Genomic DNA, 107,182 nt, shown 5'->3' with positions numbered 1-107,182 from the left:
GCGCCAGGATTCGGGGACGGAGAAGCCGACGAGGGTCCAGGTGCCGTTCCAGTCGTGGTTGAGGGCGCCGTTGTGCCAGACGCGGTGTTCGCCGTCGTGGAGGACGGCGGTGGAGCGTGGGGTGAGGCCGAAGTACATGCGCCTGCCGGCGCGGTGTCGGGCGAGCAGGTCCCGTTTGACCATGCGGGTGAGGGTCGACCGCACCGCTTCCTCGGACACGCCGACGCGGGCGAAGACGTCGATGACGCTGCCGGAGAAGACGGCGATGTCCCGGTCGAGCACGTGGATGCCGAGGAAGCTCAGCATCAACGACTGCGGCCGGAACGATGTCTCCTGCTCAGGGGCCTGCGGGTCGTCGTGCGGGATCACCGGGCGAGCGTAACGCCGGCTCGTCGGCCTTGTGCGACCCGGCCGATCCGCTACCCTCAACGTGAAACGCCTTCATCTTCGGGTCGAGTGAAAGGCGGTCGCGGTGAAGCGGATCGCGCTCCTGCTGGTGCTGCTGCTGGCCACGTCCACGACACCGGGCGTCGCCGCGCCGGACGAGCTGTGGTTCGACGGCTCCGCCGTCACCGTCGCCGACGGCGCGTTCCGCGACGAGCACGGCCGCGAGGTGGTGCTGCGCGGGTTCAACGTGTCCGGCACGGCGAAGCTCGCCGAGCACCGGGGCCTGCCGTTCGCGAGCACGGCGGACGCGCGGTCGTCGGCGGCGGCGATGCGGCGGATGACCGGCGCGAACGCGGTGCGCTTCCTGCTCACGTGGGCGTGGGTGGAGCCGGAGCCGCGCCGGATCGACCACGCCTACCTGGACCGGGTGGGCGAGCAGGTCGGCGCGTTCACCGACCAGGGCATCCGGGTCTACCTCGACTTCCACCAGGACCTGTACTCCCGTTACCTCTTCAACCGCGACAGCTGGTACACCGGCGACGGCGCGCCGGAGTGGGTCGTGCGCGCGGGCGGCTACCCGAAGGAGTCGTGCGGCGTCTGCGTGCACTGGGGCCAGAACATGAAGAACAACACCGCGGTCACCGCCGCGGTGCGCGACTTCTGGCACAACCGCGAGGTCACCACGGCCGCCGGTCCGCTCCGGATCCGCGACGAGTTCGTGTGGCAGGCGGGCGAGGCGCTGCGGCACCTGAAGTCGGCGCTGTCGGCGGAGGCGTTCCGGCTGGTGCTCGGCGTCAACCCGCTCAACGAGCCGTACGCCGGGCGGTACGACCAGGGGCAGGACGGCGTGGCCTGGGAACGCGACCTGCTCATGCCGTTCTACCGGCAGTTCCGGCAGCGGATGGACGAGGCGGGGTGGGCCGACAAGCCCGCGTTCGTCGAGCCGCTGGTGTTCTGGAACCAGAACGTCGAGTTCTTCGCGGAACCGGGCGGCTTCCCGGCCGTGCCGACGCTCGGCGACCGCTTCGTGTTCAACTCGCACTTCTACGACGGCAAGGCGCAGTCCGGTCTGCTCAAGCCGGGCAAGGCGGGCGACGGCGAGTACACCGCGGACTTCAACCGGATCCGCGATCGGGCGGCGGCGCTCGGCACGGCCGGGATCGTGTCGGAGTTCGGGCACCCGGTCGCGGGTTTCACCTCCGACAAGAACCCGAGCGTGCTGAAGGCGATGTACCAGGCGCTCGACTCGCGGGTGGCGGGCGCGCGGTGGTGGGCGGGCGCGGCGGGGTCCGGGCCGGTGCTGTCGGGCAGCCAGTGGCACTGGGACGTCAACTACGGGCGGCACCGCGAGTTGATGAACGACAACCCGGACAAGGTCCGCACCGAGGGTGACGCGATGAACGACGAGCACTTCTCGGCGGTGCGCGTCGACGACGGCGGCGGCCACGTGCTGACGGTGGAGGGCCGGGTGGTCGACCGCCTGTTCCCGCGTGCCGTGGCGGGTCGGACGGCGGCGTTCACCTACGAGGACCGTGCCCGGGACGGCGGCGCGGTGCTGTCGTGGAACCGGATCCCCGACACGATGCCCGCGGTGCGCGCCCTGGTCGGCGCCGGGCAGTTCGGCGTGCTCGTGTGGCGTGGCAACGGGGTCGCCGCGCCGACGGAGCTGCACCTGCCGTCGTCGTTCCCGCCCGCGTCGACGACGGTGGTGAGCGATCTGGCGGCCGTCACGGGTCCGCCCGCCCACACCGGCGCCGAACCGGTGGCCGTCGCGCCGGAACCGGGCGTGCCGGGGGTGAACCGGCTGCTGCTGTCCACAAGGGACGCCGGGCCGCACTTCGCGCTCGTGACGAACGGCGCGTCCGCCGGGTCGCTCGCCGCCGCACGGGCCGAGCTGGCCGCGTGGGTGAACGCCACCTTCGGCTAGGACGCGTCACGGCACGTCGAGGACCGCGACGGCCTCGCCGTGGTCGAACGGTCCTGAGGCTGGCCGGGGCACCGACGCCACGCGTGTCGCCCTGCCTGGCGCGCAAGGGTTTCGCGGGCGGTTGCGCTGTCCGGCCGACGCCGCGGCGGGCCGCCACGGGATACCTTCTGATCGATCCAGACCCGCCCAGGACATCCTCGCAACGGAGCGACCATGCCCGACTTACGCGCGTCGCTGGCCGTGCTGGCGCTCGCGGCCGCCCTGCCGCTGGCTCCCACGTCGCCCGCGGTCGCCGACACGGCTCCCGTGATGGTCGCCGCCGTGCTGCCCGGCCTGCCGGGCTACCCGGACCACCACGTCACCGGGCTCAACGACCTCGGCCAGGTGGTCGGCAGCGCGCAGGACCACGACCTGCCGGTGCACGCCGTGCTGTGGTCACCGCGCGGCGGCGCCACGGACCTCGGCCCCGGTCTGGCCGTGGAGCTCAACCAGCGCGGCCAGGTGCTCGGGTTCGAGACCCGCACCGCCACCGCGCCGTACCGGAACAAGCCGTGGATCTGGTTCGCGGGCGGGCGGACGGTCGTCTCGCCGCCGAACGCGGCGTGGGCGTCCGCGCCCGCGATGAACGAGAACGGCGCCGTGCCGGTGACCTACTCGACGTCCCTGTTCCGGCAGCAGCACAACCGCGCCGGTGTGTGGGAGGACGGTCGGCACACGGAGCTGTCGCTGTCCGGGCCGGACCTGTGGGTGTACGGCATCAACGACGCCGGTGTCGTGGTCGGCAGTTACGCGGCGTTCGCCACCCAGGACTTCGCCGCGGTCCGCTGCGTCGACGGCGCCTGCACTCGGCTGGGCGGCGGGCCGGGCTACGGCACGTACATCCCGGAGGGGATCACCGAGTCCGGTGTGGTCCTCGGCAACCGGGGCACGGTCGCGCTGCGCTGGGAGGGCGACGTCGCCACCGTGCTGTCGGAGAACGGCCGCGTCGCGCACGGCGAGCAGGCGTTCAACGAGCGCGGTGACGCGGTCGGCTGGACGGCGGACGAGGACGGCACCCGGCGCGCGGTGCTGTGGCCCGCCGACGGCAAACCGGTCGACCTCGGCGTGCCCGCGCCGTCGGAGGCCGTGGCGATCAACGAACGCGGCGACATCGTCGGCTACACGACGGCCACCGACCTGTCGACGCCGCGAGGGTTCCTGTGGCGCGCGGGCCGGGTCACCTACCTCGACCCGCCCACCGGCCGCTACAGCCTGCCGATCGCGATCAACAACCACGGCGTGGTCATCGGCCACACCTCCGGCACGGACAGCACCACCAAGGCCACCCGCTGGTCCCCGGTCGCCGCATCACCCGTCCGCTAGCCGGGCGTTGTGGTAGAGGCGGACGGCGTTGCGCATCGCCATGGTCACGGTCATCGAGCCGACGCGGGGCACGAAGACCGAGGCGCGTTCCACCACGTCGTCGGCGAAGTTCTTCTTCGTGGAGAAGTTCAGGCACACCGCGCCGGGCTTGATCTCGTCCGCCCGGACCAGCGGGAAGTCGCGTGACGGCACGCCGGTGACCACGACGTCGGCCTCGGCCAGGGCGGTGGCCCGGTCGGTGGTCACGGCGTCCACGTGGTGGCCTTGGATGCCGGCCGCGTGGCGGAACGCGAGCGAGCCCGAGATGTCGAACGACGTCACCTCGGCGCCGTCGTTGGCCAGCATGGCGGCCAGGGGGCGGCCGACGATCTCGCTGCGGTTGAAGACGCACGCCTTGACCGACGCCAACGGGGTGTCGGCGTCGCCGCGGAACGCGCCCGCCTCGCCGAGCAGCTTCATCACGGCGAGCGGGGTGCAGGGCAGGACGGCCCGGCGGGTGCCCGCGTCGTCGATGAACCGCCGGTTCTCGTAGAGGCAGCGGCTCCAGAACGAGTGCAGGCCCTCGACGTCCTTGCGCGGGTCGACCAGCTCGCGCAGCCAGCGGTCGCGTTCCGGGTCGCGGACCGGGTAGTAGACGAACACGCCGTGCACGCCGTCGTCCGCGCCGGCGTCGCGGACGGCGGTCTCGATGTCGTCGGCGCGGGGTGTGCGCAGGTCGAAGTCGATGCCGACCTCGGCGCACGCGCGCCGGGTGTACTCGGCGTAGGTCCGCGCCGGGCGGTCGCCGTCGACGAGGAAGCCGACGACGGTGAGGCGTTCGGGGATCGCCGCCAGATCGGCGCGGATCCCGTCGCGGATGGACTCGGCGAGGTCGGCCGGGTCGATGGTGCGGGCGGTCATCGGGACTCCTCCTGGGTGCTCTCGATGCGGGTGTGCGCGGCCACGGCGGCGTGGCGCACGGCGTCCAGTCGGGCGGTGAACGCCGCCGCGTCGTCACCGAACTGCGCCACGTTGGCCTGCGCGCCGCGCAGGGTGGCGAGCACGGACCCGAGCAGCAGGTCGGCGCCCGCGCGGACGTCGCTCACGACCGTGCCGGTGACGACGGGCAGCACCTCGAACGCCCACTCCAGGGCTTGCACCGCCGTCGCGGCGGCGGCCAGCGGCCCTTCCGTGGCGGCCACCGAGGCCGCCACCACCGCGGTCTGCCGGGTGGCCCGTTCCTCCTCCGTGGAGCGCGGCAGCCGCCGTGCCCGGAGGTAGTCCTCGAACAGCTCCACGTCGTGGTCGGCGGCCGAGGCGAGGCGGTCGAGCAGGGACTTGCCGTCCGCTATCGCGTCGCCGACCGAGGGGTCGCGCCGGGCGGTGATCTCCAGGGCCATGAGCACGAGGGCGCAGCCGAACGCGGCCGTCACCGCGGCCACCGAGCCGCCGCCGGGCGTCGGGCTCGAACCGGCCGTTCGGGCGCGCAGGTCGGCCAGGCTCAGGTCCCACAGGCTGTCCGTCACGGGAAGATCATCGCTTGCCCGGGCGTCGGCTGCCACAGCGCGTGGTCCCGCCCGCCGTGGCGGCGGGCGGGACCTCCGAGGACGCGCCGGTCAGCAGGCGGGTGCGCCGACCGCGCCGTGGCCCGCCCAGTCGTACCAGCTGTTCGTGCCGGTCCAGGTCTTGCGGATCATGTCCGCGTTGCTGTTGCGGGTGAACACGTCGATCCGCTGGCCGCTCATCGACACCGCCGTGGGGCTGGTGAAGATGTGGCCGCCGAAGTCGCTCGCCGGGTAGGTCGTCCAGTCCGCGCCGTCGGGGCTGTAGCGGTGGACGAAGCTGTCGTCGTGGTCGCGCAGGAAGATGTCCACGGCGTCGCCGCCGCGGGTCGACGCGGTCGGGCGGCCGGTGAAGTTGCCGCCCCGGTCGGCCCAGCTGTACCAGCCGGCGTCACGCGTCCACATCAGCGACAGGAGGCTGCCGTCGTTCGCGCGGGCGAAGACGTTCATGCGCGAGCCGTCCGCGTTGGCGACCGCCGCCGGCGCGCTGGTGGCGGTGACCGTGGCCGCGTTCAGCCCGATGTTGGACCAGTTCGTGGTCCAGCCCTGCACGGTGTCGTAGTGCCGATAGACGATCTTGTTCTCGCCGTTCTTGGCGAACACGTCGATCCCGGTCGCGTGCCGGCTGGTCACGGCGGGTGACGAGGTGACGACGTACTCCCCCATGTCGGCCCACTGGTACCAGCCGTACGTGGACGTCCAGGTGATCTTCTTCAGCCGGTTGTCGATGCCCTGCGCGAACACGTCGATCCGGCCGCTGGTGTAGATCGCGGCGGGGTCGCCCTTGATCTTCGCGTTGTACGGCAGCGTGGCCCAGCAGCCCCACACGCCGGCCGACATGTTGCGGTGCTTGAGGTGACCGTCCGACGTCGCGGCGAACACGTCCAGCCCGCCGTTCACCCGCGAGATCGCCGACAGGCCGGGCAGCGTGGTCGAGGTGCCCGGCGCCGCGTTCCACAGCGCGGCGACGATCAGCTGCGCGTCGGCGGCCTGCACGCCGTACCGGTACCGGTACTCCGCGGCCGGCCGCTGCACGTCCGCCGCGACCTCGCCGATCGGTTCCGCCGCCCACGAGCCGTTCGGGTATAACTGCTGCATCACGTCGAGGAAGCTGTTCGTCGCGGTCGGCGGGTGCAACCGCTGCGCGGCCGTGCCCCAGCTGTCGCGCTGCTGGTAGAGGCCGAGGCTGTCGCGGTCGCCGTAGTTGACGTTGCGCAGGTGCGATTCGACGATCACGGTCGCGATGGCGATCGCCGCGGCTCTCGACGACAGGCCACGCGCCTTCACCGCCTGCACGACCATCCGGGCGCAGGACGTCTCGTAGGCGTCCATGTTGCCTCTCATGTCCGAGCCGAGCTGCGCGTTGAGCTGCTGCCCGATCGTGACGTCCTGCGAGGTCGTGCCGCCGGGGTCGCAGGCCCGGATGTCGTCGGCGACCGCTGCGGGCGGGTTCGCGCCGAGCACGGTCAGGCCCGCGCTCAGGGCCACGGCGGCGAGGACGGCGGACAGCGTCCGGCTCACGGCGAGTTTCACGGGATGCTCCTGGTTCGGGCACACGGGTGCCGCGGGGTGGACTGCGGGAGGGGCTGCGGGGAGGGGGGAAGGCGGCCGGGAGAGGTCCGGCCGCCCTTCGCGTCGATCAGCAGGCGGGTGCGCCGACCGCGCCGTGGCCTGCCCAGTCGTACCAGCTGTTCGTGCTGGTCCAGGTCTTGCGGATCAGGTCGGCGTTGCTGTTGCGGGTGAACACGTCGATCCGCTGGCCGCTCATCGAGACGGCGGTCGGGCTGGTGAGGATGTACCCGCCGAAGTCACTGGCCGGGTACGTGGTCCAGTCCGCGCCGTTGGGGCTGTAGCGGTGGACGAAGCTGTTGTCGTGGTCGCGCAGGAAGACGTCCACGCCGTCGCCGCCGCGGGTGGAGGCCGCGGGGCGGCCGGTGAAGTTGCCGCCGCGGTCGGCCCAGCTGTACCAGCCGGCGTCGCGCGTCCACATCAGCGACAGCAGGCTGCCGTCCGTGGCGCGGGCGAAGACGTTCATGCGGCTGCCGTCGGCGTTGGCCACGGCCGCGGGTGCGCCGGAGGCGGTGACGGTCGAGGCGTTCAGCCCGATGTTGGACCAGTTCGTGGTCCAGCCCTGCGCGGTGTCGTAGTGCCGGTAGACGATCTTGTTGGCCCCGTTCTTCGCGAACACGTCGATGCCCGTCGCCGAACGGCTGGTCACCGCCGGCGAGGACGTGACGACGTACTCGCCCATGTCGGCCCACTGGTACCACCCGAACGTGGAGGTCCAGGTGATCTTCTTCAGCCGGTTGTCGATACCCTGGGCGAACACGTCGATCCGGCCGGCCGAGTAGATCGCCGCCGGGTCGCCCTTGATCTTCGCGTTGTACGGCAGGGTGGCCCAGCAGCCCCACACGCCGTCGTTCATGTTGCGGTGCTTGAGGTGACCGTCCGAGGTCGCGGCGAACACGTCGAGGTCGCCGGCGGCCCGGGAGATGGTCGACAGGCCGGGCAGCGCGGTGGTCTGACCGTCGTCCTCGATGACGTTGTCGTAGCGGTACGGCAGGTAGGTGCCGCTGTAGTACGGGTACGGGATCTTCCGGTAGACGGCCCGCGGCGGGGTCTGCTCGAACTCGTAGTACTCGGTGCGCGCGGCGTCGGCCCACTTCTCGAAGATCACCACGTGGTTGTCGTAGCTGAGCAGGATGTCGCCCGGCTTGAGGTCGTCCTTGTCGACGCGGTGCGCCACCTGGTCCAGGTTGCGGGTGGTCAGCGACTCGCTGAGCTGCCACGCCATCGACACGAAGCCGGAGCAGTCGGTGCGGTACCCGCCGTGGTAGTCGGTCTGGCTGTAGGGCACGCCGGCGGTCGTCCACGTCCGGGCCCGGGCGATGATCTCCGACCTGGTCATGGGCGGTGTGGCGACCGCGGCGGTCACGGCCGTGCCGGACGCGTCGGTCGACGTGACGGTGGTGGTGGGCGTGTCGGGCCCGGCCCGGTAGCCGGCGACGGCGGCGCGCTGCCCCTCGCCGCCGGTCGGGTCCGCCGACGGCGCGGCGGTGGCCACGCCGCCGCCGAGCGCACCGGCCGCGATCACCACCGAGAGCAGCAGCCTGGCCGCTCGCTGGTCGAGTCTCATCGTCGTGCCTTTCCGTCGTGGCTGGTCGACTACGAGCCTGGGTCTCGGGATAGGCCGCGCGTAGGTGGCAGATCGGCCATTGGCCGCGACTGGACACGTCCGTACGCTGGTGCTCCGGTTTGGGGAGAACCCGGGGGTGGGACATGCTCGAAGGGCTGCTTTCCATGGGCGCGGGCGCGCTGTACGACTCGTTGGTGCGCGGCGGGCCGATCGCCGTCGACGACCCGCGGGCGGACGGCGCGGACATGGCCGAGCTGTTCGAGAAGGGATTCGTCCGCCGCGACTACCGCGGCGACCCGACCATCGCGCCGGTCGAGCCGGTGCGCGCGGTCGACCACGCCATCCTCGCCGCGCAGCAGCAGGTGCTCGACCAGCAGCGGGCGATCGTGGCGGCACGGCACCAGCTCGACGTGCTGCAGGCCGCCTACCGGATGGCGAACTCCTCCGGCGACACCGCCGACATCGAGATCCTCACCGATCCGCAGCGCATCGGGCAGATCTCGTTCGAGCTGTGCCTGTCCGCGCGGGAGGAGTTCGTGACGTTCTCCACGCGGCACTTCCGCAAGGCGCCGAGCGCGCAGACCGTGATGACGCTGCCCGCCGTGGTGGCCGAGCGCGGCGTCGTGCTGCGCAACGTGTGCGAACGCGCGGTGCTGGAGTTCGAGAGCTCCCGCGACATGGTCGAGGGCAACATCAAGGCGGGCTGGCAGATGCGCGCGGTGCCGGAGCTGCCCATGAAGATGGTGATCGCCGACCGGCACTCGGCGCTGGTGCCGCTGGACCCCACCGGCATGGAGGGCGCGCTGCTGATCCGGACGCCGACGATCATCGCCGCGCTGCGGATGCTGTTCGAGCTGGTGTGGAGCCAGGCGGTGCCGGTGGGCGCGCAGGAGACCGGTTCGCGCAACGGGCTCACCCCGACCCAGGCGAAAGTGCTGGACCTGCTGGCCACGGGCATGACCGACGGCGCCATCGCCCGGCACATGAAGATCAGCGAACGCACGGTCCGCCGGTACGTCTCGGGGCTGTTGGAGGCCCTGCAAGCGGACAACCGGGTGGCCGCGGTGTACGCGGCCACCCGGTTGGGTTGGCTGAACTGACGCTTCACTCGCCCGGGTTGGTCCAGCCGTAGTCGTCGCAGGGCAGTCGCGGGTCCGCGCACGGGTCCGGCGGGTCGGTGGGGTCGGCCGGGTCGGTCGCGACCACCACGGGGGTGTTCGTGGCCGCGGTGCTCACGGCGGCGCCCAGGGTGGCGGCGCCGAGAGTGGCGGCGAAGACCGCGGCGAGTACGGCGCCGATGACGCGCTTGGACATTGTTCCTCCTGGTCGATGCTGGTCCCCCGACCTGCTCGGGCCAAATCCTGACCCGTTCGCGCGGTCCGCGGCAGTGGCGGGTCCGGCCACCGTCCGCAATAGGTCAGCCGGTGTGGCCTGGAGCGGCCGTTGGCCGGAGCCGACCGGTGTGCGGATCGCGGCGCGTCCCTAGCGTCGGGTGCGCAAGTGCTCGACGTCGGGAGGTGATGAGTGGAATGCGAACCGATCGCTGAACCCCCGGTGCCGGACCGGTCTGCGCCGACCCTTCCGGTGCCGACCGGGTGGTGGCCCGAGCCGGACACGATCGGCTGGGTGCGGCGGTCCGCCGATCCGGAGTCCGATCCGGAGTCCGAAGCGGACGATCCGGACGGCCTGGACGACTCCGACGGCCCGGCCGGGGACGACCCGCCGGCCGGCGCGGGCGGCTGACGTGGACCCGGGCGTTCCCGCCGCGGAACGCCCGGGTCCGCACGCCGTCACCCGGCGGATCGCCGACGTCCGACGAGCGCGACGATCCTCGCCGCGAGCACGGCGACGCCGCCCAGCGCCGCCACCACCAGCGCGACCATGAACGTCGGGTACAGGTACGGCACCTGGAGCCACGCCACGTCACGCCCCCGGTACAGGAAACCGACGACGCGGTGGACGGTGACCGCGAGCACGAGCGGCAGCGCCAGTGGGACCAGGCGCGCCACCGCCCACGGGATCGACGGTCGGCGGGCGGCCCACCGTCGCGACCGGACCACACCGCGTCCGGTCAGCGCCAGGACGGCCAGGGCGAGCACGAGCAGCACCGCGTCTACGACGGCGGACGGGTCGTCCACGGGCGGGAGCTGCCTGCCTTCGACCAACGCGACCAGGCGCGCGCCGATCGCCTGGGCGTCGCCGTACTGCATCCCGGTGTTGGCCAGGACGGCGATGCCGTGGCCGGTTCCGGGCAGCAGCGCCTGGTAGGCGGTCGAGGTGAACAGGTCGCCGCCGTGGTCGACCAGCGGCGCGCCGGCGGCCGTGACGCCCACGAACCAGCCGAGGCCGTAGGACCCCGACACGGCGGACGGCGTGTGCGTCGCGGTGATGCTGTCCGGGGTGGCGATCGCCGTGCCGTCGGGTCCGCGCCCGCCGTTGTTCTGCGCGATCAGCCACGCCGCCAGGTCGTGGGCGGAGGTGAGCACGCCGCCGGAGCCGTTGCCGAACGCCGGCGGTTCGGGCAGCGCCACGGCCGTGCCGAGGACCTTGAGGTGTCCCTCGGCGCTCGGTGGCAGGTCACGCGCGGTGTCGGCGGTGCGGCTGTCGGCCATGCCGAGCGGTTCGAACACGTGGCGGCGCAGGTGGTCGGCGAACGACAGGCCGCTGACGACCTCGACCAGCCGTGCGGCGACCTGGAAGTTCGGGTTGTGGTACTCCCACCGCGTGCCGGGTGCGGCGGCGAGCGTGGAGTCGCGCATCGCCGCGACGGCCTCGGCCAGGGTGTGCACCGGTGGGCCGCTGAACGACCGGTGCGTGGTGTCCGACAGGCCCGAGGTCTGGTCGAGCAGCATCCGCACGGTGATGTCGGCCGCACGCGGGTCGGCCATCGTGAACTCGGGCAGGTGCGCGCGCACCGGGTCGTCGAGCCCGATCCGGCCGTCCTCCACGAGCCGCAGCACCGCCAACGCCGTGAACGACTTGCTCACCGACGCGGCGGCCATGGTGGTGTGCTCGGTGACGGCGTCGCCGTCGGGGGTGCGGCCGTACCCGGCGGTGTGCACGACGGTGGTGCCGCGGGTGACGGCCACCGCGACACCCGGCAGCGCGGTCTGCTCCCGGTACTGCCGCACGACCGCGTCGATGGCGGCGGCGTCGACGACGGGTGGCGGCGGGGTGGTGGGGCCGAGGGACACGGCGGAGACGATCAGGGCGGACAGGATCGAGGTGAACACCCCAGCAGTCTCGGAGCGTTCCGGTCCCGTGCCATCAGACCGTGGTCCGAGTTGTCCCGGTCGCCGCCCGGTTACGGTGCCACCATGGTGCGATTCGGCCCGAAGGGGCTGCTGGTGGCGGACGTGGTGGCCGCGGGCGTGGTGCTGGTGTGGGCCGTGCTGCGCGCGCCGGCGGTCGACGTGTTCGCCGTGGTCACGGGCGCGGCGCTGGCGCTTCCGCTCGCCGTCCGCCGGGTCCGGCCCACCGCCGTGCTCGCCACCGTGCTGCCGGTCGGCGCGGCGGCGATCGTCGTCGGCACCGGGAACGAGTCGACGCTGGCGGCCATCGCGCTGGCGCTCTACCCGGTCGTGGTGTCGTCGTCCCGGTCGGGTGCGGTGGGTCTGGGCGCGGCGCTGGCGTGCGTGGGTGCGGCCGGTGTCGCGGTGGCGACCGTGCCGGGTCTGCCGCTCGTCCCGGCGCCGGCGGGCACGGAGTCGTTCGCCACGAACCCCTGGTCCACCTTGCTGTTCAGCGCGGTGGTCCTGACCGGGGCGTGGGCGGTGGCCGCGGCCGTGCGCACGCGCCGGCGGCACAGCGCCGAGCTGGCCGAGTCGCGCACCGCGCGGGCGGTCGCCGAGGAACGGTTGCGCATCGCCCGTGACATCCACGACGTGGTCGGGCACAACCTCAGCCTGATCGCCATGAAGGCCGCGGTCGCCAACCACGTGGCGGGCACGCGCCCCGACGAGCGGGAGGCGGCGCTGCGCGGCATCGAGCAGGTCAGCCGGTCGGCGCTGGCGGACGTCCGGACCGTGCTCGGCGGGCTGCGCGCACCGTCCGCCCCCGCCGGGCTGGACCGGCTGGTCGACGACGCGAGATCGGCCGGCGTCACCGTGACCACCGAGCAGGCCGACCTGTCCGGGGCGCCGGCGGCGGTGCGGATCTCGGCCTACCGCATCGTGCAGGAGGCGTTGACCAACGTGCGGCGTCACGCCCGGCCGCCCCGGTGCCACCTGGTCACGTCCGTCGAGCCCGGCAGGCTCGTCATCTCCGTCGTCGACGAGGGCGCGGCCACGTCCGACGCCGACGGCCACGGGCTGCTCGGCATGCGGGAACGGGTCGCGCTGCACGGCGGCACCCTGCACGCCGGCCCCGCCCCGGACGGCGGGTTCGCGGTCCGCGCCACGCTCCCGTTCGACACCGGGGCCCACCGTGGGTGAGCCGATCCGCGTGCTGCTCGCCGACGACGAGCCGATGTTCCTCGGCACGATCCGGCTGCTGGTGGACGCGGATCCCGGCGTGGAGGTGGTCGCGGAGGCGGGCACCGGCCGGGAGGCGTGCGCCCTGGCCGCCCGGCACCGGCCGGACGTCGCGGTGGTCGACGTCCGGATGCCCGACCTGGACGGCGTCGCCGCCACCCGGCTCATCACCGCGCTGCCGGACCCGCCCAAGGTCCTCATCCTCACCACGTTCGACCTCGACGGCGTCGTGTACGAGACGTTGCGCGCGGGAGCCAGCGGGTTCCTGCTCAAGGACGTCCCGCCGCACCGGCTGCTCGACGCCATCAGGACGGTCGCGGCCGGCGAGGCGCTGCTCGCGCCCACCGTCACCCGCAGGCTCATCGCGGACTTCCTCCGCACCCCCACGCCGCCCCGCGCCCGACGGACGCTCGACCGCGTGACCCCGCGCGAGCGGGAAGTGCTCCACCTGATCACCCGGGGGCTGTCCAACACCGAGATCGAGCAGACCCTGCACCTGAGCCGCCACACGGTCAAGACGCACATCGGGCACCTCATGGCGAAACTGGCCGCCCGGGACCGGGCCCAACTGGTGATCGCGGGCTACGAAGCGGGTCTCGCCGACACCTGAGGAGCACCGGTCACGTCGGCGGCGGGCGTCGACCGGCCGCGACACCGGCGGCGGTCAGGCTCGCGGCGGTCAGCACGAGCACGCCCGCCGCGCCCGTGCCCGCCGCGAGCAGCCCCGCCGCGCTCGGCACGACGACCTGGCCCAGGCGGTTCCCGGTGAGGCGCAACGACATCGCCCGACCGCGCAGCCCCGCCGGCGTCGCCTCCGCCAGCCACGACATCGTCAACGGCTGGCCGACGCCGAGACCGAGGCCCACCACGAGGACCACCAGGCCGAGCAGCCACACCGGCATCGGCACGGCCGCCGCGGCGAGCCCGACCGCGGCCAACGCCACGCTGCCCACCAGCAGCCGACGCCGTCCCAGCCACGCGGCCAGCCTGCCGAGGAACAGGCGTGACGTCATCGACGCCGCCGCGCGCACCGCCAGCAGCACACCGACCACACCGGACGGGATGCCGCGCTCGGCGCCCAGCGCGGGCAGGTACACCAGCGTGATGTCGACCGCCGCGATGACGACGCAGCTGACCGTGAGCGTCCGCACCAGACCGGGTCGCCGCAGCAGGTCGCGCACGCCCTCCGGCGCGCCGTCCACTGTGGCCGCACGACGGACGGCGGGTGCGCGCAACGCCACCGTGACACCGATCAGGACGACGGTGATCGCGAACGCCACCAGGAACACGGTGTCCGTGCGCGGGATCGTCCGATCGCCGCCGAACAGCAGGATCAGTCCCGGTCCGACCGCCTGCCCCAACGACGCCGCGAACGTGTAGTAGCCGAACGCCGCGTCGTAGCGCGAGGTCTCCGTCGTGTTCGCCACCAGCGCCTGCTGCGCCACCACCGAGCACAGGTGACCGGTGCCGAGCAGCACGCTGCCGACCACCAGCCCCGCCACACCGCCGCCGACGAACGCGAACGTCGCGGCGGCGGCGCACATCAGGATCGCGCCGGTCAGCATCACCCGCCGTTCGCCCAGTCGGTCGACCGCCTGGCCGGACGGGATCGCCAGCACCAGCGGCGCGATCGCGAAACCCGCCGAGAGCAGGCCGAGCCACCCCGTCGGCACCCCGAGTTCCAGCGCGCGGTAGGTGGACGTGGGCCGCAGCACGAACGTGACGAGCTGGACCAGCACGGTGTGGGCGAGCAGCACCGCGAGCAGGTTCCCCCTACCGCGCATCGAGATCCGTCACGACCGCCGGCTCGACGTGCTCGACCACCACGACCCCCTCCGTTGTAGCTTATAACCTACAACCTCGGGGTGGACCGACGAAAGCGGTGGCCGGCACTGCCGCCGACCACCGCTGGTCACGTCAGCTCGACGGACCGGTCCAGCCGGCCGGGACGTGGCCGACGCGCACCCGCTGCGGGTGGTCGCCGACCGGCACCGACACCAGCTTGCGCCCGGTGGCGAAGTCGATCGCGGTCACCTGGTCGGCGCCGCTCTCCGAGATCACGCAGCTGCGCCCGTCACCGCTCACGGTCGCCCAGTAGGGCTTGGACGCGGGCACGAGCGCGCTTTCGCGCAACGTCGCCCGGTCGACGACCACCGCGTAGTCGTCCATGGTCCCGGCGACGCAGAGCTTGTCGCCGCCCGGGCTCATCGACATGCCGTGGTGGCGCGAGTCGTTGACCCAGGTCGTGCGGTCCTCGCTGGTGTTCGGGTTCTTGGGCAGTTCCTTGAGGCGCGTGACGCGGTCCGCGGCGACGTCGTACTCCAGGAAACCGTGGAAGAACGACACCTGGAAGTACAGCTTCGACCCGTCGGGCGTGAACGCCACCGGCCGCACGGAGTCGGACAGGTCGGAGCGGCCGAACGCGTCCAGCCGCGACCTCATGTCGATCACCTTGACCTGCTGGAACGTCGTCGCGTCCACCACCGTCACGCGCCGGTCGCCCTTGGTGAAGTCGAACGCCGGGTCGTCCAGCGCCGTGTTGACCTCGCCGATGGACATGTTCCACAGGTACCGGCCGCCGTCGGTGAACACGTTCTCGTGCGGCTTGTCGCCGGTCGCGAACGAGCCGACCTGGCGACCGGTCTCGATGTCGAGCACGTGCACGGTGTTGGACGTCGAGGCGGACACCGCGACCCGGCGCCCGTCAGGCGAGACGGCCATGTGGTCGGAGCGGAAGCCCGAGACCGGGAAGCGCCAGTTGACCCGGCCGGTGGCCAGGTCGATCGACACCACGTCGGCGAAGCTCGGCCGTGAGGCGACCACGGCGCGGCCGTCCGGCGTGGTGTACATGTCGTCGACGAACTGGTCGTGGCCCTCGCCGGGGCCGGACCTGATGCCGAGGAAGAACGCGAGCTTGATCGGGTTGAGGTAGATCTCCCACAGCCGCTCCTGGCGGTCGGGGATGATGTTCACCCGGCCGATCTTCGCGAAGTCGCCGCTGGAGGCGATCACGTCGGCGGTGCCGTCCCAGTTGTTGCCGACGAACATCACCTCGCGCAGCTGCGCGCCCGCAGGTGGTGCGGGGGCGGGTGCTGCGGCGGCCGGTGCGGCGGTCGCGGCCAGCACGCAGGTGGCCAGGAGGCCGAGCAGGCGCGTGCGGGGTACGCGCGTCCGTCCTTTCGACCCTGATTTCTTGTCCACGACAGCTCCAAACCGGATGCGCGAGTTGTCACATCCGTGCAGGGTTTCGATGCGTCCACGCCAATTCCCGAACCCGTGGCCCCCGAGTCCGGCCGGACTGTTACCGTTCAGTAGGCAATAGATACCGGCTCGCGGCGCGCCCGCGGTAGGGGCCGACGCCCAACGAGCCGCGTGCTCGTTATGCCACTGCCACAACGTCGCGGCGGGGAGGGTGGGCCGGTGTCGGCAGCGCACGACCGAGGTCGTCTGCCCGGACAGGTGCTCCTCGGGCAGGTGCTCAGGGGCATGGCGACCGATCGCGGTGTCGTGGAGGAGCTGGTCCGGGCCGCCCGCGGCCAGTCCCCGGAGGTGGCGCGGCTGCCGGAAGCGGAGAACCGCCGGCACGTCGCGGTGCTGCTGGCCACCGGGCTCGACTTCCTCGAGCGGTCCGACGAGCCGGAGGCGCAGGACTTCGAGGCCGCCGAGGCGCTGGGCGCGGACCGCGCGGCGCAGGGCATCTCCATCGACGGCCTGCTGCGCGGCGTCCAGGCGGGCCGCACCAGGGCGATGAACATCGCGATCGCCCGGAGCCGGGCGGCGGGCGTGCCCGACGAAGTGCTCCTGGAAGGGCTCGTCGACCTCGACCGCTACACCGGGGCGTTGGAGCGGCACGTCATCAACGGCTACCACACGGCCGAACTCGAACTGTCCCGCACGAACCGGGACGCGAACACGCACCTGCTGCGACGGCTGCTCGTGGACGGCGACGGCACGCCGCCGGAACCCGCGGAGCTGCGGCGCGCGGGCCTGTCGTCCGACGGGCGGTACCACTGCCTGGTCTCCGACGTGACCCTGCCGGGCGAGGCGCGGGCGTTGGAACAGCGGCTGCTGGGTGGTGGCGGCGTCTACGGGCTGGTGGAGGGGCGGCTGACCGGGTTGTCCGTCCGGCAGCCGACCGACCTCGGGCCGGACGTGCTGCTGGTGGTGGCGCCCGCGACGGGGCTCGCGGTCATGCGCGACGTCCACCCGTTGTGCGTGGCGGCGCTGCGGATCGCCGGTCGGGCGGGGCTGCGCGGCGTGCACGACCTCACCGACCTGGCGGGCGAGGTGGCGCTGGCCGCGCAACCGGTGCTCGCCGACCTGCTGCGCGGCACGCTCGCCTGCCTCGACCACGACGACGACTTCCACCGCGAGCTGGTCTCCACCGCCCTGGTCTACCTCGACCACGGCCAACGCCTCGGCCACGCCGCCGCCGCGCTGCACGTGCACCCCAACACCGTCCGGTACCGGCTCGACCGGCTCGCCGAGATCACCGGCACGCCGTGGGACGACAGCGGCGCGGACGACCCGTCGACCGTCCTGGGCACCCTGCGCCACTGGTGGGCGCTGCGGAGCTGGCTCGACCACGCGTCCCGTTAGCGCCTGTCCGACCTGGCCGTATCGGCGCTAACAAGAAAGTGTTGGCACCGATCCCATAGCATGTTATCGTTGCTAACATGGACAACAGATCAGCGATCCTGGCGGCGGCCACCGAGCTGCTGGAGACCTCGCCGAACGGCGACATCTCCACGCGCGGCGTCGGGGAGAAGGCGGGGGTGCAGCAGCCGGTGATCTACCGGCTCTTCGGCGACAAGGACAGCCTGCTCGCCGCCGTCGTCGATCACGGGTTCGCGGAGTACCTCGAGGCCAAGCGCGCGGCGGTACCGACCGCCGACCCCGTGGCCGACCTCCGGCGCGGCTGGGACGGGCACACCCGGTTCGCCCTCGACCACCCCAACGTGTACCGCCTGATGTACACGCCCCGGCTGACGACCCCGCCGCAAGCGGTCCGCGACGCGCGGGAACTGCTGCGCGGCGTACTCGAACGGGTCGCCCAGGCCGGACGCCTCGCCGTCCAACCGGACCGCGCCGCCGACATCGTGATGGCCGCCAACACCGGCGTCGCCCTGGCCCTGCTCAACCGACCTGAGGCGGACCGCGACCCCGAGCTGTCGGTGCGGGTGAGGGACATCGTGCTGCCCGGCATCCTGACCCCGGAACCCGGCGCGGACCTCACCACCACGCCACCGACCGTGGCCCAAGCCGCGACCACTCTCGGCGCGCTGCTGCGCTCGGACCGGCCGGAGTCGTTCAGCCCGGCGGAGTTCGCGCTCCTCACCGAATGGCTGACCCACCTGGCGACCCGCACCAACCCATAACGCCACCACACCCCCAACTCCCCCACCACACCCACGCGGCCGCCCTCCACCCACACCACATGGCCGCTCGCACGGCCGCGTGCCCACGCCCGACCTCTGGCGATCCCGCACGGCCAAAAACAGCCGCGGCACTCGTTCGAAACCCCGCCGCACCCACCGACGCGCATCCCGACGCACCGGACCCGGAACCATCGCCCCGCGCATCTCGCCCCGCGCGCCGGCCTTCGCACCTCATGCGACTGAAAGGACATCTCATGACCGAGAACACCGCCGCCACTCCCACCACCGCTACCCGGGTGGCTCTCGTCACCGGCGGCAGCGGGGGGATCGGGCGCGCTGTCGCCGAGCGCCTCGTCGCCGACGGCTTCGCCGTGGCCGTGCACTACGCCGGCAACAAGGACCGGGCCGACGCGATCGTCGCCGCCATCACCGCCGACGGCGGGCAGGCGATCGCGGTCGGCGGGGATGTCGCCGACGAGCACGACATGAGCGCCGCGTTCGACGCCGTGGAGGACGCGTTCGGCGGCGTCGACGTGGTCGTGAACACCGCCGGGGTCATGGTCCTGGCGCCGATCGCCGAGCTGGACCTGGACGACCTGGACCGCATGCACCGCACCAACGTCCGCGGCACGTTCGTCGTCTCGCAGCAGGCCGCCCGCCGCGTCCGCCGGGGTGGCGCGATCGTCAACTTCTCCACCTCGGTGACCCGCACCCAACTCCCGACCTACGGCGCGTACGTCGCGAGCAAGGCCGCCGTCGAGGGCATCACCCTGATCCTCGCCCGCGAGCTGCGCGGCAAGGACATCACCGTCAACGCGGTCGCGCCCGGCCCCACCGCGACCCCGTTGTTCCTGCAGGGCAAGGACGACGCCGTCATCGCCAACTTCGCCAAGGCCACCCCGCTCGAACGGCTCGGGCAGCCCGAGGACATCGCCGACGCCGTCTCCTTCCTCGCCGGCCCCGCCCGCTGGATCAACGGCCAGGTGCTCTTCGCCAACGGCGGCCTTGCCTGAGCCGGACACCACCCCCGCCCCATCGACACAGGAAGAACCCACCATGAGCAACGTCATCGTCATCACCGGCGCGTCCAGCGGCTTCGGGGCGCTCACCGCCCGTTCCCTCGCCGACACCGGCAACACCGTCTACGCCGGGATGCGCGAGACCACCGGCCGCAACGCGCCCCAGGTCCGAGCCGCCGCCGACTACGCGCGGCAGCACGGCGTCGACCTGCGCGCGATCGAACTCGACGTGAACTCGCAGGAGTCCGTCGACGCGGCCGTCACCCGGATCGAGGCCGAGCACGGCCGCATCGACGTCCTCGTCCACAACGCGGGCCACATGGTCACCGGGCCGGCCGAGGCGTTCACCCCCGAACAGCTGGCCGAGCTGTACGACGTGAACGTGCTGAGCACCCAGCGGGTCAACCGCGCCGCCCTGCCCGGGATGCGCCGCCGCGGCCAAGGCCTGGTGGTCTGGGTGTCCAGCTCCAGCGTCAAGGGCGGCACGCCGCCCTACCTCGCGCCGTACTTCGCGGCGAAGGCGGGCATGGACTCGCTCGCGGTCAGCTACGCGGGCGAGCTCGCCCGCTGGGGCGTCGAGACGTCGATCGTCGTGCCCGGCTCGTTCACCTCGGGCACCAACCACTTCGCCCACTCCGGCCGCCCCGCCGACACCGCCGTGGAGACCGAGTACGAGACGAGGTACGCCGGGCTGGTGGAGCAGGTCGCCGGCAAGCTCGCCGCCCTCGCGCCCGCAGGCGCCGACGCCTCACTCGTCGCCGACGAGATCGCCCGGATCGTCGCCCTCCCCCGCGGCGAACGCCCCTTCCGGGTGCACATCGACCCGGCGGACGACGGTTCCGAAGAGGTCTCCGACGTCGCCGACCGCGTCCGCCGTGAATTCCTCACCCGCATCGACCTCGGCGACCTGCTCACCGCCCAGCCGGCCGGGTGACCACAAGCTTCGATGAACACTGAAGCTATAGAGCTTAGGGAACCACGGCGGTGGTCGGTCGGGCTTCCAGGACGTCGCGCAGCGGCACGGTCGGCCGCCCGATCAGGCCGGCCAACGCGGGGTCGAACTGCGCGAACTCGCCCTGGCGACTCGCCGCGAACATCCCCAGGAGCAAGTCCGCCACGTGCTCGGGCAGGCCGTGGGCGACGAGCCCGGCGCGGTAGTCGTCGTCCGACACGACGACCCGGCGGATCGACCGGCCCGTCACCTCCGACGCGATCGCCGCGACGTCCCTCAGGTCGAGCGCCGCCGGACCGGTGAGAGGCGGTGTCACGCCGTCGAAGACGTCCTCGGTCAACGCGATCGCCGCCGCCTCGGCCAAGTCGGCGTGGGACGTCCACGACACCGGACCGTCCTCCGGCGCGGCCAGTTCGCCCGTCTCCAGCGCGGCGGCGAGCAGCATGGGCGTCGTCGAAGCGTAGAAGCCGTTGCGCAGCGACGTGAAGGCGACCCCCGAGTCGCGCAACGCCGCCTCCGTGGCGGCGTGGTCGACCATCGGCGCGAACGCGGACAACGGGTTCGAGCCCATGTGGCTGGTGTAGACGACGCGCTCGGCGCCGGCCTTCCCGGCCGCGGCGATCGCCGTCTCGTGCAGGCGCAACGCCGTCTCGCCGTGGGAGTCCACCGACACGACCAGCACCCGTGACGCGTCCTCGAAGGCGTGCGCCAAGCTCGCCCCGTCCGCGAAATCGCCCTGCCTGACCCGGATGCCGCGCTCCGCCAGCGCCCCAGCCTGCTCCGGGTCGCGGACGCACACGCCGATCCGGTCGGGCCCGACCCGGTCCAGGAGCCGTTCCACCACCGCGCGACCGAGCTTTCCGTTGGCACCACTGACAATGATCATGCGTTCACCCTGCCCGCGGCGCCGCCGGGTCGGAAGGATCGGCGAACACCGGGTTGTTACCCTCAGGGACATACCGATCGGAGGTGGTGCGCGTGGAGTCACGCCCCCTGCGTTACTTCGTCGCCGTCGCCGAGGAGCTCAACTTCGCCCGCGCGGCCGAGCGGCTGGGCATCTCGTCCCCTCCCCTGTCCCGCACGATCCGCAAGCTGGAAGCGGAGCTGGGCGTCACGCTGTTCGAGCGGACCACCCACAGCGTCGCGCTGACCCCCGCCGGCGCCGTGCTCCTCGACCAGGCCCGGACCGCCCTGGACGCGCTGCAGGCGGCCGGCAGGCGAGCGCAACGCGCCGCGGAGCCGAAGCTCGTCCTGGCGGTCAAGGCCGACAGCGACGCGGGGCTGCTGGAGACGGTCCTGGCCGGGTACGCGGCCGACCCGGCGGCGTCCCTCCCGATCGCGGTCCGCCTGTGCCGGTGGGGCGAGCAGCCGAAGCTCCTGCGCCAGGGCGAAGCCGACGCCGCCCTGGTCTACGAGCCGTTCGACCGCACGGGTCTCGACGCCGAGACCGTGACCGTCGAGCGGCACGTCGCCGCCGTGCCGACCGGCCATCCTCTCGCGGCACGCGGCCACGCCACCCTCGCCGAACTCGGGCTGCCCATCGACGACGCGACGCGGCTCGACCAGCTCCACCGCTACCTCGACGGGATCGTGGCCCGGCACGACGTCCGCGACCTGCCCCAGCTGCTGAAGCTGGTCGAACTCGGCGAGCTCGTCACCCTGCTGCCCGACTCCGTCATCACCCGCTACCCGCGACCGGGGATCGCGTACCTCGACGTGCCGGACGCGCCGCCCGCGACCCTCTCGATCGCCTGGCCCCAGCAGTCCCGGTCGATGTCCATCGCGGCACTCGTCCGCGCCGCCACGCGGTAACCGCCGAACGCCCGGAACCGAACGGGGGTCTCGACCGACCACTGTGGTGAACCGTGAACTGGGGAGGTCACCGTGGAACGTCGGACGTTCTTGCGCGCGTCGGCACTGTCCGTCGGCACGATGGGAGCAGTGGGAGCCACGTCGGGTGGCGTGGCCACCGCGTCCGCGCCGCTTCGGGTGCAGGTGCTGGTGTTCGACGGGGTGGAGGAGCAGGACTTCGTCGCACCGGTGGAGGTGTTGGGGCTCGCCGGGCGGATGAGCGGCGGGGCGTTGACGACCACCTTGGTCACCCCCCACCGGCCTGGCACGGTCACCTGCACGTACGGCACCAAGGTCCAGGTGGCCGAAGGTTGGGCGCCGGAGAAGGCGGACGTGCTGGTGGTGCCCGGCGGCGGGTACACCGACAAGACCGGGCCGGGGGTCAACCGGCTCGCCGCCGACCAGGGCTTCCTGCGCCGCCTGGCCGCCGCGGACGTGCTGCGGGCCGGCATCTGCACCGGCACGATGGTGTTGTCCGCCGCGGGGTTGACCAAGGGCCGCAACGCCACCACGCACACCGGGGCGAAAGCCGAGCTGGCCGCGCAGGGCGCCACCGTCGTCAACGCCCGCGTGGTGGACGACGGCGACCTGATCACGGGCGGCGGCATCACCTCCGGGCTGGACGTGGCGCTGTGGCTGGTCGAACGGTTCCTGGGCGCGAAGCTCGCCCAGCGCACGGAGACCGTGCTGGAGTACGAACGCCGGGGCACGGTCTGGCGCGCCTGAGCGTCCCGAAGTCTCCGCCGAGCCGATCGCCACGTGCCGACGACCTCTACGCCCGGGAGCCGACTTGGCCACCTACCCGCGTTCGATCGGACGGTGAGGGCAGTGCCCGACCACCTCGGCTCACCGGTGCACGACCACATCACCGACGCGGTGAAGACGCCCTCGCTCGTCCGCTTGTCCCCCAACACCGTGCTGGTCCGGTTCGAGACCCTGAAGGTGTACGCCGCGCTGGGCGCGGTCCGGCACCTCCTCGACACCGGAGTGGTCCACAGAGGACAGACGTTGGTCGACAGCTCCAGCGGCATCTACGCGCTGGCGCTGGCGATGGCCTGCCACCGGCACGGGCTGCGCTGCCACATCGTCGCCTCGACCACCGTCGACGACACGATCCGCGCCCAGCTGGAGATCCTGGGCGTCACCGTGGACCAGATGCCGCCGTCGGACGACCTGCGGCTGGACCAGAACCGCCGGGTGGCACGGGTGCGCGAGCTGCTGGCCCGCGACCCGGACCTGCACTGGATGCGGCAGTACCACGATCCCGTCCACCACCTGGGGTACGCCGAGCTGGCCGACCTCCTGCGGCGCGCGCTGCCCGGCGAGCCGCTCACGGTGGTGGGCAGCGTCGGCACCGGCGCGTCCAGCGGCGGGCTGACCCGGGCGCTGCGGCGGCACGACCCCGGCGCACGGCTGGTCGGCGTGCAGCCGTTCGGCAGCGTCACGTTCGGCAGCGAGCGGTTCACCGATCCCGACGCCATCATCGCGGGCATCGGCAGCGCCATCCCGTTCGGCAACGTCCACCACGAGCTGTACGACCGCGTGCACTGGCTGGACTTCCAGCACGCCATGGCCGCCACCATCGGCTTGATGCGCGACCACGCCGTGTTCGCGGGCCTGTCCACGGGCGCCGCGCACCTCGCCGCCCGCTGGGAAGCCGACCGCGATCCCGGTCGCACGCACGTCGTGATCGGCGCGGACACCGGCCACCGGTACGCGGCCCGCGTGTTCGCCCGCCACCGCGAAGCCTTGGACCCGGCGCTGCTGACGCCGGTGGAGATCGCCTCGCTCGACGACCTGTCGCCACCGTGGGCCGCGATGGACTGGGCGCGCAGGGCGCTCGTGCCCGCGCAGGAACGCCGGAAGGACCCCGTGCCGTGACCATCGTGCTGCTGGAAACCCTCACCTTCGGCCTCGGGCGGCTCGCCGACGCCGCCGAGGACGCGGGCCACGACCTGTGCCTGCTCACCGGCGATCGGTCGATCTACACCCACGAGCTGGCCACTCTCGGCCCGGACCGCGTGCGTGTCATCGACATCGACACCACGGACGTCACGGCGTGCGAGGCGGCCCTGCGCGCGATGCCGGACCTGGCGGGGCTGATCAGCTCCACCGACACGTGGGCCGTGCCCGGCGCGGAACTGGCGCGGCGGCTGGGGCTGCCGGGGCCGTCGGTCGACGCGGTGCGCGTGCTGCGGGACAAGGGCGCGGTCCGGGCGTTGCTGCACGAGCACGGGCTGAGCCGGGGCGGGCCGGTCGACCCCACGACGGCCGACGATTTCCCGTTGGTGGTCAAGGATTCCGCGGGCACGTCGTCGCGCGCGGTGTGGCTGGTCCGCACCCGCACCGAACTGGACGACGCGCTGCGCGAAGCCGAGCGGACCCCGCTGAAGGGCAGGCTGATCGCCGAACCGTACTTCGCCGGGCCGCTCTACAGCGCCGAGACCGTCACGTGGGCCGGCCGCACGCGGCTGCTGGGCGTGCTCAGCCGCCAACTGTCCCCCGAACCCGTGAGGCGGGAGGAAGCCGCCGCGTTCCCGGTCGCGTTCCCCGCCGCCGACCTCGCCGAGCTCGGCCGGTGGATCGCACGGGTGCTGGCCGTCGCCGGGCACGAGCGCGGGTTCGCGCACACCGAGTTCGTGCTGACCGCCGACGGACCCGAGGTGGTCGAGGTCAACGCGCGGATCGGCGGCGCGCTCGTCGGCGAGGCGCTGTGCCGGTCGCTGGACACGAACGTCTACGACGCGATGGTCTCGATGGCGCTGGCGGCGGAACCGGCGTTGCTCACCGCGCCGGTGAAGCCCGGCACCGGGGTGGCGTTCGTGCTGGCCTACCCCGCGCGGGCGGGTGTCCTGAGTGGCTGGTCGGGGCTCGACCGGGTGGCGGGCCTGCCCGGCTCGCCCGAGTGGTACCCGACCGCGAGTCCCGGTGACGTGGTCGAGCACCTGACCGACCAGCGCTCGTGCACCGGGATCGTGCTCGCCGAGGGCCCGACCGCCGAACTCGCCCTGCACCGTGCGCTGGCCGCCGCGGGCGCGATCACGCCGGTCGTGTCGTGACGACCGGATCAGGCGGCACGCCGGTGAGCCGTCGGCCGCAGCCCGCCCCGACCCCGCTTCTCCGCCCGCGTCGGCCGGTGGTCGTCCGACTCGCCCGAACCGTCGTGCTCGTCGTGGTCGTGCTGGGCCGGGGTGCCGGGCGTCGGCAGGTTCCGGTGCGCGCGGTGGACCAGGCACAGCAGCACCAGGCCGGCCAGGAGCGGCACGTGGGTCAGCACGCGTGCCGCCGTCGCCGCGCCGGTGAGCAGGTCGTGCACGGAGAACGCGCCGAGCACGGCGACGAAACCGCCGAGCGTGGGCAACAGCCCGGCGGCGCGGTGCGCGTGCACGGCGGCGACCAGGAGTCCGATGCCCAGCGCCAGGTTCCACGCCGCGCCCTCGTTGAACAGGTGCCCGGTGATGCCGTGCGCGGGCGACGACGTGGCGCCGGCGAGCAGTTGGGCCAACGCCAGCCACAGCTGGACGATCGCGACCGCGGCCAGCGCCAGGCGTGGCGCCAGGGCGATGTGGCGTGGCGGCGCGTCCGCCAGGACGGCGGCGACCAGGTCCGGCGCGGGCTGCGCCGGGCGCACCCGGATCGTCCTGGTCAGCGCCTGCGCCCGGACCAGCCACGTCGAGCAGTCCGGGCACTGCTCGACGTGCGCGTCCACCTCGGCGGCGGGCACCGGCTCGGCTTCGCCGTCGAGGCGCGCCGACAACACTTCACGGCTGGTTCGGCAGTCCACGTCCCAGTAGTCGCTCCATTCGGCGCACGAGTTCCCGACCGTCTGTGGTTACGATTCGGAGTCGTGACCTCCCCCAACGTGACCAACCCCGACGACGAGGTGACGCGCTGGGCGTTGCGGGCCCGTGCCGGCGACCGGGACGCGCTGGAGCGGTTCGTGCGGGCCACGCAGCGGGACGTGTGGCGGTTCATCGCCCACCTCGCCGATGTCGGCGTGGCCGACGACCTCGCCCAGGAGACCTACGCGCGTGCCCTGGTGAGCCTGCGCCGGTTCGCCGGGCGTTCGTCGGCACGCACCTGGCTGCTGTCGATCGCCCGCCGGGTGGTGATCGACCAGGTCCGGATGGCGCGGTCACGGCCGCGGCTGTCGCCCGGCGCGGACTGGGAGCGCGAGGCGGACCGGCGTCCGGTCGAGTCCGGCTTCGAGGACGCCGTCGAGCTGAACATGCTGCTGGACGCGCTGGACCCGGACCGCCGCGAGGCCTTGGTGCTCACCCAGGTGCTGGGACTGTCCTACGCGGAGGCCGCCGAGATCGCGGGCTGCCCGGTCGGCACGATCCGGTCCCGGGTCGCGCGGGCGCGCGACGACCTCCTGCGGGCGACCGGCCGGTCCGGCGCCACCGAGGTCGGCTGACCGTCCGTGCGCGCCGACGTCCGTCCCGGCGGGACGCTGTTGCGCGACGCGGCGTTCGTGCGGTTGTGGATCGGGGCCACCGCGTCCGGGTTGGCGACCTGGGCGCTGCCGTTCGTGCTCGGGTTCGCGGTGCTGGAGCGGTCGATGACCGGGGTCGAGCTGGGGATCGTGCTGGCCGCCCGGACCGCCGGGTTCCTGGTCGCGGTCCCGCTCGCGGGCGTGCTGGCCGATCGGCACCCCCGGCGGCGGGTGGTGGTGTCGGCGGGGCTGGTCGCCGGGCTCGCCTCGCCGTTGATCGCGGTCGGGTTGGGGCGTTCGGTGGTGGTGATGGCCGTGGCGGCGGCCGTGGTCGGCGCGGGGCAGGGCGCGTGCCGCCCGGCTTTCCAGGCGCTCACGGCGGAAGTCGTGGCCGAGGACCGGCGGCGGCAGGCGAACGCGGCGATGACGTTGGCGGTACGCGTCACGACGTTGGTCGCGCCGAGCCTGACGGCGTTGCTGGCGCTGGTGGTCGACACGCCGGCGCTGATCGTCGCGACGGCGGTGCTGTGGCTGAGCGCGGCGCTGATCCCGCCCGCGGGCGGCGTCGTCGTCCCGGTGGCCCGCAAGCGCTTCCTCGCGGAGTTCGTCGACGGTATCCGCGAGGCGCGGCGGCACCCGTGGTTCGTGGCGGGTCTGGGCGCGTTGACCGCGGTGATCGCCACGGGGTACTCCGCGACGGGCGTCGTGCTGCCGTTGGTGAGTCGCGACCGCTACGGCACGGGTGCGGTGCTCGCCGCCGCCATGACCGCGTACACGGTGGGCGCGTTGGCCGGCGCGGTCGTCGCCGCGCGGCGGGGTTCCCGGGCGCAGGGCTGGACCGCGTTGGCGGGGTTGGCGTGCTACGGGTTCGTGCCGCTGAGCCTGCTGCTGCCGGTGCACGCCGTGGTCGTCGTCGCCGCGTACGTGGTGGCGGGTGCGGGGATCGAGCTGTTCAACGTGCCCTGGTTCACCGCCACGCAACGCGAGGTCGAGCCCTCGCTGCTGGCCAGGGTGTCGTCCTTGGACTTCCTGCTGTCCTACGGCCTGGCGCCGGTGGGCCTGGCGCTGATCGCGCCGGCGGTCGACGGGTTCGGCGCGGGCGTCGTCCTCGCGGTGTGCGCGGTGGTCTGCTTCGCCGCGCCGGCCGCCGCCGCGCTCGTGCCGTCCGCGCGCGACTTCCGCTGACTCACCACGCCCGCAGCTCGTCGCGGAGGGTGCGGGCGACGTGCGCCATCAACGCTTCCGCGCCCGGCTGCACCACGGCGGGCACGCGCGACTCGGTGAGCGCGGCGACGGCGAACACCTGGCCGTCGGCGTGCTCGACCACCCCGACCTCGTGCCGGAGGTTGAGCAGCGTGCCGGTCTTGGACGACCACCGCGACGCGTCGGAGCTGAAGTCGGGCGCGAGCCGGTGGCGCAACGCGTTGTCCCCCATCAGTTCCCGGACCCGTTCGGCGACCGCGGGCCGGATCGTCGTCGGCCGCCACACGCCCTGGAGGAGGTCGACGAACGCGCGGGCGGAACCGGCGTTCGCGCGGCTGATGTCCAGCTGCGTCACCGGGTGCCCGCGCCCCTCGGTCGCCGCCGCGATGGCCAGCGAGTGGGCGAGGTGGCCCTCCGCCGGGGTGAACCGCTCGGCGGGCGTGTCGACCAGGTCGCGCATGAGGTGGCGGACGGCGATGCCGTCGTGGCCGAGCCTGCGCAGCTCGGCGGCGACCGCGGCGGGCGGGGTCAGCGCGAACAGGGCGTCGGCGGCGGTGCTGTCGCTGATCGCGACGCTCAGGTAGAGCAGGTCGTCGATGGCGATCGTGGCGGGGTGGCGGAACTTGGGCAGCCCGATCGGTCCCCGTGCGGCCACCCGGGCCGGCGGCACCAGGACCGGGGTGGCGGCGTCCAGCTCGCCCCGGTCGACGCGTTCCAGCGTGGCGACCGCGAGCGGCACCTTCACCAGCGACGCGACCGGGTACTCCACGTCGGCGTCGAGGCCGAGTTCGTCGCCGGTGTCGAGGTCGCGCACCAGGAACGAGCCGCGCAGACCGGCGTCGTCCAGCGCTTCCCGCGCGTCGCGCAGCACCTTGGTCGTCCCCATCGTCACGCCCCTCCGACCGGGCTGCCGAGGCACTGCCCGATCGCGGCGGGCGGCAGGTCGCGGATCCGCTGGACGTCCTCGCGCAGCCCGGCCGTGACGTCGTAGCCGCGGGCCAGGTCCAGCTCGCCGATCGGCCGCCAGTGCAGGCCGAGGTCGTCGGCCTGGCCCGGTGGGCAGAGCAGGAGGTCGGTGGAGCCGAGCACGTCGGCGGTGGCCGCGACCAGCGAGGCCGCCACGACCACTTGGGCCGGTTGCAGGCCCACGGCGTCGCGCAGGCGCGTGAGGCGGTCGCGGACGTGCGGCACGTCGTCCTCCGGCTGGAGCCAGATCCGCCGCCGGCGGGTGGTCCGCTCGGCCCGGCCGGCCCGCAGGGTCTCCACGTAGACCGCCGAGGTGGCGCCCGGGTCGGCGTGACCGGCGAGGCCGAGCGGCACCCGCCAGGCGCCCTCGTCCGGTGGCACGGCGACCAGCGCGGCCCGAACGTCCAGGGTGCGGGCCAGCTCCACGCGTTCGGCCGGGCCGGCCGGTCGCGGGTCCAGGTTGAGGTCGTGGCGGCGGGCGTCGGCGACGAGCCGGGCCAGCGGTCTCGGCGCGCACACCTCCGGCACGGCCAGCCGGAAGGGGCGCAGCTTGGCGCGCTCGGCGTCGTGCTCCATCGCCTCGGCGAGGTCGACGAGCCGCCGCGCCGACGGCAGCATCTCCCGACCGAACGGCGTCAGCGTCACGCTCCGCGACGTGCGGGCGAACAGCCTGGCCCCGAAGTGCTTCTCCAGCGCCGCGACGCGCCTGCTGGCCACGGACTGCGGTATCCGCGCCGCGGCGGCGCCGACCGTGAAGCTGCCGTGCCCGCTCACCGCCACGAACGCCTTGCACGCCTCGACCACGTCCACAGGCCGCGACTATGCCAGATCGGCATCGATGGCCGCGTTCCTGTCTTGGACAGCATCCGCGGTCGGCTGTGAAGCTCGTCGGCGTGACACCGCCGCACCGCACCACCAGCCGCCGCGCGTTCCTGGGTGCGGCCGCGCTGCTCCCGTTGGCCGGCTGCGCACCGGACCCGGCGTCGGCGCCCGCGCCGTCCTCCACGCCGTCCTCCACGCCGGTCGGCACGTCCAGCGCGACGCCCACGCCCGCCACCGTGCCGCACGATCACCTGATCGAGTTGGAGCGCAAGTTCGACGCGCGACTGGGCGTGTACGCCGTCGCCACGGGCACCGGGACGACCCTCGCGTACCGGGCGGACGAGCGGTTCGCGTTCTGCTCGACGTTCAAGGGCCTGGCGGCGGCCGCGGTCCTACACCGCCACCCGCTGTCCCACCTGGACACCGTCGTCACGTACACCGAGCGGGACCTGATGGCGAGTTCCGCCATCACCCGGCAGCACGTGGCCACCGGCATGACCGTCCGCCAGGTCTGCGACGCGGCGGTCCGCCACAGCGACGGCACGGCGGGCAACCTGCTGCTGCGCGACCTCGGCGGCCCGGCCGGGCTGACCGCCTACGTGCGCGGCCTCGGCGACACCGTCACCCGGTCGGACCGGGTCGAGCCGGACCTCACCACCGCCGTCCCCGGCGACCCCCGCGACACGACCTCGCCCCGCGCGATCGGCGTCGACTACCGGGAGATCGTGCTCGGCGACGCCCTCGAACCCGACAAGCGCGCCTTCCTCCGCGACCTGCTCGAACGCAACGCCACCAAGGCAGGAACGCAACGCGTCCGGGCGGGCGTGCCGCAGGGGTGGACCGTGGCCGACAAGACCGGCACCGGCGACTACGGCACGGTCAACGACATCGCCGTGGTGTGGCCGCCGAACGCCGCGCCGCTGCTGATCTCGATCATGTCGAGCAAGGCCGCCGCGGACGACGGGTACGACCAGGCGCTGCTCGCCGAGGCCGCCGCGTACGCCGTGGAGGCGCTGACGTGATGCGGCGCACCCTGATCGGCGTGCTGCTGGCGCTGGCACTGGCCGTGGCCTCGGTGGGCGCGCTGGGCGTGACCGGCCGGGTGGTCCTGGTACACCACCCCGTCACGGGACGGCCGGTGGCGATCGTCGAAGAGGTCCCGGGGCCGGAGACCGGGCAGGTCTGCCCGTTGGACGGGCGTTACGTCGACGAGCTGCCCGACGGCCTGCGGCCGGACGTGCTGGAGGCGTGGCACCGGCTGCGGGCCGCCACCCAAGGCCAAGGGGTGGGGCTGTGCCTCAACGACGGCAAGCGGAGCGTCGGCCAGCAGCGGCGGGAGTTCGAGGACGCCGTGCGGCGGTTCGGCACGGCGGAACTGGCCGCGCGGTATGTCCTGCCGCCGGAGAAGTCGATGCACGTCACCGGGATCGCGGTGGACGTGCAGCCGCTCGAGTCGGCCGCCTGGGTCGAACGGCACGGGCCCGCGCTCGGCTGGTGCCGCCGCTACCTCAACGAGGAGTGGCACTTCGAGTACGACCCGGCGCACGCGAGCACCGGCTGTCCGCCGATGCTGCCCAGCGCGAGCGGCTCCTGAACGCTCAGGCCCACGGGATCGTGGCCTGGAGCACCGCCTCGGTCAGCGCTCGCGTGCGCAGGCGCGTGACCTGCTGGTACTCGGGGTCGGCGACCATGCGGCTGAACGCGGCGCGGTCGGGGTAGCGGACGACCACGACCGCGTCCCAGCTCTGCCCGTCCTCGGCGGCCAGCACGGTGGAGCCCGTGCCGGCGTAGAGGATCTCCGCGCCGTACCGGGGCAGGAACGTCTCGCGCAGGTGCCGCGCGTACTCCTCGTACGACGCCACCCCGCCCTCGGCGAACCGCAGCAGGTTGAGCATGACCACCGGCCCGCCGGGGTCCTCGGCCAGCAGTCGCTTCAGGTCGGCGCCACGCGGGTCAACAGCCATGCCCACAGCATGCGTGCTCGTGATCACGCCCGCATCGGTGGGTCCACCGGCCGTGCCGATCCGGTGCGCGACGGCGTTCAGAGCGCGATGACCACCTTGACGTCGTCGGGCTCGGCGGTGAACGCGTCGGCGAACGCCGCCAGCGGCACGCGGCGGCTGATCAGGCCGTCCAGCCAGTCCAGGTCGGCCTTCGCCAGCGCGTCGGCCGCCTGGCGGTAGTGGCGCAGGTTGGCGTTGACCGAGCCGACCACGACGTCGTTCTCCAGCACCATCACCCGGTTCGCGCCCGCGACGTCCACGGCGACCGCGTGGCCGCCCGACGAGATGCCGGTCAGGCACACCACGCCGTACGACGCGGTGTTGCGCACGGCGGAGACGACCACGCTGCCGACGCCGGTCGCCTCGATCACCACGTCGGGCCGCAGCCGGGCGGCGACCTCCTCGGCGTCGCCGTGGTGGTAGGTCGCGCCGATCCGCCGCACCAGCCGCGGTTTCGGGCCTTCCTCGACCACGTCGAGCACGTGCACGTCCAACCCCTGCTGCACACCGATCATCGCGGCCAGCAGCCCGATCGGCCCGGCGCCCGTCACGAGCGCGCGGTTCGGCTCGTACCACGCCCTCTCCCCCACGCGACGGACCTGCTCCCACGCCTTCGCGACCACCGAAGTGGGCTCCATGAGCACGCCGACGTGCGCCAAGCGCGGGTCCAGCGCGACCGCGTAGTCGGACTCGACGCACCACCGCTCGGCCGCGTACCCGTCCAGCTCCTTGATGCCGCGCTCGGTGTAGTCGCCGTTGCGGCAGTTGTCGAACTCGCCGTGCGCGCACGCGCCGCACGGCGCCGGATCGGGTCGTCGGACGACGCCCACCACCAGGTCACCGGTCGTGAAATCACTCTCCGGAGGCGCGGTCATCACCCGGCCGAGCGATTCGTGGCCGAGCACCAACCGGTCGCGGCCCGGTGGCGCCCAGCCGTACTCGGCGCGGGCGATCTCCTTGTCCGTGCCGCAGACGCCGACGGCCAGCCCTTCGACCAGCAGTTCACCCGGCTTCGGCTCGGGCTCGGGCACCTCGGTGACCTGCAACGAGTTCGCCGTCGTGGGGTCGAGCGTGAGCGCGCGCATGGCCGGGGGCTACCCCTCGGCAGGACCGTCATGCGGGTCTTGGCCGGCCGCGTCCCCCGGTGGGATGGGTGTTGTTTGCCGGACCCGAGGGGTGGCACCCGTGGTGGACCCGGTCAGCGGGAAGAAACACCCGGCGGAGGAGGCCGACGATGACCGAGGGTGGTTGGGCCTACGACGGCGAGCCCGTCGCGTTGTCACCCGACACCGTGACGCTCGTCCACGGCACGTCGTTCTGCGTCTGCGGCAGTGACGGCAACGTGGACGGCGCCGCCGCCCAGGGCGTGTTCTTCCAGGACACCCGGATCGTGTCCGGCTGGGCGTTGCGGGTGGACGGCTCGACCGTCGAGCACATCACCACGCTCACCCGCGACCCGTTCCGGATGACGTTCGTCGGCCGCGGCCGGTCGCACGCCCACGACGCCGAGAGCACCCTGCTCGTGCGGCGCGAGCGGTACGTGGGCGCGGGCATGCGCGAGGACATCACGCTGCGCAACTTCGGCCGGGAGACCGTCGCGCACGTCGTCTCGGTGCACGTGGCGGCCGACTTCGCCGACCTGTTCGAGGTCAAGGAGGGCCGGGTCCGCGAACGCGGTGGGCACCACTGCGACGTCGAGCCCGAGGAGCTGCGCCTGACCCGGCGGCTGGACGGCGAGAGCCGGGGCGTGCGGGTGCACGCCGACGGCGCCGACTACTCACCGTCCACCCTGACCTTCCGCGCGGTCATCCCGCCCAAGGGCGAGTGGTCGACGTGCGTGACCGTGCAGCCCGTCGTGGACGGCCTGACCACCGACACGATGTTCCCGCGTGAACGCCCGATCGACGAGTCCGTCCCGGTGCTGCGCGCCCGCCGGTGGCGCGAGGCCGTGCCCGTCCTGAGGTACACGGGCCAGCCGTCGTTGGCCGCGACGCTGCAGCGCAGCAGGCAGGACCTGGGCGCGCTGCGGATCTTCGACCCGGATCGGCCGTCGGACATCGCGGTCGCCGCCGGCGCGCCCTGGTTCATGACGCTGTTCGGCCGCGACTCGATCCTGGCCGCGCTGATGTCGCTGCCCATCGACCCCAACCTCGCGCTCGGCACGGTCCGGACCCTGGCCCACCACCAGGGCACGCGCGTCGAGCCGAACAGCGAGGAGGAACCGGGCCGCATCCTGCACGAGATGCGGTTCGGCGCGGACGCGTCGCTGGCCCTGGGCGGCCGCAACGTCTACTACGGCACCGCGGACGCCACTCCGCTGTTCGTGGTGCTGCTGGGCGAGTTGTCCCGCTGGGGCATCGACCGTGCCCAGGTCGAGGCGATGATCCCGCACGCCGACCGCGCGCTGGAGTGGATCGAGCAGCACGGCGACCGGGACGGCGACGGGTTCGTGGAGTACCAGCGCGCGACCGAGCGCGGGCTGGTCAACCAGGGGTGGAAGGACTCGTGGGACGGGGTGAACTTCGCCGACGGGCGGATCGCGCGCGGCCCGATCGCGTTGTGCGAGGTCCAGGGGTACGTCTACACCGCCTACCTCTCCCGGTCGTGCATGTGCGAGGACTTCGGCGACCCGGACGGCGCGCGGCACTGGCGGGCCCGCGCCCACGAGCTCAAGGCGCGGTTCAACGAGCGCTTCTGGTTGCCCGACCGCGGCTACTACGCCATCGCCCTGGACGGCGAGAAGCGCCCCGTCGACGCCCTGACCTCCAACATCGGCCACTGCCTGTGGAGCGGCATCGTGGACGAGGACAAGGCCGGGCAGGTCGCCGAGGCGCTGCTCTCGCCCGAGATGTTCACCGGGTGGGGCGTGCGGACCCTCGCCTCCGGCATGGGCGCGTACAACCCGATGAGCTACCACAACGGATCGGTGTGGCCGCACGACAACGCCCTGATCGCGCACGGGCTCATGCGGTACGGCTTCGTGGAGGCCGCGCAACGGGTCGCCACCGCCGTCCTGGACGCGGCCGACGCGTTCGGCGGCAGGCTGCCCGAGCTGCTGTGCGGGTTCGACCGCACCGAGTATCCGGACCCGATCCCGTACCCGACGTCGTGCTCGCCGCAGGCGTGGGCGTCGGCCACGCCGTTGCACCTGCTGCGCGTGCTGCTGCGGGTGGAGCCGTACGCGCCGCACCGCAAGGTGTGGATCGCGCCCGTGCTGCCCGAGCCGTTCGAGCCGCTGGCCCTCGACGGCGTGCCGATGCTCGGCGCGCGGGTCACGATGGAGGTCAACGGCGCCGACGTCCGGGTGACCGGCCTGCCCGACGACGTCGAGGTGATCCACGAGCCAGTCGGCCTGCACCCCGACCTGGACGGGGGGCGAGCCCGGTGAAACCGCTGCGCGTCGCGATGATCGCCCCGCCCTGGTTCGAGCTGCCGCCGGCGGCCTACGGCGGCACCGAGTCGATGTGCGCCGACCTGGCGAGCCGGTTGGTCGCCCGCGGCAACCACGTCGTCCTCGTCGGCGTCGGCCGCAACGGCACGGCCGCCGACTTCCGGGCGACCTGCGACCACCCGCAGTCCGACCGGATGGGGCAGGGCATCCCGGAGGTGGTGCACGCCGCCGCGCTGCCCGCCATCCTCTCCGACCTCCGCGTGGACGTCGTGCACGACCACAGCCTCGCCGGCCCGCTGCTGGCGCGCGGCCGGTCCGTGCCCACCGTGGTCACCGCGCACGCGCCCGTGACCGGGGACATGGGTCGCTACTACCGGGGCCTGAACGGCAGCGTGCACCTCGTGGCCGTCTCGAACGCGCAGCGCCGGCTCGCACCGGACCTCGACTGGGTGGGCACCGTGCACAACGGCATCGACGTCGCGGCCTTCCCGTTCCGACGGGACAAGCAGGACTTCGCGCTGTTCCTCGGGCGGGCCACGCCGAGCAAGGGGATCCCCGAGGCGATCGCCGCCGCCGCGGAGGCCGGTCTCCCGCTGCGCATCGCGGCCAAGTGCCGGGAGCCAGAGGAGCGGGAGTACTTCCGACGCGAGATCGCGCCGTTGCTCGGCCCGGGCGTCGAGTGGCTGGGCGAGGTGGACCGCGTGGTGAAGCTGGAACTGCTGACGGCGGCCCGGTGCCTGCTGTTCCCGATCCGCTGGGACGAGCCGTTCGGGCTGGTGATGGTGGAGGCGATGGCGTGCGGCACGCCTGTGGTCGCCAGCCGCCGCGGCTCCGTGCCGGAGGTGGTCGCGCACGGCGAGACCGGCTTCGTGTGCGACGACCACGCGTCGCTGGTCGCCGCGCTGCGCCGGGTCGATCAGCTGTCGGCCGACCGGTGCCGGGCCGAGGCGGTCCGCCGGTTCGACGTCGACCTGATGAGCGCCCGGTACGAGGACGTCTACCGCGCCGCCGTCGCCGAGTCGCCGCACGTGTTCGAGGCGGTGCCCGTGACGCGGACCGCCGCCGCCCGGTAGCCGGCCCGGATGTCGCGACCGGCCGTCTACCAGCACTTCAAGAACAAGGAAGAGGTGTTCCGGGCGGTGGGCGAGCGGCTGGTGGCCGAGTTGGTCGAAGCGGCCACCGGGACAGCCCTCGAACCGTCCTCTTCGGACGAGCAGGCACGTCGCCTCCGCCGGTTGGTCGACCTGGTCGCTGTCGGGCTGACCGACCGTTCGCCCCGGCGGTCGGACGGGCTGGTCGTGGCCGTGTCCGGCCCGTGACGACGGTGTTTCAGAGGCACTTCCGCGGCTCTTGACCTCTTCGCGATCTCACCCTATGGTTTTGCAGGTCATAGGACGTCCCATGTCCTACGGGGTGGTCGACTCGTCCTGGGTGAGGTACGCACAGTCAGGAGGCCCGGTGTCCAAGACTCGGCCCGGATCCGGTCAGTCATTCAGTCGGCGGGACATGTTGCGCTTCACCGGCCTCGCCGGTGCCGCCGCCGCCTTCTCGTCCACGCTCGCCGCGTGCGGCGGGCCCGCCTCGACCAATTCCACCGGTAACTCCGCCGACGAGATCACCGCGGTGATCGGCTACGGCAACAACCAGACCTGGGACCCGTTGCAGACGGCGTCGGCCTTCTCGATGGCCGCGATCCTGCACTGCTACGAGTCCCTTGTGGAAGGTGACCCGGTCAGCCGCAAGCCGTACGCGGGGCTGGCCAAGGAGTTGCCCGCCGACGTCACCGGCACCGGCTTCACCTTCGAGCTGCGCGACGGCGCGAAGTGGCACGACGGCCAACCCGTCACCGCCGACGACGTGGTGTTCACCTACGCCAGGGCGCTCGACCCGACGGAGAACGTCCTCGTCCGCACGTTCCTGGCGAGCTGGCTCAAGGAGGTCAGGAAGGTCGACGACCGCACGGTCGAGTTCGTCCTGTCCAACCCGTTCCCCTATGTGCTGCAACGGCTCCAGACCGTCAAGATCGTGCCCAAGCACGTCTTCGACGGCAAGTGGCAGGACGCGGTGACGGGCAAGGTGGTCGGCTCGGGCCCGTACAAGGTGGTCGAGCAGGCGCCGCTGTCGCACACCCGGTTCGAGCGGTTCGCCGACTACAACGGACCGCGACCGGCCGTCTACCGGAAGATGCTGTGGAACTCGATCGTGGAGGCCTCGCCTCGGGTCGCGAAGATCTCCGGCGCGAAGCCCGCCGCGCAGATCGTGGAGAACATCCCGGCGGCCAACGCCGAACAGCTCCAGAAGGACGGCCGCACGGTCGAGTTCGCCGACGGCGGCAACAACCTGTGGCTGATGTTCAACACCGCGCACGCGCCGTTCGACAACAAGCTGGTGCGCCAGGCGCTGCACTACGCGATCGACAGCGAGAAGATGATCGAGGTCGGGCTGAAGGGCAAGGGCACGCCCGGCACCTCGTTCATCAACCCCGCGATGGAGGCGTCGCAGCCCGCCGCCAACGACTTCGCCTACAACCCCGACAAGGCGCGGGACCTGTTGCGCCAGGCCGGCGTCACGGACCTGAAGGTCACGCTGTCCACGACGAACACCACGCTGGTGGCGGACTGCGTCAACGTGATCAAAGAAGGCTGGGACGCCATCGGCGTCACCACCACAGTGGACTCGCAGGACACCAAGGCGCTGTTCTCCAAGCTCGACAGCGGCTTCGACTTCCAGGTCGTCACGACCACGCAGAACGCCGAGCAGTTCGGCAACGACCCGGACCTGCTCATCCGCTACTACTACGCGGGCGCGGGCGTCGCGCCGAAGTACGCCCGGTGGACCGGCCCCGACGCGCAGGCGCTGCTGGGCCTGCTCGACCGGGCCGCCGCGGTGACCGACGAGGCCGAGCGCGACGGGTTGACCAAGCAGGCCCTGGACATGCTGTCCGACCAGGCGGTCGTGTACCCGATCGTGTTCACCCAGAACGGCACCGCGTGGGATCCGAAGGTGCTGACGGGCGTGCGTGCGCAGGGCTACCCCGGGATCAACCTCAACCAGGCCAAGCCGGTCGTCTGACGGGAGGCGTCGCTTGATCGTCCTGCGGATGCTGCTCGGCCGCGTCCTCGCCCTGGTGCCGCTGCTCCTCGGCGTCACCCTGTTCGTCTTCATCGTGATGCGGTTCTCGCCGACGGACCCGGCGCTGGCGGCGTTCGACGGCGCCAACGCCACCGACGAGCAGCTGGACCGGTTCCGGCGGGAGAACGGCCTGCTCGACCCGTTGCCCGTGCAGTACGCGCGGTTCGTCTGGCAGCTGGCGCAGGGCGACTTCGGCACGAGCGTGATCACCAAGCAGCCGGTGGCCGACATTATCACCACGGCGCTGCCGCTCACCGTCCAGCTGACCCTGATGGGGCTCGTGATCGGCATCGTCGTGTCGCTGCCGCTCGGTGTCGCGTCGGCGATCTTCCGGGACCGCTGGCCCGACCAGGTGATCCGGATCGTGTCGCTGGCCGGCGTGGCGGCGCCCGCGTTCTGGATCGCGCTGCTGCTCGTGCAGTGGCTCGCCGTCGGCGAGGGCCTGTTCCCCACCAGCGGGTACGTCAGCATGAACGACTCGTTCACCGGGTGGCTGAACTCGATGACGCTGCCCGCGGTGTCGCTGGCGCTGCCGGTGGCGGCCCAGCTGACCCGCATCATCCGCACGTCGATGGTGGAGGAGTTGGACAAGGACTACGTGCGCACGGCGCGGGGCGGCGGGCTGCCGCCGGTGGTCGTGGTGGGGCGCAACGTGCTGCGCAACGCCCTGGTCACGCCGCTGACCGTGCTCGGCCTGCGGCTCGGCTACCTGCTCGGCGGCGCGGTGGTCATCGAGACGATGTTCGCGCTGCCGGGCATGGGGCAGAACATGATCCAGGCCGTCAACGACGGCGACAGCTCGAAGGTGCAGGGCTTCGTGATCACCATCGCGGTCGGCTTCGTGCTGGTCAACCTGATCGTCGACATCCTCTACCTGATGGCGGACCCGCGCCTGCGGAGCCACTCGTGATGCGCCGCGGCCTGACCGACCGGCTGAGCCGGCCGGGTATCCGGTTCAGCCGGCTCAACGTGCCGTCGTGGCTCGCGCTGTCGGTGCTGGTGCTGCTCGCGGTGCTGGCCGCGCTGGCCCCGCTCATCACGCAGCACGACCTGTACCTGACCGACGCGAGCGTCGAGGGTCCGAGCGGCGCGCACTGGTTCGGCACCGACTCCTCCGGCCGCGACATCTTCTCCCGCCTGGTCTACGGCACCCGGTGGTCGCTCGCCATCGGCCTCGGCGCGACCGCGCTGGCGCTCGTGGCGGGCGCGCTGATCGGCGCGTTCGCGGCGACCTCGCGCCGTCGGCTGGACGAGACGACCATGCGCGTGCTGGACGTGATCATGGCGTTCCCGGGCATCGCGCTCGCGGCGGTGCTGGTGGCCGTGTTCGGGCGGGGCATCGGGGTGCTGATCCTCGCGATCGGCTTCCTCTACATGCCGTCGGTCGCCCGCGTGGTGCGGGCGAACGTGATGGCGCAGTACAGCGAGGACTACGTCGCCGCCGAACGGATCATCGGCGCGCGGCGGCCGTACATCCTGGCCAAGCACGTGGCGGTGAACTGCGCGGCGCCGGTGCTGGTGTTCTGCACGGTGATGGTGGCCGACGCGATCGTGTTCGAGGCGTCGCTGTCGTTCATCGGCGCGGGCATCCAGCAGCCCGACCCGTCGTGGGGCTCGGTGCTGGCCAACGGCAAGGAGCTGGTGCTGACCGGCGGCTGGTGGGCGACGCTGTTCCCCGGCCTGCTGATCCTCGTCACGGTGCTGGCGCTGAACGTGCTGTCCGAGGGCATCTCCGACGCGTGGGCCACGCCGTCCGCGCGCCGGGCGAAGGCCGGTCAGGCGGCGAAGGCGGTCGCCCTGACCGAGGGCGCGGTCGTGGCGGCGGAGGAGAGCACCGAGCCCGTGCTGCCGATCGCGGGGCTGCGGGAGGCCGGTGAACGGCTCGGCCGGCAGGCCCGCGACCTGTCGGGCCGGGAGTCGGTGCTGGACGTGGAGCACCTGGCGATCTCGTTCAAGGACCGGCACGACGGCGTGAACGTGGTGGACGACGTGTCGTTCACCGTGCGGTCGGGCGAGGTGCTCGGCCTGATCGGGGAGTCCGGCTGCGGCAAGTCGCTGACCTCGTTGTCGATCATGGGGTTGCTGCCGGACACCGCCCGCGTGTCGGGGCGGATCCGGTTCGCGGGCCAGGACCTGCTCGCGCTCAAGCCGCGGCAGCGGCGCCGCTACCTGGGCCACGACCTGGCGATGATCTACCAGGACGCGTTGAGCTCGCTCAACCCGGCGATGACGATCCGCGCGCAGCTCAAGCAGTTCGTCCGGCGCGGCGGCACCCGCACGCCCGAGGAGCTGCTGGAGCTGGTCAACCTCGACCCGCAGCGGACCCTGCGCGCCTACCCGCACGAGCTGTCCGGCGGGCAGCGCCAGCGGGTGCTGATCGCGATGGCGTTGTCCCGCAGCCCGAAGCTGATCGTCGCCGACGAGCCGACCACGGCGCTGGACGTCACCGTGCAGGCGCAGATCGTCAAGCTGCTGCTGCGGCTGCAGGAGGAGCTGGGCTTCGCGCTCATCCTGGTGTCGCACGACCTGGCGCTGGTGTCCGAGGTGGCCGACCGGGTGGTGGTGATGTACGGCGGGCAGGTCGCCGAGATGGGCGCGATCGCGCAGATCGTCGGCGAGCCGCGGCACCACTACACCCGCGGCCTGCTGTCCGCGGTGCTCTCGCTGGAGGAGAACCGGGAGACGCTGACCCAGATCAAGGGCGTGGTGCCCTCCCCCGCCGACTTCGCGCCGGGGTGCCGGTTCTCGGGCCGGTGCCCGGCGGCCCGCGCGATCTGCCACCGCGAGCCGCCGGTCCGGGTGGGCGACAACGTCAACCACCTCATCGCCTGCCACTTCCCCGCCGAGCGCCCCACGGAGGTGAAGGCCCATGAGCCTGCTTGAACTCGACGGCGTCCACGTCGTGCACCGCATCCGGTCGGCACGCCTGTTCGGCCACGACAACGTCTACGCGCTGACCGACGCGGACCTCGCGCTGGACGCCGGTGAGACCGTCGGCGTGGTGGGCGAGTCCGGGTGCGGCAAGTCGACCCTGGCCAAGGTGATGGTCGGCCTGCAACGCCCGACCCGGGGAACGGTGCGGTTCCGTGGCGAGCCGCTGGAGGAGCTGGGCGCGGCCGGCTTCGGCAGGCACGTCGGCATGATCTTCCAGGACCCGGCCACGGCGCTGAACCGCAGGCTGGCCGTCGCCAGGATCATCCGCGACCCGCTCGACGTGCACCGCGAGGGCACGCCGGCGCAACGCGCGGACCGCGTGCGCGAGCTGATGTCGCTGGTCGGACTGCCGGAGAGCGTCGCGGACGCGGTGCCGGGGCAGCTGTCCGGCGGGCAGCGCCAACGGGTCGCGATCGCCCGCGCGCTGGCGCTGCGGCCCGCGCTGCTGGTGGCCGACGAGCCGACGTCGGCGCTGGACGTGTCGGTGCGCGCGCAGATCCTCAACCTGCTCGTCGACCTGCGCGAACGGCTCGGCCTGGCGATGGTGTTCATCTCGCACGACATCCAGACGGTCAAGAAGATGAGCGACCGGATCGTCACCATGTACCTGGGCCGGATCGTGGAAGAGGCGCCGGCGGCGGCCGTGCCCCAGGCCGCGCACCACCCGTACATGCGCGCGTTGTTCTCGGCCACGCCGAGCCTGCTGCACGCCGTGGAGCCGATCGTGCTCACCGGCCCCGTCCCGTCCGCGACCGCGCCGCCGAGCGGCTGCAACTTCCGCACCCGGTGCTGGAAGGCGACCGAGGAGTGCGCGGCCGAACTGCCCGCGCTCGTCGACGCGGGCGGGCCCGGGCGGCACACCTACCGCTGCATCCACCCGGAGCTGTAGACCTCGTCGGAAAGGGTCACATGAGAGCAACAGCGCTGTTGTCCGCGGTGTTGACCGGGGTGCTGGCGACCAGCCTCGCCCCACCTTCCGCCGCCGAACCCGCCGACCCGGGTTCCGCTGCGCCCTACCTGCACGAACAGGTGCTGTTCAAGGCATCGCAGGAGCAGGGCTACCGGTGCTTCCGCATCCCCGCGGTGGTGCGCGCCGCCGACGGCGCGCTGCTGGCGTTCGCCGAGGGCCGCGTCGACAACTGCGGCGACACCGGCGACATCGACGTGGTGCTCAAGCGCTCGACCGACGGCGGCCGAACGTGGTCGCCCTTGCGGCTGGTGAACGAGGGCGGCGGCGACACGCACGGCAACCCGGTGCCGATCGTCGACCACACCACCGGCCGGATCTTCCTGTTCACCACCTACAACGCGGGCCGTGACGACGACGGGCCGTGCAGCGTGCCGTGCGAACGCACGCCCCACCTGCAGCACAGCGACGACGGCGGCCTGACGTGGTCGGCGCCGGTCGACGTGAGCGCGCAGGCCAAGCTGCCGGAGTGGGACTTCTGGTACGCCACCGGGCCGGTGCACGGCATCCAGCTCACCCGCGGCCCGCACGCGGGCAGGCTCGTGTTCGGCGTGTGCGGCGAGACCAGCGACGGCGGCACGGCCAAGTCGGTCGCCAACGCCGCCGCGCTCGTCTACAGCGACGACCACGGCGCGACGTGGCAGGTCGGCGCGGTGGACACCATCGGGTTCCCGGCCGGTGGGCCGTTCGGCCAGAAGCCGCAGGAGATCACCGTCACCGAACTGGTCGACGGCTCGGTCTACGCCGGTGCGCGCGAGCAGGGCGGCACGGACGTCGGCAACCGCGGCTTCGCGATCAGCAAGGACGGCGGCGAGTCGTTCAGCACGCCGTTCCAGGCGATCCCTGACCTGGTGACGCCGATGGTGCAGGGCGCGGTGCTGCGGCTGGACCGGATCGGCCGCCCCGAGCGGATCCTGTTCTCCGCGCCGGCGGACACCGACCGCCGTCGTTGGATGACGATCCGCTCCTCGTACGACCACGGTCGCACGTGGGAGTCCGCCGAGCAGGGCGCCCGGATCACCTCGGACTGGTCCGGTTACTCGGACCTGGTGCAGATCAGCGAGCCGACCGCGCGGTCGACGGACATCGGGCTGCTGTACGAGGGCGGTCCGGTCGACGCGCGCGACGAGATCCGGTTCGCCCGGTTCAACGAGGAGCACCTCGGGTGGCGCGAACCGGTCGGCCCGACCACTGCGGACGTGTCGAAGACGAACAAGGACGCCTACGCCCTCGGCGGGCCGGCCCTGGTGGGCGGGCGGTTCGGCGGGGGTCTCGCGCTGGACGGCGTGGACGACTACCTGCGCGTGCCCTACGACCCGGCCCAGCTGCCCGGTGACGGGGACCTCACGTACACCGCGTGGGTGCGTTACGGCGCGTCGAAGGGCGATCAGGCGCTGTTGTGGCTCGGAGGGATGGGCGGCACCGCGCCGCAGCTGTGGTTGCGGGCGGAACCCCGCAACCACCGGCTGATCGCCCGGATGACCACGGCCGAGGGCAGCGCGTCCGTCATGACCTCGCAGGCGTACGACGACGAGCAGTGGCACCACGTCGTGCTGCAGCGGTCCGCGGGCCGGCTGCTGCTGTGGGTCGACGGCGTGCAGGTCGCGTCCGGTCCGGCGGTCGGTGGCTCGTTGAGCCAACGGGTGGCGTTCCAGCTCCAGATCGGGCAGCGGCAGGACAACGCCCAGCGCCTCGACGGCGTGCTGGACGAGGTCCGCCTCTACACGCGTGCGCTGTCCCCGGCCGAGCTGGACCGGGTGCGGCTGACCAACTCCGCCGAGCCGGCCGGTCAGGTGCTGCGCCTGCCGCTGGACCGGATCCGCACCACCCCGGGAGGCTGACCGTGCGTTCATTCGCGTCATCGCTGCTGGCGATCGCCCTGCTGGCCGTGGTGCCGGCGCCGTTCGCCGCTGCCGCGCAGACCTGCACGTCCGTGCCGTTTGTCTCGGGCACCGAGGGTTACCACACGTTCCGCATCCCGGCGGTGGTGCGCGCCGCGTCGGGTGAGGTGCTGGCGTTCGCGGAGGGCCGGGTCGAGTCGGCGGGCGACACCGGCGCGATCCGCGTCGTGCTGCGCCGTTCGGACGACGGCGGCTGCACGTGGGGGCCGCTGTCGGTGGTGTCGGACAACGGCGACGCCACCGCGGGCAACCCGGCTCCGGTCGTGCTGCCCGGTGGTGATGTCGTGCTGCTGACCACGCGCAACGGTCGGGTCACCGAACGGGAGATCATGACGGGCGCGGTGTCGCCGGCGGACTCGCGCCGGGTGTTCGTGCAGCGCAGCTCCGACGACGGCCGCACGTGGACGCCCGAGCGGGAGATCACGTCGGTCGCGAAGCGGCCCGACTGGCGCTGGTACGCCACCGGCCCCGGGCACGCGATCGTGCTGCGGCACGGGCCGCACGACGGGCGGATCGTGGTGCCCGCCAACCACTCCGCCGCGCCGCCCGCCGGGTCGACCGACCTGGGCACGGAGGCCAAGTACTACGGCGGCCACTCGCTGATCAGCGACGACGGCGGGCGCACGTGGCGGATCGGGTTCAGCGAGGACCGCGCCGACGTCGACGTCGCGTCGAACGAGACCACGGTCGCCCAGCTGCCGGACGGCAGGCTGTACTTCAACAGCCGCAACCAGGGCGCCCTGGCGGGCCGGGTGGACGCGACCAGCACCGACGGCGGCTCCACCTTGACCGCGCCGTACCGCCCGCAGCCGACCCTGTCCGGGCCTCGGGTGCAGGGCAGTGTGTTGCAGACCGTGCGGCCGGACCTGCTGTTGTTCTCGGGGCCGGCCAATCCCACCGCGCGCCGTTCGATGGCCGTGCGGGCCAGCTCCGACCAGGGTCGGACGTGGCGGCAGGTGCACCTGCTGTCCGACCACCCGGCCGCCTACTCCGACCTGGTGCAGCTCGGTGGGTCGACCGTCGGTCTGCTGTACGAGACCGGGGTGTCGGGGTCGTACGAGACGATCACGTTCACCCGGATCCCGATGCGCGCGCTTGCGCAGCCGTGACGCCCGCGGGGTGGCCGCCCGCCGCTCGCCCGGGCGGCCACCCCGTCCCCTATCGGGTGATCTCCAAAAATGCCATCAAAGAAAACGCCGTTACGGTGGCCTTGAAACGTCGGTTGGAACAACGAGGAGCGCCGACCGACCGCCACCCCGTGCGGGCCACCACCACACCCCGACCAGCCACCTACCCCATGCGGGCCACCACCACGCCCCGACCAGCCAACTCGACCTCCGCGCCGAGCACGTCACCGGTCAGCACGTCGACCGCACCCGCCGCACCCTCCGCACCCTCCGAGCCTTCCGGCAGCCGCACCGTGACCGCGTGCTTGTTGTGGTTGAGCAGGAACAGCCACCGGCCGCCGCTCCCCCGCCGCTCGACCGCCTCGACCCCGGCCGGCAGGTCCGGCAGCACCGCCGCGACACCGGCCTCCGCGAGCGCACGGTCGAGCACGGCGGCCATCGTCGCCTCGTCCGGCCGGGTGGCGAGGTAGGTGGCCACGCCGTCGCCGAACGCGTGCCGGGTGATCGCGGGCCTGCCGGCGAGCTCGCCGTCGGCGAAGCGGTCGAGTACCTCCGCGCCGGCCGGCGTGATCCACTCCGACCAGTGCGTGCCGACGCCGCCGGAGCCGAGCGCGACCGCGCCGCCGGGCGGCAGGGGCCAGAACTCGTCCACGCCGAAGCCGAGCAGGTCGCGGAACGGCCCGGGGTAGCCGCCGAGGTGCACGCGTTCGGCGCTGTCGACAATGCCGGAGAAGAACGACATGACGAGGTGACCACCCGCCCGGACGTACTCGACCAGCCGTTCGGCGACGGCGACGTCCACCGCGTACAGGTTCGGCACCACGACCAGCCGGTACCGGCTCAGGTCGACCGACGGCGACACCACGTCGACCGCCACCCGTGCCGTCCACAGTGGACGGTAGTGCGCGAAGTCCGTCTCCTCCTGCCCCAGGTCGGCCGACGGCAGCGCGCTGCCCTGCACCGCCCACCCGCTCGACCAGTCGCTCACCAACGCCACCGGCGCGTCGACCGTGCTGCCGAGCACCGCGTCCAGCCGCCCCAGCTCGGCGCCCAGCGCGGCGGTCTCGGTGTAGGCCCGCGTGATCGGCCCGCCGTGCGGCACCATCGCCGAGTGGAACCGCTCCGCGCCGCCGCGGGACTGCCGCCACTGGAAGTACATGACCGCGTCCGCACCCCGCGCGACCGCCTGGTAGCTCCACAACCGCATCTCGCCGGGCGCCTTCGGCGCGTTGTGCGTGCGCCAGTTCACCGCGCTCGGCGCCTGCTCCAGCAACAGCCACGGCTTCCCGTGCAACGCCCGCATCCGGTCGTACATGAACGCCGCCTGGATCACCGTGTCGGGCTCGTGCGGGTCCGGGTAGGAGTCGTAGGACACCACGTCGAGGTGCGGCGCCCACTTCGCCACGTCGATCCGGTGCCACGCGCCGACGAAGTTCGTCGTCACGGGCACGTCTGGCGTGACGCGGCGCAGGATCTCCTTCTCCATCAGGTAGCACTCCAGCAGCGCGTCCGACGAGAACCGCTTGTAGTCCAGCACCTGCGCCGGGTTGAGGAACGACGGCGCGGCACGCGGCGGCAGCACCTCGTCCAGCGCCGCGTAGCGCTGCGACCAGAACGTCGTGGACCACGCGTCGTTGAGCGCGTCCACGTCGCCGTACCGCACGCCCAGCCACGAGCGGAACGCCGATGCCGACACGTCGCAGAAGCACTCCGGCACGTGGCAGCCGTACTCGTTGTTGATGTGCCACAGCGCCAACGCGGGGTGGTCGGCGTACCGGGTCGCGACCGCCTCCACCAGCCGCGCCGCGTGCTCGCGGTACACCGGGCTGGACGGGCAGTAGTGCTGCCGGGAGCCCGGCGACAGCACGGTGCCGTCCGCCCGGCGGGGCAGCGTCTCCGGGTGCCGGTGCGCGAGCCACGGCGGCGGGGACGCGGTCATGGTGGCCAGGCACGCGCCGATCCCGTTGGCCGACAACCGGTCCATCACCCGGTCGAGCCACCCGAAGTCGTAGCTGCCCGGCTCCGCCTCGACGGCCGCCCAGCCGAAGATGCCGACCGACACCATCGTCACCCCGGCGGCCTTCATCAGCGCCATGTCCTCGTCCCACACCGACTCCGACCACTGCTCGGGGTTGTAGTCGGCGCCGAACGCGAACCCGCCGAGGCGATCCCGCACCAAAGAGCTCATCGTGGTCGACCTTCCCGAGACGGTGGACATAGGACGTAGGATGTCAGGCGACCGTAGTTCCCACCGATTCCGGTCCGCAAGGGAGAACGCTCTTGACCCAGCTCGACGGTGGCGTAGTGCCACCCGTGTGCACCCCGCTGACCCCGGAACGGGAACTCGACGTCCCCTCGCTGGAGCGCCTGGCCGCGTTCCTGATCGAGGCGGGCGTGCACGGCCTGTTCGTCACCGGCTCGACCGGCGAGGTCGCCTACCTGCCCGACGACGTGCGCTACCGGGCGCTGGAGGTGGTCGCGGGCGTCGCGGCCGGCCAGGTGCCGGTGCTCGCCGGGATCATCGACACCACGACGCCGCGCGTCATCGAGCACGCCCGGGAGGCCAAGGCGTTCGGCGCGGACGCGCTCGTGGCGACCGCGCCGTTCTACGCGCCGACCCACCCGTCGGAGTTCGGCGGGCACTTCCGCGCCATCCGGGCGGCGGTGGACCTGCCGCTGGTCGCCTACGACATCCCCGCCTCGGTCGGCTCGAAGCTGCCCGCCGACGTGGTGGCCGAGCTCGCCGAGGACGGCACGCTGGCCGCGTTGAAGGACTCCAGCGGCGACCTCGACGGCCTGCGCGCCGTGCTGGAGCGCACGGACGCGTCCCGGTTCCAGTGCTACTCGGGCTCGGAGACGCTGGCCGACCTGGGTCTGTTCATCGGCGCGCACGGCATCGTGCCGGGTATCGCCAACGTCGACCCGCACGGCTACATCAGGCTCTACGATGCCGCACGCCGTGACGACTGGGACGCCGCGCGCGCCGAGCAACTGCGGCTGCGGCGGCTGTTCGAGGTGATCCACGTCGGCGGCACGCGGATGGGTCGCTACTCGTCGGCGATCGGCGCGTTCAAGGAGGGGCTGGCATGCCGTGGTGTGATCGCCTCCGCGACCACGAGCGCGCCGATGATCCCGCTGGACGACGCCGAGCGGGCGGCGGTGCGGCGGCACCTCGACGAGGCCGGTCTGCTCTAAGGTTGCGTGGATGTTGGAGGTCGTCATGACGGAGCAGCAGCCGGCCAGGCTGGTCACCAGGATGAACCGGGCCATCCGGGACGAGATCACCGGGCTGATCCTGAGCCGTCGCCTGAAGTCGGGCGACCCGCTGCCGACCGAGACCGAGCTGGTCGAGGCGCTCGGGGTGAGCCGCAACTCGATCCGCGAGGCGCTCAAGGCGTTGCAGGCGCTCGACATCGTGGAGATCCGGCACGGCTACGGCACGTACGTCGGCCGACTGTCGCTGGACCCGCTGGCGGACGGGCTGACGTTCCGCGCGCTGCACGACATCGGCCGGGACCTGCGGTCGATGGAGGAGATCGTGGAGGTGCGGGAGGCGTTGGAGGGCGCGTTGATCCGCCGGGTGGCCGCGACCATCCCGGAGGACGACCTGGCGGCGCTGGACGAGGTCACCCGGCGGATGAACGAGCGGGCCAAGGCCGGTGAGACGTTCGCCGACGAGGACCGCGAGTTCCACGAGGTGCTGTACCGGTCGTTGGACAACGCGCTGGTGACCCAGTTGCTGCGGGCGTTCTGGGACGTGTTCCACCGGGTGAACCACCGGCTCGGCGTGACCGACCCGAACCCGATGCAGACCGTGCGCCGGCACCGGGCGATCGTCACCGCGCTGCGCAAGCGCGACGTGGCGCGCGCCGAGGTGGCCATGGCCGAGCACTTCCGCAACCTCGACGCCAGGGTCGCCCAGCTGCACTCCACCTGAGCCCTGTCCCGGAAACGGCAACAGAAGTTGTCGTTTCCGCCGGACGGGGCCGACGCTGGGGCCATGACCGAACACGACGTTTCGACCGAGCACGACGCGGCGGCGGTGACCCGGGTCGGGCCACCGCCGCGGCACCACTTGGCCCTGATGATCTGGCTGGCCGTCTTCCCGACGCTCACCGTGCTGCAACTGCTGCTCGGCGACCTCCTCGACGGCGCGCCGACCGTGCTGCGGACCCTGGTCCTGGCGACGATCGCGGTGCCGATCGTCATCTACGGGCTCATGCCGCCGTTGCAGCGCCTCCGCGCCCGCCTGATCGCGCGGCGGCCATGACGGCCGGCCGGGTCGTGACGGTTAGCCGAGCCAGCGCGACACCTCCTCGATCAGCCGGTCCCGGCCGCGTTCGGCCCGGTCGAGGTGGGCGAAGTGGGTCGCACCGTCCAGGCGCACCGCCCGCACGTCCTTCGCCCGAACGAGGTCGGCGACCAGCGTGCTCACGTCGCCCTCCCGTGACCAGAAGTCGTGCTCGCCGCGCAGGACCAGCGTCCGCGCGGTGATCGTGCCCGCGTGCCAGAGCCGTCGGCCGGTCGCCAGGTGGAAGCTGTCCTTCATCGCCCCGGTCGGCGCGCGGAAGGCGGGCGGCTCGCGGTCGGCGGACGTCGGGTCGCTCGCCAGGGCGTGCTCGACGTAGGCCGCCGCCACGCGGGGGTCGCGCCACGCGGACTTGTCGGCCACCGGGATGCTCGAGTCCCAGCCGCCGAGCAGGCCCGGCCCGGTCGAGAGCCGGTACGCGCCGTGCCGGGCGTCGTCGAAGTGGCCGGGCCGTTCCGGGTCTTCGTAAACGGAGCCGCGGCCGAGCATCGGGTGGCCGTCGAGCGCGCCGTACAGGCTGTTGTGGACCACCAGGTGCTCGACCCGGCCGGGGTGCTCGCTCGCGTACCAGGCGGCCCAGTGCCCGCCGGTCGCCCAGCCGACGAGGTCGACGCGGTCGTGGCGGGTCGTCGCGCGCAGCCGGTCGACGACCGAGCCGATGTCGCGCACCACCTGCTCGCCGGTCACCGCGGGCGGGTTGGCGGACGGCGGCGCGTCGAGCGCTGCGGGACGGTCGGAGGCGCCGTAGCCGCGCGCGTCCACGATGAACACCCGGTGGCCCCGCCGCGCGAGGTCCGCCGCCAGCGACCCGCCGGGCACGGGCAGGTCGAACGACGCGACGCCGGGCACGCGCGCGCCGTGCAGCAGCAGCACCGGCCGGCCGCGTGCCGACCGGGCGGTCCGCACCTCGCGGACGCCGAGGTGGCCGGCTTCGCCACGCACCTTCCAGTCCTTGCGCACCACCTGGTCGGACGGCGGCCGGTCCGCCGGCGGCGGCGCGATCGTCGCGGCCAGGGCGAGCGTGAGGATCGTCTTCAGCATGCGGCCAGGATGCCGCCGGATCGGTCACCTAGTCTGATCGTGCACGTAATCAGTGGTGATTGATTCGGGGCCGGTATGGATCTCAAGCACCTGCGGGCGGCCGTCGCGGTCGCCGACCACCTGCACTTCGGCCGGGCCGCCGCCGCGCTGGGCGTGGCGCAGCCGCCGTTGAGCCAGACCGTGAAGGCGCTGGAGGCCGAACTCGGCGTGTCGTTGTTCCACCGCGACACCAGGAACGTCGCGCTCACCCGGGCCGGTGAGGCGTTCGTCGCCGACGCGCGTGCCGCACTGTCCATGGTGGACACGGCGGCGCGGCGGGCGCGGGCCGCGGGGCGGGGCGAGGAGGGCTCGTTGTCGATCGGCATGGTCGGCTCGTCGGTCCTGCACCCGCTGCCGATGATCATCCGCGAGTTCCGGGCGCGCTACCCCGCCGTCACCCTGTCCTTCTCCGTGCTGCCGACGGTGCCGCAGGTGGAGCAGCTGCGCACGGCGGCGCTGGACGTCGGCCTGCTCCGCCCGCCGCTGCCCGGTCCGGCCGACGACCTGGAGCTGGTGCCGGTGTCGCGCGAGCCGTTGATCGCCGTCGTGCCGAACGACCACCGCCTGGCCCGCCGGCAGCGGGTGCACGTCCGCGTGCTGGCCGGCGAACCGTTCGTCCTGTTCCCGCGCCACCTCGGTCCCGGGCTGCACGACGAGATCACCGCGCTGTGCCGGCGCGGCGGGTTCACCCCCGAGGTGGCGCAGGAGGCCGTGCAGATGCCGACCATCATCGGTCTGGTCGCGGCGGGCTGCGGGGTGAGCATCGTGCCCGGCTCGTCCGCCGCCCAGCCGCGGCCGGACGTCGCGTTCCTGCCGCTGAGCCCCACCGTGCGGCTGGTCGACCTGGCGATCGCGCTGCCGGTCACGGGCCGGTCCCCGGTGGCCGCCAACTTCACCGCCCTGGCCCGCGACCTCACCCGGCTGCGCTGAACGCGGCAGGGGTCACTTGCGCGCGGACCCGGCTTCCTCCTTCTGCTCCGGGCGGGGCCCCGGCACCGGGTCGTCGATGTGGTCGGTGAGCTGCGGTTCCGTCTCGTAACGCGCGGTGAAGGCGTCGCGGCCGATGCTCTCGACCATGGTGTTCAACGCGTCCATCACCTGGTCGGAGATCACGTTGTGCGTCAACGGGGTGCTGGTCACCAGCGAACCGACCGTCGCCGCGGGGCCCGCGCCGAGGTCGAACGACGACTTCGGCACCTCGACCATGTCCGCGTACTTGTCCGACAGCGCCCGGCGCAGGAACGCGGGGACCGCCGCCCGGGTGCCGGGCGGCAGGTACTCCTGGTAGAGCCGGACGCTTGCCTGCGTGAGCAGCACGCCTTCCTCGCTGTGCGCCCACTCCTGGTCCCGAGCGTCGTCCCAGAGCCGCCGCGCCTCGGCGAGGGTGTCCGGCATGTGCTCGTCCGGCACGCCGAGGAAGTGGGCGATGATCTTCCACGCGTAGCAGTAGCTCTCCTGCTCGGCCTGCGTGGTCTTGACCCCGATGCGGCCCATCGCGTCCAGCGTGCCGACGGAGAACACCAGCGCCGCGCCCGCCGTGTAGAGCTGGGACACCGGCATGCCGTCGCCTTCGACGTCCCACCGGCCCGACCGCAGGTGCAGCTGCCGGATGGCGGCGTGGACCAGCCGCACCTTCTGGCACGTTGGGATGAGCTTGGAGTGGTCGGTGAAGGCGTCTTCGTCCCCCATGCCCATGAACAGCCGGGTCGACTGGGACAGCCGGCGGTGCGGCCGGTCCAGCTTGTGCGTGGAGTGCAGCGTCTTCGCGCCCATCGGCGACAGGTACGTGCCGACGAGGCCTGCCGTCGCCTGCACGACCGCCGCCGGTGTCTTGTGGCGCTTGAAGAACGTGGCGATGCCCGCCACCCGCTTCGGGTCGACCCACGACGGCATGGCGCGGGTCTCTTCGAGGTAGTCCCTCAGCAGCGGCGGCGCGCCCTCCGGGACACCGTCCTCGACCGTCACGATGCCGCGGAACAGCTCGTTGACGCTCTCGGTGGAGCCCGAGTCGAGGATCTCGCTCACCACGGCGTCGGCCCGCGGATCGCCCAACGGCTTGAGGGCGTCGCGGTATTCGGGGTACGACAGCGGCACGGGCTCCTCCAGGTCGGTCGGCGGGGGGACCTCGACGCGTGTCCCCTACCGTGACCGTGCCGGCACCCGGCGGCGAAAGTCCGGTTCGGACACCGACGTCACCGCCTCGTGCCGCGACGGCACTCGCGAGGGTGACCCCGCGAGTGCCGCAGACCGGTGAACCGCGACCGCGTCTCGCGCCGAGCTGCCTCGCCTCACGCGCCGCGGAAGTGTTCACGCAGGCGACGCGCACCCGCTCACCGCGAGCAGCGGCACGCCCACGGCGGGCACCACCGGCGGGACCGACCCGGCTGACCGGTCCACCGCCGCGCCCGACACCCGCCACCCGGGTCCGGTGATCGGGTGGCCGGCGGTCAGTCCTCGAGCCAGTTGTACTTGCGCGCCATCCCGACCAGGCTCTTGCGCACGTTCAGGATCTGCTCGGCCGTCATGCCGGGCGCCGAGGCCAGCAGCGTCTCGGTCACCTCCTGCAGGTACCGCTTGGTCGACACGACCTCGCAGAACATGTCGTTGCCGTTGACGTCGTCCCCCGAGTGGTACGACGGCGTGCCCGCGCGCACCGACGCTTCCCGCACCAGGCTCACCCGGGACGCCTTCGGCCCCCGGTCGCCCATCTCCACCAGGAACTCGACCAGGGCGCCGGGCGCCATGAGCCGCTTGTCGAAGTCGATGTCGTTGACGTGGATGAACACGTCCTCGCCACCCTCCTCGGGCGACACGAACCCGTACCCGCGCACCTCGTCGAACCGGACGACCTTGCCCTTCACCACCACCGCAACCCCTTACTGCCAGCACCACGCGCCACACCTGTGGCGACATCACCACGATCCTATCCCGAACGCCACCGCGCGACTCGTGCCCGCGATGGCGCCCGGTCACCGCCGTCCCCGGAGCGCGCTCAGCCGTTCTTGCGACCGACGGCCGCGAACGTCGACATCTGCTTCGGGTCCGGGTCCTCGTCGCCGGGTTCCGGCCGCCACTCGGTCAGGTAGACCACGCCGGGTTCGACCAGGTCCACGCCCGCGAGCAGGTCGGTGATCTCGGCCCTGGTGCGCATCGAGAAGTCCGTCACCCGGTTGCGGAACTGCTCGGTCGCCTCCTCCGCCCGGTCGGCCTCGCCCTCCAGGCTGGCGTGCGAGAGGGCGAGGTAGCTGCCCGGCACGACGGCGTCGAGGTACTCGCGGATGATCCCGACCGGGTCGTCCTCGTCCGGCACGAAGTGCAGCACCGCGAACATCAGCACGCCGATCGGCTTGGTGAAGTCCAGCGTGCGCAGCGTCTCCGGGTGGGTCAGCACGTCCTGCGGCCGACGCAGGTCGCCCTGCACGGCCGTCGCGTTGTCGTGCTCGCTGAGGATGGCCCGGCTGTGCGCGACCGCGACCGGGTCGACGTCCACGTAGACGATCCGGCAGTCGGGGTCGGCGCTCCACGCGACCTCGTGCACGTTGCCCGCCGTGGGGATGCCCGACCCGAGGTCGAGGAACTGGGTGACGCCCTGGTCGACCAGGTAGCGCACCGCACGGCGCAGGAACGCGCGGTTGGCCCGCAGGATCCGCGGTAAGCCCGGCATGACCTCGACGATGCGCTCCGCCGCCTCGCGGTCCACCTGGAAGTTGTGCGCCCCGCCCAGGTGCACGTCGTAGACCCGCGCCGGGCTCGGTCGCGAGAGGTCGATGTCGGGGCCAACCCACGCTGGTCTTTCCACGCTGCCACTCCTCGGTTCACCACACACCGTGATTGCTCCGGTGCACGCTACAACGGGCCCACCTGCCGCGCGGGTTCTATGGCGGTTCGTAACCTGGCGGCCATGCGGATCCTGTGGACGACCGACGCCGGTGACGACCCGAGGCTGACGCGGGTGCTCCCGGCGATCCGGGGGAACGCGGTCGCCGGCGCGGTGGTCGGTGGCGTGCCGGTCTACGTGACGTCGACCGAGCCGCACTACGACGGCGACTGCGCCCGGCCGCACACCCACGACTGCGGTGCGACGGTGGTCCAGTTGTGGGACGCCGCGACCGGCGCGCTCGTGCGGACCGTCCACGACGCCGGCGGGCAGCACCTCGTCACGGCGGTCGTCCACGGCCGGCCGGTGGCGGTCGTCTGCGCCTGGGGCGACGCACCGAAGTGGATCGACCTGGACTCCGGCGCCGTGCGGAGCGACGTCCCCGGTCACCGCGACGTCGTGCAGGGTTTGGCGGCCGTCACCCTCGCCGACGGGCCCGCCGTGGTGTCGGCCGGGTGGGACCGGACGATCCGGGTCGTCGACGCGGTCACCGGCCGGGCGCGGGTGTTCGACACCGGGGAACGGCTCGGCGCCCTGGCGGTGGTCGACGTCGGCGGCCGTCCCGTCGCGGCGGTGGCGGGCGAGGCGGTGGGGTTGTGGGACCTGGAATCCGGCGTGCGGATCGGCTCGCTGCCCACCGCTGCCCGGAAGATCACCGGTTGGCCGGGTGGGCTGGTCGCGACGCTCTCGTGGGACGGCGACGTGGAGGTGTGGGACGCGGTCACCCTGCGGCGGCGTGCCTGCGGGATGCCCGGCCGGTGGTGGGCGCACGACATCGCGGGCGTGGTCGCCGACGACGGCCGGCGCCTGGTCGTGCTCAGCGACAGCGAGGCGGTGCACCTGTGGGACGTCGATGGCGACCGGCCGGCCGGTCCGCCCCTGGTGGGTCCGACGAGTGGGTGCGCGGTGGCGGGTGACGGCCCGGGCCTCGTCGTCACCGCTTCGGACGTCGACGGGGCGATCGGGGTCTGGCGGGTGGGCGCCGACGTGCCGCCCGTCGGCGCCGGCCACACGAGCACCATCGGATGCCTCGCGGTCACGGCGGACCACGTCGTCGCGGGCGGCACGGACGGGACGGTCGCCTCGTGGCGGCTGGACGACGGCGTGCGGGAGCGGGTCGTCGGCACGCTGCCCGCCCCCGTCCACGCCGTCGCGCGGGTGGGCGCCACCGTGCTCGCCGGAGGAGGCGACCTGCACGGCGTCCCCGACCGCGAGCTGCACCGGTGGTCCGGGGACGGCGCGGACCAGCCGGTCCCGGCCGACCACCGCGGCCAGGTCCGCATCCTCTCCACCGCCGTCCTCGACGGCCGCACGGTCGCGCTCACCGCGGGCTGCGACGAGACCCTGTCCGTCACCGACGTAGCCACCGGGGAGCGCGTCCGCGAGATCCCCGGTCGGTGCCAACCCAACGGTCTCGCGGTCGGCGACCTCGACGGCCGACCGGTCGTCGCGATCAGCCGGGCGTTCGGGCCGTTCGAGCTGTGGGACCTCGCCGGGGACACCCCGATCACCACACCGGTCACCGAGGCCATGGACGTGCTCGAACTCGTGCGCGCCTTCGTCCACACCGACCGCGGTCCGGCGATCGCCACCGTGCGCAGCCACGCGGTGCGGATCAGGCACCTCGCCACCGCCGACACCTGGCGCCTCGACCCGGACCGCGAGGAAGTCGTCACCGCCTTGGCCGTGCACGCGGGCACCGCCGCCGTCGCCCGCGCGGACGGTTCCGTGACCGTGACCGACCTGTCCACGCGAGCGACCCTCGGCGTGCTGACGCTCCCCCACGCGGCCGGCGCGCTCGCGTGGACGCCCGACGGCGACCTGATCGCCGCGTGCCGCCGCGACCTTCTCCGCTTGTCGATCCAGGAAAGCACGGGCACCTCCGACGGATTGTCAGAACTTCACAAGGCATCCGAATAGGTGGAGAATCCTTGCCCTGAAGTGGCACCGGCGTCCCTGGAGGAGCTTCCATGCCCAGATCACGGTCGTTCGCGCTCGTCCTGGCCGCCGTCGCGCTCGCCGCGATCCCGGCCGCCGACCTCGCGACGCCCGCGTCCGCGCAGGCCGACGACGCGCTCAGCCGGGACCTCGACGCGATCATCACCGCCACCGCCCTCGACGGCGCGGACGTCGGGCTCGTGGTCCGCCACGCCGGGACGGGCGCCCTGGTGTACTCCCGGGAGAGCGACCAGCGCGGCCAGCCGGCGTCGAACGGCAAGCTGATCAGCTCCGCCGCGGCGCTGGAGATCCTCGGCCCCGACCACCGGTTCCGCACCACCGTGGCCGCGACCGGCCGGGAACGGGCCGGAGTGCTGGCCGGTGACCTGCACCTGCGTGGCACGGGCGACCCGACCATGCTCGCCGCCGACTACGACGCGCTGGCCGCCCAGGTCGCCCGCAGCGGCGTCAAGGTGGTCCGCGGCAAGCTCGTCGCCGACGACACCTGGTTCGACGCCGTGCGCCTCGGCACCGGCTGGGCCTGGGACGACGAGCCGTACTACTACAACGCCCAGATCTCGGCGCTGACCGTCTCGCCGGACACCGACTACGACGCCGGGACCGTCATCGTCCGCGTCGCGCCCGGCGCGGCGGGCCACCCGGCCGCGGTCACCACCGACCCGCCGACCGACTACGTCACGATCGCCAACACCGCCGTCACCGGCGCGCCCGGCTCGGCGTCGAGCGTGTCCGTCGAACGGCAGCACGGCACCAACGTGATCACCGTGCGCGGCAGCATCCCCGCCGGCGGCCCCGTCGAGAACGAGTGGAGCACGGTCTGGGAGCCGACCGGGCTCGTCACGTCCCTGTTCCGCGACGCGCTCACCCGGCACGGCGTGCACGTGCTCGGCGGCACGGGCGCCGGCGCGACCCCGGCCGACGCGCGCGTGCTCGGCGAGCACCAGTCGATGCCGCTGTCGCAGCTGATGGTCCCGTTCATGAAGCTCAGCAACAACATGCACGCCGAGATCCTGGTCAAGACCGCCGGCCGGGCCGTGTTCGGCGAGGGCAGCTGGACCGCGGGGCTGCGCGCGATGACGGCGACGCTCGGCGGGTTGGGCGTGGACGCGACCGCGCTGTCCCTGCGGGACGGCTCCGGTCTGTCCAGGATGGACCAGGTCTCGCCCGACCAGGTGGCCGCGCTGCTGCTCGCCGCCCAGCGCGAGCCGTGGTTCCGGACCTGGTACGACTCGCTGCCCGTGGCGGGCAAGAGCGATCGGATGGTCGGCGGCACCCTCCGCAACCGGATGCGCGGCACGCCGGCCGAGGGCAACGTGCGGGCCAAGACCGGCACCCTGACCGGCGTCAGCGCCCTCTCCGGCTACGTCACCACCGCCGACGGCACCCCGCTGGTGTTCGCCATGATCAGCAACAACACCCTCACGTCGGCGAAACCGTTCGAGGACGCCGTCGCCGTCCGGCTGGCCGCCCACTCGCGCGGGCAGACCCCGGCCGCGGCCGGGGTCGTGCCCGAACCGGTCGCCGACCCGCGGTTGGAGTGCAGCTGGACCAAGTCCTGCTGACCGGGGTCAGCCGACGACCGCCCGGAACGCGTGGACGCACCACGGGCCGTCGTAGCTGGTCACCCACAGGTTCGTGGAGTAGCCCCCCAGCTTCTGCCCCTTCGCCGTGCCCTTGAGGTAGAGCTGGACCGAGTCCTCGCCCGTCGTCTTGCCGTCCATCGCCGGGTCGACGGCCAGGTCCGGCTCGTACCCGACGAGCTTCTCCACGTCGGCCGCGTCGTTGATGGCGTCCGAGCACAGCAGACCGGTCGCGGCGGCCGCGTCACCGGCGTTCACGCTGTCCAGGAACGACTTCATCGCGGCGAGCGCTTCCGGGGCGACGGGCTTGCCGCCCGCCGTGGGCCCGCCGCCGCCGCTGGTCGGCGGGGCGGTCACCCGGCCGCTGGTCGCCGTCGGACGTCCGCTGGCCGACGGCTCGCCCTTGGCCCGCGCGATGTCGTGCCAGCACCAGTCGCCGTCCTCGCGGACGACCGTCACGTCGACCTTCGACGTCCGCGAGGAGGTGGTGACCTCGACGGTCGCCCGCACCTTGTCGTCGGTGACCTCGTCGGTCTCGACGAGCTCGGCCTTCTTGAGCGCGGACACGTCGTCGATGGCGCTGTTCACGGAGGTCTTGGCGCTCGGGCACTCGAGCTTCTTGAGCGCGGCGGCGTCCTGCGTGTCCAAGCCGGCCACCAGCGACTTCACCAGCTCGTCCGCTTCGCCGCCGCCCTTCGGCGCCGTGGACGACGTGGTGGTGGTCGGCGGCGCGGTCGTGGTCGTCGTGGTGCCCGCACCGCCGAGGAAGAACCCGGGCTGCACGAACCCGGTGAACCCGAGACCACCCAGCAGGAGCACGACCACCACCACGACCGCCACGATCGCGCCGGTCCGCTTCTTCGGCGCGGGAGGAGGCTGCGGGGCGAAGCCGCCGTACTGGTAGCCGCCGTACTGACCAGGCTGACCATAAGGGTCCTGCCCGCCCGGCGGTTGCTGTGGGTAGTTCACGGTGCCTCCCCGTTCGTGGTTCGCGCTTTCGACGGCGAACGGGGGCCTCGCGTTCCCACGGATCAACGACGAAGTGCGCCGCTGGTCAACCGGTCGGCTTCGCGGACGAGGGCGGTGATCGCCTCGTGGGACGTGGCGTGGTCGATGTCGGCGTGCACCAGGCTCACCGTGTACTGACGGTAACGAGCCCAACACACCTACGTGTGACAGCCCTCCGACGCACGGCCGGGTCGTCGAATCGTCCGCGATCTTCCTGAATTGTGGAAGTCGCGGGTGGAGGCGATCAAGGAATTGCGTGTGGCCCGTTGGCGGGCACCACGGCGTCGCGCGCTTCGGCCACCAACGCGCGCATGGCCAGTTCGGCGGCCTCGGGGTGCCGGGACGCGACCGCCCGCGCCACCTCCTCGTGCAGGTCCAGCGCGTCGGCCACCGGCTTCTCGGGCATCAGCCCCAGGCTCGTCCGTCCGCGCAGCACCACCGCCACGACACCTTGGAGCGCGGCGAACATCTCGTTGCCGCCCGACTCCAGCAGCAGCTCGTGGAAGGCGACGTCCAGTTCGAGGAACTCCGCCACCTCGCCCGCCTCGCCCAGCCGCCGCATCCGCGTGGCGAGGTCGAGCAGCCGGTCGCGCTCCTTGGCCGACGCGTTCCACGCCGCCCGTGCCGCCGCCACCGGCTCGACCGCGATCCGCAGTTCGGTGAGCGCGCGCAACTGGGCGTCGCGGTGCGGGCCGGCCAGCCGCCACCAGATCAACCGGGGGTCGTAGACCTGCCAGGACGACCGGGGTCGCACGGTGATCCCGACCCGTCGCCGTGACGTCACCAGGCCCATCGACTCCAGCACCCGCATGGTTTCGCGGGCGACGGTCCGGGACACCCCGAACCGCTCCTGGATGCCGTCGAGCGTCAGGACCCGTCCCTCCTCGAGGTCGCCGCTGGTGATCTGCAGCCCGAGGGTGTCGAGCACGGAGCTGTGCAGGGCGTCGCCGCCCGGCGCGCTCCCCTGACGTGGTACCGGCACGGGCAGCAGCGTATCCCGGCGAGGCTTTTCCAGCCTGCCAAAGGTGGTACCTTTCGCGGCCAAAGGTACTACTTTTGCCGTCGCAGCCGAGAGGTGGCACCCCATGACCACGAGCGCCGAGCCGACCTGCGTCGTCGTGATGGGCGTGTCCGGGTCGGGCAAGAGCACGGTCGCCCGGTCGTTGGCCGACCGGCTCGACTGGTCGATGGCCGAGGCCGACGAGTTCCACCCGGCCGCGAACATCGGGAAGATGTCCGCGGGCACACCGCTCACCGACGCCGACCGCGCGCCGTGGCTGGCCGCCATCCGCGACTGGATCACCGCGCGTGCCGCCGCGGGCGAGAGCACGGTCGTCACGTGCTCGGCGCTCAAACGGGCCTACCGGGACGTGCTGCGGGCCGCCGACGCGCGGGTCCGCTTCCTGCACCTGCACGGCGCCGCCGACGTGATCGCCGACCGGATGCGGCACCGGTCCGGCCACTTCATGCCGCCCGCCCTGCTCCAGTCGCAGTTCGACACCCTCGAACCGCTGGGGTCCGAAGAGGACGGAGCCGCGGTCGACGTGACGCTGACCCCGGAGCAGATCGTCGAGGAGGCCGTCACCCGGCTCGACCTCGCCGCCGGAGGCCCGGCCACTTCCTGACACCACGGGAAGCCTGCGGCCCGGTGATCGCGAGCCACGGCTGACGGGCCGTCGACCCCGGTCGCGCCTCGGGGTCGAACCGGGGGTGATACCGGGGATCTGCCGGATCATGGGCGCGGCGCGGAACGGGAGGCTCTGCGGCATGACGAGAACCTTCCGCCGCGCCGCCGTCGCGGCGCTGGCGAGCACGGCGCTGATCGGGCTGGCCGCGGCGGTGCCCCAGCAGGCCGCCGCCCAGCCCGCGCCGCTGCCGACGTTCGACTTCGCCGACTGCCCGGAGCTCCCCGCGGGCGCCGACCCCGCGCAGTGGCGCTGCGAGGTGCTGCTGTCCAGCGGCACCATCAAGTTCGGCGCCCTCGGCGAGCAGGACACCGGCGCGATGCGGCTGACGTTCGCCGAAGGGCGGTTGAACGGCGAGTTCGCCCAGGTCTTCGGCGCGCTGCGGGCCGAACCGACCCGCGTGCCGGGCGGCCTGCTCGGCGGTGGCGGTCCCGGGCAACACCCGCTGCTGCGCACCGACCTGCGCCTCGAGTACGCCGGTTTCGCCGACTTCCTCTCCGACGGCGACCGGATGGGCGTGCAGCACCTGAAGCTCCGCGTGCTCAACGGCCTGCTGCCGAACGCCTGCACGATCGGCGACGACGCGGACCCGCTCGTGTTCCGGCCCGTCCGGACCGGCGGGCCCGACCGGATCTCCGCCGACCCGCCGGTGCTCAGGTTCACCATGGAGGACAACGCGTTCGCCGTGCCCGCCGCGCGCGGCTGCGGCGGCCTCGACCGCCTGGTGGACAAGCGGTTCGGCCTGCCCTCCCCCGCCGGGGCGAACTCGATGAAGCTCACCACGCTGGTGGGGTTGAAGAGCTACACCGAACTCTGACCGCCACCGGCCTCGACCGACCGCGAAGGCCGGTCGGGGCCGTCCGGTCAGTCCACGATCCCCAGCGCGAACGGGAACAGCGGGGTGCCGCCGAGCACGTGCGCGCCCGCGGACTGCACGATCTGGTCCTGCACCACGATGTGCTGGCACATGGTCGTGATGTCGCGCAGCCACCGGTCCACCGGTGACGGCTGGTAGATCGACGTCGTGGCGAGCAGGTCGTAGAGCTTGGTGACGACGCGCCGGGCGGCGCGGAAGGCGTTGAGCCGGGGCAGCGCGGTGGCGATCCGCTCGTCCGCGGTGAAGTCGTCCAACGACCTGCCGGACGCCAGCAGCTCCCACTGCCGGGCGAGGCTGCCGTACACGGCGTGCCGCGCGGTCTGGTAGTCCATCTCGGCTTCGCCGATGGTCAGCTGCACCCGGTAGTTGTCCGACCAGCGCTCGCCGGTGCTCCGGTTCACCCTGGTCAGCACGTGCTCGCGGACGTGGTCCAACGCGGCGCGGGCCAACCCCAGCGGCACACCGGGCATGTTGCGCACGAACGCGTCCGGCGTGGCCAGCGGGCCGCGGCGGCTCAGCGGCGTGCCGAAGCTGAACGAGTGCTCCTCCGGCACGAACACGTCGGTGATCACGTAGTCCCGGCTGCCGCTGCCGCGCAGGCCCGTGGTGTGCCAGGTGTCGACGGTCTCGACCTCGTCGGGCGGCACCAGCATCACCCGCCAGACCGGTGCGCCGTCCGCGCCGGTCTCGACCTCGCCGCCGCTGGTGACGAAGCTGCCCGCGGACACCCAGTCGGCGTGCGTGATGCCGCTGCCGAACTGCCACCGGCCCGTGAGCCGGTACCCGCCGGGCGCCCGCTCGGCACGGCCGGCCGGGAGGATCAGCCCCGCGGTGATCATGTCCGGGTGCGGGAACATCTCGTCCACCGCCGACTCGGGCAGGAACGCCGAGTACAGCGGGGTGTCCATGCCGATCATCGCGCACCAGCCCGCCGACGGGTCGCCGTACGACAGCGCCTCGATCACCTCGGTCTGCTGCACGGAGGTCAGCCCGGGCCCGCCACGCTCCTCGGCGACTGCCATCCGGAACACACCGGTGGACCGCAGCAGCTCGACGACGTCGGCGGGCAGGCGCCGGGCCTGCTCGATCTCCTCGGACCTCGCGCGCAGCAACGGCGCCGCCGCCTTGGCGCGGCTCAGGATCCCGGCCGCGGTCTTGAGCCCTTCGTCGGCGTTCGGCTCGGCGGTGCGGACGGCGGGCTCGGCCATGTCGACCTTCCTTCGTTCAGCCGGTGGAGACCGAGAGGAAGCGTGGGCGCGTCTCATAACACCATTTCGGTTTAACCGGCCGGGCACTCCCGGTCAAGGACGGCGGGACCGGCGCGGGGATCGGACCGGGCGGTCGGGCGGCCGGCACCTGCACCGCGTCGCCGCCCGCGCCCGCAGCCGCCGGTACGGCTTCCCGTCATGCCCGAGCGGTTTGGCACCACGAACGCCGACCGGCCGTCACCGTGCCGCGCGGCCCGGAACCGCGGGTCGGGCAACGGCCGGTCGCCGGTGCGACGCCCGCGCCGGGACGTTAGGTTTCGGGCATGAACGAAACCCCGGACATCAAGCCGCGCAGTCGCGACGTCACCGACGGCCTGGAGAGGACCGGCGCCCGCGGGATGCTGCGAGCGGTCGGGATGGGTGACGACGACTGGGCCAAGCCCCAGATCGGCGTCGCCTCGTCGTGGAACGAGATCACGCCGTGCAACCTGCCGTTGGACCGGCTGGCGAAGGCGAGCAAGGACGGCGTGCACATGGCGGGCGGCTACCCGCTGGAGTTCGGCACGATCTCGGTGTCCGACGGCATCTCGATGGGCCACGAGGGCATGCACTTCTCCCTGGTGTCGCGCGAGGTCATCGCGGACAGCGTGGAGACCGTCATGCAGGCCGAGCGGCTGGACGGTTCGGTGCTGCTCGCGGGCTGCGACAAGTCGCTGCCCGGCATGCTCATGGCCGCCGCGCGGCTCGACCTGGCCAGCGTGTTCCTCTACGCGGGCTCGATCCTGCCCGGCCGGGTCACCCTGACCGACGGCAGCGAGCGCGAGGTGACGATCATCGACGCGTTCGAGGCCGTCGGCGCGTGCGCCCGCGGCCTGATGAGCCGCGAGGACGTCGACCGCATCGAACGCGCCATCTGCCCCGGTGAGGGCGCGTGCGGCGGCATGTACACCGCGAACACGATGGCGAGCGCGGCCGAGGCGCTGGGCATGTCCCTGCCGGGCAGCGCGGCGCCGCCCGCCACGGACCGGCGGCGCGACGGGTTCGCCCGCAAGTCCGGTCAGGCCGTGGTCGGGATGCTGCGCCAGGGCATCACCGCGCGGCAGATCATGACCCGCGAGGCGTTCGAGAACGCGATCGCCGTGGTGATGGCGTTCGGCGGGTCCACCAACGCCGTGCTGCACCTGCTGGCCATCGCGCACGAGGCCGAGGTGGAGCTGAGCCTGGACGACTTCACCCGGATCGGCGCGAAGGTGCCGCACCTGGCCGACGTCAAGCCGTTCGGCAGGCACGTGATGACCGACGTCGACCGCATCGGCGGCGTGCCCGTGGTGATGAAGGCGCTGCTGGACGCCGGCCTGCTGCACGGCGACTGCCTGACCGTCACCGGCCGCACGGTCGCCGAGAACCTGGCCGACATCGCGCCGCCGGACCCCGACGGCACGGTGCTGCGCGCGATGAACGAGCCGATCCACCGCACCGGCGGCATCACGATCCTGCGCGGCTCGCTCGCGCCCGACGGCGCGGTGGTGAAGTCCGCCGGGTTCGACTCGGACGTGTTCACCGGCACCGCCCGCGTCTTCGACCGCGAGCGCGCGGCCATGGACGCGCTGGAGGACGGCACGATCACCGCCGGCGACGTGGTCGTCATCCGCTACGAAGGCCCCAAGGGCGGGCCGGGCATGCGGGAGATGCTCGCCATCACCGCCGCGATCAAGGGCGCCGGGCTGGGCAAGGACGTCCTGCTGCTCACCGACGGCCGGTTCTCCGGCGGCACGACCGGCCTGTGCGTGGGCCACGTCGCCCCGGAAGCGGCCGACGGCGGTCCGATCGCGTTCATCCGCGACGGCGACCAGGTCACGCTCGACGTCGCCAACGGCACGCTGGACGTCGCCGTGGACGCGGCCGAGATGGCCGCGCGCCGCGAGGGCTGGGCGCCGCTGCCCGCGCGTTACCAGCGGGGCGTGCTGGCGAAGTACGCCAAGCTCGTCGGCTCCGCCTCCGGCGGCGCGGTCTGCGGGTAGCCGGACGGCGCCCGACCTCGCGGCCGAGGTCGGGCGCCGCCGCGGTCTCACGGCGTCGGGTACTCCGCGATGTAGACCGGAGCGCCGACGTTGGTCAGGTCGGCCGGGCCGCCCACGCCGTTGACGACGTGGTCGATCACGCCCGCGCTGAGGTTGACCGTCATGATGTGGTGCAGCTTCACGCCCGGCGTCTCGGGCACCTCGAAGCCGTTCTCGGTGTGGATCGTCGGGTTGTTCTGGTTGAACACGTACACGCCCGCGCCGTGCAGCGTGTGCTTGCGCACGTGGTCGCCGACCTTGTAGCCGGCCCAGCCCTCGACGTCGCCCTTCATCCAGTCGGCCTGCGTCGGCGGGTCGTAGGGCAGCTCGTTCTGGTACAGCACGACGGTGCCGCGCTCGCCGTTCCAGACGGTGTTGTGCCGCTGGAAGTGCTCGACGAACAAGCCGGTCGCGGTCACGTCGTCGCCGTTGACGACCACGCCGGTGAGGCCGGTGTTGGTGTTCCAGCGCTGCGTGTCGGTGAAGCCCTCCACACCGTGGTCGGCGCGCCACACCCACGTGTGGTCGATGAGCACGTGGTCGCTGTTGACCTCCAGCGCGGTGTCCACCTTGCCGACGTGCGGCCCGCCGACGCGGAAGTACACGTCCGACAGCGTGGTCGGGTTGGCCGGGTCGGCCGGCCGGTGGCCGTGCTTCTTGCCCACGCGCACCAGCACCGGCGACAGCTCGGTGCCCGCGTCGACCGTGACACCGGCGATGACGACACCCGGCACGTCCGCGACGTCCAGCGGGGTCGAGCCGTTCACGGCGGTCAGCGTGGCGTGCCCGAGACCGAGGACCACGGTGTCGGGTCGCTTGACCTCGATGCTGCGCGCGATGTCGTACACGCCCGGCGTGAACAGCAGGTGCTTGCCGCGGGCCAACTGGTTGTTGATGTCGCGCACCGAGTCACCGGGCTTGGCGACGAAGAACTCCGACAGCGGGATGGTGCGGCCGGGCGTCAGGCCGTTCGCCCACGACACACCGCTGGTGTTCCGCTTGGCGGCCGGGACCCGGACGTTGTACCGGCCCTTGTCGTCGACGAACAGGTACGGCTTCTCCCGGCTCAGCGGCGTGGTGTCGAGCGTGGTGTACGGCGGGTTCGGGAACGCCGCGTCGTCGGGCGCGCCCGCGACACCGGAGAACACCTGGTTCCACACGCCGTTCGACCAGCTGCCGAGCTCGCTGTTGCGGGTCAACCACTGCTGCTGCGAACCGTTGACCACGGAGGGCAGCCGGGAGTCGGCGATGAAGCCGCCGCTGGCGTACTGCGGGCCGGCGGTGCAGTAGTCCATCAGCGTGAACGTGCCGCTGGTGACGTTGAGCCGGCGCAGCGACACGGCCTGGGACACGGCCCAGAAGTTGGCGCCGGACCGGCAGCCGTCCTGGCCCGCACCGTCGATGTCGATCGTCAGGTTGCCGAGCGTGCGCCAGAAGTTGACCAGCGCCAGGCAGTTGGCCGTGCCGCCCTCGGTCAGGCAGCGGTTGTAGACCTCGACCTTGCCGTTGATCACGACGTCGGTGGGCGAGGCGCCGAGGCCCGCGATCTCGGTGTAGTAGCCGACCTTGATCTGCAACGGCTGCTCGGCCGTGCCGTACCGGCCGGGCTTGAACAGGTAGGCGTACCGCTGGGCGCCCATCTCGTTGTCGACCTGGGCGGCGTGCGTGGCGTCGAGGGCGGCCTGGATCTCGGCGACCGGCATCGACGGGTCGAACACCTTCACGTTCACGCCGAGGTCCTGCGTGCGCCGGGGCGGGTCGGCGCTCACGGCCGGTGCCGCGGCCGTGGTGGCGGCGGCCAGGGCGAGGCCGAGCGCGAACACCCGGCGCAGCCTCGCGGGAGCGCTCTCACGTCTGGCGTGGCGCATGATCGTCATTGACATGCCTCTGAGGGTAGTGACGCCGACCGCCGAGGCGTGAGAGCGCTCTCTCACGCCTGGCGAGATCAGGCGTAGGCGGTGTGGAGTTGGCTATTTCTACTTCACGATCCGCTCCCGCGCCATGCCCGCTCACGACGAATTCGTCCCGGTACGACCGGGAAATGCGGGCGCGGTTCCCCTGCGCGGTGTGTTAGTCACTGATCGTGGATCGACAGACTCTCAGCGCCTTGGCGCACGCGGAACACCCCATCTCGGCGCCCCTGGGCGACCCGACCGTCTCCGACCTCCTCGACCGGGCGATCCGGCGACCGGACGCCCACCTGCTCGACCTCGGCTGCGGTGAGGGCGCGTGGCTGCTGCGCGCCGTGCAGGAGCACGACGGAGTCACCGCGGTCGGTGTCGACATCTCCGGCACGGGCTTCGACCGAACCCTCGCCGACGCCGCCCGACTCGGCGTGACCGACCGGCTGGAACTGGTCAAGCAGGACGTGACCGCGTACCGGTCGGACCGCCGGGCGGACGTGGTGCTCAGCGTCGGCGCGGCCTACGCGTTCGGCGAGCTGCTGCCCGCGCTCGCCGCCGCACGGGGCCACCTCGCCGAGGACGGCGTGGTCGTGCTCGGCGACTGCTTCTGGGAACGCGAGCCGAGCCCGGAGGTCCGCGCGGAGCTGGAGGACGGCCCGCAGAAGTACGCCGACCTGCCGACCACGGTCGCCCGCGTGGTCGCCGACGGCTGGACCCCGGTGCACGGCCACGTGAGCACGCTCGCGGAGTGGGACGAGTACGAGTGGAGCTGGACCGGCTCCCTGGCCGCGTGGGCACTGGACCACCCCGACCACCCGGACCGCGAGCAGGTGCTGGCCACGTCCGCCGCACACCGGGACAGCTGGCTCAACGGCTACCGCGGCGTGCTCGGCTTCGTCACCCTCGTGCTGCGGCCGACGCCCTAGGCGGTCCGGTTCAGCAGGGTCGCGAGCTGCCGCAGCTCGCGGTCGGTCAGCGCCGCCAGCGGGGTGTTCTCCAGCGTCGTCCGGACCAGCTCGGCGCGGACCTGACGGCCCTTGGCGGTCAGGACCACGACGCGGGAGCGGCGGTCGGCCGGGTCGACGGCGCGCTCGACCAGGCCCCGGTCGACGAGCTGGTTGGTGATGAAGGTCAGGTTCGGCGCGTTGCAGTGCAGGCGCTCGGCCACCACCTTCATCGACGGCGGCGGCTCGGCCGGGTCGACGGCCCACAGCGCCTGGAACGTCGCCGGCGTCAGGTGGTGCCCGGCCAGCGCCTCCGCGATCGAGTCGGTGGTCCGCATCCAGATGTCGTGGATCGCCGCGACCACCGCGGTGAGCTCGGGCGTGGCCATGCCGGACATCCTACCGACGTTTCGAGACTCGAAGCATCCTGCTACGGTCGGTGCTTCGAGTCTCGAAACAATGGAGGATCCGTGGAAGACGGCTACCGGGGCGTCACCGCGCTCGTCACCGGCGCGTCCAAGGGGCTTGGCCGCGCCTGCGCGCTGGAGCTGGCACGCCGGGGAGCGCGGGTGGTCCTGCTCGCCCGCTCGGACGGGGACCTGCGGGAACTCGCCGCGCAGATCCGGGAACGGCACGGCGGACCGGACGCCGAGGTGGTCGTCGGCGACCTCGCCACCCCGGACGGCCCGGACCGCGTCGTGCGCGAGCTGCGCGACCGCGGCCTGACCGTCGACCTGCTGATCAACAACGCGGGCGCGGGCAGCGCGGGCCCGTTCCTCGACCGCCCGCTCGAGCCGCAGCTGCGCTCCGTCGGGCTCAACGTCAGCGGACTGCTCGCGCTGACCCACGCGATCGGCGGCGAGCTGGTCGCCCGCGGCTCCGGCGGCATCATCAACGTCTCGTCGACGGCGGCCTTCCAACCCCTGCCGTACCAGGCGAGCTACGCCGCGACCAAGGCGTTCGTGCTCTCGTTCACCGAGGCGTTGGCCGAGGAGCTGCGAGGCACCGGCGTCCACGTCATGGCCGCGCACCCCGGCGCGATCGCGACCGGCTTCTTCGACGGCACCACCGCCACGATCGACCCCCGGGCCGCCGACACGCCGGACGCCGTCGCGGCACGCACGCTGGACGACTACGCCCGGCGGCGTGCGGCGTCCTACCCCGGCCGGTCCGTTAATCGGGCCATGACCTGGGCCGCGCGCGTGCTGCCGCGCGCCGTCGTCGCACGGCTGGCCGGCGGGTTCAACCGCCGGCTGCGCCTGCACGAGGTCGTCGACGTCGCCTGACCCCGGCGTTCGTTCGCCAGGGGCGTCACCCGGCCGGCTCCCGGGGCAGCTTGTCGGGCGCCACCACCAGGTCCACCCGCCTGACCCGTCCGCCGTGGAGGGTGAAGGAGCAGACGAACCTGGTGGTCGCGCCGACCACCACGGCGAACCCCGGGCCGCCGTTCACGGTCAGCGGCGCGATGCGGTGGTCGGCGGACAGCTTGCGGAGCACGCGGACCAGGAACCCGGCCACCCGGTCCGCGCCGAGCACCGGGCGGCGGGCCACGCCGTGCAGGCCGCCGCCGTCGCTGGTCAGCACGACGTCCGGGTCGAGCACGGACAGCAGGCCGGCCAGGTCGCCGTCGCCGACAGCGCGCAGGAACGCCTCGACCGCACGTCTGTGCTCGGCGGTGCCCACGTCGACCCTCGGTGCGCCGGCCGCGACGTGCGCCCGTGCCCGCACGGCCAGTTGCCGCACGGCGGCCGGGCTGCGGCCGACGACGGCGGCGATCTCGGGGAACGGCATGCCGAACACCTCGTGCAGCACCCACGTGGTGCGTTCGGCGGGGGTGAGGGTTTCCAGCACGACCATCAGCGCGAAGCTCACCTTGTCGTCCAACGTCACCCGGTCCGCCGGGTCCTCGACGACGGCCTCCACGAGCGGCTCGGGCAGCCAGGGGCCGACGTACTCCTCCCGCCGCACGCGTGCCGACCGCAGCACGTCCACCGCGCGCCGCGCCACCGCCACCACCGCCCACGCCTCGACGTCGCGGACGGTCTCCCGCGCGTCGGCCGCGGTCAACCGCAACCAGCAGTCGGACACCACGTCCTGCGCCTCGGCCACCGTGCCGACCAGGGAGTACGCCACACCGACCAGCCGCGACCGGATGCGGGTGTACTCGGCGGCCAGCTCGGCGAGCCGGTCCGCGGCGGATGCAGTGAGAGGTGCGGTGATGGGAGCGGTGGCGCGTTCGGCGGCAGGAGCAGTCGCCGGTTTGGCGGCAGGAGCGACGTCGGGTCCGGCGGCAGGAGCGGTGGCGGGTCCGGAGGCAGGAGCGGTGGCGGGGTCGGTCACGGGCGGATCGTGGTCAGGTATTCGGCGAACGTCTCCTTGCCCTCCACGTACTCGCCCTGCGGGCACAGCGCGCCGGTGGCCAGCCCGGCCGGGCCCTCCCCCGCCTCCTCGACCCGCAACGCGTCACCCCGCCGTGCCACGACCTGCCGCGCCATGTCGACCACCCGGATCCGCTCCGGCCCCGCGATCGGCACGGTCAACCCTTGCGGCTCGCCGACCGCCAGCTCCACCAGCCGCGCCGCCACGTCGGACGTGGACACCGGCTGCGACAGCATCGGCGGCACCTGCGCCACCGGCCCCGTCGCGCCCGCCAGCACCTGCCACGCGAACTCGAAGAACTGCGTGGCCCGCAGCACCGTCCACGGCACCGACCCGGCCGCCACCAGCGCCTCCTGACGCCGCTTGCCGAGGTAGTAGTCGAGGTCGACCACGTCCGAGCCGACGATCGACAGCACCACCAGGTGCCGCACCCCCACGCGCGCCGCCGAGTCCACCAGGTGGCCGGTGCCCTCGGTGAAGAACCGCTCCACCTCGTCCAGCCGCTGCCAGTTCGCCGGGTTCGACACGTCGACCACCGCCTCGGACCCGGCCAGCGCCGCGTCGAGCCCGGCGCCGGTGAGCAGGTCGACACCGGAGGACCGGCTCAGCACGACCGGCTCGTGCCCGGCCCGCGCCGCCTCCTCGACCACCCGACGCCCCACCGCACCCGTGCCGCCGACCACCGCGATCTTCATCGTCAACCCGTCCCTCGTGCCCTGCCGAAAACCCTGACACACACAGGACGACCGGGCCTGCCCGGACTGTGACATCACCCGGTGTCAGTCACTCCCCCGGGCCAACCGGGACGGCCACCAGATGCGCCGGCCCACGTCCACGCCCAGCGCGGGCACGAGCAGCGACCGCACCACGAACGTGTCCAGCAGCACGCCGAACGCCACGATGAAAGCGATCTGCGCGAGGAACAGGATGGGCAGCACCGCCAACGCCGAGAACGTCGCCGCGAGCACCACCCCCGCCGACGTGATCACCCCGCCGGTGATGGTCAGCCCGCGCAGCACACCGGCCCGCGTGCCCAGCTCGGCGGACTCCTCGCGCACCCGCGTCATCAGGAAGATGTTGTAGTCGATCCCCAGCGCCACCAGGAACACGAACCCGAACAGCGGCACCACGGGGTCCGCGCCCGGGAAGTCGAAGATCCCGTTGAACACCAGCGCCGCCACACCCATGGTCGCCGCGAACGACAGCACCACCGTGGCGATCAGCAGCAACGGCGCGAGCAGCGACCGCAGCAGCAGCGCCAGCACCAGAAAGATCACCAGCAGCACGATCGGGATGATCACCAGCCGGTCGCGCTCGGACGTGGCCTGCGTGTCCAGCTGGGTCGCGGTGGGCCCGCCCACCTTGGCGTCCGCGTCCGGCACCGCGCGCACGGCGTCACGCAGCCGTTGCACGGTCGCCAGCGCCGCCTCCGAGTCCGCCGGGTCCTCCAGCACGACGTCGAGCCGCACCAGCCCCGACGCCTCGCCCGCCGGCCGCACCTCCGACACGCCGGCCACGTCCGCCGCCCTGGTCACGGCCTCCGCCTGCCCCGCACGGGCCAGCACGACCGTGGGCGCGCCGCTGCCGCCGGGGAAGTGCCGGGACAGCACCTCCTGCCCGGCCACCGAGTCGACCTCGGTGAGGAACACGTCCGACTGCGCCGTGCCGGACGCCTTGAGCTGCGGCACGAACGCCACGCCCACCAGCAGCACCAGCGTCGTCAGGACCCACGTCGCCCGCGGCCGGGCGGAGATCAGGCGGGCCACCCGCGCCCACAGCCCGCTCGCTTCCGGGTGCGGCGAGCCGAGCTTGGGCCGCAGCGGCCAGAACGCGGACCGGCCCAGCAGCACCAGCACCGCGGGCAGGAACGTCACCGACGCAAGGAACGCCGCGCCGATCCCGATCGCGGCCACCGGCCCGAGGCCCTTGTTCGAGTTGAGGTCGCTGAACAGCAGGCACAGCACACCGAGCACGACCGTGCCCGCCGACGCGGCGATCGGCTCGATGGTGGCCCGCCACGCGACCCGCATCGCCCGGTAGCGGTCCCCGGTGTCGCGCAGCTCCTCGCGGAACCGGGACACCAGCAGCAACGCGTAATCCGTGGCCGCGCCGAACACGAGGATGAACAGGATGCCCTGGCTCTGGCCGTTGAGGTCGATCACGTCGCCGTCGGCGAGCAGGTAGACGGCGAGGCTGGCCAGCCCGAGCGCGAACACGCCGGACAGCAGCACCACCAGCGGCAGCAACGGGCTGCGGTAGACGAGCACGAGGATCAGCGCCACCACCGCGCCCGCGACCAGGAGCAGCAGGCCGTCGATGCCGCCGAACGCCTCCTTCAGGTCGGCGACCTGCGCGGCGGGCCCGGTCACCAGCACGGTGAGCCCGGCGGGCGGGTCGGTCAGCTCCGCCCGGATGTCCTCCACCGCGCCGGCCGGGTCGCCGGGATCGACCGCGATGACCACCTGCGCGGCCTGGTCGTCGCGCGGCGACGGGATCACCGGGGACGCCTCGCCGGCGAACCCGCGGCTGCCCAGGTACTCGCGGTCGGCCGGGGTGAGGCCGGAGGCGCGCTCGGCCACCACGACCGCGGGCAGGCCACGCGCGGCGCCGAACGCCTTGACCTGCTCCGACACCTCCGTCGCCTCGGCCGACGCGGGCAGGAACGCGGTGCTGTCGTTGACCGCGACCTCGCTCAGCTTGCCCGCGAACGGGCCGGAGAACCCGCCGAGCGCCAACCACGCGACCGCCACGAGGGCGGGCAGCAACCAGCGCGTGCGGGACCGGGTCGCGTGCACGGGACAATGACCTCCGAGACCACATAGTTCGACGATCCAATAGTTCGGCCGTCGAAATACTAACGGGAGGGCGCATGGCCGACCACTCGGCCCTGGTCAGGTTGCTCCGGCAGCTCACGGTCGAAACCGATCGGTTCGTGGAGATCTTCGGCGAGAAGCAGCGGATGCACCGCACGGACCTCAACGCGCTCGCGGTCATCATGGACGCGCGGTGGGCCGACGAGCCGATGTCGCCGACCAGGCTGGCCGAGGCCCTGCACCTGAGCGCGTCCGCGACCACGTCCGTGCTCGACCGGCTGGAGGCGTCCGGCCACGTCGAACGCGCGCGCCACCCGCACGACCGGCGCAAGGTCGAGCTGCGCGTCTCGGCCAAGGCGCTGGAGTGGGGCCGCGACTTCTTCGAACCGCTCGACGCCGCGTTCACCCGCGCGTGGCAGCGGTTCGGCGACGACGACAAGGAGGTCATCGCCCGCTTCCTGGCCGCGAGCATCGACGCGACCGTGGCCGTGCGGGCGGACCTGGCGGCGAAGCCCGGCCCGAAGTCATCCTCGCCCGATCCGCAGTGACCCGCGGGTAACCGGGCCGCGCCGGCCGTGAAGCGACAAGCCTCCCACCGGTGGAGATCCTCTTCTCTAGCCTCGGCTCGCACGGGCACGCGTTCCCCTTGGTGCCACTCGCCATCGCCGCCCGCGAGCAGGGCCACGACGTCACGTTCGCGACCACGGACACGTTCGCGAAAGCCCTGACCGCACGCGGCATCGAGCACGTCGCCGGCGGGATGGACATGCTCGACGCCTTCGAACTCGGCAACGCGAGTCCCGCGGCGCGCAAGGAGGCGGACTTCGACCCCCGGCGCGTCTCGAAGGTGTTCGGCTCGATCCTGGCGCGCCGGCACGTCGCCGACCTGGTGCCGATCATCCTCGACCGCAAGCCCGACCTGGTCGTGCACGAGGTGGCCAACGTCGGCGTGGCGCTCGCGGCGAGGGCCACCGACGTGCCCGCGGTGTGCCACTCGTTCGGCAGGTACTGGCGGCCGAGCGGCCCGCTGGAGGACATCCGCCTGCACCTGGCCGAGGTCGCCGCGGAGTACGGCGTGGAGCTGCCCGACGGCGACATCATGCGGTTCGGCAACCCCTACCTCGACATCTGCCCGCCGTCGGTGCAGGACCCGGATTTCCTGGCCACCGCGACGGACCGCGTCCCGCTGCGGCCGGTGCCGTTCGCCGAGCCGGGCGAGCTGCCGCCGTGGGTGCTCGAACACCGCGAACCGCTGGTGTACCTGACGTTGGGCACGGCGTTCACCACGGTGGACGTGCTGCGCACCGCCATCGAGGGCCTCAGCGCGCTGAACGCGAAGGTGCTCGTGTCCACCGGCACGATCGTGCCGGCGCGCGAACTCGGCGACCTGCCGGACAACGTCGTCGTGCGGGAGTGGCTGCCGCAGGCCGACTTGGTGCCGCACACGGACCTCGTGGTCCACCACGGCGGCGCCGGCACGACGATGGGCACGCTCGGCACGGGCATTCCGCAACTGGTCCTGCCCCAGGGCGCCGACCAGTTCGGCAACGCCGTGATGGTGACCGAGGCCGGGCTGGGCGACCAGGTGCTCGGCGCGGAGGTGACGGCCGAGGTGATCGCCGACAAGGCGCGCCGCCTGCTCACCGACGCCGCCGTGCTCGACGCGGCACGGGCGATGGCCGACGAGGTGGCCGCCATGCCGTCGCCCGCCGACGTGGCGAGCGTGCTGCCCGACTACGCCTGAAACCGGCCACCCGCCGTGACGTGATCTTCACCTCACGGCGCGAAGGGCCCCAATCGGACGAAATTCACCCGCCGTGGAAAACATGTGGCTAGGCTCGAACCAGTGCGAATCCTCTTCTCCAGCCTCGGCTTACACGGACACACCTACCCCCTGCTGCCGCTGGCGATCGCCGCCCGCGAGCTGGGCCACGACGTCACCTACTTCACCGGCGCCGCGTTCGCGAACGCCCTGACCTCGCACGGCATCGAGCACATCGTGGGCGGCATGGACCTGCGCGAGGCGTTCGCGATCGCGAACGGAGGCGACGCGGAGGTGAAGCCGCAGGACGCCGACCCCGATCGGATCGCGGCCGCCTTCACCTCGGTGCTGCCGCGCAGCTTCGCCGCCGACCTCGCGCCGGTCATCGCCGAGCACAAGCCCGACCTGGTGGTGCACGAGCTGGGCAACCCCGGCGCGGGACTGGCCGCGAAGGTGGCGGGCGTGCCCGGGCTGTGCCACTCGTTCGGCCGGATGTGGCAGGCGGACGAGTTCGCCGCCAGCACGCGCGGGCACCTCCTCGCCGTCGCCGCGGACCTCGGTGTCGAGATCCCCGAGGACGACCTCATGGGTCTCGGCAACCCGTACATCGACATCTGCCCGCCGTCGGTGCAGCAGCCGGAGTTCCTGGCCTCGGCGACGAAGCGGATCCCGCTGCGTCCGGTGCCGTTCGCCGAGCCGGGCGAGCTGCCGCCGTGGGTGCTCGAACACCGCGAACCGCTGGTGTACCTGACGTTGGGCACGGCGTTCGGCGAGGCGGGCGTGCTGCGCACCGCGATCGACGGGCTGGCCGCGGTGGGCACGAAGGTGCTCGTCGCCGCCGGACCGACGGTCGACGTCAACGCGCTCGGCGAGCTGCCGGACAACGTCGTCGTGCTCCCGTGGGTGCCGCAGGCCGACCTGCTGCCGCACGTGGACCTCGTGGTGCACCACGGCGGCAGCGGCACGACGATGGGCACGTTCGGCGCGGGCGTGCCGCAGCTGATCCTGCCCCAGGGGGCCGACCAGTTCGCCAACGCCGCGGTGGTCACCGAGGCCGGGCTGGGCGACCAGCTGCTCGGCGCGGACGTGACCGCCGAGGCGATCACGGCCAAGGCCCGGCACCTGCTCGCGGACGAGGCCGTGCTCGGCGCGGCGCGGGCGATCGCCGACGAGGTGGCCGCCATGCCGTCGCCGCGGGACGTGGCCGCGACGCTGCCCGACTACGTCTGAACCCGTGCGCCCGCCTGACCGCGCCGCTCCGGGGGGTCGCGGTCAGGCGGGCACGGTGAAGAACTGGTGCGGTTGGAACACGCAGATGGTGGCGTCGCCCTGCACGTTGCCGTCGGTGATCTCGACGAAGTAGCCGTAGGACTTGCCCGGTTCGAGTGACACCGGCGGGGTGACCTCGCCGCGGTTGAGGCCGGTCGTCGGCTCGCCCGAGCGGACCGCGTCGAGGTAGACGTTGTCCCACCACACCAGGCGTTGGGTGTCGAACTCGCGCAGCGTGCCGCCCTCGGCGAGCCGGCACACGTAGTACGCGTCCGGGCCGCCCACCCCGTCGAGGGTGCGCCGGCTGATCCGCTCGACGTCGCCGGCGGGCTCGGCGGTGCGCGACGGGGTGAACGCGTCGAGGATCCCGGCCCGGTGCTCGAGGTAGGCCGGCACGATCCGGCCCGTCGGCCCCTGGCGCTGCACCCGCGACCGGCTGCTCACCGAACCGTCCTTCGCGGTGACCTCGATCGTGTACTCGCCCTCCGGCATGTACCGGTCGGCAGGTTCACCATGTACCAGTAGAAGCCGAGGGCGGAGTCGTGGATGTGCCCGTTGAGGTTGCGCTGGGTGAACGCCTCGTTGGCGAACTCGACCCGGTAGCCGTCCGGCCTGCCGCCAGTCTCGGCGGGCCGGCCGGCGCGGCGCATCGGTGCGACCACCCACCCGCACCCCTGCTTAACACGTAAGCCCGGCCACTCATCGCAACGATCACACCGCTCGTCGTGGTGTGCTTGACCGGTTAATTTGATCGCTGCCACCGTCGGCGACGCCACCAAAGACGACTGGCGTTGGGAGACCTTCATGGGAAGACACGTGGGGACACTGGCCGTGATAGCCGCGCTCGTGGCGACGGCGGTGACGGCGCCGACCGCGACCGCGCACGGCAAGCCCTGGGTGGCCGGCTGGGCGGCGAGTCCCGTGGTGGGCAGCGAGATCCCGTGGAGCGACTGCCCGGCGGGCGAGGGGCTGCGGGACCAGACCGTGCGCAACGTGGTGTTCCTCAGCGCGGGCGGCGAGTCGGTGCGGGTCCGGCTGACCAACGCGTTCGGCGCCACGCCGCTGCGGGTCGGCCGCGCGACCGTCGCCGTGCAGGAGTCGGGTGACGCGGCGGTGCCCGGCACGGTGCGCGCGTTGACGTTCAAGGGCAAGCGCGGTGTCACGGTGCCGGCCGGCCAGGAGCTCTTCAGCGACCCGGTCCGGCTGGACGTCGAGGCGCTGTCCACGCTGCTGGTGAGCGCCTACGTGCCGGAGGCCACCGGGCCGCTGACCAACCACCCGTTCACCGCGCAGGGCAACTACCTGGCCGCGGGCGACCGGACCGGCGCGCTGTCGGGCGGGTTCCAGAGCACGCCGTGCTGGATGGTCGTCAACGGCGTGGACGTCGCGCCCGCGCGGCGGGTCGCGGGCACGGTCGTGGCGTTCGGCGACTCGATCACCGACACGGCCAGCACCACCGGCAACGCCAACCGCCGCTGGCCGGACTTCCTGGCCAGGCGGCTGAACGCGGTGCCGGGCCGCACGCTCTCCGTGGTCAACGCGGGCCTGGGCGGCAACCGCCTCATCGCCGACCGGGACGAGCCCTACTGGGGCGTGGCGGGCGTGACGCGGGTGCAGCGCGACGTGCTGTCGCAGACCGGCGTCAAGGCGATGATCCTGCTGGAGGCGGTCAACGACATCGGTTACAGCGCGTCGGCCGAAGACCTGATCGCGGGACACCGCGAGGTGATCGCGCAGGCGCGGGCCGAGGGCGTGAAGGTCTACGGCGGCACGATCCTGCCGTTCAAGGGGTCGTTCATCTGGACCGAGGAGCGCGAGGCGACCTGGCGTGCGCTCAACGACTGGATCCGCACCTCCGGCGAGTTCGACGGCGTGGTGGACTTCGCCGCCGCGACCGCCGCGACCGGCGACCCGGCCACGCTGAACCCGGCCTACGACAGCGGCGACCACCTGCACCCGAACGACGCGGGCACGGAAGCCATGGCGAACGCGGTCGACCTGGCGATGCTGCTGCGACGCTGACCCGCCGAGCACTGACCCGCCGAGCGCCGACCCCGCTGATCCGCCGAGCGCCGACCCGGCGAACGTTGCCGACGCGGGCGCTCGCGGAGCCCAACCCGGCGCGCCGGAACGCTGCTGTCCGGGGTGAATCCGCTGTCGGCGAACGCCCCGGACAGCACGGCCCGCCCGAGAGCAGGATTGGGGTGTAATCGTGTAATCGACGGAGGCGCCGATGGATCCGCTGGACGCCTACTCGCAGGCCGTGATCGCGGTCGCGAAGTCGGTCACGCCGCACGTGGCCAGCGTGCGCCTGCCGCGCGGCACCGGGTCGGCGGTGGTCTTCACCGACGACGGCTACCTGCTGACCAACGCGCACGTCGTCGGCGGCAGCCGGGAGGGGACGGCGGTGTTCGCCGACGGCGCCGAGTCGCCGTTCACGGTCGTCGGCACCGACCCCCTGGCCGACCTCGCCGTGCTCAAGGCGTCGGCGGACGCGCCCGGCGCGGCGAAGTTCGGCGACGCCGACCACCTCCAGGTCGGCCAGCTCGTCATCGCCGTCGGCAACCCGCTCGGCCTCGCCGGGTCGGTGACCGCCGGGGTGGTCAGCGCCCTCGGCCGCGCCGTCCCGGTCAGCAACGGCCGGGCGGGACGCGTGATCGAGGACGTGATCCAGACCGACGCGGCGCTCAACCCGGGCAACTCCGGCGGCGCGCTGGCCAACTCCGCCGGCGAGGTGGTCGGCATCAACACCGCGTTGGCGGGCATCGGCCTCGGCCTGGCCATCCCGATGAACAGCACCACCCAGCGGATCCTGTCCACCCTGATGGTCGAGGGCCGGGTGCGGCGGGCCTACCTCGGCGTGGTCGGCGCGCCCGCGCCCCTGCCGGACGCCGTCGCCGAACGCACCGGGCAGCGCGCGGGCGTGCGGCTGGTGCAGGTCGTGCCCGGCGGTCCGGCCGAACGGGCGGGACTGCGCGACGGCGACCTGGTGCTGAGCGTGGCGCGCACGCCGGTCAGCGACGCCCAGGGCATCCAGCGGCAGCTGTTCGCCGAGGCCATCGGCCTACCGCTGCCGGTGACCGTCCTGCGCAACGGCGCGATGGTCGACGTCATCGCCACCCCCAGCGAGCTCACCACGTAACGACATCGCGAACCGCCGGCACACGTGCACCCGGGCGAACTCGCGCCGCAACCGCGCCTCGTCGGCCAGGTCCGCGTGCAGGAACGCCCGCACCGTGCGCAGTCCGGGTCGCGGGACGACAGCACGCGCCGGTTCCTCGGCCGACGAGTAGTGATCGGCGATCACGTGCACGTAGTGCTCGCTTTCGCTGAAGCCCATGGCGCGGTACCAGCGCAGCGTCGGAGGGTCGTCCCGGGTCCACGCGTCCAGCGTCGTCGCGCCGAGGTCACGGGCACGGGTCCGGGCGTGCGACAGCAGCGCACCGCCGATCCCCCGGTGCTGGTGGTCCGGGTGGACGGCGATCGTCTCGATGGAGGCCAGCTCGCCGTCGACCGCCAGGTCGAGGATGCCGACGACCACCTCGCCGTCCACGGCCACCAACTCGGCCCCGGAGACCTTCGGTTTCGCCGGGAGGACGTTGTCGAACAAGGCGGTACCCAGGAACGACAGCACCCGGCACCGCAGCCACGACGGTTCGTCCTCGGTGACGTACTCGCGCACCGCATACCCCATCGCGACAGCCTGCCCGATCACGTCGGGCGGACGTACCGGTTTTCGGTGTCGACCGACGGCAACCATCCGCGCCCGCCGACTGGTAGTACGTGCGTCGGACGAGGCAAGGGGCCGTGGTGGGAATACCCGAGGGGTTCGAGGAGTTCGTGGCGGGGGCGTCACCACGCCTGTTGCGCACGGCGTTCCTGTTGACGAGGGACAGAGGGCACGCCGAAGACCTGCTGCAGACGTCGCTGGCGCGGGCGTGGCGGGTCTGGCGGCGGGTGCAGGGCGACCCGGAGCCGTACGTGCGCCGGATCATCGTCAACACCTACGCCACCTGGTGGCGCCGCAAGTGGCGGGCCGAACAGCCCACCGACGTGCTGCCGGAGCCCGTCGGCGCGTCCCCGGAAGCCGACGTCGACCAGCGCGAGTGGCTGTGGCAGGCGCTGGGACGCCTCCCCCGCCGGCAACGCGCCGTGGTCGTGCTCCGGTTCTACGAGGACCTGACCGAGGCGCAGGCGGCGCACGCCCTCGGCGTCTCCGTCGGCACGGTGAAGAGCCAGACCAGCAAGGCACTGGCCCGGTTGCGGCTGGACGACACGATCACCCGGGAAGGGGTGCGGCGATGAACCTGACCGACCTCACCGAGGTGCTGCGCCGGCACGCCGAGCTGCCGCCCGACGCCGCCCACGGCCCCCGCATGTCGGGCATCCAGGCCAGGGTCAAGGCCTCCCGGCGGCGACGGGTGGCGGCGGTCGCGGCGTCGCTCGTGGCCGTGCTGGGTGTGTCCTTCGCGTTGACGTTGCCGGTCCGGCGCGAGTCCCAACCCGCCGAGCCGGTGGTGTTCTCCGAGTACCACGAAGGCACTCGAATCGTCGCGCAGACGTCCGGTCGTGCGCCCGAGTCGACCATCACGCTCCGGTTCGTGCTCACCGCGCTCGACACGAAGCTGTTCATCGCCTGCGACCCGCACGACGGCGACAAGCAGATGTACGCCAACCTCTTCGTCAACGGCGTGCAGAGCAGCAACGACTCGACCTGCACCAAGCTGACGTACACCACGGACTGGACGGAAGTCGGCATCGGCGTCGGCACATCCGTGACAGTCACCGCATCGGCGGGAGAGCAGCAGTGGCGCGAAGAGTTTCGCAAGGGCCCGATACCGCCTGACGCGACGTTCGGCCTGGCCGTCGGGGTGCCGGTGGCGCCCGAGGACTACCCGTTCCCTCCCCGCCCGGAATCGCTGAAGTCCGTGGACGCCGTCCTGGACCGGATCGCCCGGTCGAGAAGGATCGACGTGCGGCGAGCCGATCAGGACCAGCCGAACGGCACCTGGCGGACCACCGTGACCTGGCCGAAGCAACAACCCCCCCCTCGAAATCGTCATCAACACCCCAGGCCGCATCCGGGTGCTGGTCGACGACGTGGTGGTGGCCGAGAAAGTCACGTGGACCTACGATGCCAGTCCGACCGTCTTCATCCTGAGTCCCGATCGGGTGATGGGCGAGAACGTGGACATCACGGTCATCGCCGAGCGCACCAGCGGCGACTGGGCGGTGATTCTCAGCGGATAACGAGCGGTGGGCCGTGCGAGGATCGCGCCATGGTCATCGAGGTGCACGACGTTCCCGCGGAGAAGCACTTCGCGGCCGTGGTCGACGGCACGGCGGCGGGCAAGGCGGTCTACATCCGCACGCCTGACCTGATCGTGTTCACCCACACGGAGGTCGACCCCGCGTTCGAGGGCAAGGGCGTCGGCAGCGCCCTGGCCCGCGGCGCGCTCGACCAGGCGCGGGCGTGGGAGCTGCCCGTGCTGCCGCTGTGCCCGTTCATCAAGGGCTACATCGAGCGGCACCGGGAGTACGTCGACATCGTGTACCGCACGCCGAAGACCACCGCCGTGGACTGAGCCGTCAGCGGAACGGGACGGTGAAGCAGGCGAGCCGGGCGCCCGCGCTGCCCGCCCGGCCGTGCTCGGTCGCGGTGGTCGGCTGCTCGTGCAGCACGATCGAGGCCGGCGCGCGGTCGCGGAACACGAACGGCACGGTGGTCTCGGCCGTGCCGTTGCCCTGGCCGTCGGTGGTCAGCTCGAGCCAGATCTCGTTGCGCGGGTTGGCGTAGGCCGGGTCGACCGACGGCCGCTCGGGTGTCGCGGCGGGGTCCACCTCGTGCTGGTAGTGGGGACCGGCGTCGGTGCCCTTCTTGCCGCACGGGTCGGTGTGCGCGTGGACGGCGTAGCCGCGGTCGGGTTGGAGCAGGTCGGCGGACAGCCGCACGGTCGTCGCGCCGTCGCCCGGGACCACCTCCAGCTCCAGCTCCGCACCCGGCGGCGCGGCCTCGGCGTCGTAGGTGAACGCCACGTCGGCCGCCTCGACGGGGGCGAGCACACCGATCTCCCGGCTGCCCACTCCCTCCTCGGACAACTGGGCATCACCCGGTCGCGGGTCGCCGCCGCACCCCACCGCGGCGCACAGCGCGGCCCCGACGATGACGATGCGCATGCCGTTCCCTCCACGCGTCCGCTGCGATCACCGTCCGACTACCCTCGCCGCTCCGGGTGAAACGGCGCGCGTGCCGAACCACCCGGCCGGGTGGTTCGGCGCTAGTCGGAAGAACGCCGGGAAACCTCGTGGTGCCACCGCGCCGCCGTGCACGGCGGGCGGCGCACCGAGACCCGAGGGGGTTCGATGAGCACCCGCACCCTGATCGCCGTCCTCGCGTGCACGGCGGCGTTCCAGGCGCCGATCGCGCACGCGGCCGACGACCCCGGCGCGTTGATCGCGTGCGGCACGACCGCCGACGACCGCGTCACCTCGCGCACCGAGGCGCTGACCCGGTCGCAGTCCTGGTTGGACGCGCGGGTGCCGTACAGCCAGCAGGCCTGCCACCAGAACGAGCACGGCAGCTACCGCACCGACTGCTCCGGCTACGTCTCGATGGCATGGGGCCTGACGCACTCCCGCACCACGTCCACGCTCCGGGACGTGGCCACCGAGATCCCGCACGCCGACCTGCGCCCCGGTGACGCCCTCACCACCTCGTACCACGCCGCGCTGTTCGTGCGCTGGGCCGACGACGCGAAGTCGGAGCCGGTCGTGCGCGAGCAGACCGGCCCCGACGGCGCGGCGCCCGTGGAGCGGAGGTGGGCGGCGCGGACCGCGAACGCCTACACCCCGATCCGCTACTACCGGATCACCGAGGACTGACGCGTCAGCCGGTCCGGCAGGGCGCCACCCCGAAGCGGAACTCGGTCGGCTTGGAGTTCTGGCCCGTCCAGCTCGCGAGGAACCCGAACGACACCGATCCGCCGGGCGGCACCATGCCGTTCCACGACGCGCTGCGCACGCGCACCGCGGAGCCGTCCTGGGTGTGGACGCCACCCCACAGCTGGGTGATCCGCTGACCGTCGGCGAACGACCAGTCCAGCGACCACGAGACGAGCGGCGTGGTGCCCTGGTTGGTGAACCGGACCTCGCCGTGGAAACCGCCCTGCCACTGGCTTCCGATGGTGTACGTGACCGTGCAGGGTGCGGGCGGGACGATCGTCGTCGTCGTTGTGGTGGTGGTCGTCGTAGTCGTGGTGGTGGTGGTGCTCGTGGTCGTGGTCGTGCTGGTCGGTCCGCCGATCCGGCTCGGGTCCACCACGCCCCAGTAGGCGTCCTTCGCCTGCAACCGCGTGTCGAACAGCAGCGGGTGGTCCTTGCGGGTCACCGGGAAGCTGTCCAGCCACGTGCTGTCGTCCGCCAGGCCCCACAACGTCACCGAGCTGATGTTCTCGGAGTACCGCTTGTAGAGCTCGAAGAAGTCCCGGTACCGGTACGCCTGCGTGAGCAGCACGTCGGCGGGCGGCGTCGGGTAGGACTGGCTGTTGTCGGTGTAGATCGAGACGTCCATCTCGGTGATCTGCTGGTCGATGCCCAGGGGCACGAACTTCGCCAGCATCGCCTCGGTCTCCGTCAACGACGGCCACTGCACGTTGACGTGCATCTGGTGGCCCACCGCGTCGATCGGCACGCCCTCCGCGCGCAGCTTCACGATCAGGTCGTAGAGCTTGTCGCGCTTCGACGGGACGTTGGTGTTGTAGTCGTTGATCACCAGCCGGGCGTTGGGCGCGACCTCGCGGGCCACCCGGAACGCCGTGCGCAGGTAGTCCAACCCGGTGATCTCGAACCACTTGCTGCGACGCAGGCCGTCGGCCTGGTTCTCGTCGACGACCTCGTTCACCACGTCCCACACCGGGATGTCGTCCCCGAAGTGGCCGACGACCCCGCGGATGTGCGCTTCCAACCGGGACAGCAGCAACACCTTGTTCTCCGGCGTCGCGGTCATGTCGTTGCCCGCCGCGTCCTTGAACACCCACGCCGGGGTCTGCTGGTGCCACACCAGCGTGTGCCCGCGCACGGCCGCGCCGTTGGCCTTCGCCCAGGCGACGAGGGTCTCCGCGTCGGTGAAGCGGAACGCGCCCTCGGTCGGCTCGGTCGCGTCCCACTTCAACGTGTTGCCCGGCGTGATCGAGTCGAAGTGCTTGGCGACCAGCTGCCCGTGGTTGTTGAGCACCTGCGCGCCTTCGACGGCGGCGCCGACGGCGAAGTGGTCGGCCAGCACGTCCTTCACCGATGGGATGTCGGTCTGGATCGGCGGCAGCGGCGTGTAGGACAGCGAGAAGTCGTCGATGTGCAGGGACGCGGTGGCGCTGGCCAGCTCGACGTACGTGGAGAGGAAGTCGACGTCGGCGGCGAGGGTGTAGCTGCCGCGCAGGTTGACCCAGCCGTCGGCGGTGACGGCGGTGTCGCCCACCACCTGGTCGTAGCTCGGGGTGCCGGCGGTGCGGCGTTCGACGGACAGCCGGGCCTGCGTCGCCGCCTCGCCCGCCGCCAGCCGCACCCACACCGACAGGTCGTACCGGATGCCCTTCTGCGCCTTGTCCAGCAGGTTCAGCGTCGGACCCTGCCAGCTCTGCGCACGTCCGGAGACGGCGAGGCTGTGCGTGCCGCCGCGGGCCACCGCGGTGCTCGGCTCGGCCACTTCGCCGCCGCGGGCCGTCCAACCTTGCGCGGTGCCGTCGTCGAACGTGCTGGACACGACGACCACGGGTTCGTCGGCGGCTGCGGCGCGTGGGCTCGCGTGCGCCGCCAGCGTGACCAGGCCGGCCACGACCGAGGTCGCGAGCACACCGGCGAGAACTCTCCTCATCGAGAATCCCTCTTCCGTCGGACGCGTTCTGGGAGCGCTCCCAGAACATCTCGCCCGGACTATAGGCAGCCCTCCCGACGTCCGCCCAGCCGCCGTTCAGCCCAAACGCCCTCGTCGGACCCGGTCGGGCTGGTTTCGACCGGTCGCACGCGGCAAACCCGGGATCGACCGCGCACGGGCAGGCAAGGGGGTGGAGGAAGTCGTGTTCATCGACGAGGACGTGCCGATCCCGTTGGACGAGGGCCGCCTGGAGGCCCGGCTCTCGATGCCGACCCGCGGCAGCGGCGTGATCGTGTTCGCACCGGGCAGGGGACCGCTCGACGAGCACGTGGCGCGGACGCTCCAGCGCGAGCACCTGGCCACCGTGCTGCTCGCCCCGCAGCCGGACGTGGAGGTCCCGGTGCTCGCCGGCCGCCTCGCCGCGGTCGTGGACTGGCTGACCGACCAGGCCGCGACCAGTGGTCACCCGATCGGCTTGTTCGGCGCCCGGGTCGAGGCGGCGGCCGCGCTGGTCGCCGCCGCGGAGCGACCGGCCGCGGTGAACGCCGTGGTCTCCTGCGGCGGGCAGGTCGACCAGGCCGGGGACGCGCTCACCCGCGTGCTCGCGCCGACCCTGCTGATCGTCGGCGAGCGGGACGACCACGCCGCGGCGGCGGCGCGCCGGTTGTCGTCACGTGGGCGCTTGGAGGTCGTGCCTCAACTGTTCGAGGAGCCGGACGCACTCGACCAGGTGACCCGGCTGACCGCGCGGTGGTTCCACCGGCACGTCGGCGCCGCACCGGTCCGACCGCCCACGCCCTGACCCGCGCACACCGCCCACCCAGCGCCGGCCACGGCGTGTTCCTCGCGTGCGGTAGCCCCGGACGTCCGCGACCTGGTCAGCCAGGGGATTCGGGCAGCCAGGCGATCCGGGCAGCCAGGCAAGCCCTTCCGCAGCCCCTTCGTCAGCCGAGGTGGGTCGGCACGTCGGAGAGGGCGGCGCGCAGCAGTTCGGCGATCCCGGGCGCGGTGTCGTCCAGCCCGGCGAGCACGGCGTCCACCAGGTGTCGGGCGCGTTCGGTGCCCGTGTCCAGCCGCTGCGCCAGCTCGATCATCACCGCGTCGGGCGGGCGGTGTTCCGGGCGGCCGGGCACGAGCGCCGCTTCCTCCAGCGACGCGGGCAGCGCGGCGGCCAGCCGGTCGCGGCTCGGGACGGGCAGGCCGTGCGCCAGCGTGGCGATCACCGCGGTCAGCGCCGCCGTCGCCGTGTCGGTGTCCAGGTCGCCGCGCCGCCCGATCGCCTCGACCAGCTCGCGGTGCTCGGCCACGGCGGGGTCATCCCCCCGGACGCCGGCGCCCGCTGGCGTCGGCGCGCGTGGTGTCGTCCTCGAACCGGACGGAGCCCACGACCTCGGTCAGGTTGGCGTAGTCCGCCGGCGGGATCGCCCGCAGCGCCCGCGCCGTGACCTCGTCACCCCACGCCTGCGCCGCTTGGACCAGCTCGTCCTTGCTCGCGGGGAAGTCGACCTCGTTCAGGCACTCCTTCAGCCGTTCACGAGTGGTGTACGCGGTCATCGCCACCTCCGTTCCTCGTCGTCCTGCGGTCCGGTGGCGGAACCGGCGGCCGTCCGGTCACCGGCGCGGCCCTCGCCCCGTGTCGGTGCGATACCCGCGCTCGGCGCTCGGAAACGTCGCGGACCTCAGCCCATCGTGGCGAGCAGTTCGCGGCACGCCCGTTCGCACGCCCGGCACGCCTCGGCGCAGATGCGGCAGTGCTCGTGCATGTTGGCGTGCGCCCCGCACTCGTCACCGCAGGACCTGCACGCCATCGCGCACGCCTCCAGCAGCGACCGGCTGATGTTGGCGTCGTAACCGGTGTGCCGCGACAACACCCGCGCGGTCGTGCCGCAGATGTCCGCGCAGTCCATGTTCGTGCGCACGCACTTCGTCAGCTCCGCCACCGAGCTCTCGCTCAAGCAGGCGTCGGCGCACGCCGTGCACGCCTCGGCGCACTCGATCAGCGCGTCGATCGTGGTGGCGAGCCTGCCCCGGTCGAGGTTGATCTCGGCCGGGTAGGTCTCCAGCATCGTCGCGGTGCTCACTCTGATCACTCCTCGTTCTCGGTCACGTGCCGGTCGTGTACCCGCTCAGCCCGGCCGCAACCGACCGTCGACGCGCGCCGGACGCGGTCACGCGCTGATCGTGGCGGCGACGATGCACGTGTCGTCCAGCGGAGTGGCGGGCACGAGCCGCGAGGTCAGCGCCTCGGGCATCTTCGCGGGGTCCAGCTCGGCGACGAAACCCAGGATCTCCTCCATCAGGCGTTCCAGGTCGTCGCCGCGGGCGCCGGCGGACGGCCGCCGTTCGATCAGGCCGTCGGTGAACATCAGCACCGTGTCACCGGGCGCCAGGAGCATCCGCGCCGTCGCGTACACCGCACCCCGCACCGCGCCCAGGATCGGACCCGCGGGCCGCTCGAGCCGCCGCACGTCGTGCGACCGCACCAGCAGCGGCGCGGGGTGGCCCGCCTGCGCCCACGACAGCCGGCGCGTGGTCGGCTCGAACCGGCCGACGACCGCCGACGCCAGCGTCACGCCGTCACCACCGGTCAGCATCCGGTTCAGCACGTCGAGGACACCGGCCGGGTCCGGATTGGTCAGCGCGGCCCCGGTCAGCGCGTACCGCAGCTTCGCCATCGCCGCCGCGGTCGCCAGGCCGTGACCCGCCACGTCGCCGATCGCCAGCAGCGTGCTGCCGTCGTCGATCGGGAACGCGTGGTACCAGTCGCCGCCGACCTCCGCCCACTGCTCGGCCGCGAGGTAGCGCACGGCCACCCGCATGCCCGGCAGCTCCAGCGGCCGGCTCGGCAGCGGCAGCACCGCCGAGCGCAGGTGGTCGGCCACCTGGTGCTCCTGCGCGAACTGCTCGCTGAGGTCGAACACCCGCTTCTCCGCCCGCCGCATCGCGGTCACGTCCTGCAGCACCACGTCCAACCGGACCGGCCTGCCCTCGACGTCCAGCACCGGCTCGCCGATGAACCGGCCGCACCGGATCTGGTCGCCGGCACGCAGCCGCAGCTCCGAGTCGGCGCCCTCGCCGTGCTCCAGCATCCGCCGCACGGCGTTCTGCAGGATCGGCAGGTCCTCGCTCACCACGGAGGCGCGGATCTCGTCCAGCGACATCGGGCCGAGCGCCGGGTCGCGGTCGAAGATGACGTAGAGCTGGTCGGACCAGTCGATCTCGTTGGTCACCAGGTTCCACTCGCCCCAGCCGATGTTGCCGAGCCGCTGGACGCTGCGCAGCCGTTCCAGCTGCAACGGGTCCTCGTGCTCGTGCCAGGCCAGGATCAGGCCGTCGCCGAACTTGCCGATGGTCAACGTGTACCGGCCGTGCTGCGGCAGGCCGGGCGTGTTCTCCTCGTAGTCGAAGATGCTGACGACTTCCCGGACCCCGGTGCGGAGCACCCGGAAGTACGCGTCCCACAGCTCGGTGCCCGCGACCGTCGGGTAGCTGGTGAGGATGGTGCGGCCGACCAGCTGCCGGTAGCGGCGGCCGGAGAAGTCGACCGCGTCCGGGCTGGCGGCCTCGAACCGGAAGTCGACCACCTCGCCGTTGTCGTCGTGCACCGCGCCGAGCAGCGCCACCGAACCGGGCAGCACGTCCAGCAGGTGCTGCGCCCAGAGCGTCCAGTTGCGACCCTGCGGGCCGACTTCCGTGCCCAGCAGCGCCAGGAGCGTGGAACCCGCGGCCCCGATCAGCACTTCCAGCTCCCACTGCTCCTCGGACGAGAACTCGCGGCTCTCCGTCCACAACAACCCGAACACGCCGGCGATGCGGGTCTGGTCCCGGAACGGCAGCCACGCCCGCGACCGCCACACCGTCTCCGGGTCGCCGATCAGGGTGTACCGCCGGCGTGCCTCCTCCAGGTCGGGCAGCCACTGCGGCAGGCCGCTGCGCACCGACGCGAGGATGCCGGTGTTGAGCTGCAGCGGCACCCGTTCCCACTCCAGCCGCACCTTGGCGGGCACGTTCGCGGCGGCCTCCAACCTCATCCCGCCGTCGGGTTCGACCAGGTAGACCAGCACGCCGTCGCAGCCGACGTGCTCGCGGACGAGTTCGGCCAGCTCCTCCTGGTCGGCCGCCGTGCCGATCGCGGCGAGCGCCACCGGCTGCGGCGTGCGTTCGCCCAACGGCGCCGGTGACGGCCTCGGGATGTCGACCTGCCGCACCGGACCCGTCGGGGCGAGCGATCCGTCGGGTGCGGGCAGACCGGACACCGGCGGTGGCGGCGGCACGCCGAGCACCCCGGCCGCGATGACGGTCAACTCGCTGCCGGTCGCCTGGGCCAGCCGCACCATGTCCTCGAACGCCTCGTCGGGACGGCACGACAGCCGCTCGGCCAGCACCCCCTTGGCCTGCTCGACGACGGCCTGCCTGCGCGCAGCGGACCTCAGCCGGTCGATCTCGTCACGCTGCCGGGCGACGAGGTCGGCCAGCGCAGAACCGGTCGGATCCCGCTGCACCGCCATCGCGTCCAGCATCGTCCGCCCACCCGCGCACGGCCAGCCGAACCGACGCGGAACCACCGCCCGACACGCCCAGCACCGGCCGTGGGCCCACGACAAGGTCTCGCCGCCGCCCGGTCAAACGAGTGGGTGTCCCGCCGGCCACATCAGCGGTGTCGCCGGCGGGCCGCATCAGCGGGTGCCTTGGCCTGGCCACCCCAACGGGTGAGGCGGAGGACACTCCGGATCGGGAACAGCAGGCCGGGTGAGGCCGTTGTACGGGGTGGTCGGTGCGGTCCGTGTCCCCCGGGCCTCACCTCACTGCCTTCGCGGAACACCGTTCGGCTGGAGCCGCGTCGAGCCACTCGCCGAGAGGCGACCGCCGCGCCGACCCTCGAACCAGCCTCCGGCCGCTGCTTTCCCCCGGCGCGGCCGGAGGCTGCCTTCCTCCGCACAGGGCCACACAGGTCAGCACAGGTCAGCCGGCCGGCGGCGTCCTGGCCCGCTCGAACGCCTCGATGTACTTGGGCAGCTCGTCCGACGCCCGCCGCAGCCTGCCCCCGCTGACCTGCTCGTGGAACGCCGCGTCCACGACGGCGTCCGCCACGTCCGGGTGGATCCGGCCCAGGGCGTCCAGCGAGGAACCCCGCAGCAGGTCGACCAGCCGCAGGCGGCCGGTCACGGCGTCCAGCGTGTCCCGCAGCCCGGCGATGATCCGGCCCGCCTCCGCCCACTCCACGACGAGCACGCCGTCGGCGGCCAGCCGGAGGAACAGGTCACCGGCGAACTCGCGGTCGGTCGCGTCCCCGTGGTCGACCGCGCGGTGCGGGCGTGGGGTCATGGTCCGCCTCCTTGCTCCGAAGGTCTCGTTCAAGCGGAGCACAGCACCCCGCGTCCGGGGACCGATCCGGCAAGCATGTGCCCGCCCGGACCTCTCCCCTGCCCGCACGTGCGGCAGCCGTCGCGGTGCTCGCGAGGTCGGACGCCCGGCGGCTTATGGCGCGCGTCACGTCGAAGAGCTGTCACAGGAGTCCGGTCAGCGGTGCCTGGTGCCCGACAGTCCACGACAGCAGAACGGAACGACATCATGGGCAAGATCTGGTTCGTCACCGGTTCGTCGCGCGGCCTCGGCCGCAGTTTCGTCGAGGCCGCCCTGTCCCGCGGCGACGAGGTGGCCTCGACGGCCCGGCACGCCGGGAGCCTGGACGACCTGGTCGCGACCTACGGCGACGCGGTGCTCCCGCTCGAGGTGGATGTGACCGACAAGGCCGCCGTCTTCGAGGGCGTGCAGCGGGCGGCCGGGCACTTCGGCCGCCTCGACGTCGTCGTGAACAACGCGGGCTACGCGCAGATCGGCGCGATCGAGGAGCTGACCGAGCGGGACCTGCGCGACCAGCTGGAGACCAACCTGTTCGGCGCGCTGTGGGTCGTCCAGGCCGCCCTGCCCTACCTGCGCGAGCAGGGCTCGGGGCACATCGTCCAGCTGTCGTCGGCGGCCGGGCTCGTCGCGATGCCCCTCGGCGGCGCGTACCACGTGTCCAAGTGGGCCGTCGAAGCCCTGAACGACTCCCTCGCCCAGGAGGTCGCCGAGTTCGGCATCAAGGTGACCGTGGTCGAGCCGGGCGGCTTCGCCACCAGGGACGGCAAGAACCCCGACCCGTTCGCCAACGGCCACATGGCCGAGACCAGCCCGGTCTACGACGGTCTCCGCCGCCGGCTCGCCGGTGTGATGACGAAGCAGCCCGCCGGCGACCCGGCCGCCGCCGCTCAGGCGCTGCTCAAGCTCGTCGACGCCGACAACCCGCCCCTGCGGGTGCTCTTCGGCCAGGGCTTCTACCCCATGATCCGGCAGGTCTACGCCGACCGGCTCCAGACGTGGGCCGACTGGCAGGACCTCTCGGCCGAGGCGCACGGCGACCTCGGCCGAACCGCCGGCGCACCTTCGGCCTGACCACTCCAAGCCACCCGTCGGCCGTGATCGGCCAGCCTGGATTACGGCCTGCCGTGCGCCTGAGCCGTCACGGACTGGCCGGGTGACCCGCGCCGGTCGCCAGCGGCAGGGTGGCCACGAGCCGTGCCCCGCCCGTGTCCGGGTCGGCGGCATCGAGGGTGCCCGCGTGGGTGGTGGCGATGCGGCGGGCGATGGCCAGGCCGAGCCCGGTGCCGCCCGTGTCGCGGGTGCGGGCGCGGTCGAGGCGGGTGAAGCGGTCGAAGACGCGGTCGCGGTCTTCGGGTGGGATGCCGGGTCCGTCGTCGAGCACTTCGAGGATCACGTGGTGCGCCGTGGTGGTCAGGCGGACGGTGATCCCGGTGGCGGCGTGGAGTTCGGCGTTGTCGAGCAGGTTGCCCAGCAGGCGGTCGAGCAGGGCGCGCCGGCCGCGCACCGGAGCAGGCCGGTCGGGCAGGTCGACGGTCAGCGCGTGCCCGGTGCGGCGGTCTGCCGTGTGGTCGCGGACGAGCGCGGTGACGTCGACGACGGCGTCGCCCTCGGTCGTGGTGTGGTCGAGGCGGGCGAGCAGGAGCAGGTCGGTGGCCAGGTGTTGCAGGCGGTGGGTGTCGGCCAGCGCGGCGTCGACGACGGCGGGCCAGTCGGTCAGGCCGGGGTGCGCGGTGGCGATCTCCAGCTCGGCGCGCAGTGCCGCGATGGGGCTGCGCAGTTCGTGGGAGGCGTCGGCGACGAAGCGCCGGTTGTCCTCCACGGCGACCTCCAACCGGTCCAGCGTGGCGTTGACCGCGGTGGCCAGCTCGGCGATCTCGTGCCGACCGCGGGGCACCGGCACGCGGCGGCTCAGGTCGTGCTCGGTGATGTCGGCCATCTCGCGGCGGATCGCCACCACGGGCCGCAACACCCGACCCGTCGCCACCCACACCACCACGGCGAACAACGCGATCAACAGCAGCGCGCCGCCCACCAGTTGGAGCACCCGGGCGTTGAGGGACCGCTGAGTCTGCGCGAGCCGTTCCCGCAACTCCCTGGTCTCGGGTGGCATGTCCGTTCTCACGTCGTCGAGGGCCTTGGGGTCGACGCGCTCGATGGTGTCCGGCAGCGGCATCGGGCCGAGCGCGCCGTCCGAAGCCAGCACTTTCACGTGACTGATGGCGTAGGGATCCGTGAAGGGCCACAACGACAACTGCGGTATGGACACGACATCGCTGTAGGTCGCGCTGAGGTAGATGGTCCCGTTCGACTCCGTGATGGCGCCCGTGGTGAGGTCCCGGACCTTCAGCGGACCCATTTCCACCCGGCTGACGTCATCGACGCACTGCCGGTGGTGGACCGGTTCCCGCCGAACCTGCCCGGGTTCCTTCGTCGCGCCGTTCGGTTCGGAGAACGCGCCGACGCACATGACCGTGACCCGGGACGGCGCGGCCTCCAAGGCCATGGCCTGGTCCTTGAGGGAGACGGCGGCGAGCGCCGCCACCGCGACCACCGGCACGGCGACCACCGCGGTGGCGATCAGGGTGATCCGCGTGCGCAGCGAACGGCGGTTCACGTGGACGTCCCTTCGCGACCGTCCACGCGGTACCCGAGGCCGCGGACGGTGGTGATGGTGTGCCGGCGGAACGGGGCGTCGATCTTGCGGCGCAGCGCGCTGACGTAGACCTCGACCAGGTTCGGCTCGGGGTCGCGGGCCTCGTCCCACACGCCGGCGATGATCTCGGCCTTCGTCACCACCTGGTCACGGCGGCGCAGCAGGAACTCCAGCACCGCGAACTCCTTGACGGTGAGGCCGATCGGCGTGTCACCGCGGCGGCAGGTCCGGGCGGCCGGGTCCAGCTCCAGGTCACCCAGCCGCAGCACCGCGGGCCGCGGCGTGCCGCCCCGCCGCGCCAACGCCCGCAACCGGGCCACCAGCACCAGGTAGGAGAACGGCTTGGTGAGGTAGTCGTCCGCGCCGGTGTCCAGCCCTTCGGTCTCGTCCAGCTCGCCGTCCTTGGCGGTGAGCATCAGGATCGGCGTCCAATTCCCCGCGGACCGCAATTGCGCGCACACCCGATAGCCGTTCAAACCCGGCAGCATCACGTCCAGCACGATCACGTCATACGCGTGTTCGGTCGCCCGCCACAACCCGTCCCGACCGTCGTGCTCCACGTCGACGACGAAATTCTCCGCGGTCAGTCCACGCACGAGCAGACCGGCCATGCGCCGATCGTCCTCCACCACCAGAACCCGCATGCCGGCAACTATGCCGCACCGCCGACGGGGTTGTCCTGAAATCGCCTTCAGGGAACTTCAGGGTGGTTTCAGGTCCAGTCGGACACAATGACCGCAATACGACGGAATGGGAATTCGAAACGTGGCGGTCAATGCCCGCGGGGAAATCGACGCCGGGCAGGTGCACCGGCCTACGTCACCGGTTGACGCCGCCCTCGGGCGTGGTTCGACGTCACCGGCCGGGTTCCGCGGACCGCTGCGCGAGCTTCGCCTCCACCGTGGCCACCAAGTCCGGGATCGTGTGCCACTGGGTGACCTCGTGCTCGCTGATCCGGACGCCGAGTTCCTGGCCCACCGCCTCGATCAGCTCGACCACGGTCAGCGAGTCGATGTTCAGGTCGGCCAGCGTCGCGCCGGGTTTCATGTCCTCGGGGCGAATCCTGAACTCGCCCGTCAGGATGGAACCCACGACCGCCTTGGCGGAACTCATACCGTCTCTCCCTCTGTCCTCATCAGGTAGTCACCGGTCTTCACCACGCTGTGGAGCACGTCCCGCACCCGGTCGAGGTAGCAGGCGACGCTCGCGCCGGCCGCCTCGGTGTCGGGATAGCGCGCCGTCAGCCACAACCCCTCGTACGTCCGATGGGTCCAGATGTTCACCTTGCTGCCGCTGGTCCCGATCCGGACCAGGGGCCGGGCGTCCCATTCGGACCACCGCTGGAAACCCGGTACCGCGCGCATGTCGGCGAACGACACGAACGGGAACACCTCGGGCATCCGGCGCTCCAGCTCGCGGTCGATCCCGAGGACTTCCGCGACCTTCGCGATCGGCACGCGGCTCAGGCGCAGCGCGGTCCTCGCGGCCCGGTGCGCGCCCGGCACCACGCCGAGGAAGCTGTCCGCCGCGCCCACGTCGAACTCGATCGGGCCCACGCCGATGTACCAGCCCATCGACCGCAGCCACTCCCGACCGGTGCGGGTCGTCGCCGGCATCACGGTCCGGTAGACCGGCTCGCCCGTGATCTCGTGGGTGACGACCGCCAAGGCGGTGAGCAGACCGGCGAGGAACCCGCCGCCCACGTCGCGGCAGGCGTCCTCGACCGCGTCGGCCTCGGACGCGTCCAGCAGCCGCACGTCCTGCTTCGCGTGCGGCAGCACGGCTCCGTCCGCCACGCCGAGGTCGAGCGGGAACCGCTGCAGCCGCTCGCCGCCGGCCGCGAGGAACCGACCCCAGTGCCCGACGGCCGGGTGGTCGGCGTCGACCAGCTCGGCGGCGGCCCGCTCGGCCACGCCGAAGTCCACGTAGCTGCCGACGTCCTGGTGCTCGACCGGGCGCTCCGCGACCACGGCGGCGTACAGCTCCTGCCACTCGCCGACGGCGGTCATGACGGAGAACCCGTCGGTGTGCGCGTGGTCCAGCCCCACGATCACCGTCGTGGAGTCCGCGCGCTCCACCGTCTCCACCACGTAGCTGGGCCAGCGGAACGCGCCCGTCGCGTCGTCGAGCCGATCCTGGAGACAACCGGCGAGGTCGTCACCGCTCGCGAAGTCGCCCACGACGACGTCCCGCACGGACACCGCGTCCGGGTCGACGGTGAACCGCTCCGTCCCGGCGCTCGCCACGCGGAACCCGCTGCGCAACGTCTCGTGCCGCTCGGCCCACGCCCGCAGCGTCTCGCGGAACGCCTCGACGTCCAACGGCCCGGCCAGCTCGAACCGGAAGCCCATCCACAGTGGAAGGACGTCTCCGCGGCCGGCGAGCGCGGAGACGTACTTCAGGTGCCATTCCTGGTTGTACGACAGAGGCGTGCCGTGCTCGACCGACCTCGCCGCCTCCTGAAAGGACGCCGCATCCAGGGACCACTCCCTGAGCCGACCTGGACGTACGCGGTACTCAGAGAGCGTCGCCATCAGCATGCCCTTGATCAGCTCCCTTTGGTGGCTGGTGAAGGGCACAGCTTTCACCGTGGTGTTACGGGCGTCGATCCCCCGCGAGCGTGACTGGCCCGCACTTCCGAGTGATCACGGACGGTCACCGTCGCTTGAGGACGGTGGGTCCGGCCGACGACTTCGCCGTCACGTGCCGCAGCGGTCGTTGTACCGGTGCGAGTTCATCCGGTCGGTCACCGCTCAGCCGTACGCCTTCGCCTGGAGCGCGAACAACTCCGCGTACAGGCCCCCGCGTGCGGTGAGCGTGGCGTGGTCGCCCGTCTCCACCACCCGGCCGTCGCCGACCACGATGATCAGGTCGGCCGAGCGGACCGTGGAGAACCGGTGGGACACGAAGACGGTGATGCCGCCGGTCCTGTGGGCGACCCGTTTCGCGTGGTCGGCGTAGCGCTGGAACAGGACGTGCTCGGCCTCCGGGTCCAACGCCGACGTCGGCTCGTCCAGGACGAGGAGCAGCGGGGACTCCCGCATCATGGCCCGGCCCAGCGCCAGCTTCTGCCACTGGCCGCCGGACAGCTCCGCGCCGTCGGCGTAGCTCTTGCCCAGCCGGGTGCGCAGGCCGTCGGGCAGGTCGTCCAGCACCCCGGTGGCGTTGGCGCGCTCCAACGCCGCGCGGACGGCCGGTTCCGACGACAGCCGGGGCACGTCGCCGAGGCCGACCACGTGCTGCGCCGCGAACTCGTACCGGACGAAGTCCTGGAAGCCGGCGGCGATCCGAGTGCGCCACTCGTCCACCGGCATGTCGCCCAGGTCCGCTCCGTCGACCAGGATCCGCCCCGCGGACGGCCGGTAGAACCCGCAGAGCAACTTGACCAGGGTCGACTTGCCCGCGCCGTTCTCGCCGACGATCGCGACCGTCGCGCCGGCCGGCAGGTGGAGGTCGACCTCGCGCAGCACGGGGACGTCGGTGCCCGGGTACGTGAACGCCACCCCGGCGAGGTCGATCCCGTCGTGCAGCCTCACGGGCGGCGAGTGGCGGGGAGGCGCCGGATCGGCCCCGGTCACCGACGCGGCGACCTCGGTGAGGCGCCGGTACGCGCCCGCCATCCGCTGCAGGTCCTGCAAGAGCGTGACGGCCGTGGCGACCTGCTGGTTGACCTGGGCGGCGAGCACGATCACCAGCACGACGTCGCCGACGCCACGCCGGCCGGCTATCGCGTCCCGCACCACCAGCAGCACGCCCGCGATGTACGCGAGCGCGAAGACGACCTGGCCCGCCGCGCGTATCCACGTCGCGGTCAGGTGTGCCCGCCACAAGCCATTCGTCGTCTTCTCCCACAGCCGGTGGTGCCTGGCCCGCAGTTCGTCCTGTACCCCGGACACCCGCAGCTCGCCGGCCAGTCGGGCGGACGTGGCCAGGTGGAACAGGTTGAGCGCGGCCCTGGTCGACTCGGCGGTCGCGGTCCTGGCCCGGTCGAGCACCCGTTCGGCGGCGCGACCGGCGAGCAGGGGCGGCACGGCGGCGACCGGGAGCAGGAGCAGCAACGGGTTCTGCACGGCCAGCAGGACCGCGGTGAGCACCACGGCGAGGACGAGGCCGACACCGTTGAGCAGCGCTTCGAGACCGGTCCGGAACTGCCTGCCCTCCTGCCGCAGCACGGTCCACGTGTCGGCGTCCTCGGCCCGTTCGTGGTGCTCGATGCCTGCCGAGCCGTTCGACACCTCGATCACGCGCTCGTCGAAGTCCAGCTCGGCCAGCTCGGAGAGCTCGTAGTAGGCCAGGTGGGCGAAGTGCCCGAGGGCCAGCGCCAGCACCGCCAGCACCGCCACGGTCACGCCGGCGAGCACCGCTCGTGCCGGGACGCCCGCGACCACCTCGCGGGTCATCCACCCGAGCGCGGCGGCCAGCAGCGGCGCGGCGACGGCGCCGGCCGTCATCAGGACCACCGCCAGCGCGGTCTTGCGCCGGTTCAACCGCCACGCCGTCGCGATCATCGTCCACGCGCCGGACAGGAGCACCTTCACCCCGCCGCTCCCCCGACCGCGTCCGCGAACCGGTCGGCCTGCAACCGGAACAGCGCCGCGTAACGCCCGTCGAGGGCCAGCAGCTCCGCGTGGCCGCCCTGCTCGGTGACCCGGCCGTGCTCCAGCACGACGATGCGGTCGGCGTGCCGCACGGTCGAGAACCGGTGGGAGATCAGCAGGGTGGTGGCGCCCTCGGCGAGGCCGGTGAACTCCTCGAAGAATCCGGTCTCCGCGCGCACGTCCAGGCTCGCCGTCGGTTCGTCCAGCACCACGACCCGCGCGCCGTGGCGCAGCGCGAACAACGCCCTCGCCAGCGCGACGCGCTGCCACTGGCCGCCGGACAGCTCCGCTCCGCCGGTGAGGTGCCGCGCCAACGGCGTGTCGAGCCCGAGGGGCAGCCGGGCCACGGCCTCCGCGAGGCCCACCGAGTCGACCACCTCGCGGATCGTCTCCCGGTCGTCGAGGAAGCCGACGGCGCCGAGCCCGACGTTGTCCGCGACGGACGACTCGTACCGCACGAAGTCCTGGAAGATCACGCTGAGCCGGGCGCGCCACTCGTCGACCGGGAACGCGCGGATGTCGACGCCCTCCAGCGTGATCCGGCCCGCGGTCGGCTCGTACAGCCGGGCGAGCAGCTTGACGAGCGTGGTCTTGCCCGCGCCGTTCACGCCGACGATCGCCGTGCAGCGGCCGACGGGGATCGTCAGGTCCAGCCCGTCGAAGATCATGCGCTCCTGGCCGGGGTAGCCGAAGCCCACCTGCTCGAACCGGATGACGCCGACTGGCTCGGGCACGGTCGGCCGCCGCACGGGGCCGGGGTCTCCGTCGTGGGCGTCCACGTGGTCGGCGAACCGCCGCACCGCGTCGTAGGCCCTCATGCCGATCGCGGTCGGCAGGTCCGCCTCCGGGTAGTGCTCGGCCAGCCGCAGCAGGCCCAGCGTCGCCGTCACGACGAGGACGAACCCGGTGAGCGTCAGCTCGCGCGCCGTCGCGCCGACCACCGCGAACACCGCGCCCGAGACCGTGAGGGCGGCGATCGAGAACCAGACGAACGGCCACAGGTAGATGCCGCGGCGTTCGGCCCAGAGGGGTTCGAGGAAGCGGAGGTAGGTGTCGCGCAGGCGTTGCCGCAGCCAGCCGGCCAGGCCGAAGACCCGGATCTCCTTGCCCGCGGCGGCTCCGCCGGCCAGCTCGCGCAGGTAGTCGATCTCGCGCTGGTCGGCGGCCAGCCGGGCCCGCGTCCTGGCGTAACGCCGCAGCCCGCCGCGCTGGCCGTGCCGGAACAGCAGCACGGTGGAGACCAGCGCCGCCGCGGCCGGCCACGAGAACACCACGCCCACCGCGACGGCGCAGCCGGTCAGTTCGGTGTACCGCGCGATCAGCGCGAGCAGGCCGGTGGCCGCCCGGCCGGGGCTCTGCACGCCGAACTCCACCTCCCGCGCGGCCGTTCGGAGCGCGTCGAGGGCCCGCTGGTCCTCCAGCGGCCCGAGGCCGGGGCTGCGCAGCGAAGCGGCCATCAGCTCGTCGAACACCCGGCCGTCGATGCGGCGCGTCACCAGCTCCCCCATGGCCCGCTCCACCGGGGAGATCAGCTGCCTGGCCACGAACGCGCCCGCCGCGACGCCGAACACCGCGACCAGCGACTCCCACGCGCCGGAGGCCAACCCCGCGTCGACGGCCGCCGGCACCCGGCCGAGCACCATCGCGGTGGCCACCGTGAACACCACCGGCAGGCACCCGAGCAGGAGGTTGACCCCGACCAGGGCGGTGACGAGCCCGCGGCCCGCGCCGGGCAGCAGCCGAACGATGGCCCGCCGTGCCGCGAACTGCTCGCGCGCGACGCCGACCAGGTTCCCCACGCCCGCCACCTACCCGGCGGTCGGGTAGTCGGCGCAGCGGGGCAGTCCGCGTTCCTCGACGACGTCGTTGAACACCGAGAATCGGATCGCGGGTTGCTCGATGAGCAGCCGGGTGATCGGCGTCCGGTACTTCTCCGCGATGTAGCGGTAGTTCTCCAGGGCCGACCTGGTGTTGTCGCCGTGGTCCTTGTCGTGCGGGTAGTGGATGGCGCTCGCCTCGCGACTCACGCCGAAGCGGGCGCCGTCGCGGTGCAGCCGGTAGGCGAGGTCTAGGTCCTCGCCGCCCCACTGCCGGAACTCCTCGTCGTACAGGCCGATCGCGCGCACCTGCTCCGTCCGCGCCGACGCGTGGCAGGTCCAGTACATCAGCCACGGCGCGGGGAGGTGGCCGAAGTCGTCGGAGTACTTGGCGTAGAACGGTTCCCGCACGTCCGGCCACGCCTGCGTGCGCGCCATGGTGGCGATGGAGCCGTCGACGTCCTCGACGTCGACGACCTTGCGGATCAGCTGGGCGTCCTCGTTGTCGAGGTTGAAGCAGTACACGTAACCGTTGAGCGCCAACGGTTCCGCGGCGGCGTCGTGCGCGGCGACGTGCGCGCTCAGGCTCCCGGAGTGCAGCAGCACGCCGGAGTCGACGAAGACGCAGATGTCGCCGCCGGCGTGCCGGATGCCGACGTTGCGCGCCTTGGCCACCCGGTAGCCCTCGTCGGGCTGGTAGAAGTACCGCAGGTCCAACCGGTCCTCGAAGCCCCGCACCGCGTCCGCCGTGCCGTCGCTGGAGCCGTCGTCGACGACCAGCACCTCGAACCGGTCCCGGGGCAGGTCCTGCTTGGCGAGCGAGTCGAGCGTGAGTTCGAGCAGCCGTCTCCTGTTGTAGGTCGGGACGATAACCGTGCAGCGCAGTGAGCTACCCACGAGAGGCTCTCCTTGTAGAGGTCCCGCCAAGGCCGTCAGGGGCCGGTCAGGGATCCGGCGAGGCCGTGACGAAGATCCACGCTCCCGGGTGAGTCCCCGCCGATCACCGCGCAAGTCTGCCGAGGTCCGCGAGCACCGGTCAACACCGCGCACGAAGTCACGCGGGCACGTGCCCGCCCGGCGCGGGCGTCGTCGCCTATTGGTCGTGCTGTCGGCGCACCATCTCGGCGATCCAGACTGGCGCGAACGGCGACGTGCAGTTCGGCGGAGTGGGGTAGTCCTTGAGCACCTCCAGGCGCTCGCCGATGTCGATCGCGCGGGCGCGGTGCTCCGGGTGGTCGATCCCGATCTGGGCCAGGCAGTGGTTCATCGCCCACTGCAGGCGGTCGGGGGCGTCGCGCATCTCGGCCTCGATGACGTCGAGCAGCGCCGCGAGGTCGGGGCCCTCGGGCTTCTTCGCCACGCGTTCGGTGGTCAGCGCCCAGCCCGCGCTCGCCACTACCGGGTCCGGGTCGGCGGACCAGGCGACCCGCAGCTCTTCGGCGCACGGGTGCTTCTTCACCACGTAGTTCACCAGCCAGTCGTGCACCTTGGGCGTGCGCGCCTCGCGCAGCATGGCGTCCAGCTCGTCGCGCTCGAACGCCTTCGGGCGGCAGACCAGGATCGCCAGCAGCCTCGCCGCGGTGTCGCCGGTCTCCCACAGCCGGCGCGCCAGGTCCTGCTGCGTCTTCAGCCGCTTCGCGAGCGCGCGCAGCTTGCCGAGGTTCACGCCGTGGTCGTCGCCGTGCTTCTCGTTCACCTCGCGCGCCCGCGGGTCTTCGAGCGCGGACAGCTCGGCCATCACCTCGGCCACCGTCGTCCCGGCCATCTCGACTCCTGTCCCTCACCGGTGGGACAGCCTACGAGGTAACCGCTGGTCGCGCCGACGACCAGCCGCCCGCACCGGTTCGCGTAGGCTTCGCTCCGTGGCTGTGGATGGGCGCGCGGGCGGTGAGGTGCGGGTTTCCCGGATCGCGGACCTGGCCGGGGTGTCCGCCTCGACCGTGTCGAAGGTGATCCACGGGCGGCCCGGGGTGTCCGACGGCACGCGCAGGCGCATCGAGGAGCTGATCCGCGAGCACGGCTTCCAGAAGAACGAGAAGACCGAGGCGGTGCCGATCGTCGAGGTGGTCTTCCAGTCGTTGGACAGCCTGTGGGCGTTGGAGATCATCCGCGGTGTCGAGGAGGCGGTCCGCCCGGACGGGCTGGCGGTGACGCTGACCGAGATGCAGGGCGGTCACACCCCGGAGAGCGCGTGGGCGCGGCAGATGCTGGCCCGCCGGCCGGTCGGGGTCATCGCGGTCTCCGCCGAGTTCAGCGAGGCCCAGCTGGCCCAGCTCGGCAGCCGCGCCATCCCGCTGGTCGCGCTCGACCCCACCGGCGAGCCGACCCACCCGATCCCGTCGGTCGGCGCGACGAACTGGAACGGCGGCCTGGTCGCCACCCGGCACCTGGTCGGGCTCGGCCACCGCCGCATCGCCATGGTCAACGGCCCGTCCGAGTTCCTGTGCTGCCGCGCCCGCCTGGACGGCTACCGCGCCGCCCTCGACGCCGCCGGCGTGCCGCAGGACCGCAAGCTCGTGCGGACCGCGCCGTTCTACCACGACGGCGGCCGTGACGCCGCGCGCGAGCTGCTGCGCCTGCCCGACCGGCCCACCGCCGTCTTCGCCGCCAACGACCTGCAGGCCCTCGGTGTCTACGACGCCGCGCGCGAGGCGGGGCTGCGCGTCCCGCACGACCTGAGCGTCGTCGGCTTCGACGACCTGGCGTTCACCCAGTGGTCCGATCCCCCGCTGACCACCGTGCGGCAGCCGTTGCGGCGGATGGGCGCGGAGGCCGCCGGGATGCTGCTGACCCTGGCGGCGGGCGGTGAGCCGGACAACGACCGCGTCGAGTTGCCGACGAAGCTCGTCGTCCGGGGCAGCACCGCGCCGCCGCCGTGACGGGGGTCAGCCCGCGCAGGTGTAGCCGGACGGCATCGCGCTGTTGCCGTTGGGGCGTGACGCCTGGAAGCCGAACTCGGCCGTCGCCCCCGGTTCCAGCGGGCGGATGGCCCGCGCGGTCACGGTCTGGCCGTTGGTGATCACCGTCGCGTTCCACGACCCGGGGATCGAGTGCCCGGACGGCAGGGTGAACGTCACGACCCAAGTGATCGTCGACGTCCCGGTGTTGGTGACCCGCACCGGTTGCACGACGTAGCCGGTGCCCCACTGGCTCTGGACCGTGGCGGCGACCGTGCAGCCGGCACCGCCGCCCGGCACGGTCACCGGGACCGCCGACGACACGGGTGACGTGTTGCCCGCCGCGTCCCGTGCCCGCACCTGGTACCGGTAGGTGCCCGCGCCGAGGCCGCTGTCGGTGTGGGACGTGCCCGACGCCGTGGCGACCTGCGTGAACGACCCGGACGTGCCGGTGGCGCGCAGGACGTCGTAGCCGGTCACGCCCACGTCGTCGGTCGAGGCGGCCCACGACAGCGTCACCGCGCCGCCCGACGCCGACGCGGTCAGGCCCGACGGCGTGCTCGGAGCGGTCGTGTCCGCCGGGGAGCCCGGCCCCGCCTTCTCCGCCGCCCACGCCGACAGCCACGCCAGCGCGGAGTTCCAGTTCAACGCCACCTCGTTGACCGACCAGGCGTTGATGTCGTCCAGGTAGCACTTCTGCGGCTTGCAGCCCGCCAACTGCTGCTGCGCCACCGGGTCCTGCAGGTCGACGTTGGGGCCGCCCGCCAGCAACCCCGCCGGCGGGATCGGCAGCGACGGGTTCAGCTGGTTGGCCCAGAAGCGGTGGTGGGAGTTGCGGGTGGCGCGCTCGCCGTACCCCGTCACGTAGGAGTGGTTGAACGGGTTGCGCCCGAACAGGTAGTCCAGCGCCTGGTACACCCCGGTCCGGTACTTGGCCTGGCCGGTGAAGTCGTGCGCGAGCGCCAGCACGTTCGCCGCGTTGGCGACCACGCCGTTGGAACCCCAGTAGTAGCCGCTCGCCGGCGCCGGGTAGCCCTGCGTCGCCGCCTGGTTGAGCAGCCGGTCGCCGTAGGAGGCGAACGCCGCGCGGGTGGCCGACACGTCCGAGGCCGACAACCCGTTGGGCACCAGCGCCAACGTCGTGTCACCCAGTCCCGCGGTCCACCACCAGTCGAACCCGCCCTGGTCGAACCCCCTGCCCCGGAAGAACGACGACCCGGTCACATCGGCGCGGTAGTTGCCGGCGCCGGTGGTGGTGAACAGCTCCGCCGCGGCCCAGAAGAACTCGTCGGTGACGTTGTTGTCGACGTACGTGCCGCCGCCGTTGCCGTCGTTGGCGTCGGCGTACCGCGTCGGGTTGGCCTTGGCCGCGGTGTAGGCGAGCTGCGCGGCGGTCAGGGCGCGGGAGGCGAAGCCCGCGTCGATGTCCTTCCACACCCGGGCGGCCTGGGCGGCCACGGCGGCGAGGTTGAGGGTGGCGGCGGTCGTGACGGCCGACAGCAGGCGCGGCTCCGGGTCCTGGTCCGGGCGCATCGGCAGGGCGGTCCAGTTCTCGTCGCTGACCTTGTGCCGCACCATGCCCGCGTCCGCACGCCCCTGCGGCACCTGCATCTTCAGCAGGAACTCGACGCCCCACCTGGCCTCGTCGAGGATGTCGGGCACGCCGTTGCCGCGCTCGGGGATCGCGAGCTTGCCGTCGCCCAGGGCCGCCCGGTCCGCGCCGTTCACGTGCAGCGTGCGCTCGTACTCGTTGATCAGCTGCCAGGCGGCGATACCGGTGTTCACGCCGTACTTGCCGTGGTCGCCCGCGTCGTACCAGCCGCCGCGCACGTCGGACGTGTAGCCGCACGACACCCGGCACGGCACCCCGTTGTCGCCCCGGTTCGGGGACGCGTTGAGGTGCCCGGCGGGGCGCGCGTACTGCGAGCCGACGTGCTCGGCCAGGATCGGCGTGCCGCTGCGCTGGTGGTAGAAGAACGCCAGGGCGTCGTAGCGCAGGCGCTTGAGCGGGTCGGCCGAGATGTCGAACGGCGCGCTGTTCGTCCCCGCCACCGACAGCACGTAGCCCGTGCCGGGCGCGTCGAACGACGAGAAGTCGGCGACGTGCACGTTGTCACCGGACAACGAGTCCGCGCCGCGCACGGTGGTCTGACCCGAGGCCACGGTCGCCCCGGCCGCGTTGCGCAGCGTCCACGCCACCGGTGAGCCCGACCCGTTGACCACCGTGGCCTGTTTGGGCAGGCCGGGCACGTAGGCCACCTGGTTGACCTTGACCGCGGGACCGGCGTCGGGAGCCGCCAGTGCCGCGGGCGGTGTCAGGGCGACGGCGGCCAGCGCCAGAGCCGCCGCGACCGCCACCCCCCGACGGAGCTGGTGATGAGTGCGCACGGACAGATCCTCCTTGGATCACGCCGCCACCCTGGCCGACAGTTTCTCGATCCAGAACGACAGTGTTACGGACCGGGAGCGCTCCCAGAAGAACGCCTTCGGCCTTGAATGGTGGCGTACCGGGAGCGATCCGGTCAACGTTCTCTCTGAGTAGCGAAATTTTCGCGAGTGCCGCGTGGTTCGGGGGGATCTTGGACGCGGCGGGTTCACCCACCTCTCACAGGTCGAGGACCAGTCGCGGGCCGCGCGACCGCGACACGCAGATCATCATCACGTCGCACACGGCCTGCTCGTCGGCGCTGAGCACGGAGTCCCGGTGGTCCGGAACGCCTTCCAGCACACCCGTCTCGCACGTGCCGCAGGTGCCCTCCTGGCACGAGGACAGCACGGTGATCCCGGCTTCCTCCACCGCGTGCAGGATCGACTTGTCCGCCGGCACCACCAGCGTCCGGCCCGACCGCGCGAGTTCCACCTCGAACGACGTGCGCTCGCCGTCGACGGCCTTGGGCGTGAAGCGCTCGACGTGCAGCCGAGCGGGTGAGCGCTGTTCGACGGCGGCGAGCAGCGGTTCGGGCCCGCAGCAGTAGACCTCGGCGTCCGGCGCCAGGAACGAGTCCAGGTCCAGCAGCCCGGTCTCGTCCTGGGGTCGCACGACCACCCGGTCGCCGAACCGGTCGCGCAGTTCGTCGGCGAACGCCATGGACGACCGCGTCCGCCCGCCGTACAGCAACCGCCACGACGCGCCACGAGCCTCGACCGCCGCGATCATGGGCACGATCGGCGTGATGCCGATGCCACCCGCGATGAACAGGTAGCGTTCGGCCGCCACCAGCGGGAACTGGTTGCGCGGCCCGCGAACGCGCACCGTGCGCCCCTCGGTGAGCGTCGAGTGCACGTGCCGCGAACCGCCGCGGCCGGCGGGCTCGTGCAGCACCGCCACCTGGAACACCGAGCGGTCCGCCGGGTCGCCGCACAGCGAGTACTGGCGGACGAGGTCGGGCCCCAGCACGAGGTCCACGTGGGCGCCGGGTTCCCAGGCGGGCAGCGGTTCGCCGTCCGGGTGGCGCAGGGTCAGCCGCACGACGCCGTCGGCGACGACCTCCTTGCGCGTCACCAGGACGTCGAACTCCACCCCGGTGGACGCGGGCATCAGGGCTCCTGTTCAGGCATCGGCGCCGACCGGCTCCCGGTCGACCGGCGCAGGCGACCCGGCCGGCGGCGGTTCGTGGCCCTCCGGGTGGGCCAGCAGCCAGTCCCACAGCTCCACCGGGTCTTCCGAGTCGTGCTCGGCCCCGCAGTGGCACACGCCCACCAGCACGTCGGTGCCCAGCTCCCAGTGGATTCGGTAGACCGTGGCGCCGCGCAGCATCGCGACCCGGTCGGTCATGCCGTGACCGCCCTCGCGGGTTCGTCGGCTTCGGCCACCATGCGCTTGAGGATGCGCCGGGCCGCCAGCCCGCCGGTGTCGATGTTGATCGACAGTTCCTGGTAGTCGCGCGGCTCGCCCTGGATCACGCGCTCCAGGATGTCCAGCGCGGTGACGTCCTGGAGGACCACCGTGCGGTTGCTGTCCCGCAGGAAGTCCGACACCTCCTGGTCGTCCAGCGCGAAGTCCCTTGCCACGGCCCAGAAGTCGTGCGTGCTGTGCTCGGTCTCCGGCGTGATGGCGTAGACGACCTCGACGTGGAAGCCGTTCGGGTCCGAGCCGTCGGCCTCGGGCAGCACGCCCACCGGCGCGACGCGGCTGTGCAACAGGTACAGGCACGGCGGGTGGTACTCGATGTCCTGCCAGCGCGTGATCCGGCCGTCGATCCCGGTCGACTTGGCGTAGAACGGCGGGCACGCGGCGTCGGCCATGTGCCGGCTGACGTAGATGATCCTGTTGTCCTCGTCCACCTCGGTGGTGATCGGCGTGTTGGCCACCTCGGGCGTGCCGATGTAGCCGCCGTGCAGGTAGGTCTCGTGCGACAGGTCCATCAGGTTGTCCACCAGCAGCTCGTACCGCGCCGCCAACGGCTCCATCCCGGACACCGTGGTGTAGGCGGGGTCGGCGAGCCACGGCGCGCGGGGGATCAGCGACTCGTCGGCGCGGTCGCGCTCGCCGATCCACACCCAGACGAACGAGTCCTGCTCCACCACGGGGTAGGACGGCACGCGCGCGGTGCGCGGGATCCGCTCCTGCCCCGGCACGAACACGCAGCTGCCCGCCTTGTCGTAGGTGAAGCCGTGGTAGCCGCAGACGATCGTGTCGCCTTCCAGCCTGCTCTCCGAGAGCGGGTAGCGCCGGTGCACGCACCGGTCGGCCAACGCCACCACCTCGCCGGCCTCGCTGCGGTAGAACACCAGCGGCTCGCCCAGGATCGTCCTGGCGAACAGCTCGCGCCCGATCTCGCGGCCGTAGGCCGCCACGTACCAATGGTTCCGCGCGAACGTCATGATTCGGCAACCTCCTGCGGTGGCGTGGTCTGGGTAGTCGGATCCACGAGTCCGGGTTCTGGTGGATCCGCGCTCGAACCGCCTCCCTTGAAGTTAGGCTTATCACTGTCGGCCGTCAAGATTCTGCCTAACGTTGAGAGATGAGGGCCCATGGATGGCACGGGTCACGCTCGCCCGGTGATCTCCCGTGGCGCTCCACCGACCCAGGAAGCGCAGGTCAGACCGCAGTCGCTGATGCTGAGCTTCCTCGGCATCCACGTGCTCGACCGCGACATCGCCGTCTTCTCCGGCAGCGTCATCGACGTCTTCGCCCGCGTCGGCGTCTCCGAGGAAGCCGTCCGCTCCACCCTCACCCGCATGGTCAAACGCGACCTCCTCACCCGCCACCGCGCCGGCCGACGCATGTACTTCGGCCTCACCCCACGCTCCACCGCCGTCCTGCACGACGGCGAACACCGCGTCTGGCACAACGGCGCCCTCAACCACGACTGGAACGGCACCTGGACCCTCGTCGGCTTCTCCGTCCCCGAATCCTGGCGC

The 107,182-nt window shown here is 72.6% G+C and carries 100 protein-coding genes and 2 pseudogenes; 51 read left to right on the top strand and 51 right to left on the bottom strand.

Annotated elements, in window-relative coordinates; translation table 11 throughout:
- A pseudogene (locus ADK67_RS16630) lies at positions 1 to 369 on the bottom strand (PaaX family transcriptional regulator C-terminal domain-containing protein); the annotation flags it as partial.
- A 103-nt stretch (positions 370 to 472) separates the two neighbouring features.
- Between ADK67_RS16630 and ADK67_RS16625 the strand changes: the two are divergent.
- Both ADK67_RS16625 and ADK67_RS16620 read left to right on the top strand, forming a co-directional pair.
- The gene (locus ADK67_RS16625) at positions 473 to 2,314 is read left to right on the top strand and encodes a cellulase family glycosylhydrolase (protein ID WP_053717333.1); all 1,842 of its coding nucleotides are present in this window, start codon (positions 473 to 475) and stop codon (positions 2,312 to 2,314) included.
- Between the two features lie 213 nt (positions 2,315 to 2,527).
- Positions 2,528 to 3,676 carry a hypothetical protein gene (locus ADK67_RS16620; RefSeq protein ID WP_053717332.1) on the top strand — a complete coding sequence of 383 codons (1,149 nt, stop codon included), beginning with the start codon at positions 2,528 to 2,530 and terminating at the stop codon, positions 3,674 to 3,676.
- On the opposite strand, the gene ADK67_RS16615 is transcribed toward ADK67_RS16620, so the two are convergent.
- The 4 genes from ADK67_RS16615 to ADK67_RS16600 all read right to left on the bottom strand — a co-directional run bounded on the left by ADK67_RS16615 (position 3,662) and on the right by ADK67_RS16600 (position 8,353).
- Positions 3,662 to 4,576: a bifunctional methylenetetrahydrofolate dehydrogenase/methenyltetrahydrofolate cyclohydrolase gene (locus ADK67_RS16615; RefSeq protein ID WP_053717331.1), complete on the bottom strand. Its 915-nt coding sequence runs from the start codon at positions 4,574 to 4,576 to the stop codon at positions 3,662 to 3,664. The genes ADK67_RS16620 and ADK67_RS16615 overlap by 15 nt on opposite strands.
- Positions 4,573 to 5,181 (bottom strand): cyclodeaminase/cyclohydrolase family protein, encoded by a 609-nt coding sequence (locus tag ADK67_RS16610; RefSeq protein WP_053717330.1) that lies wholly within the window; start codon positions 5,179 to 5,181, stop codon positions 4,573 to 4,575. The genes ADK67_RS16615 and ADK67_RS16610 overlap by 4 nt, the downstream gene beginning before the upstream one ends.
- Before the next feature lie 90 nt (positions 5,182 to 5,271).
- Positions 5,272 to 6,750, bottom strand: a complete 1,479-nt coding sequence (locus ADK67_RS52570; protein ID WP_063797618.1) for a hypothetical protein — start codon at positions 6,748 to 6,750, stop codon at positions 5,272 to 5,274.
- 106 nt (positions 6,751 to 6,856) lie between these two features.
- Complete coding sequence (locus ADK67_RS16600) at positions 6,857 to 8,353, bottom strand: hypothetical protein (RefSeq protein ID WP_053717329.1); 1,497 nt, start codon at positions 8,351 to 8,353, stop codon at positions 6,857 to 6,859.
- Positions 8,354 to 8,496: 143 nt separating this feature from the next.
- Between ADK67_RS16600 and ADK67_RS16595 the strand changes: the two genes are divergently transcribed.
- The gene (locus tag ADK67_RS16595) at positions 8,497 to 9,453 is read left to right on the top strand and encodes a LuxR C-terminal-related transcriptional regulator (RefSeq protein WP_053717328.1); all 957 of its coding nucleotides are present in this window, start codon (positions 8,497 to 8,499) and stop codon (positions 9,451 to 9,453) included.
- A 4-nt stretch (positions 9,454 to 9,457) separates the two neighbouring features.
- Here the strand turns inward: ADK67_RS16595 and ADK67_RS16590 are convergent, their stop codons facing one another.
- A complete protein-coding gene (locus tag ADK67_RS16590; RefSeq protein ID WP_053717327.1) occupies positions 9,458 to 9,667 on the bottom strand; it encodes a hypothetical protein in 210 nt (69 codons plus the stop codon).
- A gap of 270 nt (positions 9,668 to 9,937) precedes the next feature.
- Between ADK67_RS16590 and ADK67_RS16585 the strand changes: the two genes are divergently transcribed.
- Positions 9,938 to 10,096 carry a hypothetical protein gene (locus tag ADK67_RS16585; protein ID WP_157620461.1) on the top strand — a complete coding sequence of 53 codons (159 nt, stop codon included), beginning with the start codon at positions 9,938 to 9,940 and terminating at the stop codon, positions 10,094 to 10,096.
- A 47-nt stretch (positions 10,097 to 10,143) separates the two neighbouring features.
- On the opposite strand, the gene ADK67_RS16580 is transcribed toward ADK67_RS16585, so the two are convergent.
- Positions 10,144 to 11,586: a serine hydrolase domain-containing protein gene (locus ADK67_RS16580; protein ID WP_053717325.1), complete on the bottom strand. Its 1,443-nt coding sequence runs from the start codon at positions 11,584 to 11,586 to the stop codon at positions 10,144 to 10,146.
- Between the two features lie 84 nt (positions 11,587 to 11,670).
- On the opposite strand from ADK67_RS16580, the gene ADK67_RS16575 reads away from it, so the two are divergent.
- Positions 11,671 to 12,786: a sensor histidine kinase gene (locus ADK67_RS16575; RefSeq protein WP_053717324.1), complete on the top strand. Its 1,116-nt coding sequence runs from the start codon at positions 11,671 to 11,673 to the stop codon at positions 12,784 to 12,786.
- A gap of 34 nt (positions 12,787 to 12,820) precedes the next feature.
- Positions 12,821 to 13,435 (top strand): response regulator, encoded by a 615-nt coding sequence (locus tag ADK67_RS16570; RefSeq protein WP_053717350.1) that lies wholly within the window; start codon positions 12,821 to 12,823, stop codon positions 13,433 to 13,435.
- 10 nt (positions 13,436 to 13,445) lie between these two features.
- Here the strand turns inward: ADK67_RS16570 and ADK67_RS16565 are convergent, their stop codons facing one another.
- On the bottom strand, positions 13,446 to 14,609 hold the full coding sequence (locus tag ADK67_RS16565; RefSeq protein WP_053717323.1) for an MFS transporter: 1,164 nt from the start codon (positions 14,607 to 14,609) through the stop codon (positions 13,446 to 13,448).
- A 133-nt stretch (positions 14,610 to 14,742) separates the two neighbouring features.
- A complete protein-coding gene (locus tag ADK67_RS16560; protein WP_442974155.1) occupies positions 14,743 to 15,963 on the bottom strand; it encodes a YncE family protein in 1,221 nt (406 codons plus the stop codon).
- A 348-nt stretch (positions 15,964 to 16,311) separates the two neighbouring features.
- Between ADK67_RS16560 and ADK67_RS16555 the strand changes: the two genes are divergently transcribed.
- The 4 genes from ADK67_RS16555 to ADK67_RS16540 all read left to right on the top strand — a co-directional run bounded on the left by ADK67_RS16555 (position 16,312) and on the right by ADK67_RS16540 (position 20,156).
- On the top strand, positions 16,312 to 17,424 hold the full coding sequence (locus tag ADK67_RS16555; RefSeq protein WP_231648216.1) for a PucR family transcriptional regulator: 1,113 nt from the start codon (positions 16,312 to 16,314) through the stop codon (positions 17,422 to 17,424).
- 77 nt (positions 17,425 to 17,501) lie between these two features.
- Positions 17,502 to 18,203 (top strand): TetR/AcrR family transcriptional regulator, encoded by a 702-nt coding sequence (locus ADK67_RS16550; protein ID WP_053717322.1) that lies wholly within the window; start codon positions 17,502 to 17,504, stop codon positions 18,201 to 18,203.
- A 254-nt stretch (positions 18,204 to 18,457) separates the two neighbouring features.
- Positions 18,458 to 19,216, top strand: a complete 759-nt coding sequence (locus tag ADK67_RS16545; RefSeq protein ID WP_053717321.1) for an SDR family oxidoreductase — start codon at positions 18,458 to 18,460, stop codon at positions 19,214 to 19,216.
- Positions 19,217 to 19,259: 43 nt separating this feature from the next.
- Positions 19,260 to 20,156 carry an SDR family oxidoreductase gene (locus ADK67_RS16540; protein ID WP_053717320.1) on the top strand — a complete coding sequence of 299 codons (897 nt, stop codon included), beginning with the start codon at positions 19,260 to 19,262 and terminating at the stop codon, positions 20,154 to 20,156.
- A gap of 34 nt (positions 20,157 to 20,190) precedes the next feature.
- On the opposite strand, the gene ADK67_RS16535 is transcribed toward ADK67_RS16540, so the two are convergent.
- Positions 20,191 to 21,060, bottom strand: coding sequence for an NAD(P)H-binding protein (locus ADK67_RS16535; protein WP_053717319.1), 870 nt, complete (start codon positions 21,058 to 21,060; stop codon positions 20,191 to 20,193).
- A gap of 92 nt (positions 21,061 to 21,152) precedes the next feature.
- Here ADK67_RS16535 and ADK67_RS16530 point away from each other — a divergent pair, with 92 nt between their 5' ends.
- From ADK67_RS16530 to ADK67_RS16515, 4 genes are all read left to right on the top strand, one after another.
- A complete protein-coding gene (locus ADK67_RS16530; protein WP_053717318.1) occupies positions 21,153 to 21,986 on the top strand; it encodes a LysR family transcriptional regulator in 834 nt (277 codons plus the stop codon).
- A gap of 72 nt (positions 21,987 to 22,058) precedes the next feature.
- Entirely contained in the window at positions 22,059 to 22,751 is a 693-nt protein-coding gene (locus tag ADK67_RS16525; RefSeq protein WP_053717317.1) for a DJ-1/PfpI family protein, read from the top strand.
- A 93-nt stretch (positions 22,752 to 22,844) separates the two neighbouring features.
- Entirely contained in the window at positions 22,845 to 23,906 is a 1,062-nt protein-coding gene (locus tag ADK67_RS16520) for a cysteine synthase family protein (RefSeq protein ID WP_231648215.1), read from the top strand.
- Complete coding sequence (locus tag ADK67_RS16515) at positions 23,903 to 25,084, top strand: ATP-grasp domain-containing protein (protein ID WP_053717315.1); 1,182 nt, start codon at positions 23,903 to 23,905, stop codon at positions 25,082 to 25,084. The genes ADK67_RS16520 and ADK67_RS16515 overlap by 4 nt, the downstream gene beginning before the upstream one ends.
- Positions 25,085 to 25,092: 8 nt before the next feature.
- On the opposite strand, the gene ADK67_RS16510 is transcribed toward ADK67_RS16515, so the two are convergent.
- Positions 25,093 to 25,809 (bottom strand): zf-HC2 domain-containing protein, encoded by a 717-nt coding sequence (locus ADK67_RS16510; RefSeq protein WP_082403523.1) that lies wholly within the window; start codon positions 25,807 to 25,809, stop codon positions 25,093 to 25,095.
- 63 nt (positions 25,810 to 25,872) lie between these two features.
- Here ADK67_RS16510 and sigC point away from each other — a divergent pair, with 63 nt between their 5' ends.
- Positions 25,873 to 26,442 carry an RNA polymerase sigma factor SigC gene (gene sigC / locus ADK67_RS16505; protein ID WP_442974153.1) on the top strand — a complete coding sequence of 190 codons (570 nt, stop codon included), beginning with the start codon at positions 25,873 to 25,875 and terminating at the stop codon, positions 26,440 to 26,442.
- Between the two features lie 6 nt (positions 26,443 to 26,448).
- The gene (locus ADK67_RS16500) at positions 26,449 to 27,645 is read left to right on the top strand and encodes an MFS transporter (RefSeq protein ID WP_442974152.1); all 1,197 of its coding nucleotides are present in this window, start codon (positions 26,449 to 26,451) and stop codon (positions 27,643 to 27,645) included.
- Between the two features lies 1 nt (position 27,646).
- On the opposite strand, the gene ADK67_RS16495 is transcribed toward ADK67_RS16500, so the two are convergent.
- Together ADK67_RS16495 and ADK67_RS16490 are read right to left on the bottom strand one after the other, a co-directional pair.
- Positions 27,647 to 28,549: a serine hydrolase gene (locus tag ADK67_RS16495; protein WP_053717313.1), complete on the bottom strand. Its 903-nt coding sequence runs from the start codon at positions 28,547 to 28,549 to the stop codon at positions 27,647 to 27,649.
- Positions 28,550 to 28,551: 2 nt separating this feature from the next.
- Positions 28,552 to 29,439 carry a LysR family transcriptional regulator gene (locus tag ADK67_RS16490; RefSeq protein ID WP_053717312.1) on the bottom strand — a complete coding sequence of 296 codons (888 nt, stop codon included), beginning with the start codon at positions 29,437 to 29,439 and terminating at the stop codon, positions 28,552 to 28,554.
- A gap of 83 nt (positions 29,440 to 29,522) precedes the next feature.
- Here ADK67_RS16490 and bla point away from each other — a divergent pair, with 83 nt between their 5' ends.
- A complete protein-coding gene (gene bla, locus ADK67_RS16485; RefSeq protein ID WP_053717345.1) occupies positions 29,523 to 30,473 on the top strand; it encodes a class A beta-lactamase in 951 nt (316 codons plus the stop codon).
- Positions 30,473 to 31,045, top strand: a complete 573-nt coding sequence (locus tag ADK67_RS16480) for a D-alanyl-D-alanine carboxypeptidase family protein (protein WP_053717311.1) — start codon at positions 30,473 to 30,475, stop codon at positions 31,043 to 31,045. Before bla ends, ADK67_RS16480 begins: the two co-directional genes overlap by 1 nt.
- Before the next feature lie 4 nt (positions 31,046 to 31,049).
- Here ADK67_RS16480 and ADK67_RS16475 read toward each other — a convergent pair whose 3' ends face one another.
- Both ADK67_RS16475 and ADK67_RS16470 read right to left on the bottom strand, forming a co-directional pair.
- Positions 31,050 to 31,415: a DUF1330 domain-containing protein gene (locus ADK67_RS16475; protein ID WP_053717344.1), complete on the bottom strand. Its 366-nt coding sequence runs from the start codon at positions 31,413 to 31,415 to the stop codon at positions 31,050 to 31,052.
- A gap of 77 nt (positions 31,416 to 31,492) precedes the next feature.
- Positions 31,493 to 32,539: a glucose 1-dehydrogenase gene (locus ADK67_RS16470; protein ID WP_053717310.1), complete on the bottom strand. Its 1,047-nt coding sequence runs from the start codon at positions 32,537 to 32,539 to the stop codon at positions 31,493 to 31,495.
- Positions 32,540 to 32,688: 149 nt separating this feature from the next.
- Between ADK67_RS16470 and ADK67_RS16465 the strand changes: the two genes are divergently transcribed.
- From ADK67_RS16465 to ADK67_RS16425, 9 genes are all read left to right on the top strand, one after another.
- Positions 32,689 to 34,842 (top strand): amylo-alpha-1,6-glucosidase, encoded by a 2,154-nt coding sequence (locus tag ADK67_RS16465; protein WP_053717309.1) that lies wholly within the window; start codon positions 32,689 to 32,691, stop codon positions 34,840 to 34,842.
- Complete coding sequence (locus ADK67_RS16460) at positions 34,839 to 35,918, top strand: glycosyltransferase family 4 protein (protein WP_053717308.1); 1,080 nt, start codon at positions 34,839 to 34,841, stop codon at positions 35,916 to 35,918. The genes ADK67_RS16465 and ADK67_RS16460 overlap by 4 nt, the downstream gene beginning before the upstream one ends.
- A gap of 9 nt (positions 35,919 to 35,927) precedes the next feature.
- On the top strand, positions 35,928 to 36,164 hold the full coding sequence (locus ADK67_RS16455; RefSeq protein WP_053717307.1) for a TetR/AcrR family transcriptional regulator: 237 nt from the start codon (positions 35,928 to 35,930) through the stop codon (positions 36,162 to 36,164).
- A gap of 187 nt (positions 36,165 to 36,351) precedes the next feature.
- Positions 36,352 to 37,917, top strand: a complete 1,566-nt coding sequence (locus tag ADK67_RS16450) for an ABC transporter substrate-binding protein (protein WP_053717306.1) — start codon at positions 36,352 to 36,354, stop codon at positions 37,915 to 37,917.
- Positions 37,918 to 37,930: 13 nt separating this feature from the next.
- On the top strand, positions 37,931 to 38,887 hold the full coding sequence (locus tag ADK67_RS16445) for an ABC transporter permease (RefSeq protein WP_231648214.1): 957 nt from the start codon (positions 37,931 to 37,933) through the stop codon (positions 38,885 to 38,887).
- Positions 38,887 to 40,860: a dipeptide/oligopeptide/nickel ABC transporter permease/ATP-binding protein gene (locus tag ADK67_RS16440; protein WP_053717342.1), complete on the top strand. Its 1,974-nt coding sequence runs from the start codon at positions 38,887 to 38,889 to the stop codon at positions 40,858 to 40,860. The genes ADK67_RS16445 and ADK67_RS16440 overlap by 1 nt, the downstream gene beginning before the upstream one ends.
- Positions 40,847 to 41,800, top strand: a complete 954-nt coding sequence (locus ADK67_RS16435; protein ID WP_053717305.1) for an oligopeptide/dipeptide ABC transporter ATP-binding protein — start codon at positions 40,847 to 40,849, stop codon at positions 41,798 to 41,800. The genes ADK67_RS16440 and ADK67_RS16435 overlap by 14 nt, the downstream gene beginning before the upstream one ends.
- 20 nt (positions 41,801 to 41,820) lie before the next feature.
- Positions 41,821 to 43,719 carry a sialidase family protein gene (locus tag ADK67_RS16430; RefSeq protein WP_053717304.1) on the top strand — a complete coding sequence of 633 codons (1,899 nt, stop codon included), beginning with the start codon at positions 41,821 to 41,823 and terminating at the stop codon, positions 43,717 to 43,719.
- Positions 43,720 to 43,721: 2 nt separating this feature from the next.
- Positions 43,722 to 44,888, top strand: a complete 1,167-nt coding sequence (locus tag ADK67_RS16425; protein WP_053717303.1) for a sialidase family protein — start codon at positions 43,722 to 43,724, stop codon at positions 44,886 to 44,888.
- A gap of 181 nt (positions 44,889 to 45,069) precedes the next feature.
- Here ADK67_RS16425 and ADK67_RS16420 read toward each other — a convergent pair whose 3' ends face one another.
- Positions 45,070 to 47,094 carry a beta-galactosidase gene (locus tag ADK67_RS16420; protein ID WP_053717302.1) on the bottom strand — a complete coding sequence of 675 codons (2,025 nt, stop codon included), beginning with the start codon at positions 47,092 to 47,094 and terminating at the stop codon, positions 45,070 to 45,072.
- A gap of 92 nt (positions 47,095 to 47,186) precedes the next feature.
- Between ADK67_RS16420 and ADK67_RS16415 the strand changes: the two genes are divergently transcribed.
- From ADK67_RS16415 to ADK67_RS16405, 3 genes are all read left to right on the top strand, one after another.
- Positions 47,187 to 48,101 (top strand): dihydrodipicolinate synthase family protein, encoded by a 915-nt coding sequence (locus tag ADK67_RS16415; protein WP_053717301.1) that lies wholly within the window; start codon positions 47,187 to 47,189, stop codon positions 48,099 to 48,101.
- Between the two features lie 10 nt (positions 48,102 to 48,111).
- Positions 48,112 to 48,843, top strand: a complete 732-nt coding sequence (locus ADK67_RS16410; protein WP_197289478.1) for a FadR/GntR family transcriptional regulator — start codon at positions 48,112 to 48,114, stop codon at positions 48,841 to 48,843.
- A gap of 63 nt (positions 48,844 to 48,906) precedes the next feature.
- Complete coding sequence (locus ADK67_RS16405) at positions 48,907 to 49,176, top strand: hypothetical protein (protein ID WP_053717300.1); 270 nt, start codon at positions 48,907 to 48,909, stop codon at positions 49,174 to 49,176.
- A 21-nt stretch (positions 49,177 to 49,197) separates the two neighbouring features.
- Here ADK67_RS16405 and ADK67_RS16400 read toward each other — a convergent pair whose 3' ends face one another.
- Positions 49,198 to 50,256, bottom strand: coding sequence for an alpha/beta fold hydrolase (locus ADK67_RS16400; RefSeq protein ID WP_053717299.1), 1,059 nt, complete (start codon positions 50,254 to 50,256; stop codon positions 49,198 to 49,200).
- A 75-nt stretch (positions 50,257 to 50,331) separates the two neighbouring features.
- Here ADK67_RS16400 and ADK67_RS16395 point away from each other — a divergent pair, with 75 nt between their 5' ends.
- Entirely contained in the window at positions 50,332 to 51,225 is an 894-nt protein-coding gene (locus ADK67_RS16395) for a LysR family transcriptional regulator (RefSeq protein ID WP_053717298.1), read from the top strand.
- A 12-nt stretch (positions 51,226 to 51,237) separates the two neighbouring features.
- Here the strand turns inward: ADK67_RS16395 and ADK67_RS16390 are convergent, their stop codons facing one another.
- The 3 genes from ADK67_RS16390 to ADK67_RS16380 all read right to left on the bottom strand — a co-directional run bounded on the left by ADK67_RS16390 (position 51,238) and on the right by ADK67_RS16380 (position 54,094).
- Positions 51,238 to 52,389 (bottom strand): oxygenase MpaB family protein, encoded by a 1,152-nt coding sequence (locus tag ADK67_RS16390; protein WP_053717297.1) that lies wholly within the window; start codon positions 52,387 to 52,389, stop codon positions 51,238 to 51,240.
- A gap of 353 nt (positions 52,390 to 52,742) precedes the next feature.
- Positions 52,743 to 53,162, bottom strand: a complete 420-nt coding sequence (locus tag ADK67_RS16385; protein WP_063797617.1) for a cold-shock protein — start codon at positions 53,160 to 53,162, stop codon at positions 52,743 to 52,745.
- A gap of 125 nt (positions 53,163 to 53,287) precedes the next feature.
- Positions 53,288 to 54,094, bottom strand: a complete 807-nt coding sequence (locus ADK67_RS16380) for an SAM-dependent methyltransferase (RefSeq protein ID WP_053717296.1) — start codon at positions 54,092 to 54,094, stop codon at positions 53,288 to 53,290.
- Positions 54,095 to 54,196: 102 nt separating this feature from the next.
- Here ADK67_RS16380 and ADK67_RS16375 point away from each other — a divergent pair, with 102 nt between their 5' ends.
- Both ADK67_RS16375 and dacB read left to right on the top strand, forming a co-directional pair.
- Positions 54,197 to 56,092: a WD40 repeat domain-containing protein gene (locus ADK67_RS16375; protein ID WP_053717295.1), complete on the top strand. Its 1,896-nt coding sequence runs from the start codon at positions 54,197 to 54,199 to the stop codon at positions 56,090 to 56,092.
- Positions 56,093 to 56,142: 50 nt separating this feature from the next.
- The gene (gene dacB / locus ADK67_RS16370; RefSeq protein ID WP_053717294.1) at positions 56,143 to 57,693 is read left to right on the top strand and encodes a D-alanyl-D-alanine carboxypeptidase/D-alanyl-D-alanine endopeptidase; all 1,551 of its coding nucleotides are present in this window, start codon (positions 56,143 to 56,145) and stop codon (positions 57,691 to 57,693) included.
- A gap of 6 nt (positions 57,694 to 57,699) precedes the next feature.
- On the opposite strand, the gene ADK67_RS16365 is transcribed toward dacB, so the two are convergent.
- Complete coding sequence (locus ADK67_RS16365) at positions 57,700 to 58,680, bottom strand: hypothetical protein (protein ID WP_157620457.1); 981 nt, start codon at positions 58,678 to 58,680, stop codon at positions 57,700 to 57,702.
- 283 nt (positions 58,681 to 58,963) lie between these two features.
- Positions 58,964 to 59,701: a FadR/GntR family transcriptional regulator gene (locus tag ADK67_RS16360; RefSeq protein ID WP_053717292.1), complete on the bottom strand. Its 738-nt coding sequence runs from the start codon at positions 59,699 to 59,701 to the stop codon at positions 58,964 to 58,966.
- Positions 59,702 to 59,804: 103 nt separating this feature from the next.
- Here ADK67_RS16360 and ADK67_RS16355 point away from each other — a divergent pair, with 103 nt between their 5' ends.
- Positions 59,805 to 60,344 (top strand): gluconokinase, encoded by a 540-nt coding sequence (locus tag ADK67_RS16355; protein WP_053717291.1) that lies wholly within the window; start codon positions 59,805 to 59,807, stop codon positions 60,342 to 60,344.
- A gap of 142 nt (positions 60,345 to 60,486) precedes the next feature.
- A complete protein-coding gene (locus ADK67_RS16350; RefSeq protein WP_053717339.1) occupies positions 60,487 to 61,221 on the top strand; it encodes a hypothetical protein in 735 nt (244 codons plus the stop codon).
- A 47-nt stretch (positions 61,222 to 61,268) separates the two neighbouring features.
- Here ADK67_RS16350 and ADK67_RS16345 read toward each other — a convergent pair whose 3' ends face one another.
- A complete protein-coding gene (locus ADK67_RS16345; protein WP_053717290.1) occupies positions 61,269 to 62,489 on the bottom strand; it encodes an acyl-CoA dehydrogenase family protein in 1,221 nt (406 codons plus the stop codon).
- A gap of 323 nt (positions 62,490 to 62,812) precedes the next feature.
- Here ADK67_RS16345 and ilvD point away from each other — a divergent pair, with 323 nt between their 5' ends.
- Entirely contained in the window at positions 62,813 to 64,510 is a 1,698-nt protein-coding gene (gene ilvD, locus ADK67_RS16340; protein WP_053717289.1) for a dihydroxy-acid dehydratase, read from the top strand.
- A 47-nt stretch (positions 64,511 to 64,557) separates the two neighbouring features.
- Here ilvD and ADK67_RS16335 read toward each other — a convergent pair whose 3' ends face one another.
- On the bottom strand, positions 64,558 to 66,432 hold the full coding sequence (locus tag ADK67_RS16335; RefSeq protein ID WP_197289477.1) for a hypothetical protein: 1,875 nt from the start codon (positions 66,430 to 66,432) through the stop codon (positions 64,558 to 64,560).
- A gap of 200 nt (positions 66,433 to 66,632) precedes the next feature.
- On the opposite strand from ADK67_RS16335, the gene ADK67_RS16330 reads away from it, so the two are divergent.
- Positions 66,633 to 67,379 (top strand): SAM-dependent methyltransferase, encoded by a 747-nt coding sequence (locus tag ADK67_RS16330; RefSeq protein ID WP_053717287.1) that lies wholly within the window; start codon positions 66,633 to 66,635, stop codon positions 67,377 to 67,379.
- Here the strand turns inward: ADK67_RS16330 and ADK67_RS16325 are convergent.
- Positions 67,376 to 67,786: a MarR family winged helix-turn-helix transcriptional regulator gene (locus tag ADK67_RS16325; RefSeq protein ID WP_053717338.1), complete on the bottom strand. Its 411-nt coding sequence runs from the start codon at positions 67,784 to 67,786 to the stop codon at positions 67,376 to 67,378. The two genes, ADK67_RS16330 and ADK67_RS16325, sit on opposite strands and share 4 nt — an antisense overlap.
- Positions 67,787 to 67,867: 81 nt before the next feature.
- On the opposite strand from ADK67_RS16325, the gene ADK67_RS16320 reads away from it, so the two are divergent.
- Positions 67,868 to 68,683, top strand: coding sequence for an SDR family NAD(P)-dependent oxidoreductase (locus tag ADK67_RS16320; protein ID WP_053717286.1), 816 nt, complete (start codon positions 67,868 to 67,870; stop codon positions 68,681 to 68,683).
- A 25-nt stretch (positions 68,684 to 68,708) separates the two neighbouring features.
- Here ADK67_RS16320 and sigJ read toward each other — a convergent pair whose 3' ends face one another.
- The 3 genes from sigJ to ADK67_RS16305 form a co-directional block, all read right to left on the bottom strand.
- Complete coding sequence (sigJ, locus tag ADK67_RS16315) at positions 68,709 to 69,737, bottom strand: RNA polymerase sigma factor SigJ (protein WP_197289476.1); 1,029 nt, start codon at positions 69,735 to 69,737, stop codon at positions 68,709 to 68,711.
- Positions 69,734 to 70,471, bottom strand: a complete 738-nt coding sequence (locus ADK67_RS16310) for an SDR family oxidoreductase (protein WP_053717285.1) — start codon at positions 70,469 to 70,471, stop codon at positions 69,734 to 69,736. Before ADK67_RS16310 ends, sigJ begins: the two co-directional genes overlap by 4 nt.
- An 84-nt stretch (positions 70,472 to 70,555) precedes the next feature.
- The gene (locus ADK67_RS16305) at positions 70,556 to 72,571 is read right to left on the bottom strand and encodes an MMPL family transporter (protein ID WP_231648213.1); all 2,016 of its coding nucleotides are present in this window, start codon (positions 72,569 to 72,571) and stop codon (positions 70,556 to 70,558) included.
- Between the two features lie 74 nt (positions 72,572 to 72,645).
- Between ADK67_RS16305 and ADK67_RS16300 the strand changes: the two genes are divergently transcribed.
- The 3 genes from ADK67_RS16300 (at position 72,646) to ADK67_RS16290 (ending at position 75,581) form a co-directional block, all read left to right on the top strand.
- Positions 72,646 to 73,137, top strand: a complete 492-nt coding sequence (locus ADK67_RS16300; protein ID WP_053717284.1) for a MarR family winged helix-turn-helix transcriptional regulator — start codon at positions 72,646 to 72,648, stop codon at positions 73,135 to 73,137.
- Between the two features lie 50 nt (positions 73,138 to 73,187).
- Positions 73,188 to 74,333, top strand: coding sequence for a glycosyltransferase (locus ADK67_RS16295; protein WP_053717283.1), 1,146 nt, complete (start codon positions 73,188 to 73,190; stop codon positions 74,331 to 74,333).
- A gap of 102 nt (positions 74,334 to 74,435) precedes the next feature.
- Positions 74,436 to 75,581, top strand: a complete 1,146-nt coding sequence (locus ADK67_RS16290; protein WP_053717282.1) for a glycosyltransferase — start codon at positions 74,436 to 74,438, stop codon at positions 75,579 to 75,581.
- Positions 75,582 to 75,623: 42 nt separating this feature from the next.
- Here ADK67_RS16290 and ADK67_RS16285 read toward each other — a convergent pair whose 3' ends face one another.
- Both ADK67_RS16285 and ADK67_RS50955 read right to left on the bottom strand, forming a co-directional pair.
- Entirely contained in the window at positions 75,624 to 76,064 is a 441-nt protein-coding gene (locus ADK67_RS16285; RefSeq protein ID WP_157620455.1) for a hypothetical protein, read from the bottom strand.
- A complete protein-coding gene (locus ADK67_RS50955) occupies positions 76,061 to 76,282 on the bottom strand; it encodes a hypothetical protein (RefSeq protein ID WP_157620453.1) in 222 nt (73 codons plus the stop codon). Before ADK67_RS50955 ends, ADK67_RS16285 begins: the two co-directional genes overlap by 4 nt.
- A gap of 142 nt (positions 76,283 to 76,424) precedes the next feature.
- On the opposite strand from ADK67_RS50955, the gene ADK67_RS16280 reads away from it, so the two are divergent.
- Complete coding sequence (locus ADK67_RS16280) at positions 76,425 to 77,642, top strand: SGNH/GDSL hydrolase family protein (RefSeq protein WP_063797621.1); 1,218 nt, start codon at positions 76,425 to 76,427, stop codon at positions 77,640 to 77,642.
- A 211-nt stretch (positions 77,643 to 77,853) separates the two neighbouring features.
- The gene (locus ADK67_RS16275) at positions 77,854 to 78,762 is read left to right on the top strand and encodes a S1C family serine protease (protein WP_053717279.1); all 909 of its coding nucleotides are present in this window, start codon (positions 77,854 to 77,856) and stop codon (positions 78,760 to 78,762) included.
- Here the strand turns inward: ADK67_RS16275 and ADK67_RS16270 are convergent.
- A complete protein-coding gene (locus ADK67_RS16270; RefSeq protein WP_197289475.1) occupies positions 78,685 to 79,335 on the bottom strand; it encodes a GNAT family N-acetyltransferase in 651 nt (216 codons plus the stop codon). The genes ADK67_RS16275 and ADK67_RS16270 overlap by 78 nt on opposite strands.
- A 95-nt stretch (positions 79,336 to 79,430) precedes the next feature.
- Between ADK67_RS16270 and ADK67_RS16265 the strand changes: the two genes are divergently transcribed.
- Entirely contained in the window at positions 79,431 to 79,925 is a 495-nt protein-coding gene (locus ADK67_RS16265; protein ID WP_157620451.1) for a SigE family RNA polymerase sigma factor, read from the top strand.
- On the opposite strand, the gene ADK67_RS16260 is transcribed toward ADK67_RS16265, so the two are convergent.
- A complete protein-coding gene (locus ADK67_RS16260; protein WP_053717278.1) occupies positions 79,900 to 80,379 on the bottom strand; it encodes a hypothetical protein in 480 nt (159 codons plus the stop codon). The two genes, ADK67_RS16265 and ADK67_RS16260, sit on opposite strands and share 26 nt — an antisense overlap.
- A gap of 326 nt (positions 80,380 to 80,705) precedes the next feature.
- On the opposite strand from ADK67_RS16260, the gene ADK67_RS50950 reads away from it, so the two are divergent.
- Together ADK67_RS50950 and ADK67_RS16255 are read left to right on the top strand one after the other, a co-directional pair.
- The gene (locus tag ADK67_RS50950; RefSeq protein WP_157620449.1) at positions 80,706 to 80,870 is read left to right on the top strand and encodes a hypothetical protein; all 165 of its coding nucleotides are present in this window, start codon (positions 80,706 to 80,708) and stop codon (positions 80,868 to 80,870) included.
- A 29-nt stretch (positions 80,871 to 80,899) separates the two neighbouring features.
- The gene (locus ADK67_RS16255; RefSeq protein WP_053717277.1) at positions 80,900 to 81,205 is read left to right on the top strand and encodes a GNAT family N-acetyltransferase; all 306 of its coding nucleotides are present in this window, start codon (positions 80,900 to 80,902) and stop codon (positions 81,203 to 81,205) included.
- 4 nt (positions 81,206 to 81,209) lie between these two features.
- On the opposite strand, the gene ADK67_RS16250 is transcribed toward ADK67_RS16255, so the two are convergent.
- Positions 81,210 to 81,797, bottom strand: a complete 588-nt coding sequence (locus ADK67_RS16250; RefSeq protein ID WP_053717276.1) for a hypothetical protein — start codon at positions 81,795 to 81,797, stop codon at positions 81,210 to 81,212.
- A gap of 186 nt (positions 81,798 to 81,983) precedes the next feature.
- Here ADK67_RS16250 and ADK67_RS16245 point away from each other — a divergent pair, with 186 nt between their 5' ends.
- Positions 81,984 to 82,502 carry a hypothetical protein gene (locus ADK67_RS16245; protein ID WP_053717275.1) on the top strand — a complete coding sequence of 173 codons (519 nt, stop codon included), beginning with the start codon at positions 81,984 to 81,986 and terminating at the stop codon, positions 82,500 to 82,502.
- Between the two features lie 4 nt (positions 82,503 to 82,506).
- Here the strand turns inward: ADK67_RS16245 and ADK67_RS16240 are convergent, their stop codons facing one another.
- Complete coding sequence (locus ADK67_RS16240; RefSeq protein ID WP_053717274.1) at positions 82,507 to 84,489, bottom strand: endo-1,4-beta-xylanase; 1,983 nt, start codon at positions 84,487 to 84,489, stop codon at positions 82,507 to 82,509.
- Positions 84,490 to 84,691: 202 nt separating this feature from the next.
- On the opposite strand from ADK67_RS16240, the gene ADK67_RS16235 reads away from it, so the two are divergent.
- Positions 84,692 to 85,291, top strand: a complete 600-nt coding sequence (locus tag ADK67_RS16235; RefSeq protein ID WP_063797620.1) for a CocE/NonD family hydrolase — start codon at positions 84,692 to 84,694, stop codon at positions 85,289 to 85,291.
- A gap of 142 nt (positions 85,292 to 85,433) precedes the next feature.
- On the opposite strand, the gene ADK67_RS16230 is transcribed toward ADK67_RS16235, so the two are convergent.
- The 5 genes from ADK67_RS16230 to ADK67_RS16210 all read right to left on the bottom strand — a co-directional run bounded on the left by ADK67_RS16230 (position 85,434) and on the right by ADK67_RS16210 (position 89,814).
- Complete coding sequence (locus ADK67_RS16230; protein ID WP_053717272.1) at positions 85,434 to 85,796, bottom strand: DUF2267 domain-containing protein; 363 nt, start codon at positions 85,794 to 85,796, stop codon at positions 85,434 to 85,436.
- A 7-nt stretch (positions 85,797 to 85,803) separates the two neighbouring features.
- The gene (locus ADK67_RS16225; RefSeq protein ID WP_082403527.1) at positions 85,804 to 86,043 is read right to left on the bottom strand and encodes a DUF2795 domain-containing protein; all 240 of its coding nucleotides are present in this window, start codon (positions 86,041 to 86,043) and stop codon (positions 85,804 to 85,806) included.
- Between the two features lie 125 nt (positions 86,044 to 86,168).
- Entirely contained in the window at positions 86,169 to 86,570 is a 402-nt protein-coding gene (locus ADK67_RS16220) for a four-helix bundle copper-binding protein (protein ID WP_053717271.1), read from the bottom strand.
- Positions 86,571 to 86,657: 87 nt separating this feature from the next.
- Positions 86,658 to 89,009: a SpoIIE family protein phosphatase gene (locus ADK67_RS16215; RefSeq protein WP_053717270.1), complete on the bottom strand. Its 2,352-nt coding sequence runs from the start codon at positions 89,007 to 89,009 to the stop codon at positions 86,658 to 86,660.
- Positions 89,010 to 89,451: 442 nt separating this feature from the next.
- The gene (locus ADK67_RS16210) at positions 89,452 to 89,814 is read right to left on the bottom strand and encodes a hypothetical protein (protein WP_053717269.1); all 363 of its coding nucleotides are present in this window, start codon (positions 89,812 to 89,814) and stop codon (positions 89,452 to 89,454) included.
- A gap of 246 nt (positions 89,815 to 90,060) precedes the next feature.
- On the opposite strand from ADK67_RS16210, the gene ADK67_RS16205 reads away from it, so the two are divergent.
- Positions 90,061 to 90,924, top strand: a complete 864-nt coding sequence (locus ADK67_RS16205; protein ID WP_053717268.1) for an SDR family NAD(P)-dependent oxidoreductase — start codon at positions 90,061 to 90,063, stop codon at positions 90,922 to 90,924.
- Positions 90,925 to 90,991: 67 nt separating this feature from the next.
- Here ADK67_RS16205 and ADK67_RS16200 read toward each other — a convergent pair whose 3' ends face one another.
- From ADK67_RS16200 to ADK67_RS16165, 8 genes are all read right to left on the bottom strand, one after another.
- Entirely contained in the window at positions 90,992 to 92,467 is a 1,476-nt protein-coding gene (locus ADK67_RS16200) for a sensor histidine kinase (protein WP_053717267.1), read from the bottom strand.
- Positions 92,464 to 93,150, bottom strand: a complete 687-nt coding sequence (locus ADK67_RS16195) for a response regulator transcription factor (protein ID WP_053717266.1) — start codon at positions 93,148 to 93,150, stop codon at positions 92,464 to 92,466. The genes ADK67_RS16200 and ADK67_RS16195 overlap by 4 nt, the downstream gene beginning before the upstream one ends.
- 211 nt (positions 93,151 to 93,361) lie before the next feature.
- Complete coding sequence (locus ADK67_RS16190; protein WP_053717265.1) at positions 93,362 to 93,619, bottom strand: acyl carrier protein; 258 nt, start codon at positions 93,617 to 93,619, stop codon at positions 93,362 to 93,364.
- Positions 93,616 to 95,085 (bottom strand): condensation domain-containing protein, encoded by a 1,470-nt coding sequence (locus ADK67_RS16185; protein WP_053717264.1) that lies wholly within the window; start codon positions 95,083 to 95,085, stop codon positions 93,616 to 93,618. The genes ADK67_RS16190 and ADK67_RS16185 overlap by 4 nt, the downstream gene beginning before the upstream one ends.
- Before the next feature lie 174 nt (positions 95,086 to 95,259).
- Entirely contained in the window at positions 95,260 to 97,044 is a 1,785-nt protein-coding gene (locus tag ADK67_RS16180) for an ABC transporter ATP-binding protein (RefSeq protein WP_053717263.1), read from the bottom strand.
- Positions 97,041 to 98,903: an ABC transporter ATP-binding protein gene (locus tag ADK67_RS16175; RefSeq protein WP_053717334.1), complete on the bottom strand. Its 1,863-nt coding sequence runs from the start codon at positions 98,901 to 98,903 to the stop codon at positions 97,041 to 97,043. Before ADK67_RS16175 ends, ADK67_RS16180 begins: the two co-directional genes overlap by 4 nt.
- Positions 98,904 to 98,912: 9 nt before the next feature.
- Entirely contained in the window at positions 98,913 to 99,818 is a 906-nt protein-coding gene (locus ADK67_RS16170; RefSeq protein WP_053717262.1) for a glycosyltransferase family 2 protein, read from the bottom strand.
- 196 nt (positions 99,819 to 100,014) lie between these two features.
- The gene (locus tag ADK67_RS16165; RefSeq protein ID WP_053717261.1) at positions 100,015 to 100,686 is read right to left on the bottom strand and encodes a DNA alkylation repair protein; all 672 of its coding nucleotides are present in this window, start codon (positions 100,684 to 100,686) and stop codon (positions 100,015 to 100,017) included.
- Between the two features lie 97 nt (positions 100,687 to 100,783).
- Here ADK67_RS16165 and ADK67_RS16160 point away from each other — a divergent pair, with 97 nt between their 5' ends.
- Positions 100,784 to 101,800 carry a LacI family DNA-binding transcriptional regulator gene (locus ADK67_RS16160; protein ID WP_231648212.1) on the top strand — a complete coding sequence of 339 codons (1,017 nt, stop codon included), beginning with the start codon at positions 100,784 to 100,786 and terminating at the stop codon, positions 101,798 to 101,800.
- A gap of 6 nt (positions 101,801 to 101,806) precedes the next feature.
- Here the strand turns inward: ADK67_RS16160 and ADK67_RS16155 are convergent, their stop codons facing one another.
- The 4 genes from ADK67_RS16155 to ADK67_RS16140 form a co-directional block, all read right to left on the bottom strand.
- Positions 101,807 to 104,206 carry a glycoside hydrolase family 9 protein gene (locus ADK67_RS16155; RefSeq protein ID WP_231648211.1) on the bottom strand — a complete coding sequence of 800 codons (2,400 nt, stop codon included), beginning with the start codon at positions 104,204 to 104,206 and terminating at the stop codon, positions 101,807 to 101,809.
- Positions 104,207 to 104,423: 217 nt separating this feature from the next.
- Positions 104,424 to 105,356, bottom strand: coding sequence for a PDR/VanB family oxidoreductase (locus ADK67_RS16150; protein ID WP_053717258.1), 933 nt, complete (start codon positions 105,354 to 105,356; stop codon positions 104,424 to 104,426).
- 12 nt (positions 105,357 to 105,368) lie between these two features.
- Positions 105,369 to 105,593, bottom strand: a complete 225-nt coding sequence (locus tag ADK67_RS16145) for a hypothetical protein (RefSeq protein WP_053717257.1) — start codon at positions 105,591 to 105,593, stop codon at positions 105,369 to 105,371.
- The gene (locus tag ADK67_RS16140; protein ID WP_053717256.1) at positions 105,590 to 106,642 is read right to left on the bottom strand and encodes an aromatic ring-hydroxylating dioxygenase subunit alpha; all 1,053 of its coding nucleotides are present in this window, start codon (positions 106,640 to 106,642) and stop codon (positions 105,590 to 105,592) included. Before ADK67_RS16140 ends, ADK67_RS16145 begins: the two co-directional genes overlap by 4 nt.
- A gap of 177 nt (positions 106,643 to 106,819) precedes the next feature.
- On the opposite strand from ADK67_RS16140, the pseudogene ADK67_RS16135 reads away from it, so the two are divergent.
- Positions 106,820 to 107,182: pseudogene (locus ADK67_RS16135) on the top strand (PaaX family transcriptional regulator C-terminal domain-containing protein); the annotation flags it as partial.

Source organism: Saccharothrix sp. NRRL B-16348, assembly GCF_001280085.1.
Taxonomy (GTDB): Bacteria; Actinomycetota; Actinomycetes; order Mycobacteriales; family Pseudonocardiaceae; genus Actinosynnema.
Note: the sequence above shows the minus strand (reverse complement) of the source record. Positions and strands in the feature narration are given on the sequence as shown.

Coding starts and splice junctions, on each gene's coding strand:
- ADK67_RS16540 (WP_053717320.1), top strand. CDS start 19,260: ATGAGCAACGTCATCGTCATCACCGGCGCGTCCAGCGGCTTCGGGGCG.
- ADK67_RS16495 (WP_053717313.1), bottom strand. CDS start 28,549: ATGGGGACGACCAAGGTGCTGCGCGACGCGCGGGAAGCGCTGGACGAC.
- ADK67_RS16140 (WP_053717256.1), bottom strand. CDS start 106,642: ATGACGTTCGCGCGGAACCATTGGTACGTGGCGGCCTACGGCCGCGAG.
- ADK67_RS16420 (WP_053717302.1), bottom strand. CDS start 47,094: ATGAGCTCTTTGGTGCGGGATCGCCTCGGCGGGTTCGCGTTCGGCGCC.
- ADK67_RS16620 (WP_053717332.1), top strand. CDS start 2,528: ATGCCCGACTTACGCGCGTCGCTGGCCGTGCTGGCGCTCGCGGCCGCC.
- ADK67_RS16205 (WP_053717268.1), top strand. CDS start 90,061: ATGGGCAAGATCTGGTTCGTCACCGGTTCGTCGCGCGGCCTCGGCCGC.
- ADK67_RS16275 (WP_053717279.1), top strand. CDS start 77,854: ATGGATCCGCTGGACGCCTACTCGCAGGCCGTGATCGCGGTCGCGAAG.
- ADK67_RS16430 (WP_053717304.1), top strand. CDS start 41,821: ATGAGAGCAACAGCGCTGTTGTCCGCGGTGTTGACCGGGGTGCTGGCG.
- ADK67_RS16455 (WP_053717307.1), top strand. CDS start 35,928: ATGTCGCGACCGGCCGTCTACCAGCACTTCAAGAACAAGGAAGAGGTG.
- ADK67_RS16225 (WP_082403527.1), bottom strand. CDS start 86,043: ATGACCGCGTACACCACTCGTGAACGGCTGAAGGAGTGCCTGAACGAG.
- ADK67_RS16600 (WP_053717329.1), bottom strand. CDS start 8,353: ATGAGACTCGACCAGCGAGCGGCCAGGCTGCTGCTCTCGGTGGTGATC.
- ADK67_RS16240 (WP_053717274.1), bottom strand. CDS start 84,489: ATGAGGAGAGTTCTCGCCGGTGTGCTCGCGACCTCGGTCGTGGCCGGC.
- ADK67_RS16190 (WP_053717265.1), bottom strand. CDS start 93,619: ATGAGTTCCGCCAAGGCGGTCGTGGGTTCCATCCTGACGGGCGAGTTC.
- ADK67_RS16555 (WP_231648216.1), top strand. CDS start 16,312: ATGGCGACCGATCGCGGTGTCGTGGAGGAGCTGGTCCGGGCCGCCCGC.
- ADK67_RS16575 (WP_053717324.1), top strand. CDS start 11,671: ATGGTGCGATTCGGCCCGAAGGGGCTGCTGGTGGCGGACGTGGTGGCC.
- ilvD (WP_053717289.1), top strand. CDS start 62,813: ATGAACGAAACCCCGGACATCAAGCCGCGCAGTCGCGACGTCACCGAC.
- ADK67_RS16450 (WP_053717306.1), top strand. CDS start 36,352: ATGTTGCGCTTCACCGGCCTCGCCGGTGCCGCCGCCGCCTTCTCGTCC.
- ADK67_RS16440 (WP_053717342.1), top strand. CDS start 38,887: ATGCGCCGCGGCCTGACCGACCGGCTGAGCCGGCCGGGTATCCGGTTC.
- ADK67_RS16325 (WP_053717338.1), bottom strand. CDS start 67,786: ATGGCCACGCCCGAGCTCACCGCGGTGGTCGCGGCGATCCACGACATC.
- ADK67_RS16465 (WP_053717309.1), top strand. CDS start 32,689: ATGACCGAGGGTGGTTGGGCCTACGACGGCGAGCCCGTCGCGTTGTCA.
- ADK67_RS16350 (WP_053717339.1), top strand. CDS start 60,487: ATGACGAGAACCTTCCGCCGCGCCGCCGTCGCGGCGCTGGCGAGCACG.
- ADK67_RS16255 (WP_053717277.1), top strand. CDS start 80,900: ATGGTCATCGAGGTGCACGACGTTCCCGCGGAGAAGCACTTCGCGGCC.
- ADK67_RS16165 (WP_053717261.1), bottom strand. CDS start 100,686: ATGGCCGGGACGACGGTGGCCGAGGTGATGGCCGAGCTGTCCGCGCTC.
- ADK67_RS16375 (WP_053717295.1), top strand. CDS start 54,197: ATGCGGATCCTGTGGACGACCGACGCCGGTGACGACCCGAGGCTGACG.
- ADK67_RS16195 (WP_053717266.1), bottom strand. CDS start 93,150: ATGCGGGTTCTGGTGGTGGAGGACGATCGGCGCATGGCCGGTCTGCTC.
- ADK67_RS16545 (WP_053717321.1), top strand. CDS start 18,458: ATGACCGAGAACACCGCCGCCACTCCCACCACCGCTACCCGGGTGGCT.
- ADK67_RS16260 (WP_053717278.1), bottom strand. CDS start 80,379: ATGCCGACTTCCGTCCAGTCCGTGGTGTACGTCAGCTTGGTGCAGGTC.
- ADK67_RS16335 (WP_197289477.1), bottom strand. CDS start 66,432: ATGTCAATGACGATCATGCGCCACGCCAGACGTGAGAGCGCTCCCGCG.
- ADK67_RS16210 (WP_053717269.1), bottom strand. CDS start 89,814: ATGACCCCACGCCCGCACCGCGCGGTCGACCACGGGGACGCGACCGAC.
- ADK67_RS16280 (WP_063797621.1), top strand. CDS start 76,425: ATGGGAAGACACGTGGGGACACTGGCCGTGATAGCCGCGCTCGTGGCG.
- dacB (WP_053717294.1), top strand. CDS start 56,143: ATGCCCAGATCACGGTCGTTCGCGCTCGTCCTGGCCGCCGTCGCGCTC.
- ADK67_RS16395 (WP_053717298.1), top strand. CDS start 50,332: ATGGATCTCAAGCACCTGCGGGCGGCCGTCGCGGTCGCCGACCACCTG.
- ADK67_RS16400 (WP_053717299.1), bottom strand. CDS start 50,256: ATGCTGAAGACGATCCTCACGCTCGCCCTGGCCGCGACGATCGCGCCG.
- ADK67_RS16535 (WP_053717319.1), bottom strand. CDS start 21,060: ATGATCATTGTCAGTGGTGCCAACGGAAAGCTCGGTCGCGCGGTGGTG.
- ADK67_RS16570 (WP_053717350.1), top strand. CDS start 12,821: ATGTTCCTCGGCACGATCCGGCTGCTGGTGGACGCGGATCCCGGCGTG.
- ADK67_RS16310 (WP_053717285.1), bottom strand. CDS start 70,471: ATGAAGATCGCGGTGGTCGGCGGCACGGGTGCGGTGGGGCGTCGGGTG.
- ADK67_RS16145 (WP_053717257.1), bottom strand. CDS start 105,593: ATGACCGACCGGGTCGCGATGCTGCGCGGCGCCACGGTCTACCGAATC.
- ADK67_RS16435 (WP_053717305.1), top strand. CDS start 40,847: ATGAGCCTGCTTGAACTCGACGGCGTCCACGTCGTGCACCGCATCCGG.
- ADK67_RS16615 (WP_053717331.1), bottom strand. CDS start 4,576: ATGACCGCCCGCACCATCGACCCGGCCGACCTCGCCGAGTCCATCCGC.
- ADK67_RS16250 (WP_053717276.1), bottom strand. CDS start 81,797: ATGCGCATCGTCATCGTCGGGGCCGCGCTGTGCGCCGCGGTGGGGTGC.
- ADK67_RS16410 (WP_197289478.1), top strand. CDS start 48,112: ATGTTGGAGGTCGTCATGACGGAGCAGCAGCCGGCCAGGCTGGTCACC.
- ADK67_RS16565 (WP_053717323.1), bottom strand. CDS start 14,609: ATGCGCGGTAGGGGGAACCTGCTCGCGGTGCTGCTCGCCCACACCGTG.
- ADK67_RS16245 (WP_053717275.1), top strand. CDS start 81,984: ATGAGCACCCGCACCCTGATCGCCGTCCTCGCGTGCACGGCGGCGTTC.
- ADK67_RS16550 (WP_053717322.1), top strand. CDS start 17,502: ATGGACAACAGATCAGCGATCCTGGCGGCGGCCACCGAGCTGCTGGAG.
- ADK67_RS16215 (WP_053717270.1), bottom strand. CDS start 89,009: ATGCTGGACGCGATGGCGGTGCAGCGGGATCCGACCGGTTCTGCGCTG.
- ADK67_RS16470 (WP_053717310.1), bottom strand. CDS start 32,539: ATGCGCGCGCTCACGCTCGACCCCACGACGGCGAACTCGTTGCAGGTC.
- ADK67_RS16590 (WP_053717327.1), bottom strand. CDS start 9,667: ATGTCCAAGCGCGTCATCGGCGCCGTACTCGCCGCGGTCTTCGCCGCC.
- ADK67_RS16345 (WP_053717290.1), bottom strand. CDS start 62,489: ATGGCCGAGCCCGCCGTCCGCACCGCCGAGCCGAACGCCGACGAAGGG.
- ADK67_RS16150 (WP_053717258.1), bottom strand. CDS start 105,356: ATGCCCGCGTCCACCGGGGTGGAGTTCGACGTCCTGGTGACGCGCAAG.
- ADK67_RS16300 (WP_053717284.1), top strand. CDS start 72,646: ATGGCCGACCACTCGGCCCTGGTCAGGTTGCTCCGGCAGCTCACGGTC.
- ADK67_RS16405 (WP_053717300.1), top strand. CDS start 48,907: ATGACCGAACACGACGTTTCGACCGAGCACGACGCGGCGGCGGTGACC.
- ADK67_RS16480 (WP_053717311.1), top strand. CDS start 30,473: ATGCGGCGCACCCTGATCGGCGTGCTGCTGGCGCTGGCACTGGCCGTG.
- ADK67_RS16355 (WP_053717291.1), top strand. CDS start 59,805: ATGACCACGAGCGCCGAGCCGACCTGCGTCGTCGTGATGGGCGTGTCC.
- ADK67_RS16595 (WP_053717328.1), top strand. CDS start 8,497: ATGCTCGAAGGGCTGCTTTCCATGGGCGCGGGCGCGCTGTACGACTCG.
- ADK67_RS16475 (WP_053717344.1), bottom strand. CDS start 31,415: ATGGCTGTTGACCCGCGTGGCGCCGACCTGAAGCGACTGCTGGCCGAG.